The 115343-nt window shown below is 51.9% G+C and carries 107 protein-coding genes and 1 tRNA gene (2 of these 108 running past the window's edge); 32 read left to right on the top strand and 76 right to left on the bottom strand.

Translation table 11 applies throughout. The features are described from left to right. Together K7G70_RS05900 and K7G70_RS05895 are read left to right on the top strand one after the other, a co-directional pair. Positions 1–2867 carry the 3' portion of a ligand-binding sensor domain-containing diguanylate cyclase gene (locus tag K7G70_RS05900; RefSeq protein WP_223787682.1) on the top strand. Its footprint begins 34 nt before the window's first position, so the window shows 2867 of its 2901 coding nt (coding positions 35–2901); its start codon lies off the left edge, out of view; its stop codon occupies positions 2865–2867. 32 nt (positions 2868–2899) lie between these two features. Further along, positions 2900–4120, top strand: coding sequence for a pyridoxal phosphate-dependent aminotransferase (locus K7G70_RS05895; protein ID WP_223787681.1), 1221 nt, complete (start codon positions 2900–2902; stop codon positions 4118–4120). 17 nt (positions 4121–4137) lie between these two features. Here K7G70_RS05895 and K7G70_RS05890 read toward each other — a convergent pair whose 3' ends face one another. After that, positions 4138–5466 (bottom strand): DEAD/DEAH box helicase, encoded by a 1329-nt coding sequence (locus K7G70_RS05890; RefSeq protein ID WP_223787680.1) that lies wholly within the window; start codon positions 5464–5466, stop codon positions 4138–4140. A gap of 201 nt (positions 5467–5667) precedes the next feature. On the opposite strand from K7G70_RS05890, the gene K7G70_RS05885 reads away from it, so the two are divergent. Both K7G70_RS05885 and K7G70_RS18005 read left to right on the top strand, forming a co-directional pair. Continuing rightward, on the top strand, positions 5668–7203 hold the full coding sequence (locus K7G70_RS05885; protein WP_223787679.1) for a SulP family inorganic anion transporter: 1536 nt from the start codon (positions 5668–5670) through the stop codon (positions 7201–7203). A gap of 422 nt (positions 7204–7625) precedes the next feature. Then, positions 7626–9668, top strand: a complete 2043-nt coding sequence (locus K7G70_RS18005) for a S8 family serine peptidase (protein ID WP_305067290.1) — start codon at positions 7626–7628, stop codon at positions 9666–9668. Between the two features lie 51 nt (positions 9669–9719). Here K7G70_RS18005 and K7G70_RS05870 read toward each other — a convergent pair whose 3' ends face one another. Then, positions 9720–10583: an alpha/beta fold hydrolase gene (locus tag K7G70_RS05870; protein WP_223787678.1), complete on the bottom strand. Its 864-nt coding sequence runs from the start codon at positions 10581–10583 to the stop codon at positions 9720–9722. 85 nt (positions 10584–10668) lie between these two features. On the opposite strand from K7G70_RS05870, the gene K7G70_RS05865 reads away from it, so the two are divergent. After that, positions 10669–11580, top strand: coding sequence for an ATP-grasp domain-containing protein (locus K7G70_RS05865; RefSeq protein ID WP_223787677.1), 912 nt, complete (start codon positions 10669–10671; stop codon positions 11578–11580). Here the strand turns inward: K7G70_RS05865 and K7G70_RS05860 are convergent. Beyond that, entirely contained in the window at positions 11541–12356 is an 816-nt protein-coding gene (locus tag K7G70_RS05860; protein WP_223787676.1) for a DUF2189 domain-containing protein, read from the bottom strand. The two genes, K7G70_RS05865 and K7G70_RS05860, sit on opposite strands and share 40 nt — an antisense overlap. Positions 12357–12557: 201 nt before the next feature. Between K7G70_RS05860 and K7G70_RS05855 the strand changes: the two genes are divergently transcribed. Beyond that, a complete protein-coding gene (locus K7G70_RS05855; protein WP_223787675.1) occupies positions 12558–14390 on the top strand; it encodes a DUF4397 domain-containing protein in 1833 nt (610 codons plus the stop codon). Between the two features lie 47 nt (positions 14391–14437). On the opposite strand, the gene K7G70_RS05850 is transcribed toward K7G70_RS05855, so the two are convergent. Beyond that, positions 14438–14737, bottom strand: a complete 300-nt coding sequence (locus K7G70_RS05850; protein WP_223787674.1) for a YciI family protein — start codon at positions 14735–14737, stop codon at positions 14438–14440. A 62-nt stretch (positions 14738–14799) separates the two neighbouring features. On the opposite strand from K7G70_RS05850, the gene K7G70_RS05845 reads away from it, so the two are divergent. From K7G70_RS05845 to K7G70_RS05830, 4 genes are all read left to right on the top strand, one after another. After that, positions 14800–14994 carry a YwbE family protein gene (locus tag K7G70_RS05845; RefSeq protein ID WP_223787673.1) on the top strand — a complete coding sequence of 65 codons (195 nt, stop codon included), beginning with the start codon at positions 14800–14802 and terminating at the stop codon, positions 14992–14994. Then, positions 14987–15637, top strand: a complete 651-nt coding sequence (locus tag K7G70_RS05840) for a glutathione S-transferase (protein WP_223787672.1) — start codon at positions 14987–14989, stop codon at positions 15635–15637. Before K7G70_RS05845 ends, K7G70_RS05840 begins: the two co-directional genes overlap by 8 nt. A gap of 83 nt (positions 15638–15720) precedes the next feature. Beyond that, entirely contained in the window at positions 15721–16728 is a 1008-nt protein-coding gene (trhO, locus tag K7G70_RS05835; protein WP_223787671.1) for an oxygen-dependent tRNA uridine(34) hydroxylase TrhO, read from the top strand. Between the two features lie 1189 nt (positions 16729–17917). Further along, a complete protein-coding gene (locus K7G70_RS05830) occupies positions 17918–18556 on the top strand; it encodes a lysoplasmalogenase (RefSeq protein WP_223787670.1) in 639 nt (212 codons plus the stop codon). Between the two features lie 75 nt (positions 18557–18631). Here the strand turns inward: K7G70_RS05830 and K7G70_RS05825 are convergent, their stop codons facing one another. The 6 genes from K7G70_RS05825 to hppD all read right to left on the bottom strand — a co-directional run bounded on the left by K7G70_RS05825 (position 18632) and on the right by hppD (position 26676). Further along, positions 18632–19561 carry a hypothetical protein gene (locus K7G70_RS05825; protein WP_223787669.1) on the bottom strand — a complete coding sequence of 310 codons (930 nt, stop codon included), beginning with the start codon at positions 19559–19561 and terminating at the stop codon, positions 18632–18634. A gap of 60 nt (positions 19562–19621) precedes the next feature. Then, positions 19622–20881, bottom strand: coding sequence for a right-handed parallel beta-helix repeat-containing protein (locus K7G70_RS05820; RefSeq protein ID WP_223787668.1), 1260 nt, complete (start codon positions 20879–20881; stop codon positions 19622–19624). Positions 20882–21039: 158 nt separating this feature from the next. Next, complete coding sequence (locus K7G70_RS05815) at positions 21040–23313, bottom strand: TIGR03032 family protein (protein WP_223787667.1); 2274 nt, start codon at positions 23311–23313, stop codon at positions 21040–21042. 111 nt (positions 23314–23424) lie between these two features. Continuing rightward, positions 23425–24405, bottom strand: coding sequence for a fumarylacetoacetate hydrolase family protein (locus tag K7G70_RS05810; RefSeq protein WP_223787666.1), 981 nt, complete (start codon positions 24403–24405; stop codon positions 23425–23427). Between the two features lie 97 nt (positions 24406–24502). Next, complete coding sequence (locus K7G70_RS05805) at positions 24503–25633, bottom strand: homogentisate 1,2-dioxygenase (RefSeq protein WP_223787665.1); 1131 nt, start codon at positions 25631–25633, stop codon at positions 24503–24505. A 14-nt stretch (positions 25634–25647) separates the two neighbouring features. Further along, positions 25648–26676 (bottom strand): 4-hydroxyphenylpyruvate dioxygenase, encoded by a 1029-nt coding sequence (gene hppD, locus K7G70_RS05800; protein WP_223787664.1) that lies wholly within the window; start codon positions 26674–26676, stop codon positions 25648–25650. A gap of 106 nt (positions 26677–26782) precedes the next feature. On the opposite strand from hppD, the gene K7G70_RS05795 reads away from it, so the two are divergent. Further along, complete coding sequence (locus K7G70_RS05795) at positions 26783–27205, top strand: MarR family winged helix-turn-helix transcriptional regulator (protein ID WP_223787663.1); 423 nt, start codon at positions 26783–26785, stop codon at positions 27203–27205. A gap of 1 nt (position 27206) precedes the next feature. Here K7G70_RS05795 and K7G70_RS05790 read toward each other — a convergent pair whose 3' ends face one another. Beyond that, positions 27207–27767, bottom strand: coding sequence for a hypothetical protein (locus K7G70_RS05790; RefSeq protein WP_223787662.1), 561 nt, complete (start codon positions 27765–27767; stop codon positions 27207–27209). A 590-nt stretch (positions 27768–28357) separates the two neighbouring features. Further along, a complete protein-coding gene (locus K7G70_RS05785; RefSeq protein WP_223787661.1) occupies positions 28358–30220 on the bottom strand; it encodes an ATP-binding cassette domain-containing protein in 1863 nt (620 codons plus the stop codon). Positions 30221–30476: 256 nt separating this feature from the next. Between K7G70_RS05785 and K7G70_RS05780 the strand changes: the two genes are divergently transcribed. Further along, positions 30477–32714, top strand: coding sequence for a bifunctional serine/threonine-protein kinase/formylglycine-generating enzyme family protein (locus K7G70_RS05780; protein WP_223787660.1), 2238 nt, complete (start codon positions 30477–30479; stop codon positions 32712–32714). Between the two features lie 50 nt (positions 32715–32764). On the opposite strand, the gene K7G70_RS05775 is transcribed toward K7G70_RS05780, so the two are convergent. From K7G70_RS05775 to K7G70_RS05765, 3 genes are read right to left on the bottom strand one after another with little or no spacing between them, the layout of a single operon-like run. Then, the gene (locus tag K7G70_RS05775) at positions 32765–33772 is read right to left on the bottom strand and encodes a serine/threonine dehydratase (RefSeq protein ID WP_223787659.1); all 1008 of its coding nucleotides are present in this window, start codon (positions 33770–33772) and stop codon (positions 32765–32767) included. Further along, positions 33769–34371: a DUF938 domain-containing protein gene (locus K7G70_RS05770; protein WP_223787658.1), complete on the bottom strand. Its 603-nt coding sequence runs from the start codon at positions 34369–34371 to the stop codon at positions 33769–33771. The genes K7G70_RS05775 and K7G70_RS05770 overlap by 4 nt, the downstream gene beginning before the upstream one ends. A gap of 15 nt (positions 34372–34386) precedes the next feature. Then, positions 34387–36450, bottom strand: coding sequence for a winged helix-turn-helix domain-containing protein (locus K7G70_RS05765; protein WP_223787657.1), 2064 nt, complete (start codon positions 36448–36450; stop codon positions 34387–34389). An 83-nt stretch (positions 36451–36533) separates the two neighbouring features. On the opposite strand from K7G70_RS05765, the gene K7G70_RS05760 reads away from it, so the two are divergent. Then, positions 36534–37871, top strand: a complete 1338-nt coding sequence (locus K7G70_RS05760; RefSeq protein WP_223787656.1) for an NHL repeat-containing protein — start codon at positions 36534–36536, stop codon at positions 37869–37871. On the opposite strand, the gene K7G70_RS05755 is transcribed toward K7G70_RS05760, so the two are convergent. From K7G70_RS05755 to K7G70_RS05740, 4 genes are all read right to left on the bottom strand, one after another. Next, the gene (locus K7G70_RS05755; protein WP_223787655.1) at positions 37860–38381 is read right to left on the bottom strand and encodes a DUF4199 domain-containing protein; all 522 of its coding nucleotides are present in this window, start codon (positions 38379–38381) and stop codon (positions 37860–37862) included. The genes K7G70_RS05760 and K7G70_RS05755 overlap by 12 nt on opposite strands. 96 nt (positions 38382–38477) lie before the next feature. Beyond that, complete coding sequence (locus K7G70_RS18000; protein ID WP_305067289.1) at positions 38478–38897, bottom strand: response regulator transcription factor; 420 nt, start codon at positions 38895–38897, stop codon at positions 38478–38480. Continuing rightward, positions 38894–40120: an MFS transporter gene (locus K7G70_RS05745; protein ID WP_223787654.1), complete on the bottom strand. Its 1227-nt coding sequence runs from the start codon at positions 40118–40120 to the stop codon at positions 38894–38896. The genes K7G70_RS18000 and K7G70_RS05745 overlap by 4 nt, the downstream gene beginning before the upstream one ends. Before the next feature lie 29 nt (positions 40121–40149). Next, on the bottom strand, positions 40150–42507 hold the full coding sequence (locus K7G70_RS05740) for a tetratricopeptide repeat protein (RefSeq protein WP_223787653.1): 2358 nt from the start codon (positions 42505–42507) through the stop codon (positions 40150–40152). Between the two features lie 67 nt (positions 42508–42574). Between K7G70_RS05740 and K7G70_RS05735 the strand changes: the two genes are divergently transcribed. After that, positions 42575–42781 carry a SlyX family protein gene (locus tag K7G70_RS05735; protein ID WP_223787652.1) on the top strand — a complete coding sequence of 69 codons (207 nt, stop codon included), beginning with the start codon at positions 42575–42577 and terminating at the stop codon, positions 42779–42781. Positions 42782–42945: 164 nt separating this feature from the next. Here the strand turns inward: K7G70_RS05735 and K7G70_RS05730 are convergent, their stop codons facing one another. After that, positions 42946–43833 carry a hypothetical protein gene (locus tag K7G70_RS05730; protein WP_223787651.1) on the bottom strand — a complete coding sequence of 296 codons (888 nt, stop codon included), beginning with the start codon at positions 43831–43833 and terminating at the stop codon, positions 42946–42948. Between the two features lie 453 nt (positions 43834–44286). Between K7G70_RS05730 and K7G70_RS05725 the strand changes: the two genes are divergently transcribed. Next, positions 44287–44856 carry an ankyrin repeat domain-containing protein gene (locus tag K7G70_RS05725; protein ID WP_223787650.1) on the top strand — a complete coding sequence of 190 codons (570 nt, stop codon included), beginning with the start codon at positions 44287–44289 and terminating at the stop codon, positions 44854–44856. Here the strand turns inward: K7G70_RS05725 and K7G70_RS05720 are convergent. From K7G70_RS05720 to K7G70_RS05690, 7 genes are read right to left on the bottom strand one after another with little or no spacing between them, the layout of a single operon-like run. Further along, the gene (locus tag K7G70_RS05720) at positions 44853–45443 is read right to left on the bottom strand and encodes a hypothetical protein (RefSeq protein WP_223787649.1); all 591 of its coding nucleotides are present in this window, start codon (positions 45441–45443) and stop codon (positions 44853–44855) included. The two genes, K7G70_RS05725 and K7G70_RS05720, sit on opposite strands and share 4 nt — an antisense overlap. Positions 45444–45452: 9 nt before the next feature. Further along, positions 45453–46478, bottom strand: a complete 1026-nt coding sequence (gene queA, locus K7G70_RS05715) for a tRNA preQ1(34) S-adenosylmethionine ribosyltransferase-isomerase QueA (protein WP_223787648.1) — start codon at positions 46476–46478, stop codon at positions 45453–45455. 22 nt (positions 46479–46500) lie between these two features. Continuing rightward, on the bottom strand, positions 46501–46932 hold the full coding sequence (locus tag K7G70_RS05710) for a copper chaperone PCu(A)C (protein WP_223787647.1): 432 nt from the start codon (positions 46930–46932) through the stop codon (positions 46501–46503). Beyond that, positions 46929–48260: a phosphoglucosamine mutase gene (gene glmM, locus K7G70_RS05705; RefSeq protein WP_223787646.1), complete on the bottom strand. Its 1332-nt coding sequence runs from the start codon at positions 48258–48260 to the stop codon at positions 46929–46931. The genes K7G70_RS05710 and glmM overlap by 4 nt, the downstream gene beginning before the upstream one ends. Continuing rightward, on the bottom strand, positions 48253–49080 hold the full coding sequence (gene folP / locus K7G70_RS05700; RefSeq protein ID WP_223787645.1) for a dihydropteroate synthase: 828 nt from the start codon (positions 49078–49080) through the stop codon (positions 48253–48255). Before folP ends, glmM begins: the two co-directional genes overlap by 8 nt. 9 nt (positions 49081–49089) lie before the next feature. Then, complete coding sequence (gene ftsH / locus K7G70_RS05695; RefSeq protein ID WP_223787644.1) at positions 49090–51021, bottom strand: ATP-dependent zinc metalloprotease FtsH; 1932 nt, start codon at positions 51019–51021, stop codon at positions 49090–49092. Positions 51022–51049: 28 nt separating this feature from the next. After that, the gene (locus K7G70_RS05690; RefSeq protein ID WP_223787643.1) at positions 51050–51667 is read right to left on the bottom strand and encodes an RlmE family RNA methyltransferase; all 618 of its coding nucleotides are present in this window, start codon (positions 51665–51667) and stop codon (positions 51050–51052) included. 74 nt (positions 51668–51741) lie between these two features. On the opposite strand from K7G70_RS05690, the gene yhbY reads away from it, so the two are divergent. Further along, entirely contained in the window at positions 51742–52068 is a 327-nt protein-coding gene (gene yhbY / locus K7G70_RS05685; RefSeq protein ID WP_223787642.1) for a ribosome assembly RNA-binding protein YhbY, read from the top strand. 3 nt (positions 52069–52071) lie between these two features. Then, the gene (locus K7G70_RS05680) at positions 52072–52452 is read left to right on the top strand and encodes an Mth938-like domain-containing protein (RefSeq protein WP_223787641.1); all 381 of its coding nucleotides are present in this window, start codon (positions 52072–52074) and stop codon (positions 52450–52452) included. A gap of 72 nt (positions 52453–52524) precedes the next feature. On the opposite strand, the gene ykgO is transcribed toward K7G70_RS05680, so the two are convergent. The 3 genes from ykgO to K7G70_RS05665 form a co-directional block, all read right to left on the bottom strand. Further along, the gene (gene ykgO / locus K7G70_RS05675) at positions 52525–52650 is read right to left on the bottom strand and encodes a type B 50S ribosomal protein L36 (protein ID WP_077412593.1); all 126 of its coding nucleotides are present in this window, start codon (positions 52648–52650) and stop codon (positions 52525–52527) included. Between the two features lie 107 nt (positions 52651–52757). Continuing rightward, positions 52758–53462, bottom strand: coding sequence for a 2OG-Fe(II) oxygenase (locus K7G70_RS05670; RefSeq protein WP_223787640.1), 705 nt, complete (start codon positions 53460–53462; stop codon positions 52758–52760). Positions 53463–53538: 76 nt separating this feature from the next. Next, complete coding sequence (locus K7G70_RS05665; RefSeq protein ID WP_223787639.1) at positions 53539–54483, bottom strand: GGDEF domain-containing protein; 945 nt, start codon at positions 54481–54483, stop codon at positions 53539–53541. Positions 54484–54994: 511 nt separating this feature from the next. Here K7G70_RS05665 and gcvA point away from each other — a divergent pair. Beyond that, entirely contained in the window at positions 54995–55915 is a 921-nt protein-coding gene (gene gcvA / locus K7G70_RS05660) for a transcriptional regulator GcvA (protein WP_223787638.1), read from the top strand. A 12-nt stretch (positions 55916–55927) separates the two neighbouring features. On the opposite strand, the gene cgtA is transcribed toward gcvA, so the two are convergent. The 4 genes from cgtA to K7G70_RS05640 form a co-directional block, all read right to left on the bottom strand. Then, a complete protein-coding gene (gene cgtA, locus K7G70_RS05655) occupies positions 55928–56953 on the bottom strand; it encodes an Obg family GTPase CgtA (RefSeq protein ID WP_223787637.1) in 1026 nt (341 codons plus the stop codon). A 92-nt stretch (positions 56954–57045) separates the two neighbouring features. After that, entirely contained in the window at positions 57046–57306 is a 261-nt protein-coding gene (gene rpmA, locus K7G70_RS05650) for a 50S ribosomal protein L27 (RefSeq protein WP_223787636.1), read from the bottom strand. 13 nt (positions 57307–57319) lie between these two features. Beyond that, positions 57320–57628, bottom strand: coding sequence for a 50S ribosomal protein L21 (rplU, locus tag K7G70_RS05645; protein WP_223787635.1), 309 nt, complete (start codon positions 57626–57628; stop codon positions 57320–57322). Between the two features lie 139 nt (positions 57629–57767). Then, complete coding sequence (locus tag K7G70_RS05640) at positions 57768–58541, bottom strand: FHA domain-containing protein (protein WP_223787634.1); 774 nt, start codon at positions 58539–58541, stop codon at positions 57768–57770. A gap of 274 nt (positions 58542–58815) precedes the next feature. Between K7G70_RS05640 and K7G70_RS05635 the strand changes: the two genes are divergently transcribed. After that, positions 58816–59940, top strand: coding sequence for a hypothetical protein (locus tag K7G70_RS05635; RefSeq protein ID WP_223787633.1), 1125 nt, complete (start codon positions 58816–58818; stop codon positions 59938–59940). Continuing rightward, positions 59940–61370, top strand: a complete 1431-nt coding sequence (locus K7G70_RS05630) for a hypothetical protein (protein WP_223787632.1) — start codon at positions 59940–59942, stop codon at positions 61368–61370. Before K7G70_RS05635 ends, K7G70_RS05630 begins: the two co-directional genes overlap by 1 nt. A 33-nt stretch (positions 61371–61403) precedes the next feature. On the opposite strand, the gene K7G70_RS05625 is transcribed toward K7G70_RS05630, so the two are convergent. Genes K7G70_RS05625 through K7G70_RS05610 form a run of 4 tightly spaced genes read right to left on the bottom strand, consistent with a single transcriptional unit; the run spans position 61404 to position 65294 of the window. Beyond that, the gene (locus K7G70_RS05625) at positions 61404–63095 is read right to left on the bottom strand and encodes a DUF8614 domain-containing protein (RefSeq protein ID WP_223787631.1); all 1692 of its coding nucleotides are present in this window, start codon (positions 63093–63095) and stop codon (positions 61404–61406) included. Continuing rightward, on the bottom strand, positions 63092–64261 hold the full coding sequence (locus K7G70_RS05620) for a glycosyltransferase (protein WP_223787630.1): 1170 nt from the start codon (positions 64259–64261) through the stop codon (positions 63092–63094). The genes K7G70_RS05625 and K7G70_RS05620 overlap by 4 nt, the downstream gene beginning before the upstream one ends. A gap of 11 nt (positions 64262–64272) precedes the next feature. Then, positions 64273–64617 (bottom strand): DUF2304 domain-containing protein, encoded by a 345-nt coding sequence (locus tag K7G70_RS05615; RefSeq protein WP_223787629.1) that lies wholly within the window; start codon positions 64615–64617, stop codon positions 64273–64275. Continuing rightward, on the bottom strand, positions 64614–65294 hold the full coding sequence (locus K7G70_RS05610) for a glycosyltransferase family 2 protein (protein WP_223787628.1): 681 nt from the start codon (positions 65292–65294) through the stop codon (positions 64614–64616). The genes K7G70_RS05615 and K7G70_RS05610 overlap by 4 nt, the downstream gene beginning before the upstream one ends. A gap of 99 nt (positions 65295–65393) precedes the next feature. Between K7G70_RS05610 and K7G70_RS05605 the strand changes: the two genes are divergently transcribed. The 6 genes from K7G70_RS05605 to K7G70_RS05580 all read left to right on the top strand — a co-directional run bounded on the left by K7G70_RS05605 (position 65394) and on the right by K7G70_RS05580 (position 70385). Beyond that, the gene (locus tag K7G70_RS05605) at positions 65394–66473 is read left to right on the top strand and encodes a glycosyltransferase (protein ID WP_223787627.1); all 1080 of its coding nucleotides are present in this window, start codon (positions 65394–65396) and stop codon (positions 66471–66473) included. 61 nt (positions 66474–66534) lie between these two features. After that, entirely contained in the window at positions 66535–67086 is a 552-nt protein-coding gene (locus K7G70_RS05600) for an RNA polymerase sigma factor (RefSeq protein ID WP_223787626.1), read from the top strand. Beyond that, on the top strand, positions 67070–67543 hold the full coding sequence (locus K7G70_RS05595; RefSeq protein ID WP_223787625.1) for a hypothetical protein: 474 nt from the start codon (positions 67070–67072) through the stop codon (positions 67541–67543). Before K7G70_RS05600 ends, K7G70_RS05595 begins: the two co-directional genes overlap by 17 nt. 26 nt (positions 67544–67569) lie before the next feature. Further along, positions 67570–68862 carry a PDZ domain-containing protein gene (locus tag K7G70_RS05590; protein WP_223787624.1) on the top strand — a complete coding sequence of 431 codons (1293 nt, stop codon included), beginning with the start codon at positions 67570–67572 and terminating at the stop codon, positions 68860–68862. Between the two features lie 135 nt (positions 68863–68997). After that, a tRNA-Val gene (locus tag K7G70_RS05585) sits at positions 68998–69072 on the top strand. Between the two features lie 167 nt (positions 69073–69239). Continuing rightward, positions 69240–70385 (top strand): GGDEF domain-containing protein, encoded by a 1146-nt coding sequence (locus K7G70_RS05580; protein ID WP_223787623.1) that lies wholly within the window; start codon positions 69240–69242, stop codon positions 70383–70385. Positions 70386–70424: 39 nt separating this feature from the next. Here the strand turns inward: K7G70_RS05580 and K7G70_RS05575 are convergent, their stop codons facing one another. From K7G70_RS05575 to K7G70_RS05555, 5 genes are all read right to left on the bottom strand, one after another. Beyond that, positions 70425–70955 carry a DUF5655 domain-containing protein gene (locus K7G70_RS05575; RefSeq protein WP_223787622.1) on the bottom strand — a complete coding sequence of 177 codons (531 nt, stop codon included), beginning with the start codon at positions 70953–70955 and terminating at the stop codon, positions 70425–70427. Between the two features lie 86 nt (positions 70956–71041). Further along, on the bottom strand, positions 71042–71869 hold the full coding sequence (locus K7G70_RS05570) for a helix-turn-helix domain-containing protein (RefSeq protein WP_223787621.1): 828 nt from the start codon (positions 71867–71869) through the stop codon (positions 71042–71044). Between the two features lie 88 nt (positions 71870–71957). Then, the gene (locus K7G70_RS05565; protein ID WP_223787620.1) at positions 71958–73412 is read right to left on the bottom strand and encodes an Ig-like domain-containing protein; all 1455 of its coding nucleotides are present in this window, start codon (positions 73410–73412) and stop codon (positions 71958–71960) included. A gap of 2 nt (positions 73413–73414) precedes the next feature. Next, the gene (locus K7G70_RS05560) at positions 73415–73993 is read right to left on the bottom strand and encodes a hypothetical protein (RefSeq protein ID WP_223787619.1); all 579 of its coding nucleotides are present in this window, start codon (positions 73991–73993) and stop codon (positions 73415–73417) included. After that, positions 73990–75837 carry a hypothetical protein gene (locus K7G70_RS05555; protein ID WP_223787618.1) on the bottom strand — a complete coding sequence of 616 codons (1848 nt, stop codon included), beginning with the start codon at positions 75835–75837 and terminating at the stop codon, positions 73990–73992. Before K7G70_RS05555 ends, K7G70_RS05560 begins: the two co-directional genes overlap by 4 nt. Before the next feature lie 226 nt (positions 75838–76063). On the opposite strand from K7G70_RS05555, the gene K7G70_RS05550 reads away from it, so the two are divergent. Beyond that, positions 76064–76318 carry a ComEA family DNA-binding protein gene (locus K7G70_RS05550; RefSeq protein WP_348525070.1) on the top strand — a complete coding sequence of 85 codons (255 nt, stop codon included), beginning with the start codon at positions 76064–76066 and terminating at the stop codon, positions 76316–76318. A gap of 42 nt (positions 76319–76360) precedes the next feature. Here K7G70_RS05550 and K7G70_RS05545 read toward each other — a convergent pair whose 3' ends face one another. From K7G70_RS05545 to pmbA, 6 genes are read right to left on the bottom strand one after another with little or no spacing between them, the layout of a single operon-like run. Further along, on the bottom strand, positions 76361–76714 hold the full coding sequence (locus K7G70_RS05545; RefSeq protein ID WP_223787617.1) for a Z-ring associated ZapG family protein: 354 nt from the start codon (positions 76712–76714) through the stop codon (positions 76361–76363). Positions 76715–76722: 8 nt separating this feature from the next. Then, positions 76723–77046, bottom strand: coding sequence for a DUF2288 domain-containing protein (locus K7G70_RS05540; RefSeq protein ID WP_223787616.1), 324 nt, complete (start codon positions 77044–77046; stop codon positions 76723–76725). A gap of 35 nt (positions 77047–77081) precedes the next feature. After that, positions 77082–77918 carry a tetratricopeptide repeat protein gene (locus K7G70_RS05535; protein WP_223787615.1) on the bottom strand — a complete coding sequence of 279 codons (837 nt, stop codon included), beginning with the start codon at positions 77916–77918 and terminating at the stop codon, positions 77082–77084. Further along, on the bottom strand, positions 77915–79222 hold the full coding sequence (gene murD, locus K7G70_RS05530) for a UDP-N-acetylmuramoyl-L-alanine--D-glutamate ligase (RefSeq protein WP_223787614.1): 1308 nt from the start codon (positions 79220–79222) through the stop codon (positions 77915–77917). The genes K7G70_RS05535 and murD overlap by 4 nt, the downstream gene beginning before the upstream one ends. Further along, positions 79212–80555, bottom strand: coding sequence for a MurL-like N-terminal domain-containing (locus K7G70_RS05525; RefSeq protein ID WP_223787613.1), 1344 nt, complete (start codon positions 80553–80555; stop codon positions 79212–79214). Before K7G70_RS05525 ends, murD begins: the two co-directional genes overlap by 11 nt. Positions 80556–80566: 11 nt before the next feature. Further along, on the bottom strand, positions 80567–81883 hold the full coding sequence (gene pmbA / locus K7G70_RS05520; RefSeq protein WP_223787612.1) for a metalloprotease PmbA: 1317 nt from the start codon (positions 81881–81883) through the stop codon (positions 80567–80569). 175 nt (positions 81884–82058) lie between these two features. On the opposite strand from pmbA, the gene yjgA reads away from it, so the two are divergent. After that, a complete protein-coding gene (gene yjgA / locus K7G70_RS05515; protein WP_223787611.1) occupies positions 82059–82595 on the top strand; it encodes a ribosome biogenesis factor YjgA in 537 nt (178 codons plus the stop codon). Positions 82596–82610: 15 nt separating this feature from the next. On the opposite strand, the gene K7G70_RS05510 is transcribed toward yjgA, so the two are convergent. The 9 genes from K7G70_RS05510 to K7G70_RS05470 are packed head-to-tail and all read right to left on the bottom strand — an operon-like array spanning position 82611 to position 91222. Further along, positions 82611–83306 (bottom strand): response regulator transcription factor, encoded by a 696-nt coding sequence (locus tag K7G70_RS05510; protein ID WP_223787610.1) that lies wholly within the window; start codon positions 83304–83306, stop codon positions 82611–82613. Then, positions 83303–84658 carry a sensor histidine kinase gene (locus K7G70_RS05505; RefSeq protein ID WP_223787609.1) on the bottom strand — a complete coding sequence of 452 codons (1356 nt, stop codon included), beginning with the start codon at positions 84656–84658 and terminating at the stop codon, positions 83303–83305. Before K7G70_RS05505 ends, K7G70_RS05510 begins: the two co-directional genes overlap by 4 nt. Further along, positions 84655–85686, bottom strand: a complete 1032-nt coding sequence (locus K7G70_RS05500) for an SAM-dependent methyltransferase (protein WP_223787608.1) — start codon at positions 85684–85686, stop codon at positions 84655–84657. The genes K7G70_RS05505 and K7G70_RS05500 overlap by 4 nt, the downstream gene beginning before the upstream one ends. Beyond that, entirely contained in the window at positions 85679–86458 is a 780-nt protein-coding gene (locus tag K7G70_RS05495) for a DUF1295 domain-containing protein (RefSeq protein ID WP_223787607.1), read from the bottom strand. Before K7G70_RS05495 ends, K7G70_RS05500 begins: the two co-directional genes overlap by 8 nt. Further along, positions 86445–86951, bottom strand: a complete 507-nt coding sequence (locus K7G70_RS05490; RefSeq protein WP_223787606.1) for a DUF2878 domain-containing protein — start codon at positions 86949–86951, stop codon at positions 86445–86447. Before K7G70_RS05490 ends, K7G70_RS05495 begins: the two co-directional genes overlap by 14 nt. 17 nt (positions 86952–86968) lie before the next feature. Continuing rightward, positions 86969–88231 carry an SAM-dependent methyltransferase gene (locus tag K7G70_RS05485; protein ID WP_223787605.1) on the bottom strand — a complete coding sequence of 421 codons (1263 nt, stop codon included), beginning with the start codon at positions 88229–88231 and terminating at the stop codon, positions 86969–86971. 5 nt (positions 88232–88236) lie between these two features. After that, entirely contained in the window at positions 88237–89064 is an 828-nt protein-coding gene (locus tag K7G70_RS05480) for a DUF1365 domain-containing protein (protein ID WP_223787604.1), read from the bottom strand. A gap of 2 nt (positions 89065–89066) precedes the next feature. Next, positions 89067–90305 carry an NAD(P)/FAD-dependent oxidoreductase gene (locus K7G70_RS05475; protein WP_223787603.1) on the bottom strand — a complete coding sequence of 413 codons (1239 nt, stop codon included), beginning with the start codon at positions 90303–90305 and terminating at the stop codon, positions 89067–89069. After that, positions 90302–91222 carry an acyl-CoA desaturase gene (locus K7G70_RS05470; protein WP_223787602.1) on the bottom strand — a complete coding sequence of 307 codons (921 nt, stop codon included), beginning with the start codon at positions 91220–91222 and terminating at the stop codon, positions 90302–90304. Before K7G70_RS05470 ends, K7G70_RS05475 begins: the two co-directional genes overlap by 4 nt. A 143-nt stretch (positions 91223–91365) precedes the next feature. Between K7G70_RS05470 and K7G70_RS05465 the strand changes: the two genes are divergently transcribed. Both K7G70_RS05465 and K7G70_RS05460 read left to right on the top strand, forming a co-directional pair. After that, positions 91366–91920, top strand: a complete 555-nt coding sequence (locus K7G70_RS05465) for a nuclear transport factor 2 family protein (RefSeq protein WP_223787601.1) — start codon at positions 91366–91368, stop codon at positions 91918–91920. An 8-nt stretch (positions 91921–91928) separates the two neighbouring features. Continuing rightward, the gene (locus K7G70_RS05460) at positions 91929–92507 is read left to right on the top strand and encodes a chalcone isomerase family protein (protein ID WP_223787600.1); all 579 of its coding nucleotides are present in this window, start codon (positions 91929–91931) and stop codon (positions 92505–92507) included. A gap of 4 nt (positions 92508–92511) precedes the next feature. On the opposite strand, the gene K7G70_RS05455 is transcribed toward K7G70_RS05460, so the two are convergent. The 4 genes from K7G70_RS05455 to K7G70_RS05440 all read right to left on the bottom strand — a co-directional run bounded on the left by K7G70_RS05455 (position 92512) and on the right by K7G70_RS05440 (position 97636). After that, positions 92512–93528, bottom strand: a complete 1017-nt coding sequence (locus tag K7G70_RS05455) for a GGDEF domain-containing protein (RefSeq protein WP_223787599.1) — start codon at positions 93526–93528, stop codon at positions 92512–92514. Between the two features lie 130 nt (positions 93529–93658). After that, entirely contained in the window at positions 93659–94606 is a 948-nt protein-coding gene (locus K7G70_RS05450; protein ID WP_223787598.1) for a DUF523 and DUF1722 domain-containing protein, read from the bottom strand. Positions 94607–94681: 75 nt separating this feature from the next. After that, positions 94682–96436: a DEAD/DEAH box helicase gene (locus K7G70_RS05445; protein ID WP_223787597.1), complete on the bottom strand. Its 1755-nt coding sequence runs from the start codon at positions 96434–96436 to the stop codon at positions 94682–94684. Between the two features lie 87 nt (positions 96437–96523). Then, the gene (locus K7G70_RS05440; RefSeq protein ID WP_223787596.1) at positions 96524–97636 is read right to left on the bottom strand and encodes an alkane 1-monooxygenase; all 1113 of its coding nucleotides are present in this window, start codon (positions 97634–97636) and stop codon (positions 96524–96526) included. 226 nt (positions 97637–97862) lie between these two features. Here K7G70_RS05440 and clpS point away from each other — a divergent pair, with 226 nt between their 5' ends. Both clpS and K7G70_RS05430 read left to right on the top strand, forming a co-directional pair. Continuing rightward, on the top strand, positions 97863–98183 hold the full coding sequence (clpS, locus tag K7G70_RS05435; protein WP_223787595.1) for an ATP-dependent Clp protease adapter ClpS: 321 nt from the start codon (positions 97863–97865) through the stop codon (positions 98181–98183). Beyond that, positions 98183–100465 (top strand): AAA family ATPase, encoded by a 2283-nt coding sequence (locus tag K7G70_RS05430; protein ID WP_223787594.1) that lies wholly within the window; start codon positions 98183–98185, stop codon positions 100463–100465. Before clpS ends, K7G70_RS05430 begins: the two co-directional genes overlap by 1 nt. Positions 100466–100495: 30 nt before the next feature. Here K7G70_RS05430 and infA read toward each other — a convergent pair whose 3' ends face one another. The 14 genes from infA to ssb all read right to left on the bottom strand — a co-directional run. Next, a complete protein-coding gene (gene infA, locus K7G70_RS05425) occupies positions 100496–100714 on the bottom strand; it encodes a translation initiation factor IF-1 (RefSeq protein WP_099019321.1) in 219 nt (72 codons plus the stop codon). Between the two features lie 89 nt (positions 100715–100803). Then, the gene (locus K7G70_RS05420; RefSeq protein ID WP_223787593.1) at positions 100804–102591 is read right to left on the bottom strand and encodes a hypothetical protein; all 1788 of its coding nucleotides are present in this window, start codon (positions 102589–102591) and stop codon (positions 100804–100806) included. A gap of 46 nt (positions 102592–102637) precedes the next feature. Next, complete coding sequence (gene ung / locus K7G70_RS05415; protein ID WP_223787592.1) at positions 102638–103318, bottom strand: uracil-DNA glycosylase; 681 nt, start codon at positions 103316–103318, stop codon at positions 102638–102640. Positions 103319–103324: 6 nt separating this feature from the next. Then, on the bottom strand, positions 103325–104125 hold the full coding sequence (locus K7G70_RS05410; protein WP_223787591.1) for a response regulator: 801 nt from the start codon (positions 104123–104125) through the stop codon (positions 103325–103327). Positions 104126–104203: 78 nt separating this feature from the next. Then, positions 104204–105139, bottom strand: coding sequence for a cell division protein FtsX (locus K7G70_RS05405; protein WP_223787590.1), 936 nt, complete (start codon positions 105137–105139; stop codon positions 104204–104206). Continuing rightward, positions 105136–105810: a cell division ATP-binding protein FtsE gene (gene ftsE, locus K7G70_RS05400; RefSeq protein ID WP_223787589.1), complete on the bottom strand. Its 675-nt coding sequence runs from the start codon at positions 105808–105810 to the stop codon at positions 105136–105138. The genes K7G70_RS05405 and ftsE overlap by 4 nt, the downstream gene beginning before the upstream one ends. Positions 105811–105826: 16 nt before the next feature. Beyond that, on the bottom strand, positions 105827–107044 hold the full coding sequence (gspF, locus tag K7G70_RS05395; protein ID WP_223787588.1) for a type II secretion system inner membrane protein GspF: 1218 nt from the start codon (positions 107042–107044) through the stop codon (positions 105827–105829). Between the two features lie 5 nt (positions 107045–107049). Continuing rightward, on the bottom strand, positions 107050–108534 hold the full coding sequence (gspE, locus tag K7G70_RS05390; protein ID WP_223787587.1) for a type II secretion system ATPase GspE: 1485 nt from the start codon (positions 108532–108534) through the stop codon (positions 107050–107052). A gap of 5 nt (positions 108535–108539) precedes the next feature. Then, entirely contained in the window at positions 108540–110393 is a 1854-nt protein-coding gene (locus K7G70_RS05385; protein WP_223787586.1) for a secretin N-terminal domain-containing protein, read from the bottom strand. A gap of 26 nt (positions 110394–110419) precedes the next feature. Then, on the bottom strand, positions 110420–111235 hold the full coding sequence (locus K7G70_RS05380; protein WP_223787585.1) for a type II secretion system protein N: 816 nt from the start codon (positions 111233–111235) through the stop codon (positions 110420–110422). 217 nt (positions 111236–111452) lie between these two features. Next, the gene (locus K7G70_RS05375) at positions 111453–113225 is read right to left on the bottom strand and encodes an acyl-CoA dehydrogenase C-terminal domain-containing protein (protein ID WP_223787584.1); all 1773 of its coding nucleotides are present in this window, start codon (positions 113223–113225) and stop codon (positions 111453–111455) included. A 146-nt stretch (positions 113226–113371) separates the two neighbouring features. Further along, a complete protein-coding gene (locus K7G70_RS05370; RefSeq protein WP_223787583.1) occupies positions 113372–114295 on the bottom strand; it encodes an aldo/keto reductase in 924 nt (307 codons plus the stop codon). 123 nt (positions 114296–114418) lie between these two features. Beyond that, positions 114419–114922 (bottom strand): hypothetical protein, encoded by a 504-nt coding sequence (locus K7G70_RS05365; RefSeq protein ID WP_223787582.1) that lies wholly within the window; start codon positions 114920–114922, stop codon positions 114419–114421. Between the two features lie 255 nt (positions 114923–115177). Then, positions 115178–115343, bottom strand: the 3' portion of a protein-coding gene (ssb, locus tag K7G70_RS05360; RefSeq protein ID WP_255589889.1) for a single-stranded DNA-binding protein. The gene runs 296 nt beyond the window's last position; only the last 166 of its 462 coding nucleotides appear in the window; the start codon falls outside the window, past its right edge — the gene reads right to left on this strand; its stop codon occupies positions 115178–115180.

Below are 115343 nucleotides of genomic sequence, written 5' to 3'. Positions count from 1 at the left end.
AAGCCCAACAGTTGCCGTTTGCTGAATTGAGCATCGCCGATGGTTTGGAAGACATGGTGGTGTTTGACATTGAACAGGACAATCTGGGATTTCTCTGGATCACCACCCGCACCGGGGTCAACCGCTTTGACGGCACCCGTTTCAACACCTACAAACAAGTCCATGGTTTACCGCACAACTTGGTGCGGGATTTGATGAAAGACCCCAGGGGTCGGTTGTGGGCCGGTTCAGAGGCCGGCTTGGCTTGGTTCGATGGCAAACAATTCATCCCCGTGTTGCAGGACCAATGGCCCAACCACGTCTCCATCAGGGCAGTCAAAGCCGGACGTGACGACACCCTTTGGGTCGCCACTTATGGCATGGGGGTGCTGCATATTGACGTCCGTTCAGCCGAACCGCGCATCCTCACCCAATACAACACCGAGCATGATTTTCCCAGCGACCGCATCCGCAGTCTGTTGGTGGCACAAGATGGCACGGTTTGGGCGGGCGACAGCCGCCGGGTGTATCGCATTGACGGGGCCGACCACCAAGTCATTGAGTGGCATGCGGAACCTTCAGAAATCCGCTATTTGTATCAACACCAGGACCTGTCGATTTGGGCTGGCACCCGCCAAGGGGTGGTGGCCTTTGATGGCACTGCCTTCGTGCCCAAAACCTTCGATGTGGACCTCAGTCAATTGACCATCAACGACATCAAGGCCGACATCAATGGTCACGTATGGGTCAGTACCCGTGATTTTGGCGCCTACCAATTCAATGCCCAAAATCAGCTGCTGCAACACCTCAATATGGACAACGGTCTGCCGGACAACAGCGTTAACAGCGTCTATCACGACACCGAAGAAAATTTATGGCTGGGTACCTATGGCGGCGGTTTGGCCCGTTTGAGCACCACCGATGTGATCAATTGGAAAGCCCAAGCGGCGATGCCCAATCCCAATGTCTATGTCATCACCAATGACCAACGCGGCTGTTTGTGGGTCGGCACCAATGGTGATGGGGTCACGGCTTTTTGTGCCGATGGCTTGCGCCACATCACCACTGCTGACGGCCTGTCTCACAACAAAGTCCTCAGTGGTGTGGTCGATGCCGATGGCAACCCTTGGTTTGGCACTTTGCAAGGACTCAGTTATTTACAAGACGGTGCCTTCATCAACATGGACGACACCCAAGGTTTAACCGGCTCGGTGGTGTATCACATGACCTTGGCTGCCGATGGCAGCATTTGGATTGCCACCAACAATGGCCTCAACCATTACCAGAATGGTCAATTCACGGCCTATTTTGAAGCCGATGGTTTGCCTGACAACCGCATCAACATGGTGATCGAATCACAAGCCGGCGGTTTGTGGCTGGGCACCTCCAATGGCCTGTCTCGATTCGTTGATGGCCAATTCACCAACTGGACCAATGACGACGGTTTGGGTGCCAACTTCATCAATGACCTGTATGAAGATGACCGCGGCCAATTGTGGCTGGCCACCAATGACGGCCTGAGTTTGTTTGATGGCCAGACGTTCCGAACTTGGACCACCGCCGATGGCTTACCGCATGACAACACCACCACCTTGTTGCCTGGCGATGGCGGTGACATCTGGGTGGGTACCAGCCGCGGGGTGGCCATTTTTGATGGCCAGACTTTCACCGTCATCACGTCACGCGAAGGACTGGTGTTTGACCTGGTCAACCGCAGCGCTGGTTACAAAGACCAAGCCGGTAATTTGTGGTTCGGCACCGGCGAAGGCATCAGCCGGTTTGGCCCAGATTTCGCCCCGGGTTCCACCACCCCACCCCCGGTTCACATCCTTGATGTGTTCCATGAAGCCGACAAATTGGAAACCGGTCAAAACCACCAACTCACCGAAGCCGACAGCAGCCTGTCTTTCAGCTTCACCGCCATCAGTTTTCAGCGCGCTCCAGACATCAATTACCGCTATCGCTTGAAAAAATCCGAACAAACTCCCTGGCGCAACACGCGCTTGAATGAGCTGCAGGTGGATGCGCTGGCCCCAGGCAAATACCAGTTTCAAGTCACCGCGCGCATTGGCAATGGCAATTGGAACACCGATGTGGCCTCCTTTGATTTTGAAATCACGCCACCCTTCTGGAAGCAACCATGGTTCATGCTGTTGGGCGTGTTGCTGTTCTTATTCGCCTGGTTTTATCGCAGTTGGCGCAACAAACAACATGCCTTACAACTGGAAGCCATCGTGCAACAACGCACCAAGCAGTTGAAAAAGATGAACGAAGGTTTGGATTGGCTGGCCCACCACGACAGCCTGACCAAACTTGCCAATCGCCACCACATCAAAGAAGTGCTCAGCGCCATGACCGATGTTAACAGCACCTTGCCCTGCGGCGTGTTGGTGATCGATCTGGACCATTTCAAAACCATCAATGACAACCACGGTCACGGAGTGGGAGACCAAGCTTTGCAACTGTTTTCCGAGTGTTTGCAAGATTTGTTGGAAGACGATCAAACCGCTGCCCGTTGGGGTGGCGAGGAATTCATCGTCTTGAGCCCTGGCACCAACCTGGTGAAAATGAAGAAATTGGCCCATGATGTGCTGGAACAATGCGCACAACTGACGATACCCACCGACACCGGCGAGATCCTGAAGCTGACTTGTTCAGTGGGTTTTGTTTATTGTGTCAAAGCCACCACGCAAACCCGCTTAACCCGCTTGTTGGAAAACTCAATTCAGCTGGCCGACAAAGCCCTTTATGTGGCCAAACACACAGGCCGCAACCAGGCATGTGGTTACTTGATCAACCACGCCATTGACGAATCCATATTGAAAGGTTACATTGCCCAAACTGAACAGGCAATTGCCGACAAACACATCGTGGTGAGTCAATTCTGAATGGCTGCAGAACCCTTTTTGGCGCAACTAACATGCAAGACATCAAAAAATCCAACAAACTCAAAGGGGTGTGTTATGACATCCGAGGGCCGGTGTTAGAAGCCGCACAGCGGATCGAAGAGCAAGGCGAAAAAGTCTTGAAGCTGAACATCGGCAACCCTGCCCCATTTGGGTTCGAAGCCCCCGATGACATCGTGCGTGACGTGGTGCACAACATCAAAGACGCTGAGGGCTATTGTGATTCCAAAGGGATTTACCCGGCGCGGGTGGCGATTTACCAGTACTACCAACAGCGCCAAATCAAAAACCTCGACATTGACCACATCTTCATTGGCAATGGGGTCAGCGAATTGATCGTGATGACCATGCAAGCCTTACTCAATGACGGTGATGAAATGTTGATTCCGGCGCCCGATTACCCTTTGTGGACGGCCGCCGTGAATTTGTCGGGTGGTCACGCGGTGCATTACTTGTGTGATGAAGACCAGAACTGGGCGCCGGATTTGGCCGACATGGCCGCCAAAATCACCCCCAAGACCCGCGGCATGGTGCTGATCAACCCCAACAACCCAACCGGAGCGGTTTACAGCCAGGCACAACTGCAAGCCATCATTGAACTGGCCAGGGCCCATGACCTGATTATTTTCAGCGATGAAATTTATGAATTGATCCGTTATGACGACACCCCATTCACTTCTATTGCGTCGATGGCCGATGACTTGATGTTTGTCACTTTCAATGGCTTGTCAAAAACCTATCGGGTGGCCGGTTACCGCACCGGTTGGGTGTTGATTTCGGGCAACACCCAACAAGCGCAGGATTACTTGGATGGGTTGAATATTTTGTCTTCCATGCGATTGTGTGCCAATGTCCCCACCCAATATGCCATCCAATCGGCGTTGGGCGGTAAACAGTCAATTTTCGATCTGACTGAAGGCGAAGGCCGCTTGAACAAGCAGCGGTTGTTGGCCCATCAGATGATCAACGACATCCCCGGACTGTCGACCACTTTGCCTCAGGGAGCCTTGTATTGTTTCGTCAAAATCGACACCGCACGCTTCAACATTGTTGACGATGAACGGTTCATCTTGGATCTGCTGGTCGAGAAACACATTTTGTTGGTGCACGGCACGGCCTTCAATTGGCCTGAGCCCAATCATTTCAGACTGGTGTACCTGCCCCAGCATGAAGTGCTGGAAGATGCGCTGTCACGTTTGCGTGACTTTCTGGCCCATTATCGCCAGCGACTCTGAACCAGCCTGGTTGGGCCTCAACGTTTTTTGCTTTTGCGGTTTTTCTTGCCACCGGCCCGCGCACTGATGGGCTTTTTCTGACGTCGGCCGGAAGTGGTTTTTTTGCCTTTGGATGGTTTGCGTTTGGTGTTCGAATTGGCTCGGCGCTTGGCGGGCTTGGCCGGCGCATGGGTTTTCACTGACTCGATGTCTTGGCCTGACAGTTCATACCCTTTGACATAGATGCGTTTGATCGGTGCCCCCAACAACCGCTCAATGCGGTGCAACACCCGGGTTTCTTCGGGACAAACAAAGGACATGGCATGACCGGCATGACCGGCCCGTCCGGTGCGTCCGATGCGGTGCACATAGTCTTCCGGCAAGTAAGGCAGGTTGTAATTCAACACATGATCCAGACCCACAATATCCAGACCACGGGCCGCCACCTCGGTGGCAATCAACACCTGCACCCGACCGGCTTTGAAATCAGCCAAGGCCCGACGCCTGCCTCCCTGACTGATGTCGCCATGACAAATGGCCGTGGGCACCTCGGTTTGTTTCAAGCGGGCCAACAAATGATCGGCTTGTTTGCGGGTGCTGGTGAAGACCAGAATCTGAAACCAATTGTGTTGCTGCAACAAATCCATGAACAAATCCAGCTTGCGTCCCTCCTCCACTGGATACATCACATGCTCAACGGTGTCAGCCGTGGCGTTGGCGGGGTTGACCGACAGCACCTGGGGCCGCCGCATCATGTCTTGTGCGGCTTGGGTTAAGGCGGCAGACGTGGTGGCTGAAAACAACAATGATTGGTGATTTGATTTGATCCGACCCAGGATCTGTTTGGCATCGTCGATGAAACCCATGTCCAGCATCCGGTCGGCCTCATCCAGCACCACACATTCCACTTGCGATAAATACAGGTGCTCCAAAGCCAGGTGTTCCAATAGCCGCCCAGGGGTGGCAATCAACACATCCAAACCGGCTTGCAATTGGCGGGCCTGTCCACCCATTTTCACGCCACCGTAGATCGCCTGAATCTGGCAGTCGGTGTGTTGGGCATAGGCGCCAATGGTTTGGGCCAGCTGTTCGGCCAATTCCCGGGTGGGGGTCAGGATCAGGGCCCGGGTCTGTCCTGGTTCCGGTGCTTTGGGGCGGTTCAGCAGCTGCTGCAACACCGGCAAGGCAAAGGCCGCGGTTTTGCCGGTTCCGGTTTGTGCCAACACCACCAGGTCTTGGCCGGTGAGTGCGGCCGGAATCGCTAGTTGTTGCACCGGTGTCATGTCTTGGTAACCACAATCGGCGATGGCTTGGGCCAATTCCGGCGCCCATTTCAGGGCAGAAAATTTGGTTGTTTGTGGGTCCATGAAGCCAGGCTCACTGCTGTTGTCAAAAAGTTTGCCTATTATAGACCCAATGCCGCCGACTTGCTGACCTCAATGGCAGCTGTTTGGTTTGAAAACACAGGAATATCAATCAATCATTGACAATCACTCCCCAGTCATTAAGATGCGCGGCTTGTCTGTGAATCACTGGAATATACCTTGTTTAACTTGATCTCCAAAAGGATGGGATACAGCATCAAAAATGATGTGCTCTCTGGGCTGACGGTGGCCCTGGCTTTGGTGCCCGAAGCGGTGGCTTTTGCCTTTGTGGCTGGGGTTGATCCCTTGGTTGGTTTGTATGCCGCTTTCATGGTGGGCTTGATCACCTCCATTTTTGGTGGCCGACCTGGCATGATCTCTGGTGCCACTGGCGCCATGGCGGTGGTGATGGTGGCCTTGGTGGCCGAGCATGGGGTGCAATACCTGTTTGCAGCTGTGGTGCTCACCGGTCTCATCCAAATGCTGGCAGGGGTACTCAAACTGGGTATGTTCATTCGCATGGTGCCCTATCCGGTGATGCTGGGCTTTGTTAATGGATTGGCCATTGTGATTTTTCTGGCGCAGCTGGGGCAGTTCAAAGTGGTGGACGCGGCTGGCTTGCACCAATGGATGCAGGGGCCGACTTTGTATTGGATGTTGGCCATGGTGGCGCTGACCATGATGATCATTCACTTTTTGCCGAAACTGACCCGAGCCATACCAGCCTCATTGGCGGCCATCTTATTGGTGACTGGTTTGGTCATTGTGCTGGACTTACCGATTCCCAACGTCATTGATTATGTCCGCTCTGAATCGGGCGACCCCAACGCCTCCATTGCCGGCGGTTGGCCCAGTTTTGCCATTCCCGCAGTGCCGTTGACCTGGGAAACCTTTTACCTCATCCTGCCCTATTCATTGATCTTGGCGGCGGTGGGTTTGATTGAATCATTGTTGACCATGACCTTGATCGATGAAATCACCGAAACCCGTGGCCATGGCAACCGGGAGTGTATGGGACAAGGCCTGGCCAATTTCACCAACGGCTTTTTTGGCGGCATGGGTGGCTGTGCCATGATTGGGCAAAGCATGATCAACATCAAATCGGGCGGTCGTGGCCGGCTGTCAGGCATCACCGCAGCGGTGGCTTTGTTGTTGTTCATTTTGGTTGGCTCTTCCTGGATTGAACTGGTGCCGTTGGCGGCGCTGGTGGGTTTGATGTTCATGGTGGTGTTGGGCACCTTCGAATGGGCCAGCCTGCGCATGATCAACAAAGTACAAAAATCAGAAGTGTTCATCATTGTCCTGGTGTCAGGCATCACGGTCATTGCGGACTTGGCCATTGCCGTGGTGGCAGGGGTCATAGTCAGTGCCTTGGTGTTTGCCTGGAAAGGGGCCAAACGCATTCAGTCGAGCTGCCATGTGGATCAACACGGCTCCAAAATCTACCTGCTCAGGGGGCCGGTGTTTTTTGGCTCAGTGCAGAATTTTCAAGATTTGTTTGCCCCGCGCAGCGATCCAGATGATGTGATCGTCGATTTCATGAATGCCCGGGTCTATGACCATTCGGGCATCGAGGCCCTGGATACCTTGGCTGAACGCTATGAGCGCAATGGCAAAACCCTGCATTATCGACACCTGAGTCCGGAATGCAAAATGTTGTTGACCCGGGCCGGTGACTTGGTTGAAGTGAACCTGATTGAAGACCCCGATTACAAGGTGGCCGACAGCGCCTTGGGCTGAGCTGCCAGCAAGCCTGAGGCCAAAGTGACAAAAATTGTTGGTATTTTCGGCGTTTTTTGCTGGCCGCCCTGATCAGACTGGGTATTGGCGGTTGGTGTTCACCACCGCATCAAGGACCTCACTGCTTGCATAAGTGCCTGTTAATATAAGGATTTTCTAATTAGCCTACAGCAGAACACAGGCTTTTAACGTACGAAAATACACCCAGACAAAACTGGCACATTTTGGCCTCGACTTACATCCTGATCGCTTATTTTTGTGACGGATTTCACACTTTTTCTTCGGTTTTTCCAAATAATAATTGATGGCTGTCATATATATGTTATATATTTTAGCTACCACAAAGAACAACAATAAAACGTGGTGAAGCCAGATTGTCCAAACAATCTGATACAACAAAAAATAGAGGAGAGACATCTAATATGAAAAAATTAGATATTGGCACGCGTTCGCCAAATAAAAATCTCAAGAGCGCACTTTCCAAATCTCTGACCATCGTCACCCTGGCCGCTTCATGCCAGATGGCTTTGGCTCAGAGCAATGGTTCTATCGGAGCCGAGCCGGTTCAAACCAGCATGATTCAAGGTTTCAATCTGACCAATAAAATTCCCGGACAATACATCATTGTGTTTAATGATGCGGTGGTCAGTGCGCAAGTGGCTGACATGGTTGGCCCATCCTTGAGCATTGAGCAAGCCCGCAAAACCGTGGTCAGAGAAATGGCCATCGACATGGCCACTTTTGCCAAAGGTGAGATGGTCAGAACCTATGCGTCTTCCATCAATGGCATGGTGTTGAACAGCAGAGCCATTGACGAAGTGGTTGAATTGGCCAAAGACCCACGGGTTGCTTTCGTTGAAGCCGACCGCATCGTGTCTTTGAGCGCCACACAAACCAACGCCACATGGGGCCTGGACCGAATCGACCAAGCCAGCTTGCCATTGGACAACACTTATAACTACGATGCCGACGGCACAGGTGTTAACGCCTATGTGGTTGACACCGGGGTGCGCATCAGCCACAACGAGTTTGGCAACCGCGGTAACTCAGGTTTCACCGCCATCAATGATGGCAATGGCACCAATGACTGTCAAGGTCATGGTACCCACGTGGCCGGCACCATCGGCGCAGCCACCTATGGGGTGGCCAAAAACGTTGAGATATATGCCGTTCGGGTGTTGAACTGTAGTGGTTCAGGCTCCAACTCAGGCGTGATTGCCGGGGTTGATTGGGTCGGAGACAACCACGTCAAACCAGCCGTGGCCAACATGAGTTTGGGTGGCGGCGCCAGTTCGGCTTTGGACAATGCGGTGAATGCCGTGGTGGCCCAAGGAGTGACCATGGTTGTGGCGGCCGGTAATGACAACAGCAATGCTTGTAATTACTCACCAGCTCGCGCAGCCAATGCCATCACTGTGGGTTCTACCACCAGCTCCGATTCCAGATCGTCGTTCTCCAACTACGGTTCTTGTTTGGACATCTATGCGCCAGGTTCATCGATCACTTCAACTTGGTCGACCAGCAACACCGCAACCAACACCATCAGTGGCACCTCCATGGCGGCACCTCATGTGGCGGGTGTGGCAGCACTCTACCTGGATGACAACCCCAATGCATCACCTTCTGCTGTGCAATCAGCGATGGAAAATGCAGCGATTTCTGGCGTGATCTCCGATGCCCGTGCCGGTTCACCGAATTTGTTATTGAATAACTTCTATGACAATGGCGGCGGCGGTGGCGGCGGCGGCGGTGGCGGCGGTGGCGGCGGCGGAGGTGACTCCGAGCTGACCAACGGCGTGGCTGTCACTGGCATCTCTGGTGCGCAAGGCTCACAAACGTTCTACACCCTGGAAGTTCCAGCCGGTGCCACGGACTTGAGCTTCAACATCAGTGGCGGTTCAGGTGATGCGGACATGTATGTGCGTTATGGCAGTGCGCCAACCACATCCACGTATGATTGTCGTCCATACCGCAATGGTAACAACGAAACCTGTGACATCAGCAACGTTCAAGCCGGTACTTACCATGTCATGCTGCGCGGTTACAGCTCGTACTCAGGTGTGAGCCTGGTGGGTAGCTTTACTGCCGGTGGCGGTGGCGGCGGTGGCGGAGGAGGCAACTTCTTCGAGAACACCACCAATGTGACCATTTCCAGCGGTGCGCCCAGCACAGTGAGCTCGTCCATCAACGTGACCCGCACCGGGGCGTCTGGCAGCATCACCATCCGTGCTGACATCAAGCACACCTGGCGTGGCGACTTGTCAGCCAAGATCTACGCACCCAATGGTGCCAGTGGTACCGTGCACAGCAGAGATAACTCAAACGACAGTGGCGATGACCTGTTGATTGACATCGATCTGAACGCCGGCACCATTGAATCCAGCGGGCAATGGCGCTTGGAAGTGACCGACCATGCCAACCAGGATGGTGGTTACATCGATTCTTGGAGCATTGAATTCAACTGATTCAATTGAGCTGAGAAAGCAATCAAAAAAGGAGGCTTCGGCCTCCTTTTTTTATGCCAACAACTGCAGCACAGCGGCCGACCACCGGGCCGGATCTTCCAACATAGGAAAGTGCCCCAAGTCAGCCAACTCCAGCAATTCATTGTGGGGGATTTCAGCGGCCAAAGTGCGTGCCATGGCAATCACCGCCACCGGGTCATTCTGCGCCCACAACAATTTGATCGGTAACGACGTGCCTCGCAAGGCGCCAATCCATCGGTGCCAGTAAGTCTTTCTTTGCCTGATGTATTGGGTGGTTTGGGCCAACACCTCGCGGCCATTGTGGGCTGTCATCATGGTCCACAAGGCATCAATTTCCTCCTCACTGACCAACTCGGCTTGGTGGTATGTCTTTCTCAGGTTGTTGGCCAAGGTACGGCGGCGGCTGAGTTTGGCCACCCAAGGTCCGAGCCAAGAATTGAGTAACATTTTTTGAATGGGGCGTAACTGGGCCATTTCGATGTGCATGCTGCCATTGCACAGCACCACCGCAGCCAGGTCCAGACCCGGCAGACCCAAACGCAGTTGTCGGGCCAACAATTCAGTGGCGATGCTGGTGCCGTAATCATGCGCCAACAACGTGGCATGTTGGATCCCCAACTGCCGCCACAACATCAAGGCCTGATCGGTTTGTTCCAACAATGAATAAGAATAATTCATTGGCTTGTCAGAAAAACCAAAGCCCAAATGATCATGCATCACCACCCGAAAATGGGGTTCCAAATGGATCAAGGCTTTGTGGTAATCGTACACACATGTGGGGTAACCATGCAGGATCAACAACGGTGGTTTGCCGTTGTTAGAATCATAGACAAAATGTTTGAATTCACCGACCTGAATGCGCTCGCCTTTGGACCGCCATTGTGTTGCTTGCATCTGCACCCCTCCAGGACCGTTAGACAACAACTGGCCCGCAAGAAAACGTTATAATGCAGTCATTATAATCACAGGATGTCTAAGCATGAAACTGGCTGTGGCCACTTGCCAACATTTCCCTCATGGGGTGGACGATGACGCCCCCTTGATCGATGCATTGCATGAACGATTTGAGCAGGTTGATGTGCTGCCCTGGGACACCGACGCCGATTGGTCTGTTTACCAGGCCTGTTTGCTGCGTTCGGTGTGGGATTATCATGAACAAGTGGCGCGATTCAATCGCTGGGTGGATGCCGTTTCACAACAAACCCGTCTGTTCAACCCGCCGGCGGTGATTCACTGGAATCAGAACAAATACTACCTGGCTGAACTGGCAGAATTTGGCATCACCGTGGCCCCCACCCATTGGTTGCGGGCGGGATCTCAAGCGGCCCAATCGCTGGATTTGGCAACCATCACCCAGGCCTTTGATGCCCCACAATATTTCCTCAAACCCGTGGTTGGCGCGGATTCATCCGGCACCTTACGCTTCGAACATTCGGCCGCCGGTCTGGCCGCCGCTGAAAAGCACTTGGCACAGTGGTTGCCTGCTGTGGACATGATGTTACAGCCCTATTTATCGACGGTCGAATCCCACGGTGAAACATCGGCCATTTATGTGGCGGGTAACCTGACCCACGCAGTCAGAAAAATTCCGGTCAAAGGTGACTTCCGGGTGCAGGACACTTTTGGTGCCAGCGATGTGAGCCACCGCATGAACGCCTCGGAAATGGCCCTGTCCAAAGCCTGCCTCCAATACATCAACCAGCGGTTCGGTGCGGTGCTGTATGCACGCTTTGATTTTTTACAGGATGCCGCTGGCTGTGTTTATTTGAATGAAGCCGAATTGATCGAACCTTCGATGTTTTTCAATCACGGTCCCCAAGCCGCCGAGCAACTGGCAGAGGCCCTGCTGACTCATTTGCGCTCGACCGACGACCCTGCTGCCGTGGATTGACCCAGTCCAGGGCCCAGTTCCCAGGCATCGGCATCAATGGTTTCTTGGTAGGCATGCCAGGTGGCGTGTCCCACCACCGGCAGCAGCACCACAAAGCCCAGATAAAAAGTGGCCATGCCCAACAACACCAACAACACGATGGTGCCGGCCCACACCAACATCGCCAATTTGTTTTTCAACACGGCATTGATGGAGGTGATGACAGCAGTGACCGTGTCCACCCGGCGATCCATCAACATCGGAATAGAAAACGCCCCCACACAAAAAATCACCGCAGCGAATACCGCGCCAACCAAGGTCCCCACTCCCAGGAACATGAACCAATCTTCCAGTTGCATGGCACCGTATGAGGGAAAAAAGATGTGCAACATGCTGGCCGCCCGTGCCCAGATCAAAAACACAATCAAAAAGATGAACGACAACACCAGTTCATTGCTGAGGTTTTTTTTGCCCTCTTTCAAACAGCGCAAAAATTTCGGTTCCACTTGATTGGTCAATTGCCGACTCAATGAATACAAACCGATGGCGATGATCGGCCCCAAAAAGAAAAAACCGGCGGTCAGGGCTATGGCCAACACCACCGAGTGTGCCAAATAGGCCACCCAGGTGATCACCACACTGATCACCATCATCACCAAACCATAGACCAAACTGATCCGCGGCACCTGCTTGAAATCCGCCCAGCCTTTTTGCAACCAACGCAGGGCCGCCCATGTGGGCACAGTGCGGCAGGGCGCCACCAACGGTTTCAATTCGGGATCGGGGGATGAATTCATGCCATTTCCTGTCTGCTCAAGCCACCTCAGTTTAACAAGTTTGGCAGCCACTGACATTGACAATGATCAATCATCTGGCTGATCTGAACTTTCCAGCGACTGTCGAAAACTTGTGAAATATTTCACAGGCACTGTTCACCACTGGCTCACAATTGCACGCCTAGACTTGATCCTACCATTAACCAACCGGAAGAGAGAATCATGAAAAAAACCAGACTTCTTACCCAACTCGGGCTGCTGACCACAGCCCCCCTGGCTTTGGCCACACAAGTCAACGTCAACCACCTGGCCCCTTTCGCCGACACCCTGGAAGGCACCGCCGTATCGATCAACGTCAACGGCTCTGAAGTGCTCAATGGGGTGCAGTTTTTACAATCATCAGGCTACTTGGAACTGGCCGGTGCTGGCGTGGCCCCAGGTGAAACCACTTTGGAGGTGTTCGCACCACCGGGTGCTGGAACGGCAGCCATCAGTGCCACCGTCGATCTGGCAGCCGACACCAATTATTCAGTGACTGCCATCGGTGACGGGGTGAACCAACCCTTGGCCCTGCTGCCTTTGGTCGACACCCAAATGACCCCATCTGAGGGTAATTTCATGATTCGCGTGATTCATGCCGCCCCATTTGCCGCCGACATCAATGACACCGCCGCCTCGATCCGCACCGATGAAGGGGATGTGGTCAATGGCCTCGGCAGTGTTTTGTTCGGCCAGGACTCGGGTTATTTTGAGTTGCCCGCTGGCAATTATGACCTCAATGTATCCACCGCCGATGGCTCAGTGCGCCTGATCGACATCGCGCCCTTGGACCTGCCGGCCGGTGCCATCGTCAATATGTTTGCCACCGGTGACGGTGTCAACCAACCGGTGGGTGCTTATGCGGTGTTCGGTGACGGTTCTGCCGCTGTGCTGGCATTGGAAGCGGCAGTGATGCCTGACCCCACCCGAGTGAACGTGGCCCACTTGGCACCATTTGCTGCTGATCTGGGCGACACCGCGGTGTCCATAGACGTCAATGGCAGTGAAGTGCTGACCGGGGTTGAGTTCAAGCAAGCGTCGGGTTACCTGACGTTGGCCGATGATGGCAGCGCACCCGGTAACACCCTGTTGGAAGTGTTTGCCCCGCCCGGTGCCGATGACCCAGCGATCACCGCTGAGGTGAATCTGGAAGCCGAAACCGATTACACCGTACTGGCGGTGGGTGACGGCGCCAACCAGCCGTTGTCTCTGTTGCCGTTGATTGATGACAACAGCGCCCCCGCTGCGGGCAATGCCAAAATCCGCATTGTCCATGGCGCCCCGTTTGCGGCCACAGCAGCCGACACCGCGGTGTCGATTCGCACCGATGCCGGTGACCTGGTCAATGGTTTGACCGGTGTGGAATTCGGTGATCAATCAGGTTACTTTGAGTTGCCAGCCAACACCTATGACTTGAACGTATCCACCCCAGACGGTGCAACGCGGTTGATTGACCTGGCTCCCGTGACATTGAATGATGGTGACGTGGTGACCGTGATTGCCATCGGTGATGGGGTCAACCAAGACCTGGGTTTCTTCGCCTTGTTCGGCGATGGCAGCAGTACCGCCTTGCCCACCGAAGGTCCATTCACCACCATGAACCAGGGTTTGAATGGCGCTTGGGTCAGCCCCGATGTCGACAGCCAAGGTTTTATGGTTGAAGTGTATCCAGACATCGACTTCATCTTCGTGGCTTGGTATGCATTTGACACCACCTTCCCTGATATGGACGAGACCGCTGTGGTCGGCGATCCCAACCAACGCTGGTTGACCGCTTCAGGCACTTACAGTGGCACCTCTGCGGAGCTGACCCTGTTCAACTCCAGTGGTGGTATTTTCAATCAGTCCAACACCATGACGGAAACCACTGAAGCCGGCACATTGCGCCTTGATTTCAATGACTGCAGCACCGCCACCGCCACCTATTCAATTGATGGCAGTGGTTTATCCGGCATCTTGAACTTACAACGGGTGTCTGATGCCAACGTGGCATTCTGCCAATCCATCAGTGAATGATGCACCCCGTGATTGAAACCAAAAGCCCCACTGCGGTGGGGCTTTTTTTATGGCAAAACCGGCAGATACGGTTTGACCACCACCTGGGCATAAACCCCGGCCTCGATGTAGGGATCGGCATCGGCCCAGCTTTGCGCTGCTGATAACGAATCAAATTCAGCCACCACCAAGGATCCCGTAAAGGCCAATTCGGCCGGTTCGGCCTCATCGGTGGCTGGGTGGGGACCGGCCAACAACAAGCGACCAGCGGCTTTCAGTTCGTGTAAGCGGGCCAGGTGTTGTTCCCTGACCGGCATTCTCAGTGACAGCGAATTGGGGACATCGGTGGCCATGATGGCAAAATACATGTGCGTTCCTGGGTTCTGGTGAATTCTGGATTATAATGCCCCATTTACCACAAATAAAGCCCATGCCTGTTCCCACACGCCAGCAATTGTCACCCGGTATGCAAGTGGCGATTGTGCAAAAACACCACCAACGCAGTGGCCAATTGACCGACGGTGAAATCGACCGCATCTTGACCAAATCCAGCACCCACCCCCACGGCATCAAAGTCAAACTCAGAAGCGGTGAAGTCGGTCGGGTCAAAGCCATTCATGACTGACCCCATCCTGTACAGTTTCCGGCGTTGTCCCTACGCCATTCGGGCACGCATGGCTTTGGTGCAAGCCAACATCCATTGCGAATTGCGTGAATTGCTGTTGCGGGACAAACCGGCCGACATGCTCAAACATTCTCCCAAAGGCACGGTGCCGGTGTTGATCACCACCTCAGGCCAGGTGATTGATGAAAGCTTGGACGTGATGCGGTGGGCACTGCAACAACGGGATCCCGAACAATGGCTGGCGCAACTGGATGCGTCTTTGGCCTGGATCACCGAGTACGATCAGAATTTTAAGGGCCTGCTTGATCGCTACAAATACAGTGACCGACACCCGGAACTCACGCCCGAAGCGCACCGCGCACGCACCCTGCCGCACCTGGAACGCTTGGAACAGCGCTTGTGTGATCGTCGCTTTTTATTGGGTGATGAGCGGCGTTTGGCTGATGTGGCGCTGTTTCCGTTCATCCGCCAATACGCCATGGTTGACCGGCCCTGGTTTGACCAATTGCCGCTGCCCCAGGTGCAGCAATGGCTGGCTGAATTCTTGCAACATCCGGTGTTTTTACAGGCCATGCCCAATTTCAAATTGTTCAACGATGGGCACCGTTACCACTTCCCCAATGGACAAGCCATCACTGCCTGATTTGGCAATCTGTCTGACAATGGGTACAATACCGTTTTTTTAACCATGCGCCCGATTTACGCTCGGGTCAGCAGGAGAACAGCATGTCCCAGCAAGCCGGACCCATCGTGGTCAGCGCACTGTATCATTTTGTGCGCCTCGAAAATTTCCAAAAACTCCAACAACCCTTGTTACAAGTGATGCAAACACATGGTGTCAAAGGCACTTTGCTGTTGGCCCACGAAGGCATCAACGGCACCATCGCTGGCAGCCAGGCTGGCATCGATGCGGTGAAGGCCTTCTTGCGCCAAGATGAAAGACTGGCCGCGGTCGACAGCAAAGAATCATACACCGATGAGATGCCCTTCTACCGCAGCAAAGTCAAACTGAAAAAAGAAATTGTCACCATGGGTGTTGAGGGCATTGATCCCAGACAAGTGGTGGGCACTTATGTGGCCCCGGAAGACTGGAATGAACTGATTTCGGATCCCGATGTGGTGTTGGTGGACACCCGCAATGATTATGAATACAACATCGGCACGTTCCAAAACGCCATCAACCCCAAAACCGAAACCTTCAGGGAATTCCCCGACTACGTGAAAAACCACCTGGACCCAGACAAACACAAGAAAGTGGCGATGTTCTGTACCGGTGGTATCCGTTGTGAAAAATCCACTGCCTATCTCAAGGAGCAAGGTTTTGATGAAGTCTATCACCTGCATGGCGGCATCTTGAAGTACCTGGAAAAAGTGCCGGCCGATCAGTCCTTGTGGCAAGGTGAATGTTTTGTGTTTGACAACCGCGTGGCGGTCAATCACGACTTGGAGAAAGGCCAATACGACCAGTGTTATGCCTGTCGTTATCCGATCACCGAAGCCGACAAACAATCTCCCCACTACATCAAAGGGGTCAGCTGCCACCACTGCCATGAGCAAACCACCGCCGAGCAACGGGCCCAATTTGCCGAACGGGAAAAACAAATGCAATTGGCCAAAGCCCGTGGTGAAGACCACATTGGCATGTCAGCTGCTGAGGCCATTGAACAAAGGCGAGGAGAAAAACTGGCCGCCAAAAATGCCATGCGCGCACAAAGCCAGAAACTGGGTCAATAAATCACACCACCCACGTCATCCTGCGGCTTGACCGCAGGATCCAGGCCGCATGGACCCAACTGCGGCCAGTCACTTAACAGCCGCACCCTCACCCAGCCTGGATTGTCCGGTCGAGCCGGACAATGACGATACAGTGGGGTCGATGATTCAGTGGATTCACCAATCTGGGCTTAGCCCATCAACAGACAAACTGCACTTGACCGCAGGAACAAGCGCTGGTTGTTGCTGCCGCATCATGTCCACTTCGACAGGCTCAGTGACCTTCAAGGTGGCTGAGCTTGTCGAAGCCGGCTGCAGGCCGACAGTTCACACATGACGCCAGAGCGGGAATCCTTGGCATAAAAACCGTCATCCTGCGGCTTGACCGCAGGATCCAGGCTGTATGGACCTGAATGCTACCAGTCTCTTAACTACTGCACCATCACCTAACCTGGATTGTCCGGTCAAGCCGGACAATGACGATTCAGTGGGGTTGATGGTTCAGTGGAGTCGCCAAGCTGGGCTTAGCCCATCTACAGACAAACTGCGACTTGACCGCAGGAACAAGCGCTGGTGGTTGCTGCCGCATCATGTCCACTTCGACAGGCTCAGTGACCTTTCAATTAAGGTGGCTGAGCCTGTCGAAGCCGACTACAGGACAGTTCATACAGGGTTCCAGAACAAGCGACCATGGGCTGTAATCCCGTCATCCTGCGGCTGGTTCACAGCATCCAGAGCAGGCGTCGCCAATAGCCAGTGCACTTCAACAGGCTCAGTGACCTTCAAGGTGGCTGAGCTTGTCGAAGCCGGCTGCAGGCCGACAGTTCACACATGACGCCAGAGCGGGAATCCTTGGCATAAAAACCGTCATCCTGCGGCTTGACCGCAGGATCCAGGCTGTATGGACCTGAATGCTACCAGTCTCTTAACTACTGCACCATCACCTAACCTGGATTGTCCGGTCAAGCCGGACAATGACGATTCAGTTAGGTCGACGATTCAGTTAGGTCGACGATTCAGTCAGGTTGATGATTCAGTGGAGTCGCCAAGCTGCGGCTTTGTCCATCAACAGACAAACGGCGACCGAGGCACATGTCGACTCAATGTGGCTTAGCCCAACATCTGTAAACGGCGGCTTGACCGCAGGCTTCAGGATGTCGGGAATTTGTTTATAATCAGACCTTGAAATCAACCAGTTGAAATGATGCACATGATCTTATTCCTTCCTGCCATCTGCTTGTTGGCCTGCGGCTTGACCTTATTCTTTGAAGCCAAAGGCATGGACCGACTGACGGTCAAGGCCAAGTTGTTGGCCAGTTTGGCCTTTGTCGGTTTTGCCTGGGACCAAGGGGCCAAAGACAGTGTGTATGGTTGGTGGATCCTGACCGGCTTAGGCTTGAGCCTGGTCGGTGATGTGCTGCTGGCTATGAAAGGCCACAGCCGCTGGTTCTTGCTCGGCATCGGCGCTTTTCTGTTGGCCCATTTGGCTTATGCCGCGGCCTTCATCATCATTGGCATTGACACCGCCAGCCTGCCTTGGGTGGTGCCGTGGGTGTTGGTCTTTTTGCTGATCACAACTGGGTGGCTCAAACGCCATTTATCGGGGGTGATGCAGTTTGCGGTCCCGGCTTACCTGCTGGCCATAGGCCTGATGCTGGTACTGGCTTGTTCCAATCACAGCCCCATGGCTGGCGGGTGGATCATCATCGGGGCCAGCCTGTTTGCCTTGTCTGATTTGTTCGTGGCCAGGCAACGCTTCATCCAAGCCGACCCGCGCAATCGCCTGCTCGGCTTACCCATTTATTATCTGGCCCAGTTGCTGCTGGCTTACACGGTGGCCTTGGTCTGAAAACCACTGCCACCAATGACATCTGCCAGTGGATTATCAACTTTGATCAAGCAGTGGCCGCTAACTAATCCAAGATCAGTCATTTAAATAATCAAAAATTCCGGTATTGATGCAGTTTTCAGGCGTGCTTGGAGAAGGGCAGTAATCAGCAGACAGTCTGATCATCTCCAACACATCCCCATTCTCTGACTCACCATATATCCGATCTGAGCTGATATTGGCCAAATCAATATTGAATTCTATACTGAGTATAGCAATAGAAAACTCACAAGTTGGCTGAGTATTCATGTTGACTTCTTTTAAGAAACAATCGATAGATCCGATTCGAACCAGTTCTGGAGGAGTTGGATAGTAATTGGCATTGAATCCTAAGCGGCCTTCATTATCAAATCGTCCAAGTGATACATGAACCAAAAAATTTGTAAACGTGTATGGTTCAGGTGCATTATCTGAAGAGGCTGCATCAATAAAAATGCTCCACCAGCCTTCCAATTCAGGGGTTGCAAAACTGGTTTGTTCACTGAAATACGACTCAAATGGAAAACCAAAATATAGGGGGACAATATTTTGCACCGCACCACCATTGACCGAAAAACTGGCATGGGCCAGTCGATTGAACACCACTTCGATGGAACCCATATCGATGTTCTGAGTGGGCACTTGGTGGGGGCAGTTCAAACAGGCCCCGCCGGAAAATTGTTCCAAAGGGGCGGTGACCCGCCACAACGCCCCATCCTCACTGGCGTCTTGTAATTGCCCGGAAAACAAGGCCCAGTCATCATCGCCATCCTCGTCATACCCAAAATAAAACCCCAATAAGCGATCATTTTGCACTTGGAACAAAAAACCTGAACCCGACTGCTCAGGATTAAACCAAGCCCCTTCATAAGGGGTTGGCTTAACAGTGTTTATTGCACAATCCGGACATGGCAAAGTGGGACCAGCTTGCGCAAAAGCTGAACCACATAAGCTCATTAAACCCAAAATGATAAAGTCATTGTTCATTGTTTTGCTATCAAAAAAGCCCGACCAAGTCGGGCTTTTGGGGTCGAAACTGAACCCGTGCTAGCCATCAAAACCGTTCTTGAAAATGATGTCTAAGCTTTCATAGGCACCCACATCGCAATCGGCATTGCCATCGCCATCGGCATCAATGGGTCTGGCTTTACCCGTTTGGTCAGTCGAAAACAGACAAGATACGCCAGGTATCACATCCACTGCTGGGCCGTTTGGAACCAAAGCATGGGTTGGTGTGGGTCCGCCATTGTCGGCCAAGTTGGCTTCCAGTATGCCGTTGGCGTCTTCCGTGGGCACGATGTCTGTGGCGCCCGGGGTGACTCCGGTCAGTCCCGAAGCAGAACTTTCGCCAAAAATGTTGTACGCATCCACTGTCACATATGAGCCGCCTCCGGCGGTCCAAGTGTTGGCCGTCACCGCGGTGTTACCGGATAACAAAGATTGAGATACGGCGATGTCGGTGCCGGTATTGGCCATGCCCCCACCATTGGCCTGGGATGAGTTTTGGGTCACAGTCACGCTGTTTAAATTCAATTCGATGCCATTACCAAAACCAATACTGGCTATGCCGCCACCATCAACCACAGCCGAATTGTTCGAAATGGTTGAGTTGGACACGCCCACCGTGACGCTGGCTGAATAATCGGTCACATACAGGCCGCCACCACCCGCTGCAACGGCCACGTTGTCATTGCCCGTGATGGTCGAATTGTTGATGTCGAGGTAGCCACCATTGATGGACACCCCGCCATTGTAATACTGACCTGGATTGGCTGTGTTGTTCTCAATCACTGAATTGTTGATGCTGGAGGCGGCTGCGTTGTACAACCAAACAGCGCCACCGTTGTTGCCTGAAATGATGGAATCATTGATTTGCACACTGCCACCAGGCCGCACCACCACCCCGCCGCCAAAATTATTGGGACTGATGCTGCCACCCGTGATGGTGGCCTCATTGATGATGGCATTGCTACCGCCTGCGATGTAAATCAGTGGAAACTCCGGTGCACCCGCGTCCCTTTCAATGATGGAACCGTTGCCATTGATGGTGATGTTTGAAGTTAAATTCGGCATGGCAGCGGTTTGCGTGAATGGGCTGCCGGCAATGTCCAGATCCAGTACGTCGTCACCCGCGCCTGCGGTACAGCCTCCAGCCACCGCATCGGTGTTGGCAGCCGTGATGGCGTCAGCCAATGTACAAGTGGTGCCATCCACCGCGATGTTGGCGGCCTGGGCCGCAGTGGTGAGCTCGATCAATAAAGCCGAAACCAAGGCCGTTCTCTTTAAGTGAGAATTTTTTTTATGCATGTTTATACCCTTTATTGTTAATACCAGGTATCAAAATACCACAGCTGGCTGCTGGGCTCAATGAAAACCGTGACCAGACTCATATAAACCAGGACATGTCTGCCAACAGAACATCCAGGGATTCAATGACAAAACGATTCTGGCGGTGCCTATTGGAGTCATGACTGACGCAGTTTGCGCAATTGCTGCTGCACTTGCTCAATCACCGGTTGCCATCCAAAACCATCGCTTTGTCTGAACAAGCGGGCGGTGGGGTACCATTCACTGGTCTCACCATCCAGATGCCAACGCCAATCGGCGTTTTCACACAACAGAAGCCAGGTGGGTTTACCCAAGGCAGCAGCCAAATGGGCCACGGCCGTATCGACCGCGATCACCAGGTCCATTTGTTCAACCAACGCCGCGGTGCGGGCATAGCCCGGTAATTCCGGTTCCAGATCGGTGATGCCATGTTGTTTCAACAAGTCCCTTTCCTTGGCACTCAAAGGCATTTGTAAGGCATAAAACTGGGCCTCAATGCCTTCGCTCACCGGCAACAAATCAACCAGCGCCATGGAACGGGAGCGGTCATTGACATGGGTCGGCGATCCGGCCCAGGCCAAGCCCACTTTGAACTCACCGGACAGTTGGCTCACCACCACCTGCTCTGGCACGGTCACGTATTTTTCAGGGGCCGGCAAATTGTCCAAGGTGATGCCCAGGTAACGGGGCAGACTCATCAAGGGACAATAGACATCAAACAAATCCTGACTCAAGGCACCGGGGATGCGGCTTTGGCTGACCCCCGGAATTTCGGCGGCCAGGGCTTGTAAGTTTTCTGGGCCAAAATAGATGATTTCCTTACAGCGCTCGGCCAACAGCGGCAAGAACCGCCAAAACATGATGTGATCACCGTTGCCTTGTTCGGAATGCACCAAGATGGTTTGCTCACTGATGTCTTCACCTTGCCACTGTGATTTGTTGCATTTAAAGGACACAAATTGCGGGGTTTGCCAACGCCAATCGTATTCTGCCCAGCCTGCTGCATATTGTTTCTGTTTCAACAACAACATGCCCCGATTGAAATGGGACATGGCATGTTGTTGGTCGGTGGCAATGGCTTGATCAAACCAATGCATGGCCTGTTCAGTGTCCAGTTTTTCCATATAAGCACAGCCGATTGAATTCATCGCTTCGGCATTGTCAGGATTCAGTTGCAACACCCTTTGCAATTGCTCGACGGCCTCATCCCAGCGCTTGGCATCGACCAAACACAAACCGTATTGTTGATTGGTGTTGATGTGATCGGGGTGGGCTTGCAGGATGGCTTGGTATTGCTTGATGGCCTCTTCCAACTCGCCGTTAACATGCGCCCTTGAAGCGGCTTCCAAGGCGGCTTGCACCGGATCGGCCGGCGCCAAGTTTTTCAACACCTCATTGGACAATTCATAAGACGTGCCCAGGAATGGACTTTGCGGGTCCAAGATGGCGGCAAATTGATGTGGCAGTGCTTTGACTTCAAACACCTCTTGCACGTTGCCAGTGAACACCAAAAAAGCCACAATCTGACCATTTTGGGTGTCCACCACCCACACCCCACTTTGCCGTTCTTCCACCCGTTTGGTCAAGGGCAAACCGGCAAAGGTGGCACTTTCCCGGATTTGTGACAGACCGATGATGGCATAGCGGTCAATGAAATCCAGGCCCCGGGCAAAACCAGGCAGTTCAGCCACCACTTCAGGCGCTTGGCCCAGTTCCATGCGCATCAATTGTCCCGAGCCGGAGGACAAAAACCACAAGGCATTGTTGAACCATCGCGGTGAGTGCGGCATGCACAAGCCATCCACCAGCACTTCGTTGTTGGTGATGTCCATGATCTGACCGCCGGAAATTTTATTCTTGCGCCACCCACCGGGCTCATCCGAGGCACCCAGCATGCTCACATAACGCGGCACCCCATCGCGGAATCCCAGACCATTCAAATGGCAGCGATCGGTCAGGTCATAAGCCGTGATGAACGGCGGGCGCCATTCGGGTTTGAAACTGTGGTCCTGATCCAAAGTCGCCAAGCACGACATTTTGGTGTTGATGAACCACAACTTATCAAATTTGTCATAACCCATTTCATGGATGTCGATGGCACCCGTGAAATGAATTTTGCGTGGCAGGTAACAGGCATCCACCTGATCCCCTTGCCCGGCTTTGGGGCCGACCGCGGCCAAATTACGGAAGGTGGTCACCGAACAGGCGCCACCGATGGAAAACTCATTGTTGCGGCGGGCGATGCCCATGGGACGATCAAAACCCATGAAGTGGGTGTTGATACCCTGACCTTGTGGACGGATCATCACCACCTGTCCGGCTTGGTAGGTGGTGACCAACAGGTTGCATTTACCCAAGGTAAGCAGTTCACGAAAAGAATCGGTGGATTTGCTAGAAAAAGTCTCGGCCATGGGTCAGGTCAACATACAAAAAGAATCGACATTATGCCATTTTGCCGACCATTAGTTAAGCCACAAAAAAGGCCCATCGTTGATGGGCCTGGTCCTGCGCTTGAATGGGCTTCAGTATTGCACCACTTTTTGGTGAATGGTGCCGAAGATGTTGTGCCCTTGCTCGTCGGTGATTTCAATTTTGACGTCATCGCCAAACTGCATGAACGGGGTTTTGGCGGCGCCATCGGCGATCACTTCCAACACCCGCTTCTCTGCCAAGCATGTGGACCCTTTGGCCATGTCATGGTTGGCAATGGTGCCCGAACCGATGATGGCGCCGGCGGCCAATGGTCTGGTTTTGGCTGCATGGGCCACCAATTCAGCGAAGTCAAATTGCATGTCCACGCCACAATCGGGCTCACCGAACCATTCACCATTGAGCCAGGTGCGCATCGGCAGGTGAATTTTTTGGTCACGCCACGCGGCGCCCAATTCATCGGGGGTCACAAAGAACGGCGACAAGGCGGTTCTGGGTTTGGACTGCATGAAGCCAAAGCCCTTGGCCAGTTCGGCAGGGATCAGGTTGCGCAGTGACACGTCATTCAAAATACAAACCAACTGGATGCACTGCGCGGCTTCGGCAACCGAGGCATTCATTGGCACATCTGAAGTGATCACCGCCGCTTCGGCTTCAAAATCAATGCCGTACTCTTCGCTCACCACCTCAATGTCCTGATTGTGCGCCAAAAAGCCGTCACTCACTGCTTGGTACATCAATGGATCCACTTTGAAACTCGGCGGCATTTCGGCCCCCCGTGCTTTGCGCACGCGCTCAACGTGGGCCAAGTAAGCACTGCCATCAAGGAATTGGTAGGCCCTGGGTAACGGCGCGATCACCTCATTCAAATCCAAATCAAAGGCATCATTCAAGCCACCGTGATTCAAATGCTCATACACGGTGTTCAATTGCGGCGCGACATTGTCCCAGTGGTCCAAGGCTTGTTGCATGGTCGCGGCAATGTGGGGCACCTTCACGGCTTGGGTGCCGGCGCGGTTGACCACGATCAATTGGCCATCGCGGGTTTGGTTGTTCAAAGTTGCTAATTTCATGTTTTGGGTCTCAAAAATAATCTTCAGTTGTCTTGATTCATCCCATCAACCAATCCAGAGGACTGGTCATGGGCTGGGTCTGTCAATGTCGATGGTCTCACTTGGGTTCTTTCCAGGAATTGACGTAATCAGGCCATTCCACTTGCTCAGCCGCATCACAAACTTCCAGCGGATCACGGGTATCGATCATCACCGCCACTTCTTCGGTCATGGCATTTTTTTGTTCAAAGGCATGGTTCATGGCTTTGGGGTGGGGCCCATGGGTAAAACCGGTGGGGTGTAAAGTGATCATGCCGGGATGGATGTTGTCGCGGGAAAAGAAATTACCGGCATGGTAAAACAACACCTCATCGTAATCATCATTGTTGTGATAAAACGGCACCTTCAAGGCTTCCGGGTCGGTTTCAAACAAGCGCGGCACAAAGGTACAAACCACAAAGCGGTTGCCCAAGAATGTGGTGTGGGCCGATGGCGGCACATGGAAGCGGTGGCTCATGACCGGTGAAATGTCCCGCCAATTCAAGGCCACGGGCATCAAATCACCTTGCCAACCCATGGCGTCCAAGGGGTTGAATGGGTAATTGATGGTGGACACTTTTTGCAGGCGTTTGACCAAAACCGTCCAGGCTTCCTCACTGTACTGAGCCTGGAATGCCGCATCGATATCTGGGGTGCGGTAGACGGCGGCATCGACGATGGCATTGGGACCCAACAAGCCTTTGTCAGGCAACTGGTAATGGCCGTTGGTCGATTCCACCAGCAGGATTTGACACGGGTTGGTCAACTCCAAGCGCCACATGGTGCCTTTGGGCAACATCAGGTAATCACCTTCTTTGATGGTCATGTGGCCAAAATCGCAAAACAGCTCAGCCGTACCCTGGTGGAAGAACAGCAAGTCATCACCGTCGGCATTGCGCACCAGTTTGCGCATGCTTTGTTCAAGCTTCAACAGGCGAATTTTGACGCTGTTGTTTTGCATCAACACATGGGCATCCCAGGGTGTTTCCTGTCCCGAACCAAACAGGTTGGTGTCAAACGCCCGTGGGCGGTTGTCCCCATCAAAATCAGTCCAGCCGGTGTGTTTATGGCTGTGATAAAAATGGGTCACTGGACCAAAGAAACCTTCTTTACCCATTTCCCGTTCGTAACTGTCTTGCGGCAAACCCAGGTGGGCTTGTTTGGCCACCCGACCTTGCTTCTTATAAAAATTAAACCATTTGCCGTTCATGCGAACCTCACTCCTTATAAATACCCACGGCGCTGTTGTTCCAGCTCAATGGAATCAAACAAAGCCTGGAAGTTGCCTTCACCAAAGCCGTCATTGCCTTTGCGTTGAATGATTTCAAAGAAAATCGGCCCGATGTTGGTGTTGGTGAAAATTTGCAGCAGAATTTGTTTCTTGGTGGCTTCATCGGCATCAATCAAAATGTGGTTCTTTTGCATGCGGACCACATCTTCTTCATGCTCAGGCACCCGCCGATCAATGATGCTGTAATAGGTTTCTGGGGTGACCAAAAACTCCACCCCGGCAGCGCGCATCGATTCCACCGACTCATAAATGTTTTCGGTGTATAAAGCAATGTGTTGGATCCCCTCTCCATGGTATTCATCCAAATATTCATTGATTTGCGACTTGGGATCTTCTGATTCATTCAAAGGGATTTTCACCGAACCATTGGGGCTGGTCATGGCTTTGGACACCAAACCGGTTTTCTGCCCCTTGATGTCAAAGTAACGAATTTCTGAGAAATCAAACAATTCTTCATAATAACGGCTCCACTTTTCCATGTTGCCAAAATACACATTGTGGGTCAGGTGGTCGATGAAGGTCAGGCCAAAACCGGTGGGGTGTTGGTTCATGCCAACGATGTCATCGAAGTCGGCTTCCAGCATGGCGGCGTAGCTGGTTTTGTCCAGCACATACAAGGCGGCATCACCAATGCCTTTGATGGCCGGGAAGTTCAGACCGTTGGTCACTTCAATTTGTTCTGAACCGCCTTTCAGGCTGTGCGCCAAGGCCACCTCTTTGTCATCGAACACAATGGAAAAACCACTGGCACAAGGCCCGTGGGCAGCAGCAAAATCGGCCGCAAAGCCGCTGTCACATTCATTGATGTAAAAGTCGGTTTGCCCTTGTCGGTACAAGGTGATGGGTTTGCTTTTGTGTCGTTTGATGGCGGTGAAACCCATTTGGCGGAATAACTGATGTAATGGCGCGGCGTCCTGGGCCGCGTATTCAATGAATCCAAAACCGTTGATGGTTGCTGTCATGTGTGGTCCCCAATGGTGAATGATAAAAGGCCATTTTACCGCGATTTAGTTTCATTTGAAACCACTTTTGGTTTCAAATGAAACAAAAAATGGTTACACTGTGGAAATGAACCTCAATGAATTCTTACCCTATCAATTGTCGGTCCTCAGCCTGAAAGTGTCCAAAGGCATTGCCGAACATTACCAAGACCAGTTCGGCATCAACATTTCAGAATGGCGGGTGTTGGTCATCTTGTACAAAAACCCAGACATCACCGCCAAGAAAATCGCCCAATTGTCAGAAATGGACAAAGTGCGCATCAGCCGCACATTGAAGTCATTGTTGGAAAAAGACTATGTCCAACAGCGGCCCCACCCCTTGGATGCCCGGGCCAAGAACTTTGAATTGAATGGTCGCGGCAAATATTTGATGCGGGCGGTGATCCCCGATGCCCTGCGCTATGAAGAAGAATTGCTCAGCCAACTGAGCGCCGAAGAGCGCGATCAACTGTCGCATTTGATAGGCAAATTCAATCGGATTTTGGGTTAGATCAATAAATATTTTTTTCTTTTAAAGCTGAAATAAACTCTTCAAAATCCGAAACGCTTACATTGGTTATGGTTTCTGTTAATGAGATACTCACAGAGATGTTTTCATCGATCGGTAAATCATCTAATTTTTCTGCAAGATCGCTTGCAAAATCTTTTAGAAATATCAACACAGATTCATAACTACCAAAATTTTCAGAGTACCACTTTTCATATTTATCTGTCCCAATACTGTTTTCTTCTTTATGAGCAACAAGCTTACTTCTCATGATACTTATTTTACTATAATCATCCTTCAAGTCTTCAAGAGTAGTAAATGGATTGTTTTTCAATTCTTTATTTAAGATTGTCCAAGCATCAAACAAAGACAATAAAGTATTTTCAACTACATGCCTCATTGATAATGGAATTAAAAATCTCAATACAGGGTTATTGGTATCATGAGGATAGCTGGATTCAATGTTAATAACATTTTTGACCATTGTTGGAAGTACAAACTCAGCCCAAAATCCAAACGCTTCAAGCTTAGCAATTCTTTGCTTTGATTTTTCTTTCTGATTCATACTAAAAATATATGGGGTCAATGATGTAATTTAAACTGAATTGGATTTAATTACTTAATTTGACTAATCTACGGAATGAATCCAATCGTTTATTAAAAGCCGTCATCCTCGGGCTTGACCCGGGGATCCATTTCTGATGCACTCAAATGACCTCATGGAATAAATCGAGCCCTTCAGGGTTGAACTTATCAATCAATTCGACCTGCTTCTGCTGATTCCAATCTTGCAGTAGTTTTTCCCTTTTAATGGATTCATACATATTGCTGTGTTGCTCATAATAGACCAACTTGTGGGTTTTGCATTTTGATGTGAACCCTTCGAATGCAGCTGTGCGATGTCGTTGGACTCATTTTACTAAGTCGCTGGTAACACCTGTGTCAAGAGTGCCTTGAGTTCAGTTTGATAGGATCTAAACAGTGCATTGCTTCAACATGCCTGTTCAAATATTCAGTGGATCCCCGGGTCAAGCCCGAAGATGACGGATACCAATTGAAATTAAATGTAAGTAAGTAGATTTTGATTGATTTGCGGGGTTCGGTCCAATCAATGATTCTGAATGGAGAGTAATTAAGTTTGATGTGATTCAGCCTTCAGGTCTTGGCTTCCAACTCATCCCAGCGGGCGTAAGCAGCCTGCAGGTCCTGTTCCATTTGGGCCAATTCAGTGGTGACTTGTTTGATGGTGGCGGCATCCTGGCTGTAAAAATCCGGCTCGCAGACTTGGTTTGACAAGGTGGTGATGGCGGATTCCAAGGCATCGATTTTTTCGGGCAGTTGTTCCAATTCATATTTTTCATTGAAACTGAGCTTTTTGTCCGAGATTTTTTTGGGCTTTTCAGTGGCCACCGTTTTTTTCTCTGGTTTGGCTTCAACCGGCGTTTTGCGTTGGCGCAGGTAGTCTTCATACCCGCCGACATATTCATTGACTTGGTACTGCCCATCCACTGGGTTTTCAAACACGATGGTCTGGGTGCAGACGTGGTCGATGAAGTCCCGGTCATGGCTGATCAGGATCAGAGTGCCTTGAAACTCGAACAACAGGTCTTGAATCAAGTCCAAGGTTTCCATGTCCAGATCATTGGTTGGCTCATCCATCACAATGACGTTGGCGGGTCGCGCAAACAATCGGGCCAACAACAATCGGGAGCGTTCACCGCCTGACAACACGCTGGCCGGACCCCGAATTTTCTCGGCACTGAACAAAAAGTCTTGTAAATAGGAAATCACATGGCGGGACTTGCCATTGATTTCGACGAAGTCGGTGCCCAATTGCAGGTTGTTTTGTACCGTGTCTTCATCGTTGATGGCTTGTTTCAATTGATCAAAATAAGCCACTTCCAAACCGGTTCCCAATTTCACCGAACCGCTGTCTGGTTCCAACTCACCCAACAGCAAACGCACCAAAGTGGTCTTGCCCACCCCGTTGGGTCCTATGATGCCGACTTTGTCACCGCGCATGATTTTGCAGGTCAGGCCCTGGACGATGGTTTGGTCACCGTATTGAAATCCCAGGTTGTGGGTGACGATGACTTTTTTACCGCTGGCTTCGGCCACATTGATGCTGGCCTGAGTGGTGCCCGATTGTTGCCGCCGATTTTTGCGCTCCTCGCGCAAGGCCACCAGATCCCTGACCCGACTTTCACTGCGGGTGCGGCGGGCTTTGATGCCTTGACGCACCCAAATTTCTTCTTGGCTGAGCTTTTTGTCCAAGCGCTGCCATTCTTTGACCTCAGCCGCCAGCCGGGCTTCACGGCGCTCCAAATATTTGTCATAGCCACAAACGTATTGGTGAATGTGCCCGCGGTCCAGTTCGATGATGCCATTGGCGATGTGCCGCAGAAAGGCCCGGTCATGGGTCACAAACACCACCGCACAATGCAACCGCGCCACCAGGTCCTGTAACCACAGGATGCTTTCGATGTCCAAATGGTTGGTGGGCTCATCCAACAACAACACATCGGGTTGTTGCACCAGGGCCGCCGCCAGATTGATGCGGCGCCGAACCCCGCCTGACAATGACCTGATCACCGCATCGGGCTCCAGCTTCAAGCGCGAGGTCACCACTTCGATTTGTTGCAACAAATCCCAACCGTGGTGCTCATCGATCACTTGTTGGTGCCGAGCCAATTGTTGGGGGTCGGTGGTTGACTCATATTGTTCCAGGGCATGACCCACCTGGCCCAAAGCATGCAACAAAAACTGACGCACCGTTGATTCGGATTCATCGGCGGCCGATTGTTTCATCATCGCCACTTTGATGCCGTCTTGTTTGATCACTTGACCGTCATCCACTGGGATTTCGCCGGCCATGATCTTCAACAAAGTGGATTTTCCTTCACCATTGCGCCCGATCAAAGCCAGCTTTTCACCTTTGTTGATGGTCAGGTTGACTGCATCCAACACCGGCTTGGCACCAAAATCAATGGAGACACGATCAAAATGAATCAGGGACATGAGATAAATAGGCTGACAAAGGCCCACATTGTAATCAGAACACCGCCAAGCTCAAGTGATTGCCGGGCTTTTTGTGTGGTTCGATGAATTCATTGACCAAATTTGACACTTTTTAAGATGTACGTAAAATGACATTTTTATACCACCGAATTCTTTTGATGGCCGTCACAGTTTTGCCATCAAGTATTGCCTAAATTTGCTGCAAAGGGTCAATAACAGGCATAAAATGAATTTCGATGAACAACGCCTTGCACAGTTGAAAACAGTTCCTAAGCTCAATTTGAACATACCGGACCACACCATCCTTGACAAGATTGGCGAGGGCGGCATGTCGGCGGTTTATTTGGGCCGTCAAATTTCTCTGCAGCGCAAGGTGGCGATCAAAGTGTTGAAAAAATTGGTCATGGACGACAAAAATCTGGCCGAGCGCTTTGTCGATGAAGCCAAAACAGTGGCTTCGCTGGACCACCCCCACATCATCAGCATTTATGAGGCCAAGAAACTGCCCTCGGGCTTGGCCTATTTCACCATGCCCTACCTCACCCACGGTGATTTTGGTGAAATCATTTGTACCAGCTCTGATCATCTGATTGAGCTGCTGTGCCAAATTTGTGATGGCCTGTCGCATGCCCACCAACACGGCATCATCCACCGGGATTTGAAACCTGACAACATTTTGTTTGATCAGTTTGGCCGCATCAAGATCGCCGATTTCGGCATCGCGATCTCGAAAAACACCAAACGCAAAACCAAAGAGACGCAATTGTTGGGCAGTGCCCATTTCATGAGCCCGGAACAAATTCAATCCAAAGAAATTGACCGACACAGCGACATCTACAGTTTGGGTTGCATCATATATGAGAAATTGACCGGCGATCATGTGTTCCAGGCCAACAACGATTTTTCCATCTTGATGTCGCACATCAACAAGCCCATCCCAGAACTGCCTGCGGCCCTGGCAGAATGGCAACCGATCATTGACAATTGTCTGGCCAAAGACCCCAACGAACGGTATGACACGGTTGAAGAACTGAAAGATGCGTTGTTGGCGATCAAGTATGGTAAACACCGGCAACCAGCGGAAACCCCGACGGCCACCCAACCCGGGCACAAAAAGCCTTACCTTTGGGGTGCCCTGGCCGGCTTGGTGTTGGTGGCCATGGCGGCCCTGTTTTTCACCCGCCACAGTGACGATGAACCGGTGGCTGCAAGCACCGAGGTGGTGGCCAGTGAAACCCAAGCCGAAGTGCCAGAGCCGGTGGTGGAAGCCACGCCATCCAAACCATTGGAATTGTCGGTCGGCGTGGTCACCGTGGCCGATGAAGCCGCCGAAGAAAAGGTCGATTTAACCGGCAATCTGGACAACGAAACCATCAACCAAATGTCGGTGGAAGTGACCCTCAATGAAGCCCAAGAATTGTTACAACGGTATCGCTTAACCAAACCCAAAGGGGACAATGCCGCTGACAAGTTTTATCAAGTGCTGTTGGAACAACCGAACAATGAAGCCGCCCGCAATGGCTTGCATCAAGTGGGCCGCTACTATTTCAATTTGATCGACCGCAAACTGGAAGAACAGGCCTTTGATGAGGCCCTGACGCACCTGGAATCCTTTGTTGAATACCTGGATGCCTACCAAATCAACAGTGCCCAGTTTGACAGCTCCATCAGCAACATCCTCAGCACCACCCAAGGCTTGGTCAACCAAGCCGTGACCCTGCGCCGCAACAACCCACTGGCTGAGCGCTATTTAAACATGTCAGCGGTATTGAAACCTGATTATGCTTTTGTCACCGATTTACAAAACTCTTACAACAACATCCCCCAGACCGGCGATGTATACGATGATCAGTTGGGCCATCGGTTCATTTTCTTTGCGGTGCCCAACGGCTCCACCTTGACTGATTTCTTACTCGGTGAGCACGAGGTGACTGTGGGCCAATTCGCCCAATTTGCTGGCGACGGCATGACCGATGACAAGTGTCACCATTTTGACAAGAAAGTGTTTTTCAAAAAAACCTGGGAAAAGCCACCATTTGAGCAAAGCAACTCCCACCCAGTGGTCTGCGTGACCGCGGCCCATGCCGAGGCCTATGCCAACTGGCTGTCGGACCAGACTGGGCACCGTTATCGCTTGCCCACCAACCAAGAATACCAACTGCTCAACCGCCAATTGACCACCCAACTTGATTGCCAGGTCGGTAATTTGGCGGGGCAAGAAATCGCTGGTGAAAGCAAAGCCACGGACAACCCACTGGCTTGTGAATCGGGTGCGGTGTTCACCACCGCCGTGAAAAGCCATCGAGCCCAAACCGGGGTCCATGATTTTGTCGGTAATGTCAGTGAGTGGGCCACCACCTGTGGCACCGCCAGTGCCTGTGCCATGGGCACTTCCTGGCGTTCAGGGGCCGGCACCACCAACAACACCCCGGTGGCGGCGCGTCCCGATGAAACCCATTCGCACATCGGCTTCCGCCTGGTCAGGGAATTGTGATCAAAGCGCCCCTGAGGCCTGCCAAACTCCTGTTACAAGCAGTTCACAAATCATGGCCAGCCTAGGTCCACACGGGGTGTCTGCACCAAATGATCGGTTTGCCAGATTTTTTGCATGGTTTTGGCATCGATGTTGCCGCCTGACAACACCACCATGATTTTTTGACTGGGTTTGCTGGGCCGCCCGCGCAACCACTGACAGACCCCATCCATGACCATGGCCGAAGTTGGCTCCACGTGCAGTTTCAACAAATGCTGTAACCACTGGGTCCAGTAGGCCATCGGGCTTTCTTCCACCGCAAAGAAACCATCCAATTGTTGGATGTGGGCAAAGGTTTTTTCCCCGACCGACAAAGTCATGGCCCCATCGGCCAAGGTTTTGGGGGCATCGTCCAAGTGCTGTATTTGACCACTCAGATAGGACCGCATGGCATCGTCCCCGGCTTTCGGTTCCACCGCGAACACTTGGGCCCGGGCTTGGGCATGGCGGGTGGCCACCAAGGTGCCAGAAATCAACCCACCGCCGCCACAGGGGGCAAAAACCGCATCCAGTGGTTGGTCGATTTGTTGCAAGGCTTCATACATGGCGGTGCCCTGCCCGGCGATCACCGACCAATCATTGAAGGGGGGTATCCAGTGCACCCCATCGGCTTGGGCCGCATCGGCCACCGCTTGATCGACGGCCTGGCGGGTGCTCAATGCAACCACTTCGGCCCCATAATCACGGATTGCCTGGGCCTTGACCTGTGATGCAAAGGTCGGCATATAAACCGCCGCAGGAAGGCCAAACAAACTGGCCGCCCAGGCCACCGCCTGACCGTGGTTACCTGATGAATTGGCCACCACTTGGCGGATGTTGGGCTGTTGCTCGCGCAGCACTTGCACCGCATTACAGCCGCCACGGGCTTTAAAAGCACCGACTTTCTGCAAGCACTCCACTTTGAAATGGATTTCATGTCCCAACCAATGGTTCAATCGGCTGGAGGTCACCACAGGGGTGTGGTTGATGTGGGGCAAAATGCGCTGGTGGGCGGCTTGGATGTCTTGGATGGTGATCATGATTTTTGATAGATGAGCATTTGGTTGTTGGCGGGCAGGTCCAAATCGTGCAGCAATTGAATGCCATGCGGTGTCAGCAAGTCTGTGAGCCATTCGATGTCACGGATGCCACTGTCCGGATCCCGTTCTTTGAGCCATTGATCGAATTCGGCATTGGATGCGGTGGTGAATTGGCCACCGTATTTGAATGGCCCATAGATGAACAGCCGGTTGCCCGCCTCCAGGTTATGCCCCAGATCAAGACACAAATTGGCAATCAATGCCGCACTGATGATGTGTAAGGTGTTGGCTGTGAACACCACGTCGAGCGACACCATGGGCCACGGATCCTGGCCAATGGTGTACTGCACCGGTGGTATGATGGCGGCATCGGGCACTTCGTCCAGCCACTGTTGAATGCCCGCATGGTTGGCGGCCACATCAGATGTCTGCCAGGTCAATTGTGGTAACTGAGGCGCCATGAACACGGCGTGTTGTCCGGTGCCGCTGCCCACCTCAAACAACCGCCGGTCACCAGGTCGCAGGTGCTGCCGCAAGGACTCCAGAATCACCGCTTGGTTGCGTTCACAAGCGGGGGCAAAAGGTTTGTCAGTGGTCATGGCTCGGTTCAACATTCATGGTTTCAGCGACACCAACAGGATGTCAGATTCGGCGCGATCGGTGCGGGTCAACAAAATTTGAGTCTCAGCGCGATTCACACTCAATGAAGTGCCCACCGAATACGGCCGATGGTCGGTGATCTTGCGGCGGGTGCCGGTGCGCAAATCCAGGTGCCACAAACCCGCATCTTCGCCACCCTGGTCATGGTACACCGAATGGTTGACGGTGGTCCACAGATTCAAAGCCTGTCGCGAAAAATCAGCCAATAACAAAGACTCTTGTTGGGACACTGGATCATACAAGTACAAACCATCGGCATCGCTTTTGCTGTACAGCAATTGTCCGTCAGTGGTCACCATGAAGCGACTGACTGCCAACGGCGGCAACACCGACACCTGTCCTGTTTGCCAATGCAAGATGCGGTTGTGCACCGCCGCCGATTTGGCCAAAGCAAAATACGCACCCTGGTGAAATTGGGTGTCCATGTGACCCATGCCAAAATCGATGGTGTCGGTGCGCGAAGATGCCAAATCCAAAAGTAAGCTGCTGTAACCACTGGCATCATTGCGGGTCATGATGATTTGGTTGTCCGGCCCATGCCAATGCGGCCGGGTCAGTTTGGTCTCGGCCAAGGCAAACACTTGCTGTTCGGTCCCGGTATCCAGGTCATAGGACCAAATGGCACTTTGGTCTGAGCGGTTGCTGGAAAACAAAAAACGCCGGCCATTGGGCCCGAAGTTGGGATAATTGTCGTATTTGGTGGAATGCACCAAACGTTGCAGTTCACCGCTGGGGATGTCATACATCCAAATGTTCGCTTCATAACTGACTGTTTGATAAGTCATCAGCGCCCGGACCGCATCGAATGAGGGGTGTTGGGCGCCATAAGCCCCCAACAACTGTGGTTGGCGGTCGTGGATGTTGAGCACCCACAATTGGCGGCTGCCACTCAAATCCGAATCGAACACCACATGCTCATCATCGTACCAACTGTGGCTGATGGTGTAATGTTCGCCGCTGGTCAGCGGTTCAGCCTCACCGGTGGCTGAATTCTGCAACCACAAGTTGCGCACCGATTGGTTGCCACGGGAAAAGCTCAGCCACCGGCCATCGGGACTGAAGGCCGGTGACCAATCGGCCAAATCACTGCTGGGCGGTTGCGTCAATTCAATGACGCCGCCCCGATCAAAAGACCACTGCTGGATGCCAATCAAGCCAGCCGCATTCGGTGCTGAAAAGGCCAACAAACGCTGCGCTGCTTGCCAGGCCAAAGAGCGGGATTCACCGCTGTAGGCACAAGGCGCCAAGTCGGTGAAAGTGGCGCTGGCCATGTCATAAGCCTTCAAAAAACAACGGGTTTGATCACGGGCCGTCATGAACACCTGTCCGGTGGCGGGCGCATAGTAAGGCGATGCCAGGCGGTGCCTGGCCAGTTCGATGAGGTGTTGTTCATTGGCATCGGTCAATGACTGAATCACCACCACGCTGTCATTCGGTCGTTGTCGCACATAGGTCAGCCATTGACCATCGGCACTGAGGGTGCTTTGTTGTTCCATGCCGGGCAATGCCGTCACCCGACTGGCACCCGCCACCGCTTGCTGCAAGGTCTCGGCGACCGACTGGTGTGACGACCATGACCACACCAGACCCAGTAACAGCAACACCCCAAGCATCAGCAGGGCACCAACCGCTTGTCGTTGTCGGCGGTGGCGCAATGGTTGGGGTTGCAGCGCCAGTTGGTAGCCTTTTTTGGGGATGGTTTTGATGTATTTCGCTTGACTGGCTGAATCACCCAGCAATTTGCGCAATTCTGCGATGGTGCGGGACAAGGCGTCCTCATTGACCCATTTGTTGGTCCACACTTGGTCCAAAAATTGTTCGCGGGTCACCACTTTGGGCGCTTGCTTGACCAACAAGTTCAGCACCGCATTCAACTGGGTGGGCAAGCGCTGAATGGTGCGGCCTTGACGCAACTCCCCATTGTCTGGCCGGTATTGCCAATCGCCAAGCAACCAGGTCACAGCGGTGGGTGAACGGGTGGCAGATGGGTCGGCAATGTGGCGATCAGATGCGGTCATGAAGGGACAATAGGAGGTTTTCCGAAGGTTTTTGGGCTCACTGAATGGGTAAATTAACTGGCTTTCAACAACCTGAGATGAACATGAAACAGATATTGCTAATTGGCCTCATTATAACCACCCATTTTGCCCCGGCACAAGAAATGGGTAACCCCAATTGTGACTCCTTGTTGCTGGTCAGCAGCTGGAGTCGAGACAACGTCAAAATTTACGATGGTTGCGACGGCAGCTACGTGCGGGACTTGGCCGACACCGGGGTGTTGGACGGCCCGCAAGCCATGTTTGAGGACAGCAACGGTGATCTGGTGGTGGTCAGTGAATCCAATCATAAACTGGTTAAATTTGACCGCAACACCTTGTCCACCGCCACCACAGTGATTGCACCAGGGCTCATCGACAACCCCATTGCTGTGGTCAAAAAAACCGCTGACGAGATCTTTTTGGGCAGCTATTCGAGCAACACCATTTTGGAGATCAACACCAGTTCTTGGCAGGTGGGCAACACCTTGTTACCGGCTGGCAATAACAAAATCCAAGGCATCGACATCGGCATGGCCCTAAGCAACGATGGATTCTTGTATGTCCCTGGCTATGATTCTGACAGCATTCTGCGGGTCAACACCGCCAATGGCAGCACCACTCAATTCGTCAATTCAGGCCAGCACAACCTGGACCGACCCCGTTCCATTTTGTTGCTCAGCAACCAAATCCTGGTCACCGCCTGGGGCAACCAAGCAATCATGAGTTTTGGTTTGAATGGTCAATTTCAAGGCGAAGTGGTGTCGGGCTTTCCGGGGGCTGCCGGCCTGATCCAAGACGGACCTGAGCACATCCTGGTCACCAGTGACACCTTGAGCACCGTGCGCCGCTATCGTTTGAGTGACTTCAGTTTCGAAACCGTGGTGCCCAGCAGAAGTGGTGGCTTGGCCGGTGCCACTTTTGTTTATCGCTTAACCAAGGTGCGCAGCCAAACACCGATCACTGGCATGCGCCAAGCCTGGATGTCCGGGGTGGGCACCATTGATGGCAACCAGTTGTTGGTGTCAGAATTCACCACCACCGGTGGCCAATTTGGGGCCAATTTGGATCCCGAAGCCATCGACACCGTGTATTGGGGGGAGGTGCTGTTCACCTTCGACAGTTGCCACACCGCCACCATGAGTTACGCCTCTGACCTGACGGTCAATGAAGTACCATTTGGCACCGGCAGTTATGCCATTGAACGCTTGGCACAAAACCCAGCCGGGGCCGCTTGTGACGAATCCAGTTTTGCCCAAGTCACCGATGCCAGTTACATGACTGGGGTGTATTATGGTGGCCCCTCACGCAGTGGCGAAGGGTTCACCATCGACTACCTCAACCCCCAACAAGCGGTGGTGACTTGGTTCACTTACCTGCCAGCGGACTGCTCAGCCTGTTGAGCGCGTGCGCAACAAAACCGCACACAAAACACTGATGGCCAACCCAACCGGCAAAATTTCCAACAAGGTGATGAAGGCACGAAAATAAAAGCGCTCATACAGCGCGCCAAAGTCCGCCATTTGCTGTTGGGTTGCGGCCAGTTCTGCGGCCGAGGCGCCGGCACTTTGCAAGTCGGCCAAGTACGCTTGTTGATAGGCCTCCATGAAGTTTTGGCCGGCTTGCTGATAATAAACTTCCCAACCGATCACATACGCCGCGGCGGTGATCAAGGTGATCAACAAACCCACCATGAAGGCCGCTTTGAAGCCGATGACACCACCCAAATTGTGGTCTCGGTGCTGTTTGACCGCCACAAAAATCACCGACAAGCCGACGATCATGATCAGGTATCCCAACCATTCGGCTTGGCTGTGAGCGGCATCCGGGCCGGCGGTCCACAACACCGCAGCAGACACCCCAACCACCACCAAGCTGGCCAACAGGCCATGAATCAAGACAATTTTTTTCATCTGTTTCTCCTCGTTAATAGGGCCTCAATCATAGTCTTCGCGCTGAATTTGTCTTCACCCGATTAGGTGATTTTGACCTGTTGCCCATATTTGGGGTCACTTTTCGATGATGTTGAGGGCTTTGAGTTTGTTGATCGCTTGCAGGCGGTTGTTCACTTCCAGCTTGCTGAACCCATTTTTCAAATGGGTTTTGACTGTATTGATCGAGACAAACAATTCATCGGCAATGGCTTGGTTGGACAAGCCAGCAGCCAATTTCTGTAACACCGCCAATTCACGTTCCGACAATTGCAATGATTGGATGGCCTGGTGATTGACCTGGAACGGATCTTGGGTCGTTTTTTTCGGCCACAAATGGCCACTCAGCCACAATCCCAATGCGGTGAAAAACACCGCTATGAACAACCCATACAGTTGCCAACTGATGTCTTGCAACAGCCATTTGTATTCAAGCGTTTTCAACACCAACAACAAAACGGCCAAACCCAAGCCATAGATGATCGCAGTCTTGGTCATGCCACGGCACTCGGTTCATCGGGCTTGACCCGGCTTTGTGCCAAGCGCATGGTAACCACCGCAGAGAGAACCAATGCCGCACCCAACCACAACACCCAATTGGCACTGAACACCGTCAGCGGACCACCCACGGTGGCAATGATCACATTGGTGATGCAAAACGTACTGGTTTGCAAACCCATCACTTTGCCCTGCCCCAAATGACCGAATTGGTGAGACAAATAACTGGGTACCATGCCGTTGGTCATGGCGATGGTGCCGCCAATCACCGCAAACAGCACAAACGTCGCCGTCAAACCCAATAAGGGTTGAATCGTCAACAAAGCAGACAACACCAGCCCACCGACCAGCATGGCTTTGATTTCACCCCAGCGGGACTGTACTTTGGCCACCCACAGGCTGCTGACCAAAATCATCACCAGGGTTAAACTGACCGTGGCCATGGCGATCATTGGGCCATCGGCCTGATGGCGGTCAACAAACCACACCGGATAAAAGTCATAAAAGGCATTCAGCCCCATGGAGTACAGAAAATAGAACCAAAAAATGGGCCGGATCTCCGTGTGTTTCAACAAGGTCAGTGAATTGTTGGCTTTGATGGCTTGCCAAAAGGGCACGGCGTCTGTGGCTGGCTCATCCGCTTGAATCAACCACGCCACCAAGCTGGCTGACAGCAGCATGCCCAAACCCGCCAAGAGAAACACCTCGGCCACCCCATAGACCATCAAAAACCCACCAAACACCGGGCCCAGCAACCAACCGGTATAGGTGGCGGCATACACCATGGACAAGGCCTTGGTGCGATCGATGTGTGGATGCAGTTCGGCGGCGATGGCGCGGGCGATTGAAATGTTGCCCTCACAGACCCCGGTCAAAAATCGCGCCAATACGAAAAACACAAAGGATTCCTGATAGACGGCCCAGGCCGTCAAGCCATAGCCGACCACCGAACCGGCCAAGGTGATCAACAACACCCGTTTGCGACCAAAGCCGTCGGACAAAGCGCCGATGTAGATGCTGCCCAACAGCAACCCCAACGGATAGATGGCCAGGCATATGCCCAGCAAAATTTTTGGATGAAAACCCATGAAATGGGTCAGGTCATTGGCTGGATAGTCAATGAAATAAGGCGCCAACACCGGATAGGGCAAGGCGATGCCCAGGGTCCCCAACAGACCGACCAGCATCACTGTGACCAGCACCAATTGGGGATTTTGCTTCATCTCACACGGCCTCAGCCCTGCCAGGCCCTTCAGCCACCGTCAGCCGGCAGACCTTGTTCCAGAATCAGCAGTTGTTGATACTCGACGTAAGCCGGATCCGCTGTTTGCCACAAGGCTTTGGCCTGTTCAATGGCGGCCATGGCCGCGGCCTCATCACCCATGGCCAGAAGGACTTGGGCTTTGAGCACCATGCTTTGCCCAAATAAGGGGTTGCGGTGCAAGATGTCTGCCAAGATCGACAAGGCTTCTTCATGCTGCTCTGCCGCGTGCAGGGTTTTGGCTTTCTGGAATTTCAGCTCATCCAAAATATACAAGGAATTCAAATGCAAGAATGACTGTTGAGATTCGTTGATGGCTTGGTCATGCAATTGGATGGCGGCAGCAAACTCGCCGACATGGCGCTGATCCACAGCCCGGGCTGACAACACAAACTGATCATAAACGGTGGTCTGAAATTCCTGTAAAAATTGTTGGAAGCGGGCCAAGGCATCTTGGGCTTTTTGCTGTTCACCCATCAATTCAAACACATTGCGTTCCATGATCAACAAAAACCCATCAAACGGCGGCTTGGTGTTGTCGCGCATGGTGGCCAGGCGTTCCAGGGCTTGCTCTGTTTCATTGAGGTTGGCCCAGTAGGACACTTCTTTGCCACCAAACATCAAGGTTTGCTGCAAGGGAGGCATGAATGAAGCCGCAGCCGTGCGCATTTCATCCAACACTTCCATGGCCGCTCGCAACTGGCCAGTCAAATACAACACCAATTCTTTTTGGGTCAGGATTTTAACCCGGTCTTGATCGGTTTCGGCTTTGCGCAACAGGGCATCCAGGGCCGCCAAGCTGCGATCAAACTGGCCACGCATGGCCATGATGTTGGCCAAGCCCAATTCGGCATCAATGTCATTGAAACTCATCAAACTGGCTTCGTCGTATTTTTCATAAGCCGCGTCAATGTCACCGAATTGCAAATACACTTCGGCCATTTGCAACAAGGGATCGGCTTTGTCATTTTCCAGTTCTTGATATTTTTCCAACACCTTCAAGGCCTTTTCTTTTTCGCCTTTCAAGCGGTAAATCTTGGCTTGACTGACCAAGGCCCCGGAGCCCGCTTCTTGCAATTCATTGAGGCGTTCAAACACCGCCAAGGCATCATCCAAGCGATTGCCCATGAAGATGTAATTGCTACCCAAAATACCCAAGGCATCGGCACTGTCAGGATAGATTTTCACCCAATTTTCCAACACCCGGATGGCCTTGGCTTGTTCGCCATTGACGGCGTAGTAGTTGGCTTTTACCTTGAACACCGATTCCTGATACAACTTGTATTCCAGCTTCAAAGCATCTTCTGAAGCCTGTTTGGCTGATTCAAAATCACCGATGGCGCGGTAAAAATCAATCAGTAACACATAGGCCTCAGCCAAACTTTCATCACTTGCCAAAGCGGTTTTCAGGGCTTCAATGCCCACTGTGAAATCGTTGTCAAATTTCACCGCATTCAAAGCGTTCACCACCTGTTCGATGGCATGGGCGTCTTTGGACACGTGGTCTCTGATGGACAGGTCGGGGATCAAGGACGGTTTGATGTTGGCTTGTTTGAGGATGATGGTGCCGATTTGCTCGGCCACGTCATCCAGGGCAAGCAACCAGTCATCATAAGCCGCGGTGATGGTGGTGACCAAGGCGCCGGTGACCACGTCATACAAAGACACTTCAAAAGACAGTTTCGACCCATCATGATTGATTTCTCCTTTGATCATCCACTGTGAATTGCGGTCATCGGCAATGCTCAAGTCCAATGACAGCGGTTCGCCCACCGCGTCTTCATAACCTTGCTTTCTGACTTGTGACAAAATCGATGCCGAATCATAGGGGGTTTGGATGCTGATGATGGGGCTGCGCAACAGGTCTTGAGAAACCAGCCACATGGCGCCATAACTGAGCCAATCCCATTGTTCATCGCCGGTGTTGTTTTCCCAAAAGAAGCCAGTGACTTTTTGGTTCAAGCCGCTTTTGGCCACCTCGAACTCTTTGACCTCACCAGTTTGGGCATCCACCACACTCAAGATTTCGGTGGCACTCACTTCGGGCTTGATGAACGACGCCACCGCAAACCAGGCGATGGCGATGTTGAACGGGATGAAAAACAGTTGTTTTTGGGTCCATTTGTCTTTGCCAGGCCGGCCATGGCCCCAGGCCAACAAGCCGACCAAGGGGATGAAGGCAATCATGATCACAAAGATGTAGGATGACGTTTGTTCTGGGACGGCAAACCGTTCACTCATCCACTCGCCAATTTCCACCGCCAACCACACAGCAGCCACATACATGCCCAGGATTTGTGGCACCCGGCGCTCGATGAGTTCGGCGACTAAACTCTTTTTGTGGGTCATTTTGTCATCATCCAAATTGGTTCAAATGCATTATACTATGACACACTCACCGATAGAAAGCATGCACATGACTGAAAGCAAAATCGTGGATTTGGAAACCCGCATGGCCTTTTTGGAAGACACCGTGGACGCCTTGAACAAGCAAGTCTATCAGCAGGCCAAGCAACTCAGCGAATTCCAACAAGCCATGCACAATTTAACCCGGCACATGAAGCAAGTGCAAAGCGACATCGAGGAATTCAAACCCGACAACGAAATCCCCCCGCATTATTGAATGCCCAGCGAGAAGACCGCCCGCAACTCGCCCAATCTCTTATGGCGCGTCAACATCAGTCAACATCAGTCAACATCAGGCAAAGCAGCCAGCTTTAAGACAACAGCCCTAGTCATGGCAGCAACACCGGTTGTGGCCGCGGCCTGCTGCTCAGACCGCAGGTTTCAATCCAGGCTAAAATCTGGTTCGGGCATCTTGACGTCGATCGGATAAGGGTTGATCTTGTTTTCCAAGGCTTGGAAAAACACCGTGTCCATGTTGTCGGTGGTGGACAGCTCAAACTGAAATCCCGTGTACTGTGCTGTTCCAGCCACTTGAAACACACTGTTCTCAAGTTCTCCACCGGCGTGCAATTGCTTCACCCACTGCATGTCTTCAAAGCGCATGCTGTCATAGTAGATCTCACCTTCCACTTCGGCATAAATGATCAATTCATCAGCGGTCATCAGCACCCCTCCGGTGCGCAGTGAAAACAGGCCATGGGTGTTGAAGTACTCAATTTCGGTGTCCGCCTCAACCAAGTACATGTCCTGCAATGCCTGACGCTCCTTTGCCGTGATTTCATGTTTGGCTTTGACGTGTTCGGCCGGAATCAACTTAAAATGAGACAAGGCCCCCAAGCCCAGCACCCACACCGCGATCAGCGCCACCGGCGTGAACACCACCCACATCCAACGTTTGGTCGGTTGGTGCTCTGGGTTCACTTGACGCATCAAGGCATGGTAATCAAAGGTGCCTTTGATGCCCCGACCCAAGAAAAACAAAAACAACAGACCGATGGCCACGGCCCAGATCGAAGCGGTTTCCAAGAACACCAGGACTTGATTCAACAGCACAAACACAAACATCACCACCGCCGCTGCCCTGGAAAATCGGCTCATGTCCCAAATCAACATAAATATGATCAGCAAGAGCGCCACCGTCCAACCATCAAAATGGGCAATGAGTGGTGCATGATTGACATCCGACAAGTAGCTGACCAAGACCCGGCCCAAATTAGGGCCTGTTAACACCAACTGCAAGGCGACTGCTGGATCGTATTTTTCAGCCATCAAGGCATCAGTCGTGAAGTGTGGTCACTCCACATGAACGAATGAATAACGCTGAGGGATGGAAAATACGACCCAGCCCCATGGGTTCAGACAGCAAAGGCCACACCCTGCGTTGCTCATCGCTCGATTGGAATGACCAAACCACGCGATTCGCGCCTTGATTGTGACCTTTGCAGCCTGAACAGTGGTCTTTCAGTTGGTGTTAACAGGCCCAAATACCAAACAGCACCATGCCCATGATGACGCCCGCCCGGGTGTTGTTGATGGCCAATTCTTTGGCGTATTTTTGATGATCTTCCATGATGATGCTCCAACTGCAGATGACTGCCCATTGTAGCCGAGTGGGCCAGCCATCACAATGGATTGACGCGTTGCCCCTCACCCTCCAGACAAAGTCTTTCGCATCGGCCCGCCATGACATACAATGTGGGTTCTGCTTAAGGATACCGGCACATGGAAAATACTGACCCCAAACTGATCATCTTGTTGTTGCTGGTGATTGCCGGCTATTTCATTTTACAAGCCCTCAACCCCCACAAAAAATACAGCACCCAAGCATTTTGGGAAACGGCCACAGTGGCCGATGTGGCAGACATCCCTGAGGACGCCTTGCAACCGGGTAATGGCAATGGACCGGTGTTGATGTGGGCCGCGACCACCACCCAGGACCCCGCCATCATTGACGCCTTGTTGGCCCGGGGGGTTGACATCAATGAGGTCGATGGGGACTTTTTGGGCACCCCGTTGTCAGGTGCGGCCAGTCACAACAACAACACCGATGTGATCGATGCGTTGGTGGCCAACGGCGCAGACCTGCATGCCAGATTGTTACATGACAACAGCATCTTACAGGCTGCGGCCATGTACAATGAAAATCCGGGCATTGTCACGCATTTGATTCAACTGGGTGCCGATGTGCACCACCGCAATGTGTATGGCCAAGATGTGTTGGATGTGGCCATCGATCATGACAATCAAGTGGCAGTGACTGAATTGCGCCAGTGGTTCCCCAACGCCAATTAAGCAGCCGCCAGCGCGGCACATTTGGCGGCCAATGCGGCCGGAGTGATCAAGCCCTGAATCAAGTAAAACAACACCGCCACACAGACCATGAATGCCAGACCCAGACAAGCCAGCACAGACAAGTACAATTTGGCCCGTTGTTGAGCGGCCTGCCCGGTGATGATTCTTTGTGGTTTCCAGACCTTTTGTCCAGGCAGTGGAAATTGCTCAGATTGCCGCACTTTTTGCCAGTACAACCAATTGAACACCACAGCCCCGATAAATACCGCCAACAGCAACAATAACATCACGGCAATGAACCAATGCCAATGGCTCAACCCCCAGGTTTGCTCACACAACAGGTTCTTTTTGTTCAATGCCCGCAACAGCAATTGCAGCCCAATCATCAGTGGCACCAACCACAGACCATGCTTGGCCATGTGGGCCCTTTTTTCCTTGGCTGTGAATTCTGGTGCCCAAGCTTGGTTGGGATCGCCTTGGGTCTTTGGATTAAACCATTTTTCTTTGGGCGTTTTGATGGCCACCACGATGGCTGCGGTGAGTGCAGCTGCGGCCACTGCCCAAGACAAGATCGATTCAACGTTCACGCCGTCTCCTCAAACAATCAACATGGCATCGCCGTAGCTGAAGAAGCGGTATTTTTGGTTCACAGCGTGTTGATAGGCATGCAATATGGCTTCCCGACCAGCCAAGGCCGACACCAACATCACCAGGGTGGATTCAGGCAAATGGAAATTGGTGATCAAGGCATCCACACATTGGAACTCATAGCCTGGATAAATGAAAATTTGGGTGTCACCGGTATAGGGCTCAATCTGACCACTGGCCGCAGCGGTTTCAAGGCTTCTGACGGCGGTGGTGCCGACGGCCACCACCCGCTGGCCATTGGCTTGGGTGGTGCGCACCAAATCACACACCGCCTGATCCACGGTCAGCCACTCTTTGTGCATTTGATGCTCAGTCAAATCATCCACTTTGACCGGTTGAAAAGTGCCCGCGCCGACGTGCAAGGTGACGAATGCCAGTTTGACACCTTTGGCTTTGATTTGGGCCAACAAGTCCTCATCAAAGTGCAACCCCGCGGTGGGTGCTGCCACCGCTCCGGCTTGTTGTTCATCGGCATAAACCGTTTGATAACGGCGGCTGTCTTGCGCATTGGCTTGGCGACTGATGTAGGGCGGTAATGGCATGTGACCACAGCGATCCATGAGCTCAGACAAAGTCAAATCACCGATGGTTTCCACCAGATAGAACATGCCTTGCTTGGCACTGACCAGCAACTGCGGTTCGCCATCGAATTCAATGGGCGTTCCCAACCTGACTGATTTGTTGGCTTTGAGCAAGACTTTGGCCTGCTGGGGGTTGAGCAGACGTTCAATGAACACTTCGATTTGCCCACCGGTCGGTTTGTTGGCAAACAGGCGGGCTGGGATGACTTTGGTGTTGTTGAAGACCAATAAATCACCTGGATTCAATTCCTCCAGGATGTCGGTAAACCGTCGGTCGGTGACCTGACCTGTGGTCTTGTCGAGTTTCAATAACCGGGAGGCACTGCGTTCAGCCAGCGGCTGCTGGGCAATCAACTCGGTGGGCAATTCAAAATCAAAATCCGCTTTTTGCATGTCTCACTCCTGCGCTGAGAACTCACTGTCGTTTGACGGGAAAATCCAGGTGTTGCACGTGCTCGGTGCCAGCCGCATCGGCGTAAATCAAACAAATTCGCACCTCATCGCCAATTGCAAAGGACCGCTTGGGCATCATCAACATGAGGTGCAAACCACCGGGTTCCATGGTGATGCTGGCTTGGGGTGCCAGCGGCAATGATTTTTGCTCGCGCATCTTGAACACACCATCGACTTCCACGGTGCGGTGAATTTCGGCCGTGCCAAAATCCGGCGCATAAACCCCGACCAAACTCAGCTCGGCATCGGTTTGGTTGTCCAGAGTCACATAGGCCGCCATCATCTTGACCCCTGGCGGTGCTGCCCGCAGCCACAGGTCATCGGCTGCTGGGAATTCGATGGCTTGAGCCCAGCCAGCGGTGAGCAAAGCCCACAAAACAATCAGCTTATTCATAAGGATTTTGCCAGTTGGGCCAATTCATTGGCATGTTGTGTGGCCACTTGTGGGTCTTTGGCTTCGACCATGACCCGCAACTTGGGTTCGGTGCCCGATGGTCGTATCAACACCCGACCAGCATCACCCAGTTGTTCATCCACCTGTTGTGCCTGCCGGGTCAGTTCGCCGTTTTCGGCCAAGACTTTGGGTTGCTCAGTCTGGACGTTGATCATCACTTGTGGGTACAACGCCATTTCGGCCGCCAATTCTTTCAAAGTGGCGCCCCGTTCCATGATCACTTCCAACACCATCAAGGCACTGATGATGCCATCACCGGTTCCCGCCAAATTCAAATTCAATATGTGTCCCGATGATTCACCCCCCAAGATCCAATCACGGGCGGTCAATTCCTGGTGCACATAACGGTCACCCACATCGGCTCGCACGAAAGGAATGCCCAATTGTTTCAACCCGGCCTCCATGCCCTGGTTAGACATCAAAGTGCCCACCACCCCGCCGTTGAGCTGTCCTTGTTCATGCAGGTGTTTGGCCACCAAGAAAATCAATTGATCACCGTTCACTTCATTGCCGGTGTGGTCCACCATCACCACTCGGTCACCGTCACCATCCAGGGCAATGCCCAGGTCGGCTTTGGTCTCCAGCACTTTTTCACTGAGCACCGAAACTTCGGTGGAACCACAGTCGCGGTTGATGTTGAAGCCATCGGGTTGGTTGCCGATTACGGTGATGTCAGCGCCCAATTCAGCAAACACTTGAGGGGCAATGTGGTAGCTGGCACCGTTGGCACAATCCAACACGATCTTCTTGCCAGCCAACAATTGGCGGTTGGCCGCACGTTTGCAAAATTCAATGTAGCGCCCAGCCACGTCTTCCAGGCGTTTGGCTTTACCCAGACTGGCTGAATCCACCATCTGCATCGGTTGGTCCAACAAGGCTTCAATGGCCAACTCTTGTTCGTCATTGAGTTTTTGGCCCTGTTCATTGAAAAACTTGATGCCGTTGTCAAAATAAGGGTTGTGTGATGCACTGATCACAATGCCGGCACTGGCGTGCAAGGTTTTTGTCAACCAAGCCACCGCGGGGGTGGGCATCGGCCCAAACAGGATGATGTTGACCCCGGCTGAGGACAAACCGGCTTCCAGGGCCGATTCCAACATGTAACCAGAGACCCGCGTGTCTTTACCGATCACGATGGTTTTGTTGGGCATGGCTTGACCCAGGACTTTGCCGGCGGCATAGCCCAAGCGCAGGGCAAACTCCGCGGTCATCACCGAGCCACCGACTTTGCCACGAATGCCGTCGGTGCCAAAATATTGTTTACTCATCTGTCATTGCTCCCGCTGTCAGCCCACCACCAATCAAGGCCTCGCTGGTTTTCAGCACATCCACGGTGGCGGCCACATCATGCACCCGAAAATAATCGGCCCCTTGCAAATAGGCAAACTGCGCCACCGCCAATGAACCGGCCAGTCGTTGATCCACCGGTCGTCCCAGCAGTTCACCAAACATCGACTTTCTGGACACCCCCAACAACAGCGGAAAACCCATCTGTTTGAAGGTCGCCGTGTTTTGGATCAATTGTATGTTATGCGCCAAAGTTTTGCCAAAACCGATGCCCGGATCAAGAATGATGGCATCGGCATCCATACCATGGGCCAGACAGTCTTCCACCCGTTGCTCAAAAAAATCCAACACCTGCTGCACCACATCGTCATAGGCCGGATCATCTTGCATGGTTTGTGGGGATCCTTGTTTGTGCATCAAACACACCTTGACATCGTGTTTGACCGCCACTTCAATGGCGCCATCGGCCTGCAGGGCATTGACGTCATTGATCATGGAAGCGCCGGCCATGACGGCCGCCTCCATCACCTCAGGCTTGCTGCTGTCAATGGAAATGTTGAGATTCGGATGGCGCTGTTTGATGGCCTGGATGACCGGAATAACGCGCTGCATTTCTGCCTCGGTGGTCACCGGCTGGGCCCCGGGTCGGGTCGATTCACCACCCACATCAACCCAGTCCACGTCGGCTTGGACCATGGCGTCCACTTGCTGCATGGCGGCGTCCAGGTCAATGAATTTGCCGCCGTCTGAAAATGAATCGGGGGTCACATTCAGGACCCCCATCACTTGATAGTCTTTCATGAAAGCGAATCAGACTTGTTCAGCTGGTCCGCCGATGGATGAATCACTGGCATCCTTTTTTTCACCTTTGCTGCCATCATCGGCATCGTCATCCGGCAGGTCAATGTCCCAGCCTTCTGGTGGCGTGGGCTCCTGGCCGGCCATGATCTCTTTGATCTGCTTGGCATCAATGGTTTCATATTTCATCAAAGCATCGGCCATCAAATGCAGGATGTCCAGGTGCTCTTTCAGAATCTTCTCTGCTTTGTTGTAGTTGCGATCAATGATCTCGCGGATTTCTTTGTCGATCATCTCAGCCGTGGTGTCAGACATGTTCTTGTGTTGCGTCACTTGACGACCCAAGAACACTTCACCTTCGTCTTCTGAGTAGGACAAGGGACCCATTTCAGACAAACCCCACTTGGTCACCATGTTTTTGGCGATTTCAGTGGCCCGTTCGATGTCATTTGATGCACCGGTGGTCACGGCATCTGGACCGCCGATGATTTCTTCGGCAATGCGACCACCGTACAAACTGGCAATCTGGCTTTCCAACGCCGTTTTGCTGTAAGAATACTTGTCTTCTTCGGGCAAAAACATGGTCACACCCAAAGCCCGTCCACGCGGAATAATGGTCACTTTGTAGACCGGATCGTGTTCCGGCACTTTCAGACCAACAATTGCATGTCCGGCTTCATGGTAAGCGGTGTTGCGCTTTTCTTCTTCTTTCATCACCATGGATTTGCGCTCGGCGCCCATCATGATTTTGTCGCGGGCTTTGTCGAACAACTCCATGCTGATTTCGGTTTTATTTTCACGGGCTGCAAACAGCGCGGCTTCGTTGACCAAATTGGCCAAATCGGCACCGGAGAAACCCGGGGTTCCGCGGGCAATCAAAGACGGTACCACATCATCAGCCAAGGGCACTTTTTTCATGTGCACTTTCAGAATGGCTTCGCGACCCAAAATATCAGGCAATGGTACCACCACCTGGCGATCAAAACGACCTGGACGCAACAAAGCGGGGTCCAACACGTCGGGGCGGTTGGTGGCGGCGATGACAATAACACCTTCATTGCCTTCGAAACCATCCATCTCCACCAGCAACTGGTTCAGGGTTTGTTCGCGTTCATCATGACCGCCACCCAATCCAGCACCACGTTGGCGACCGACGGCATCAATTTCATCAATGAAGATGATGCACGGTGAATTCTTTTTCGCTTGTTCGAACATGTCACGAACCCGAGAGGCACCGACACCGACAAACATTTCCACAAAATCAGAACCGGAAATGGTGAAAAACGGCACTTTGGCCTCACCGGCAATGGCCCGGGCCAGCAGTGTTTTGCCGGTACCGGGTGAGCCGACCATCAGAATCCCACGGGGGATGTGACCGCCAAGCTTTTGGAATTTGGTGGGGTCCCGCAAGAAATCCACCACTTCGGTCACCTCTTCCTTGGCCTCTTCGGCCCCGGCCATGTCAGCAAAGGTGACTTTGTTTTGATCTTCGGTCATCAATTTGGCTTTGGAGCGGCCAAAACTCATGGCCCCACCTTTACCACCACCGCCTTGCATTTGGCGCATGATCAAGAACCACAAACCAATGAACAACAAAATCGGGAAGATGGTTTCAAAGATGCGCCATCCCCAACCCTGTGAAGGGGGTTCTTTGACCGAATATTTCACATTGTTCAAAATCAGGTCGTCTTCCAAGTTGGGATCGTTGCCGCCTTGGACCAAGATTTTTTCATTGTTTTTGGTCAATGCCGTGATCTTTCGGTGCACCAAACCTTCCTGGTCAATCTCGACTTCTTCAATCTGGCCGCTTTGCACCATGTTGATGAATTCAGAGTAGACGATTTGGCCTTGTTTTTGTGGCTGTTGCACCATGCTGCTGAACACACTCATCAGCACCATCAGCACCACCACCCACAATAAAATGTTTTTCGCTATGTTATTCAAAATCAGTCTCTGCTGGCAATGATGTGGGTTACTTGTAACCGGTGGCCACCGCAAAGACTTCCCTGGATCTGGGGCGCGACGACTTGGGTTTGTATATCACTGCTTTGTTAAACAATTGGCGCAGGTTTTGCATGTGTTGATCAAAACCTTCACCCTGAAACAGTTTGACAACATGGGCACCGCCAGGTTGCAATGCCTGTTGACAAAATTCCAATGCCATTTCAGCCAGCAGCATGCTGCGCGGCTGATCCATGGCACTCATGCCACTTAAGTTGGGGGCCATATCCGATAATACAAGGTCTATTTTGCGGTTTCCCAACAGCCTCAGCAGCTGTTCATAAACTGCATCTTCGGTGAAATCCCCTTGGATGAATTCAACCCCTTCTATGGGTTCAATCGGCAACAAATCCAAGCCGATGACCAACTCAGTTTTGGGCGCTTTGGCTTTGACCACCTGACACCAGCCACCCGGTGCCGCGCCCAGGTCAACCACCGCCTGCAAGCCATTGAACAGCTTGAATTTTTCGGCGATCTCGATCAGCTTGTAGGCCGATCTGGCGCGAAAACCCGACTCTTGTGACTGTTTGACGAATTGGTCATCAAAATGTTCTTTGAGCCATTGATTGGAACTTTTGCTTCTGCTCATATTGATTCACGAAGTCATGCCATGTACACGGTAAAATGATAAAATGCGAGTTTACTACAAAAGTGTATCACTGAATGTCAAACAAAGCTGCAAATAAATCCACCAAGCCGGCGCTGAGCAAGTCAGCCATCAAATTCCTCCGTGGTGTTGCCCACCACACCAAACCGGTGCTGACCATTGCCGACAAAGGCATCACCGAAAACATCCTCAACGAGCTGGAAATTTGCTTGAATCAGCACGAATTGATCAAAGTCAAAATACGGGCCGATCGCGAAGCACGCGTGACCATCAGTGAGGCACTGATCAAAGCCAGTCAGGCTGAAAAAGTACAAAGCATTGGCCAAGTCCTGACCCTGTATCGAGCCAACCCCAAAAAACCTGTCTTCGAACTGCCCAAATAAACCATGGATTTGTCAGAAAATCGGTTGCAACACCCCAATTTGATCACTTCGGCCCAAGCCCATCAATGCATCATCAACGCCCAGGTTCACCAACAAAGCTTGATCATTCCCAGCCACCAGGCCATCAAGCCAGTGGCGGTGACTGCGGTGACAGACTTGACCGAGTCTTTGATGGCTGAATTGTGTGATTACCAACCGGAAGTGGTGCTGTTGGCCACCGGTGCCGACATCGTGTTTCCTGCCACCGACATCTTACAGCCGCTGGTGCAACAAAACATTGGTTTGGAGGTGTTGCACAACCAAGCCGCCGCGCGCACGTTCAATGTGTTGTTGTCTGAAAGCCGACAAGCGGTTTGTTTGATGCTGATTGAAGGCGAGCGCTGACACCTTTTTTGCCCCAGACACAAAAAAGCCCTCACGATGGAGGGCTTTTACAGAATTCAGTCAATCAGCGGTTTATCTTTGACGTGCTTTCAATTTTGGATTTGATTTACAAATCACAAAAACCTTACCACGGCGGCGAACCACTTTGCAGTCTCGTGAACGAGTCTTGGCTGATTTCAAAGATGATAAAACTTTCATAATTTACCGCTGGTCTTAAAAAGATTGGAAATTATACCCATCTGCCAACAAACTGCAAACCCTTTTTGCGTTAATTCTCGGGTATTTGCCAGGCCAGCACCGGATGTTCAAGCGACTGGCTGGCCATACAGTTGTTCGGCCCGCTGATACAACACCCAGGAAGTGAAGATGTATTTGTCATTGGATTCAGGCATGTTGCCCCGGTGGGTGTGGGTGAAGCCAGCTGGGGCGATGACCAGACTGCCCTGTTTCGGCTTGGTCACCACCTGTTGGTGATAAAACTCGGTTTCACCGCCTTGCTCAACGTCATTCAAATAAAACATCCACAACAGTTTGCGGTGTAAGGCATCGTTGGCTTGGTCGTTGGGATGGGGATAAATTTCTGAGTGGTAATAGAAGTAACCACCTTGTTTCTGGTCGTATTTTTGGATGTTGATTGATCCCAAGCGAAACACCGTTTGGATCAACTTGGCCAATGAATCGTCATTCAACTTGGGAATGTCCACATAAGAAATCTGCTCCACCCCATCAGGGGTTTGCACCTGCAAAGCGATCGAACCCACCAAAGCAAAGGGGTACTTGCGGATGTATTGGATCAGGCCTTGCAGCACCACCTGTTGCAAATGTTGAATTTCAGCTTGCCAATCGGCGGATTGGGTGATGGTGATGTCGGAACTGTGCTTTTTGATGGGATCAACACCATGGCCGGTGCGTCCCTTGTGTTGTTCTTTGCTTTGCTCAAACTTGTGGATGCATTGCTGACAGAATTCAGCACTCAATGCGCCGTCATAAATTTCGATGAATTGACTCAAACCCGATACCTGATACGATTAAACCAGCAGCATTATGGAAAATGTTGGGCTGGGTTTCAAGCGATTATTCGGTTGCTTAAGAGGCGATGGCTTGGTTTTTGCCCAAATTTTTGGCTTGGTACAGCGAACGGTCAGCCCGTTTGACGGCATCCATGAGGCTTTCATCAGCGGCCTTTTCACACACCCCCATGCTGATGGTCACGCGGTGTTTGCTCATGCCTTTGGGCAATTCAATTTGGGCCACGTTTAAGCGCAACCTCTCGGCAAATGCCAGCGCCTGCTGCAATTCACTGCCCAACAAACCGATGGCAAACTCTTCACCGCCCCAACGTCCGATCACTTGCTGTTCACCCATCATGCCCAACAAATGGCAGCCCAGTTCAGCAAGAAAATCATCACCGGCCAAATGGCCGAAGGTGTCATTGAATTCTTTGAAGTCATCCAGGTCGGCAATGATGATGGACATGGCCTGCCCTTCGGCGTCGGCTTGCATCATCATGGCTTCGAACTTTTTCAACAGCCCGCGGCGGTTGTACAGCCCCGTGAGTTCATCGGTGAATGCCTGGTTTTCCAACTTTTTGTTTAAGTTGCCGTGTTCGACGATCCATTTGTTGATGCCAACAAACAGCAAAATAAAGCCAGTGAACATGGTGGCCTTTTCTGCCACGGCGGTATACATTTCGCCATGCAAGTAAAACTGATCCAAGCCATCCACATACATGGAGATGAACAACAACAGGAAACCGGCATTCAAAAATTGATAAAACGATTTGCCTTTGAGGCTTTCGATCACCAGGAACATGACCAGGGCCATGATGGCGAAAGAGAATTCGAAAACCACATTGAATACACGGATGTCATCAACCGGTTCAAGGTAAGCGATGTCGTAGATCACAAAGCCGGCCAAAGCCAATATCACGACAATGATTTTACTGAGCAAGGGCATATTGAACGCAAGCAACTCCACACAAGGGCTGAACAGGTCCGTGATTTCTGCAAAATCACCCACAGGTACAGCCATACACACGATTTAATTCTAACCTGATTCACCAAAGCCGTGCTTGACTTATTGCATGAAATCCAGGGTTTTTGACATTTTTTTACAAGTTTTTGCTTGTTTCGTGGCCAAAAAACAGGGGCAATGGCCGAATTTGACAAATTCAAGACAAAAAAAAGGCGTCATGTGTATGACGCCTGAAGTATTTCGCTGAGGAAGAGGGAGGAAAACCTCAGCTATTTGTCGCATGTGAAGATCACATGCTTGAAATCTTGCGATTTCGGGGAACAATGAAAATTGTTAACTATAATTCTACCGATGCAACATGAATATAATGTGAATCTGAAGTTCAAATTCTGCATATCAATGCTGGCAGATACGGTGTTTGATGCGGATTTCAAAAAAAAGTTCAAATAATTTTGATTTATTCAAATATTTTTTAAACAACCGTTCGAATCAAACTCAGGACGCCATTTTACAGTCGTTATGCATTTTGACAAGCTAATTGTTTTTGTCATTCGGATAAATTATACTAATGCGAATCATGGCGACCCAATACAAAAACATCCCTTCACTGCGCTCCATCAAAGCCTTCGAAGCGTCAGCCCGCCTGTTGAGCTTCACCAAAGCCGCCGAAGAATTGCACGTCACCCAGGCTGCCATCAGCCATCAAATCAAAAATCTGGAAAACATGACCGGGGTGAAATTATTTGATCGATACAACCGCTCACTGAAACTGACTTTTGATGGCCGTTTGTATTACATTTCTTTGCGCAGTGCCTTGGAAAGCATCGAAAAGGCCACGCGACAGTTAAAAAACAAAGACACCTCTGGAACCTTGAACATTTCGGTGTTGCCCTCCTTCGCCAGCAAGTGGCTGTCGAAAAGAATCTGGAAATTCCAACAGCAACACCATGAATTGGATGTGCGCATCTCTGCTTTTGAGTGGCTAACCGATTTCAATAAAGACGATTGCGACATCGCCATTCGGTATTCTGCTGACCCCAACTACCCCGGACTGAAGGCTGAGTTGTTGATGGAAGAAGAGGTGTTTCCGGTGTGTTCCAAAAAACTGCATGATTCGTATGCCGGTAAGTTACTACCCGAAACCCTGTTGCAGGCCAACCTGTATCATGAAGATTTCACCACCGAGGATTGGCACGATTGGTTCACTGCCGTGGGCATGTCACCCATACCCAAGTTAAGGGGCACCCGTTTCAGTCACATGGCCATGATGCTTGAAGCGGTGGAAAACCACCAAGGCTTTGCCTTGGGGCGCACCCCGTTGGTGCAGGATGACATCAAACGGGGGTTATTGGTGGCGCCATTTGACGTCAAGCTCAAGAGCAAGATGTCCTATTACTTGGTGTATCCTGAGGCCACCGAACACGATCAAAAACTACAAATCATTCGCCAATGGCTGTTTGCCGAGGCCGAACAGTTCAAGCAAGGCTGAACACCGCAGGCATCAAGCCCAATCGTCGGTCTCACCAAACAAGTGCTTGGCCATGTCGTTGATCAATTCATCCAGACCAGATTTGTTGATCGAAGAAATCAGGTAGTATTTACCTTCCCAGCCCATGGCTTGGGCATATTCAGCAGCCAATTCTGCGGCTTCTTCGGGGGTGGTCAAATCGGCTTTGGTGAACACCAACCAGCGGTCCTTTTCATGCAGATGCTCAGAGAAACGACCCAGTTCTTTGGTCAACTGTTGGAATTGCAGCACCGGATCTGACAGCCCTTCATATGCCGGCAATTCAACCATGTGCAACAACAAGCCGGTGCGCTGCAAGTGCTTGAGGAATTGAATGCCCAGGCCAGCCCCTTCGGCCGCGCCCTCGATGATGCCTGGAATGTCCGCCACCACAAAACTGGTGTCGGCACTGACTGGCACCACACCCAAGGCCGGGTACAAAGTGGTGAAAGGATAATCGGCAATTTTGGGCTTGGCTTTTGAGATGGCATTGACAAAGGTCGATTTACCGGCATTGGGGAAGCCCAACAAACCGACATCGGCCAGCACTTTCAATTCCAATTTGAGTTCGCGCAACTGGCCGGCCTCACCTGAAGTGAATTGTCTGGGAGCGCGGTTGACCGAGCTTTTGAAGTGCATGTTACCCAGTCCGCCTTTGCCCCCTTGGGCCACCACCAACTGCTGTTCATGGTTGGTGATGTCGCCGATTTTTTGATCGGTTTCCAAGTCGTAGACCTCAGTCCCCGTGGGCACTTTGATGATCAGGTCATCGCCCCCTTTGCCATACATCTGACGGCCTTTGCCCGATTCGCCATTGGCCGCTTCAAACCGCTTTTTGTGGCGAAAATCGACCAGGGTATTCAAGCCTTGATCACCTTGCAAAATGACACTGCCGCCATGCCCGCCGTCACCCCCATCGGGACCACCATAAGCGATGAATTTTTCCCGCCGAAAGCTGGCCGAACCGCTGCCGCCATTGCCGGCTTTAACGGTGATTTTGACTTCATCTACGAATTTCATGGCATTGATTGTATCTGATCAGGACAAAAAAAGCCCACCTCGGGGGTGGGCTTTTGCTACGAATCTGACCACAGATTCAAATGTGGGCTGGTTTAACCTTGGGTTTCGACCGAAACGTATTGACGGGTGTTTTTGCCTTTCTTGGCAAACTTAACCACACCGTCTTTCAGGGCGAACAAAGTGTGGTCTTTACCCATGCCAACGTTGTCGCCGGCATGAAATTTGGTACCCCGTTGGCGCACTAAAATGTTACCAGCAATGGCAGCTTGACCACCGTACATTTTGACACCCAGGTACTTAGGATTCGAATCGCGACCGTTATTGGTACTACCTGCTGCTTTCTTATGAGCCATGACGTTTTACCTCTTATCCAATTTTAGTGATTTTCAATTCAGTGTAATTTTGACGATGACCCATTTGTTTCATGTGGTGCTTACGTCTCTTGAATTTGATGATTCTTACTTTTTTGTGGCGGCCATTTGACAACACTTCAGCAGAAACCGATTTGCCTTCCAGCAAGGGTTTGCCGATTTCAATGTTTTCACCATCGGACAGCATCAAAACTTGGTCCAGCTTGATTTTATCACCCGCTTCAACCTGCAACGACTCCACTTTAATGACGTCGCCTTCTTTGATTCTGTATTGTTTGCCACCTGTAGCTACAACTGCGTGCATGAAACTACTCCAATTCGGTTGTTCTTTAAAAGAGCGGGGATTTTACTGAAATAAGCCAGGCCGGTCAACTGATATTTGCACAGAATTTAAGCAGACGGCCAGATCTGGGCTAAGCAGGCGCAGAAAGGGCCTTGAGGGCTCACCGATTGGGGTTATTCATGATCACCAAAACCAGGATGATCAAGCCCACCAATAAGGTCAGCCACCACAAATTATTCTTCAAAAAGCCAAATTTAGAACTGGCTTTTTCGGTCGGCCCGGTCACTTTGCTGGCATCCAACATGGCCTCACTGAGTTGCACATTGCGTGGGTGTGAGGGACTGAACTTGGAAAATCCCGAGGTGCCAGGCAGTTCGATTTTGTATTTATACACCTCATTGGAAATCACGTCACCGTTGCTGAGGTTGGCTTGGGCGATTTGCAGACCATTCAAAAAAGTGGTTTGTTTGTTGTCGACAAAGTGCAGTTCATTGTTGTGCCGAAACACATGCCAACCATCTTGATGGTGGTAATCATCGATGATGAATCGTCCCATGGAGTCGGCTGCAAAACTGCGGATGCCATAGACCGAAGATTCATTGGTGGTGTCGCTGATGGTGATGTTGGTGTGGTTGATCGATGAATCTTTGGGGATGTACTCATCATCCAACAAGCGAAAACGCAAGTCATCAACCAACAACACATCACCGGTGTCCAGCATGCATTGTTCATGCACCCATTCGTTGTTGACTTTCACCCGATCATTGAAGATTTGTAGCACACAGCCATATGGTTGCTGGGTGATGGCGAAATGGCGGCCCCAGATTTTCGGGTGATTGATTTGGATGTCACAATCAAAATCATTACCCACCAGCAACGTTTTGCTCTCTGGAAATGAGAAAGATTTTTTTGTGTTTTCAATAACTAAATACATCTAAATAAGCCATTTTGTCAAAAGATTTTAGCTGCATTGTGGCGCAGATTTCAATCTTAATTCTTAAATAGTTGAGGCCTGTCACAGTTCCAGCCAGAGACATTGAATTAACATGTGTCGTTCTGACGCCTGAACACAGCTGTTCACAGGCGGTGAACTGGGCGCCACTGTCACCACCCCATTGGGCGGCAGATCAGGGGCTTGAGAAAAGTGCCAGAAGATTCCTGTACATTCCTTTATAATGTCACCAATCGAGCCAATGGAGCATCAAGCTGTGATCACAAAACCAGTCACTTACTGGGCCTTGAGCCTGGCGTTGCTGATGACATGTTTGTTGCTGCCAGCCCCCGCCACCAACCGGCACGATAAGCAGACGGCCTTGGATTTGAAATCACACCTGGATGTGGAACCCCGCTTTTTTTATTACCGCGACAACCGCTTTCATGCCCGGGTTTTGGGGACTTTGCGGATTGACATTGAACCCGATAAGTTGCCGGCGCACTTGAGCCATTATCATGTCCTTGAATTCAAGGGATTGGATTTGGGCTTGGATGTCCGCTTCAGCCTCAATTGGTCAGTCAATGGCGTCCCTCACCGGGTACCCATTAACCAAACCAGTCACTCACTCACCCCATTTGATTTTCAAACCAGCGAAGCCACCGCCATCACCGATTTGCATTTGTTGCTGGAGGCCAACCATGAATTGGGCAACGTGAGCCGCTTTGAACGCGCCGTGACTTTTCAGTCCATTGCTTTCACCCAAGCCAACATCGGCAACCAATGGGCCATCAATCGCAGTGAATGGATGGACCTGACTGCGGTGAAATTCAGCTCAATCAACGGCTACACGGCCAGCCAAGACCCCCACCTCAAAGGCTTGATCCAGCGATTGGGTCTGTGGCTGTTGCTCAGCGCCCTGTTGTTAACCGGGCTGAAACTGCGACCCCATCACCTGTTGTATACCCTGCTCATTGGCTGGTTGTTACCAACCGGCATTTACCTCAACAACCATTGGCGACAACACCAGCAATTGGCCCAGGCCTTCAGTGAAGACCCGGTCAACTTGAATCAATTGGACCAGGAAGCACGCCAGCTGGCCCAAGCCATCAAGCGCCAGTTGCCCTTACACCCCAACCCATCGGCACAGCCTCAAAAGCTGATCTTGGTGGGTCCCAAAGATTTTTTCCACCTCAGGTTGATGCGTCACCTGTTTGACCACAACGTTGCGTTGGACTCCGGGTTTTCACGCATGTTGGCCCAAACCGATGACCGCCATGTGTTTGTTTTGAGCCGCCAGGCATGGCGATTCTGCGAACAACCTGAACAACATGAATGGCTCAAGGGTCAGGTCACCGTGTTGCACCTGGATCGCCATTATTGTTTGATGAGGAAAGTGTGATGGCCTGGCTCGCTGCTGCATACATGGCTTACTTCTTGCTGCTGGGTGGGGGCGCCCGCTGTGCGTTTCATTGGATCCGGGGCAGCCACAGCCCCATTGGTCAGGCGACTGATTTCATGCCCCACGCCTTCTTTCAAGGGGTGTTTCTGCACGTGGTCATGCTCAACCTGTGGCAATGGACCGGCTGGGGACTCACTGGCTTGTGGTGGTGCTTGGGCGTGGTGTTACTCGCAACCATGGTCTGTGTTTTGCGGCAGTGGCTGGTGCAGCGGCCACTGTCCTTGAAATGGCGTCCTGAGCCCAGCCAAGGGCTGGTCTTGTTGCTGATGCTGCTGGCTTCCTGGTTGCTGTGGCGCAATGGCAGCTGGCTGCCCAACCTGGCCTGGGACTCATGGATCGTCTGGGAAGGCAAAGCCCAACAATGGATCAACCATGGCTTGGCGGCCGACATTGTCAGCTGGGAGGCCTGGTTGGCTCAAGACCAGGCGTTTTTCAACCCCTCTGCCAGTTATCCAGACGGTTTGTCCTTGTTGTATTTCCTGCCGATGGCATTGAGCCACGATTCTTTTGCGGTGATGCATGTGGTGTTGCTGTTTGCCTTTGCCATGATGACCTGGTTGGTGGTCAATCGCCTGCGCAAAATGGGCGCTGCCACACCCTGGTTGCTGTTGGCGGCGGGGGTGTTGTACACCACCCCATTGATGGGTAATCATTTGATGATCCATGGCTATGCCGACCTTTGGCTGGGCCTGTATGTGTTGTTGATCATGGTCAGCTTGATTGACTATTTTGATGCCAAAGCATCGTCGCAAAACCAGCCCACAGGCTTGGGCCTGACGGTGTTGGCCTATGTGGCCATGTTGCCTTTGCTGAAATTGGAAGGCTGGGTTTGGTTGATGGTGTTTGTGTTGGCTTATGGTTGGTGCCGCATGGCGCCAGGCCGTCATCGCTGGCTGCTGCTGTTGGGCGTGGGTTCAGTGCTGGGTGTGATTTTGCTTGCTGGCGGTTTGCAGTGGGCCAGTCCTTGGGGTGATCTGGCATTCACCCCAGATCGCATTGCATTGTTTCACCTGTTTGATTTTCCCATCGGGTGGGTGGACATCACCGATGCCTTGCTCACCGGTTTGTTGTGGCAAAACAATTGGGGGCTGATTTGGTTGGGCCTGCCCTGGTTGTTGTTGAGTCCGCTCAGGTCAGCACCCGACCCCACCACCCGGGTACCGCAGGTGTTTTTGATCATGGCATTGGCGGCGTTCCTGTTTTTGTTCTATTTCACCCCGGCCAGCCAATGGGCCCTGGACATGACCGCGATCAATCGCATCGTCCTGCAACTCACACCGTGTTATGTGTTTTTGTTGTTTGGTTTGTTTGCCCAATGGTCGACCGCCGCGACAAACCAATCCACAGCGGCACAAAAAAGCCCTGCATGAAGCAGGGCTTGGTGGTTCAGTGGCTGAGCAGACTCATTGAATCAAAGATCCGCCTTGTTTGAAGTCCACATCCACCGGGATACCGGCTTGGTTGATGCGCTTCAATGAAGCGGCCAATTGTTCATTGATTTGGCCTTTTTCTTGGAACCACTGTTGCACGCCTGGATAATCACCCAATCCTTGGTGGGTCAGGATCTTCTCTGACAAGGAAGCCACCGCTGCCGACATTTTTTCCGGATCCACCGAATAGTGTCCGGTGGCGGGGTCAAAACTGAAGGCCCCTTGGTCGGCGAAATAATTAAACCGCAGCACGTTGGCCACACCATGGGCTGAGGTTGAGCCAAAGCGCACTGAGCGGAAAATCCCGGCCATGAATGTGGTGTAATAATCCATCATTTCACCGGCCTCCAATTCGCCCATTTTATGCAACTTCTCCACCATGTACAGGCCCAGAATGTCGGCTTTGCCTTCTTCCATAGGAGAGGCCAATTCTTTCAATGCCGTTCTGACGGTGCCCTGGTCATTGATGGTGTTTTTCACCCCCAGACCATGGGCCACTTCATGAAACATGGTGTTGGCAAAAAAGGCGTTGAAAGTGATGTGGTGGCGTTGTTCCGGGCTCACCACTTGTGCCGCAATCGGCACCAGAATCTTTTCAAACTTGGCCTGCATCACATTCTTCAATTGTAAACGCCGGGTGCCTTTTTCCAATTGCACGGTTTCATCGTTGGGTAAATTGATGGCAATGGTTTTGCTGCCCGCGTTGGAATGACCGGCATAGTAAATCGCGTCATAGGCATTCAAATCCGAATCGGTGCCGGGTGTCTCTGATTTGAAGCGGTCCGCCACCGGCAATTCGGCTTGTAACTGGGGCAAGAAGGCCGCGTACTTGGCCAGCCTTTCACTCCAAGACAAATCTTTGATCAGCACATAGGCCTCATAGGCGGCTTTGTAACCAAACAGTTGGTCCTCATAGGTTTCAATCGGCCCGATGACCACGTCGATGGCATTGTTTTTCATGTCCATCCAGGCCAAGTCTGAGGCTTTGAATTGATCGGTGATCAAGGCCTCTGCGCGCAGCAACAAGTAGTCTTGAAAGCCTGGGTCTTCGGCCAGACGCGCGGCTTGGCGCAGCAAGTCAGCAGCTTTGGCCAAGGCCGCTTGATGGGCTTTGTGGTATGGCACCGCCATCAATTGGCCTTCGGCATCGCGCTTAACATAGGTATACAAACCCTTCATGGACGCTGTGCCATTGACCTCAAAATCGGCTTTGTCCAGATCCGCCGGATAAAAATTGGCCCCGGTGAATTTCTCGGCATACCCCGGCAAAAACGGTTGATCACCGGCCAAGCGATCCCAAGGTCCGTAATTGATGGCAGCAAACTGCCTCAAATTGGGGTCTTCAATACCGGCCAAAAATGGTTCTTTGGGTCCATAGCTTTGTAACCAAAACAACTCATCCATGATTTCTGCGGCCGCGATCAAAAACGGCAGCAGGTCTTTTTGGTTTTGCGTGAGGTGCGACAAATCACTGGTCAATTCAAATTCAGCGTATTTCTTCAGCAACGGGTGCTCGGCTGCGGTGTCAACGACTACGCTCACTGGTGCTGCTGGCTCTGCAGGTGCCAACTCGGCTTGGTCAGTCGCGCCATCGGGCTCTGACTGACAGGCTGCCAGCAGGCAACACCAGCCAAGCAGGCCCAGCAATTGAATGCGTTTGTTCATGGTGATCTCCGGTTGATGATGGTTAGGTAATGTTCAGCCATGCGCTGGGCAATGGCCGGCATGGCGAAATCGAATTGTTGGGGTCTGGCGGCAATCGCAGCATGGTTGGCTTGAATTGCTTGCACTTGCCGCACAAAATCGGCTGGATCATTGTTGTTGAACACGAAACCCTTGTTGTATTGTTCGGCCAACCAACGCATGCCCGAGCCAACGGTGTCTGGGACCAAGATGATTTTGTTGTGGTACATCGCTTCCAACAACACCACCCCGAACGACTCAGCCCGGTCATTGGAGGCCAGGCAAAACAGCTCACAGCTGGCATACAGCGCATGGATGCGTTGCCAGCTTTGGGCACCGGCCAGTTGCACTCGATCGACCACCTGATGACGTTCGATGGCCAATTCGAGCGAAGCACGCAGGCCGCCATCGCCAACGATTTGCAGTTGACAGTCAGGCAGATCGGCCATGGCGGCAATCAACATGGCTTGGTTTTTATAAAATGTCAGGCGCCCCAAGTGCAGGATTCTGAAGCCCTTGGCAACCCAGCTGTGCTCGGCCCATTGCGCACTGGCCTGTGTTTCATCGCCATCCCGCTGCTCCAATTCATTGGTGCGCAAGCCCAACGGCAACACATGGGTTTTGTTGGCATGCCGTTGTAACACGGGTGAATGATCGGCATAGGCTTGGGTGGAAACCAAAATCCGCGATACCCGCTTGAGCAAGCGGGTTTCCAATGGGCGAATCAGTCGATACAGCAGGCGCATCAAACCACCACTGTGATCAGTCACCATGTCGGAGTGCCAACTGACCACCCAGGGAATGTCCCGGGCGGAACGGTTCAACAACAAGACAAACAAACTGGGGTTGGGCAAATGCAGGTGAATCAAATCCACTGGTTGGGTGTTGATGAAATGCTTCAACCAGCGATTCAGCCCCCGCATCAAGGGAGTGAACAAGATGGGCCGCCAGGACCGCAACCGCACCACCTGGACACCCGCTTCTTCGGTCGCTGCGGTGCCTGAACTGAACCGACCCCAGTCGTGGTTGTGTACCAACACCGAGACCTGGTGGCCTTGTTGGACTTGTTCGCGGGCCAGATCACACAGGTAAGTCTCCATGCCACCGCGATACGGTGGATAGAACTTGCCGATGTGCAGGATATTCATTGAATGCCTGGTCAGTGCCGGTCTTTGGTTTGATCCAGGGCTGCTTCCAAAATCGCCATTTTTTGTGTCAAACGCCTGATTTTACGTTCTTTGCGGGTCAGGGCCATGTCCATGGTCAACATCCGAATCAGGATCATGCTGATGGCCAACACCAACAACAAGGTGGGCGGATAGGTGATGCCAACCTGAGCCGCGACCCAGTCGACGATGTTGGGAAAGATGGACAGCACAATGGCCGAAACCGCCACCAGCAGCCACCAGGTGGCGTATGGTCCATGCATTTTGCCTTTGCGCACCAAATATAAGATGCTGATGGACAAGATGGCGCCGATGATGAGGATGGTGATGTTGGTCATTTTGTTGGTCTGGTTCCCATGTTTGCGATACATAAAGTGGTGGTTTGAATCATGTACTTCAAAACCACCATCCAGGAACTGAACACCCTGGACTTGCCGTCATTGCGGTCCAGCATTTTAACAGGAACTTCATTGATTTTTAATCCCGCTCCCAAAAGTATCAACAAAACCCCCACATCTTGGTAATCCAGCATGCTCGCCTGGCGCGAAGAGAGCACCTGAATGGCTGACTTGTCATACAGGCGAAACCCTGAAGTCAAATCTTCAATTTTGATGTGGGTCAACAGTTTGAAATATTTCCAAGCCAATTTTTTCAAGCGGCTCAATCGCGACGGAAAGGTGCCGATGATGACATTGGCATCGGTGGTTTGCCGTTGTTGGATCAGCGCCGCCACCTCATGGGGTAAATGTTGACCGTCGGCATCCATGGTGATGACTTGGTCATAGTCCTTTTTCACGGCATAACGGATGCCGGTTTGGGTCGCCCCCCAAGCACCCAATTGAATGGGCAGGGTCAAACACACCAAACCATGTGCTTTGACCACCTCAGCAGTGGCATCGGTGCTGGCATCATTCACCACCACCACATCGTGACTGACCTCGGCATTGAGGATGGGCAACAGATTCCGCAAATTTTGTTCTTCATTGAATGCCGGAATCACAATAAGTGTCTTCATGAACGACGACTTGATTTAAAATAAAGCACACTTTATATATCAACTGTCCACCGGAGTGGTGGTTTTTTTCATTTTTTTCACGCGCATCAGGCCGGCACCATGGAACCCAACAAAACCCTCATTGTTCACGACTTGTTTCACATCATGGGTGGTGGCGAACGCCTGGTTCATACCTTGGCAGCTGGCTTGGGTGCCGACCTGCTGACTGGGCACATTGGACCGGACTCCTTTGATCTGAGTGATTTACCTGGTGAGGTCAAAAACTTGCGGGCCCTCAGTCGCATCCATGGCATCAAAACCTGGCATTTGGCCCGCGCTTTTCGACGCCACCCAGCCATTGAGTTGCCCTATGCCGCGGTGATCTACAGTGGTGTGGCCAGCCCTTTGGCGGTGCACCGTTACCCACAGGCCAAGTCGATTTTTTACTGTCACACCCCGCCCCGCTTCGTGTATGACAAACAAGCCCATTACATGGCCAGCATGAACCCCTTGAAACAATGGGCTTTTCGCCGCCTGATCCAATGGTTTCAACCCCAATATGAAGCCGCGGTGGCCAACATGGACGTGGTGTTGACCAATTCCCATTACGTGCAACAACGGATCAAAGACAGCATCCAGCAGGAGGCCCAGGTGGTTTACCCACCCTGTGACACCGGGCGCTTCACTTGGCAGGGACAAAGCGACTATTATTTGTCCTTGGCCCGTCATGACGAATTGAAACGGGTGGACCAGGTCATTCAGGCGTTCAACCGCATGCCCCACAAAAAACTGGTGGTGGCCTCAGGCGGCGAACAAACCAAACAGCTGCAACACTTGGCCCAAGGCAACCCCAACATCCGTTTCACCGGCTGGCTCAGTGACGCCCAACTGCGCGAACTGATGGGTCAATGCATCGCCACCATATACATTCCCACAGATGAGGATTTTGGCATGTCGCCGGTGGAATCCATGTCGGCTGGCAAACCGGTGATTTGTTCAGACCATGGCGGCCTGTTGGAATCGGTGCACGATCAGGAAACCGGGATTTATGTGGCCGACGAAGACTTGGTTGGGCAGCTGATCGAAGCCGTGGGGCAACTGGACGCCCCCCGAGCCGCCCGCATGCGCAGCGCCTGTGAAGCCCGTGCTCAGGGCTTTGATACCCGCATTTTCCTGCAAAAAATCAAAGAATTTCTGTGATCCTGCGACCCTTTGGACCTAAACTCAGTCTTCAGGGTATACAGCAAGCAACATTGAAACTTTGAGCTATTTCAACCAAACCATTGACGACATCACCAAAGCCCAGGTCCTCAAGGGCCGACAATCGGCTTGTCGCCAAGTGTATGACACGTTTTCTACCCCGGTCTATAACCTGGCCTTTCGCATGTTGCAAAACCGGGATGATGCCCAGGATGCCATGCAAAACGCATTCATCACCGCGTTTCAGAAAATCACCCAATGGTCAGGCAAAGTGGCGTTTGGATTTTGGTTGCGGCGCATCGTCATCAACCACTGTCTGGATCTGATCAAAAAGAACCACCACCAATGGGAGCACAAGCTGCCGGATGCCGAAGCCATCAATGAACAACTGACCTATGATTACCAACACGACTTGGGTTTGTTGTTGGGCCAGCTGCCACCGTTGTCACGCTCGGTGCTGTGGTTGTATGAAGTGGAGGGCATGACCCACCAGGAAATTGCCGAGCTGTATCAAATGTCCACCAGTTTTTCCAAATCACAATTGGCCCGCAGCAAACAGCTGCTGACCAAATGGTTACAAAATCAGGAGCCACACAATGAACAACGCCTCTGACGAACGCATCGGTCAAACCCTGCGGGCCGAACCCCAATTGTTGCCACCCCGCGATGGCTTTGACGCCATCATGGACCGGGTGCACCAACACCAAAGACAACGCAGCTTCCGCTTGCCAGCCATGGCCGCTGCGGTGCTGGCAGCGGTGTTGCTGTGGCAATGGCCCAGCAACCCAAATAACAATCAGGATCAGGCCCTGGCGGCCTTGACCCACAAAATCGCCATGATCGAAGACGTGGTCCGCAATGAAGTGATCAATCATTCAGAGCCGGGCTCGCCGATCTTGGAAAAAATGGTTTCCATGGAAAATTGGTTGGATCAGTTGGATCAGAACATCGCGCAAACCAACAACCCCAGCCATAAACTCGAGTTACTGCATGCCAAGCTCGAAATTCTGGACGATCTGGTGGCATTACAGAAAAAGTATCGGCCACCAGCACGCCAATCCGTAATTTAAACAACTCAATTATTTAAGGTGAAATGATGAAATTAAAAACCGCAATTCTGGCCAGTTTGATGGCCACCAGTCCCTTGGCCGGGGCCGCCACCACAGAAGGCGTCGACGTCAATGTTGAAGTCAAAAAAGGCAACGGCACGGTGGTCGTGGTCAAAGAAGTCAACGGCCAAAGCCAAACCTTTGAAGACACTTTTGTGGTCGGCCCCGACACCGACATCGATGCCGAAATTGCCGCCATTTTGGCAGCCCATGGAGTGGCCGATGATGGTGACAAACAAATCCACAAAGAAGTCATTCGCCTGGGCGATGGCAGCCACAACAAGATGGTGTGGGTGCAAAAAAGTGGTGACATCGACATGAACTTGGCCAATGGCCAAGCCACCGTGGTTTTGAAAAAGGACCACAATGGCAATGTCGAGACCATTGAACGCACTTTTGACGTCACCGACGGCACCGACATCAATGTCTTGGTCGATGAATTGATGGCTGAGCACGGCATTGAGGCAGGTGATGCCGAAGTGCACCGCAAAGTGATTAAGCTGGATCGCAATGTGGCGAAAATTGCCGATGACAAACCCCGTTTTGGTTTCATGGCCTCGGTCAAAGACAATGGTTGGGAAATCATGTCGGTGGTGCCTGACAGTGGCGCCGCTGAAGCCGGCATCCAAAAAGGCGATGTGGTGGTTAACATCGATGGTCAAAGCACTGCCAAAAGTGGTTTGGGCTTAACCGAATTCATCGCCATGGACCACCAAGCCGGCGACGTCAGTGTGATTGAAGTGCTGCGTGATGGTCAAACCATCACCATGGATGTGACAGCAAAGGTGCTGGATTCTCCAGACATTATCATGGAATTGAGCGGTGATAAGAACTGGTTCTCTTCTTCAGGGCAGGACTTTAAATTTGGTACCGGCGATCTGGACAGCCTGTTTGAAGGGTTGCATGTGGATGTGGCGCACTTGGATCAAATGGTCGAAGGCTTGGGGGATCACGACATTCGGGTGGTGACCACCGGTGATCATGATGCCTACTTCTTCTCCGGCAGCAAGATGAACCAATGGCTGGGCAGCAAACACCATTTTTCCACCGTCACCGAATCTTTGGGCAAATACTTCGGTACCAGCCAAGGGGTGTTGGTGTTGGAAGTGGATCAGGACAACAAGCTGGGCTTACAAGACGGTGATGTGATCCTTTCAATCAATGGCCAGGATGTGAAATCACCCAAAGATGTGGTTAAAATCATGTCTCAATTCAAAGCCGATGAATCCTTCGAAATTGAGATCATCCGCGAAAAAGAAACCCTGTATCTGGAATCCTAAAACCACCGGACCTTGGCTTATTTCACGAAACAAGCCAAGGTCCCTATTGCCTTCTGCTGATTTCTTTTATAGAATACGCATCCTTGGAAACATAGCCTGTTCAGGCCTGGTTTTCCAGCAACCCAAGCCACTTGTGGACGCGTAGCTCAGCGGGAGAGCACTTCGTTGACATCGAAGGGGTCACTGGTTCAATCCCAGTCGTGTCCACCACCACCCAAGCTTAACCACCCACCTGATCACCACTTAGGTCAGCACACCAGTCCTGTCTGATGTACCAAAAAGTCCCATCTGTGCGGTGGCGCCTTGAAACCCCTGCCAAAATAAGAAAATCGAGGCCAAATATGCTATGTTGATTGCAGAGTGTATTAAAGCGTGTGATGAAAACCCAACTGAAGTCAGAATATTTTCTGCAGCAGATCTATCAAATTCGCCAAATGGCCTTGTATTTCGGTTTGCTCTGTTTGTTTGTCTTTGTCTATTTGGATTATCAACGGTTCAGTGACAACAACGAATTGTTGCAAGAAATCCTGTGGCATCGGTTGATTTTTCAATTGATCCCCATCATGGCATTGATTGCGTTGGCCTTCTGGCAACGCAGCAAAAACCGACCTAAGCATTTGATATATGTTGGCATGACGACCGGCATTGTGCTGATTGGCATTGGCCATGCAGAAATTCTGGTCACGGCCTATGAGCATGCCCGCTATTTTCCCAAAGTGGGTCTGGTGATCATTTTGTACTATGCCGGCATCATCCTGGTCCAACCATTATTGTATTCGGTGATCGCTTCGGTGTTGATCGTGGGCTTTGCCAACCACGCCTACAGCTCGGCTGGTTTGCCCGCCGATGAGGTGTTGTCCATTACGGTTTTTTATGGGGCCTTTGCCGCTTGTTGTTTGGTCATGAATGTGGTTTGTAGCCGCATTTTGGCCAACAACCTTAAATTGATCAAAGAAATTGACATCCAAGCCAACACCGACAATTTAACCAAACTGTGCAACCGGCGGTACTTTTTCGACCAGGCAGCACACACCCAAAAAGTCGCTTATCGAGATGAAAAACCCATGGCCATCATCTTGGTTGACTTGGATCATTTTAAGCAGATCAACGACAGCATGGGCCATGACCGGGGCGATCAGGTCTTGATACAAGTGGCCCATGTGTTGGACTCATTCAGCAATCGCCCGTTGGATGTGGCTGCCCGTTTGGGTGGCGATGAATTCGTGTTGTTGCTGTATGACACCAGCGAAACATACATTCACGAAGTCTGTCAGAAAATCATCGAGCAGGTTGAGCTGATCGCTGACCAAATAGCCAGCCGCAATCCGCAGGTCAATTTGGGGGTGTCCATGGGGGTGGCCAGCAGTCAGGCCCAGGCAGGACTGGACAGCAAAACTTTGATTAAAATCGCCGATCTGGCCATGTACGAAGTCAAAAAGAACGGCAAAAACGGCTACCAGATTGCGTCACAATCCCAATTCATGGATGTGGGCACCGACAGCGACCAGTGGTCCATGGCCTGATCACTGAACTGTCGATCAGCATCCAAGCCCAGGCCGATTTTACACCGACATGTCGTAGGCTTCTTTGAGCCAAGCCACCACCTCATCATCCACATCCGCCACTTCAAACAGCTGCACGCGGTGGGTGCACATGGTGCCAAAGGGACCGGAATCTTCCAAGCGGCCAGCGGTGGGTTTGCCTTTCAGTTTCAAACCCAAATCAATGCGGCTCTTGGTGGCTGGCTTGACCAAGGCAAACTGGTGCTTGCGGATGAAGCTGACAGCCGCCTTCTTGGGGGTTTGGGTGACGTCGTCACCAAAGGCCATGAGCTGTTTGGCCAACACGTCAAAGATCGGTCTGAGGTTTTCTTTGCCTTCGTATTGGCCCTGCAACAAGTCCTCATCGGGCTGCGATGCGGCATCCGAGGCCCGGGCTTTGTGGGCGACAAAATTGGCATAACCATAGGTGAAGCCATGTTCGGTTTTGAGCAAGTCGATGATGGCCTTGTGCGGGTCGATGCCCGATGAGCGCACCACTTGAATCCAATGGGACAAGTCTTTGCCGGTGGTTTTCAGAATGCCTGCTTCCATGGGGTAATCCTCACATCAATGGTTGAATGATAAAACTTGAGTAGACGACATCATAGGCCATTGGGCCAAACAATGATTGTATAAAATTAACCCCGATCCAATGGAAAAAAATTGCCGGCATCGTGTTGCCAATCTTGGCCAATGAAGGCCTGGGGATTGAAGCCAGAGAAGTGCTTGAATTCTTTGATGAAATGCGATTGATCGGCATAGCCACACAGGTGTGAGACATCAGACCATTGAATGCTTTGTTGGTTTTGGATGGTGGCCAAGAGGTCATTGAAACGCAACATGCGATGAAATGATTTCGGCGTCAGGCCCACATACTGCTTGAACTGTTCGATCAAATGCTTCTGCGAATGCGGGTATTGTTCGATCACTTGGGCGTGGTGTGCTATCGGTTCGGCCTGCATCGCCTGAATCACTTGTGACAGTTTATCGGGCACCGCCAAGTCGGGTTGTACGCGCCCGATTAACCAATTGGCCACGAGGGTCATTTTGTCCTCGGCAGTGGACAAGGACAGCAAGTTCTCGCGCAAATCCAACACCGCCGCACCAAACACTTCCTGGGCCGGAAAAACCCGGTCGGTGAATTGAGCCATCGCTTGATGAAAAAGAGGCCGGGCGCCATCGACTTTGAATTGCACCACCAACATTTCGGATTGGTGGTGGGCCGAGATGGTCAGGTGGTTGTTTTGTTGACCGGAGATCCAGGCCTTGGTGAAGGTGCCATTGGGCTGCAAATCTTCAGGGTGGTAGGTGTGCCGGGTGAAACCATCCAATTCAAACAACAAAAACACGTGGCCGGTTGGAACCACCCGCTCAATCGCGTGGTCCGGTACGAACTCGGCATAATGAAAAATCGATTCAATGAACGGTGCCAGCAGGGCGGGCAACGGGTGAACACTGAACTTCATGCCTGGCTGCAGTCTGAGTGTGGCCTTTCGTCCAAACAACAACGGCCCATTGAGCGGGCCGTTGTTGATTCATTGTGCCGGGCTGTGATCATTCAAAACTGGTTTCAAAGATCAGATCCAAACAATCCACCGCCACGGCCACATCAGCCACCGAACCACCGTTCAAGGTGTAGGTGAAATCATCGGTGGTGTCACCGTTGTTGCAGTAGGCGGCATCTGGGGTGTACAAGACGTTGGCACCATCCACGCCAATGACCACAGTGCCATTGGCGGGTTGGGTCACGGCTTCAATGATCATGTCACCGCCATCTGGATCGGTGTCATTGGCCAACACATCCAACACATTATCAACGGTGTCTTTGTCAACCAGCATGATGTCGGTAACCGCCGTGGGATCAATCGCCAGGCCCCAGTCACCCACCGGGTAAAAAGTTGGGCCACCGGTTTTACACAGCATGCCTTGACCGGCGCGGTCCATCACTGCGGTGCGGTACCAGAACACCACATTTTCACCAGCCAAGTCTTCTCCATTCACCAAATTTTCATGATTCATAGAACAATTTCCCAGGTTATTGGAACCCGGCGTGTCCGAATATTCAGGCAAAGTGCCATTGATCAGTTTATATTGGGTGGCCATCACATCGGTCATGTGAAAGTTGCGGCCACTGGGGTTGACTGTCAAGGCAAATTCATCGACAAAGCCCAGCTGTTGATCGCCTTCGGTTTCGGGCACCACGCGGTAACCACGGCCAGTGACGCTGTCTTGCACGGTCCAGGACAAGCCGGTGCGGGGCACGGGCGTGCCGCCGGAATCATCGTGGCGTAAGTCAAAAAACTCGACTGTTTGCAACACCGACGAAGCACCGTCATTGATGTAAATTTCATCGTTGTCGGGACCGTCGATGTCAAAATTCACCCGCCAATAGCCTGTGTGCCAGTGGTTGATGTTGTTCGAGTTACCGGTGCTGTTGCCGTAGCCAAAGCGCGGCTGGATGCGGCCATCGGCATGGAAGATGTATTTCGACGAATACTTATACCAGGCGGCCGAATGGTTGGTGACCAACACCAGGCGGTCGTCGTATTTTTCCACCTGCACCCCGGTGATGCAGTCGCCGGAACTGCCGATGGTACCGGGGCCATTGGGGTCATTGAATGGACAATCACTGACCACCGCATTGGGTTCGGTCGAGGCATCACAGGTGGTGATCGCCGGGCGGGAGGGGTTTTCTACCTGGTCGGCTTGCAAAAAAGTGGCGTTGGTGTCTTTCCAATCGCGGTAGCAGGTGGAGGTTTCGTAGGAGGCAAACAACATCGGTACGTGGATGCGTTCCAAGGCCAAAAATCCATTGAAGTAAATTTTCCTCACTTCCAGGCTTGAGCCTTGGGCAGCCGAACTGTCCGACGCCCGCAAGTAACACATTTCCCAAATGGGGTCTGCGGTCGGCCAGCCGACGTAATTTTCGCCCGGTTGATCACACACCGGCGAACCGGCATGCACCAGACTGGCGCCTAACACCAGCGCCATCATGATTATTTTTTTCATTGTTATTCCTCTTTTTTGTTGTACAAACCGTCGAAATCAGGATAGGGGACGCTCTGATCCGACAGCTTCACGATGGCATGTGCCACCAATGCTTTGCTTTCAGTATGGGCAAACACGTGCACACACCGTTGACCTTGGTAACAAGACTGACCGGGCTCGTCATCGGCGTAGCCAAAGCCACCGAACAATTTGATCGGTTCTTGTTCTTGCTGCAGCACCTTGATGATGTCAGGGTGTTGCTTGAAAATTTCAAATGACCGCATGATTTCTTCTCTGGAAGCCATGCCACCACCATCCGGGTGTTTCACTTCACTGACCAAAGCCATGTCGGTGGTGTAGGTTCGTAAATAGCCGGTTTTCTCAACATAATTGAAGGACAACTGGTAGATGAATGACTTTTGACCTTCGTCAGATTGTACTGTGTCCTGCCACTGGCTGGTGGTGATTTCAACCCAGTTGCCGGCGTCATCTTGGGTGATCTTGATGGCTGGGGCGGACAAGTCTTGTTCATAAATGGTGTCATATTTGATGGCGTGGGCCGTGCCCATCACCAGCACACCAATCAGCATGAGGTGTTTCATGGGCTGCCTCCAAATTGTTGAATATCGATCACCATATCAACCGGGGCTGATTGGCCATGGTTTTGCCACAATTGTTTGGCAAAGGCCCCGCGTGATTGGTTCTGCGGTCCCACCGTCCAACTGCGGTCACACATGACATTTTCTGAAGGGATGCTGTTGGCAGTGGCTTCGGCATCCAGAAAATCAATGTATTCCTTGCTGGCGGTTTGGTATTTCAAAGTGGCGGTCACGGTCACCGGGAATTGCGCGCCGGTGACTGGAATGGTGTAGCGCGTGACGTCATAGTTCACCAAGTAATCGCTGTTTTGGGGGGCATTGGGATACGTGATGCCCACCGGTGCCAAGGTGATGTCGTTGCCACCCCGGAAGCCCAATGGGGGGATGCGGTTGTCTTTGTAAATGCAGTCATTGAGCACGAAGTGGAACATTTTGTTGTTGCTTTCATCCTCCACCTCACAGGTGCCGCTTTTTTCGTCCCATTGACCTTGTAAGGATTCATAAACCTTGATTTGTGGATCCTCGGTCAACACCGCAGTGACTGGGTCATAAGCCCCCGATTCGAACAAATCAGTGGCCCCATCATCGGTGGCCAGCAGATTGATCCACATGCGGCGTCCCTCAGGATAGCCAGTGGGCAGTTTGTGGCCGGTTAAGTTGGTCACCTTCACATCCACCACCAGATTGGTGCCATCATTGGACACCAGTTCCACATCAACCGCAGCACTGTGCAGCTGCAGCATGTTCTCGGCGTATGTGGTGGTCAAGTCCAGCAGTTCTTTGATGCCTTGGTCGACCATTTCCAACTGATCACCATACACCGCTTTGATCACCTGGGGCACCCAGGTATTGCCACCAGCGAATTGGTGGGTGCGCAAATTGTTTTCGCGGTCACCCGGGGCATTAAAGACACAAGCCCGCGCGGCCATGTTGTCGGTCTGCGGCATGTGACAACTTTGACAGGTTTCACCTTTCAGCAACACAGGAATCTGACCGTAATCTGCCAGTTCCAGGGGATCGCGAAAAATCAAATCGGCATACAGCGATTGCTGCCACTCGGTGTAGGTGCGTTCAATCGGCATGGGCTGGGCGGTCTCGGTACCGTTGTGCCAAAACAATTGGGCATATCTCAAGGTGCCGTTGTCATCCACTTCAGGCGAAGAGACGTCATGGCAACTGCCACAGAATTCGGCCGATTGAATGAAATCCGAATAAGCCCAGTCATGCGGTGGTTCACCAACGGCCCCTCCGACGGGGTAATCATAGGGTCCTTTGCGGCATGGACCGAAGCCGCCGGCACAGGCTTCATCATCCAGCCAAACGTTGCCATTTTCGATGATTTGGGCTTCGCCATTGGGTCCATGTTGATCCATGCGATGACAAAAATGACAAGTCACACCGGTGTAGTCATTGCCTTCGGTGTTGCGGGCCACGTGATCGCCCTGTAATTCACATCCATTGGCCCCATCCAACCACGGATCGCCCTGATTCACCGGCTTCACCACATGGCCTTTGAACCACCCTTGGGGGGTGTGACATTTCAGACAAAAATCGCCAACCCCGGGGATGTCGTTGTTGGCCACATCCAGGGCTGCCCAAAACAAGGGATCGCGGGTGGCCTGGGCTTTCATGGATCCCGCCCAGGTGGTGTAAGGCATGAAGTGTTTGTCGTTGTCGTAATTGGGATCGCCATAATAACCGGCATGACAACTGTGGCATTTGGCACCACCTTCCAAAGCAAAGGTCAATCCCGGCTGTGAACCATGGGGCGTGAAATCAATGGGATTACCGGCCAGCACAGGCTGACACAGGAACAACAGGGACAACAGCAGAAATGAGCGGATCATAGGGGCCTTATGTGTGATCGGTCAAAAAACCCAATGATTATAGGCACTCTTGGGAGAAATTCCTACTGCCGTAAGACAAAAAATCACAAATGTCCGCAAATTTCATACAAGCGTCTCAATTTTTGACCATCGGCTGCGGGCCCATTTGTGCCTAACATGGAACCAGTGAACCATCGCAGTCACTGGATGGTCACTTTTTATCAATCAATAAAGAAGGAGTAACATCATGAAAATTATTAAAGGCCTGATTTTGGCCAGTTTGTTTATGGCGCAATCATTGTGGGCAGCGGTTAACATCAACACCGCTGATGCCGAAAAAATCGCCGCTGAGTTGAAAGGCATTGGTTTGTCCAAGGCCACCGCCATTGTCGAATACCGCGAGGCCAACGGTCCGTTCAAAACCATTGAACAGTTGACCGAGGTCAAAGGCATTGGCCTGAAAACGGTTGAACAAAACCGTCAGGAGATTCAGCTGAACTGAATGGGCATGGCCCCTCAAGGCCTCAACACCGGCCCGATCGCATCAAGTCGATGCGGTTGGGTCTTCGGTGGGTTCTGAACTCTTCAGGTACTTGATGGTGACTTCCCTGGATTTGCGGTTTTGCAGCTGGTTTTTGATTTGTTCTTCAGTCAGCAAGTTCTCTGCCGAATCGGACAGGTGCTCAAACACCTCTTGATAACTGTGGGTCAGGTTATCAATCAAATCCGCGGTTTTGGCAAAATGCGCTTCCACGTCCTGTTGGTATTGGTGCAGTTGTTGCTCGACGGCTTTGACCGATTGGTTCGGGCTTTTTTTGCGCAGGGACACGTACATGAACACCCCGCCAATCACCAATCCAACCAAGCCTGCCAGCACCAAATTAATCAATTCTCCCATGTTTCACCTCATTTCATTTCCTGTACCAGCACCCATGGTGCCACCGTCACGGCCATGAACTCTGTGCGTTCATCGACCCATTTCTGCGCCTGTTCATCCTGTGCCCGATTGACCAAACCCATGTCCAACCACTGTTGCAATTGTTGGGCATTGTCCTCATGCAAGGCCACCGCCACCGTCACCAAATCCAGCGACCGATCAACCACAATCATCACCCCTCGGGCAAAAAATTTCTGCAACTCCTGAAAACTGATGGGCGCCATCTCTTGTTGCAACTGCTCGGTCACAGTCAATTCGCTGTTGGCTGGGTCTTGGCTGGTTTCTGCATTCATCAATCAGTCCTCTATCGGCATCAGGGTGGCTGGGCTCAGAACTCCGGCATCTCTCGCCACGGTTGGCGGTTGACGTAAGTTTGTAGGCGTTTGATGGCCCCAAAGCACAAGTCGTCATCGGCCTGGCTGAACGCTTCGGTGTAGGCATCAACCGCTTGTTTGAATTTGTTTTCATCGGCATCAAATTCAATCCCACAAAAATCTTCCACCACCCAAGACTGCACCTCAATGGCTTCATTGAAGTCAGCGATTTCTGCCAACACCGCCGCCTTGGTGTCCAAATAGGCCCAGGGAATGGGCTCCATGTTGCCGTACAGGCTTTGTAAATCGGCGTAAATTTTCCAGGCTTTTTGGCCATTTCGGCAAGTCTTATCAGGCAAGGTCGACAGCATCCAAGCGTGGTCATTGTAGGCTGCCCTGACACCCCGCAATTGGGCTTCACGCAACAACTCATAGGCTTTGTCACAATCAAAGGCCTGGCCGTCAATTTGATAAATGTGGTAAATCGACAAGCGATAGAAGGCTTCTCCATGGCCCGCTTCAGCGGCTTTGCTGAACCATTGTTTGGCATCCGGATAGGCTTGTTCCTGATAAAACAATTTGCCGATCTCAAACATGCCGTGCACATAGCCCAATTCTGCCGACTTGAGGAACCATTGTTTGGCTTCCTGTAAATTGCGCTCGATGCCCATGGTGCCATCGGCAAAAGCCGAACCAATGAAAAACGCACTTTCGGCATGACCCGCCGCCACCTGTTCCAACAAAGCCTGTGGGATCTCTGCTGTGGTTTCGTTGTGGGCAGCACCGGCCTCAGCGGTTTCTTGCGACGCTTGGGTCACCGCGGTGCACATCATCATGATCAGCCACATCATTCGAGCCATTGTAAGAAACAGTCTCCTCGCTGTTGGTAGTCTTGGAATGCATCAAAGCTCGGGGCTCCGGGCGACAACAACACGCAGTCACCAGGCTCAGCCGCTTGTTGGGCCGCCGCCACCGCACTTTTCAGCGCTGCTGTATACATACATTGTGATTGTATCCCCTTCTTCAAGATCAACCGATGAATTTTTTCACCATTTTGCCCGCTGCAAATGATCATTTTGGGCGGCCGCTTGGCCACCTCTTCGATCCACCAATGCCAATCCACCCCGCGGTCATACCCACCCACCAACAATATCGTGCGACTGGGGTTCACCGTAGACAACGCGGCATGGGTGGCATGTGGGGTCGAAGAGATGCTGTCGTTGATGTAGGTCACCCCATCCTTTTCCGCCACGGTTTGCAATCGATGGGGCAAGGGTTCGAACCGCTTGATGGCATTGATCACAGGCTTCATGTCGGCACCCAGCGCCCGCATCACCGCACACACCGCCGCCGCATTTTGCAAGTTGTGGCGTCCTTTCAGCTGCCAACCATAAGTCGACAACAAGGCCTGGTCCTGCCACATCAAGACCTCATTCAATTCGTAAAACCCATGGACTTGTTCAAACCATATGAGCTCGCCAGACAAGGGTTGTTGGGACAACAAGCTGGCGGTGTTGCGGTCTTTGGCATTGAGCACCACCCGGTTCGCTGCTTGCAACAAGCGCCATTTGTCCCAGTGGTATTGGGTTTCACTGCCGTGCCAATCCAAATGTTCGCTGTACAGATTCAGCAACACCGCCACATCGGCCTGGATGGCGCCATCTTGGGCTTGGTAACTGGAGGTTTCCAGCACCACAAAGTCCTGGACATCCAAACAACGCAACAAGGGCACCCCAAAATTGCCGGCCAACACCACCCGATGGCCCAAGGCTTGCAGCACCGCTGTCAACATGGCACTGGCGGTGCTTTTGCCTTTGGTGCCGGTGATGGCGATCACCTGCCCAGACCGTTCGTTGCTGAACCACAAAGCGGCACTGCTGATGATCTGGGCCCGGGTGTTTTGCACCGCCGCTTGATACGGGCTGATGCCCGGCGATTTGACCACCACATCAAAACCATCCAACAATTCGTTGCTCACCGCCTCGGTGTGAAACACCACCTGCGGGTCCTGCCGATCATCCACTTCGGCAGGACGACACAACACATGCACCGTCAACTCGGGGCACCGCAAACGCAAATAGTCCACCACCGCCCGGCCATCCACGCCCTGGCCCCACACCGCCACGCGGGCTTGTTGCAGGGTTTCAAGCAACATGGCCAATGACCTGTTGAAATTGGCGTTTGTCGGGAATCATGTGGTCCGTCGCAGGCTGCATCAATGCGGTCTGCTGTGCGGCCGGCATCGCGGGCAACACCGACTGCCAATGTACGATCCTGGGGTGGGCTTGCCAAGCGGGTTGTTGGCTCAACAGTTCGATGGCCAGGCGACACTCGGCGGCCTCGCCGACGCATTCGAAGGGTTTGTTGCCCTGTAAACCCAACAAAGCGTCAAACAGGGGGTACAAACTGACGTCATCCAATAAGTTTTTGTGAAAGATGGTGAACAACTGTGGTGGGCTGACAAATGGGGCCAAGCACAAAAACACAAAGGCGCATTTGGGGCATTGACCACACCAATGGTGGGTTTTGTTTTGCGAGCCAGCCAAATGAAAATTGCGGTTGCAGCTGGAAAACACCGGAAAATACGCCGGGTACTGGGCAAACTTTTTGATGATGGCCAGTTCACTGAATGGCCTGAGCAAGGAAAAACAATGCAAATCAGGCGCCACGTGGTGCTTGATGATGTGTTGCCATTGCCGTTCGTAGACCAGCGATTTGGAATACTGGTGATTGACCCAGCGCCCATCGGTGGTTTGAAAATTGCCCACATCGGCGGAGCGCTCATTGGCAAACACCACGCTGTCACAGTCGGTCAACAGGGCCGCCACCACCCCGATGCAGGCATTGATGGCGGTGACCGGGACGTGCCCATTAAAAGCACCGGCCGTGTTGACCTGGGTCAGTTTGGCATCCACCCGTCGGCCAATGGCCAACAACGGCAAATCGGTGTGATGGGCCACCTCGGCGATGAACGCCGATTGCCCCACTTGCAAAGCGGTGGCAGGTTCACCCAGATGTTTCAGCGATTCGATGGTCACCAACGAGTCCTTGCCACCACCGATGGCCACCAAAGTTTTGGCCGCCAATGCCAACGGCGGTTGGGTAACTGGCGCTCGAGCCTCACCGCTGATGTGAATGTGATCCAGCCAAGGCAGATCATTGGCCACGGCCAATTCGGCCAAACCGGCTTGCCAGGTGTCGGTCAGCCAACGGGCTTGATCTTCATCGGGCCGGCGGCCCTGGAAGCGAATGTCCTGAGCCAAGGTGGTTTTGTAATAACTCACGCCGGCCATCCAAAACAGGCAATCAATGGCGACGGTCAGGGCACCGCCCAGTTGCTCGATGCGCGAGTCTGGGACCACCGGAAAGTCCAACTGCTCGGTGAAATCCCCCCACTCAGGGGTGTGGTAGTGCAGCAACAATTGTCCAGATGCCGGGTTTAATTGCCAGTCTTTGAAGGTGAACGATGCACCAAATTGTGCTGCCACATGCTGTCCCATCAATCACCCGCTATGGTCATTTCCTCAAGCAACCAGGAACCGGTTTGAATTTTGGAACGCCGATCCACATCATCACCCACCGCCAACAGTTGGCGATACATGTCCTTCAGGTTGGCCGCAATGGTCAGCTCACTGACCGGGTATTGTACGGTCCCCCGCTCCACCCAAAAGCCTGCAGCGCCACGGGAATAATCGCCGGTCACCGCATTCACACCTTGTCCCATCAATGAGGTTACCCACAAGCCGGTGTCCATTTGTTTGAGCAGTTGTTCAGGTGTCGCGGTGGGGGCCTCAATTTGTAAGTTATGGGCGCCACCGGCGTTGCCCGTGGTTTGTAAGCCCAGGCGCCTGGCCGAATACACCGACAACAAAAAGCCCGCCAGCACACCCGAATCAATGAGGTGTCGTTGTTGGGTTTGCACCCCGTTGCTGTCAAAATTGCGACTGGCAAATCCAGCCGGTAAAAACGGGTCTTCATACAAACTGAACCACTCAGGAAACACCGCTTGATGCAAATCATCTTTCAAGAAGCTGGCTTCCTGATACAAGGCACTGCCGCTGATCGCACTCAAGGCATGGCCCAACAGCGATTTGGCACAGGACGGATCGAACAACACCGGTGCTTTGGTGGATTTGACCTTACGCGATCCCAAGCGAGACAAGGTGCGTTCAGCGGCCACCTCACCCAGTTGTGACATCGGCATCAATTGCTGGGCATCACGCACCGCATCCCACCAGTATTCACGCTCCATCACCCCATCTTGTGCGGCGATGGCGACCACACTGGCTGAGGCATTGGTGCCGCTTTTTTCACCCATGAATCCCGCACTGTTGGCATACAGGCTGTGACCCGAGCCCAACTGCAAATTGGCTTCATCTACACTGATCTCAATACCGGCCTGGCGCGCGTGATCAACCGCTCCTTGGTTCGCTTCCAAGGCCATTCCCACCAAGTCATCGGCCGCCAAAGTGGTAGGGTGGTTGGTCTGTAAGTCCTTGAAATCACGACAAAACAACTCGGCATCTGCCAAACCTGCGGCCGGATCGGCCTCGGTCAGGGAGGCAATGGCCAAGGCTTTTTCGATGGTCAGGGCGATGCTGTCGGCATCGACCACTGCGGTTGATGCAGAGCCTTTGGCTTGGTATTTATAAGCGGTGACCACCACCGATTTATCGTGGTTGTTTTCAATGGTGTCGACCTCTCCATTGCGGCAACTGACGGAAACACCAGCGCCTTCGGAATAAACCACTTCCGCGGCGGTGGCACCTTGTTGTTTGAGTTGGTCAAGAATTTGTTCTGCGAGTGTTTGTGACATGGGTTTGTTGTGCCTTGACGGGGTTGTTCTGAAGGCTGACAGTTTACAGGAAATGGCCGCCTTTAGAAACCAGCAAACCACACCGCCAGAGCCAGAATGCCGCAGGCCACAGGAAATCGTCTACAAGCGTCACGCGTTTTGGTATGATGTGGGCTTTGTTGCCACCACCTCAGACATGACCAAAGACCACCTTTCAGACCAGGCTGACAGCGAAGCCGTCATCAGCAAAACCAAGCGCAAACAAATGGTGCATGAGCTGAAGGACCTGGCCAAGGCCATTTGCGAGATGCCGCCGAAAAAAGTGGCCCAATTGGACTTACCTGAGGTGTTTTTGCAGGCCATGGCCGAAGCCAAGCGCATCACCAGCCACATTGCCAGAAAACGGCATTTTCAATATATGGGTAAATTGTTGCTCAAAGCCGACCCCATCAAAATCCAAGAGACCTTGGCCCAACTGGAACAAAGTGAAGGGCATTATCAGGTGCGTGATGCCGTGATCAACGCCTGGATTGAACTGTTTGCCGAGCATGAAAAAGCCTTGTTTGACCACCTGTACACCGACCATGGGCATGATGTGATCAATGCCTTGCGTCAGACTTTGAGAAACCATCGGCGCAAACCCGAACTAGCCGAGTTGCGCAAGAAACTATTCCAAGCCCTCAGAAAACTGGATCAACAACAGGAATTACCCAACCCGCAGACCCTGATTTGAGTCAGTATCACAGACTCAATCAGCCGAATCTGAAATCTTCAAGCCCACCCCAGGAATGGTGTGCAGCAGTTGTTGGTCAAACGGTTTGTCGATGGTTTTGCGCAAAATATACAGGTGACTGCGCAACACATCTGAGTCCGGAATCAAATCGCCCCACAGCTGTTGAGCCAATTGATCTTTGGTCACCACCTCGGGAGACTTTTTCATCAGAATTTTAAGGATCTGCAAGCCGGTTGGCGACACTTTGAGTTTTTGTTTGTCTCGGGTCACTTCCATGGTGCCCAAATCAAACACCAGGTCCCCCACTTTCATGGCCTTGCTGTCAAATTCACCGCGGTGGCGGCGGATCATGGCTTGTAAACGGGCAATCAACTCATCGGGATTGAATGGTTTGGCCAGGTAGTCATCAGCACCGGTGTCAAAACCTTTGATTTTGTCGCCAATTTGATCACGCGCGGTGAGCATGATGATCGGCACATCGGATTTGGCTTCTTTGCGGATTTTGTCGCAAATTTCAAAACCGTCAATACCCGGCAGCATGACGTCCAGCACAATGGCGTCATAGGGGTTGGTCACTGCCAAATGCAGGCCGGTGATGCCATCGGCGGCAAAGTCGATGGTGAATCCGGCCAGTTCCAGATGATCGGCTATGGTCTGTGCCAGCGCCGTGTGGTCTTCGACCAGGAGTATGTTGGTGCTTCTGTTTGTCATGTTGTTGCCTTTTGGGTTGATGCCAATATGTCCACTTCGGGCAAAGTCAGGATGGCCCGGGTCCAATGCCCTTCTTCACTTTCAAAGGCGATGTCCCATTGACATTGCCTGCAAATCATATCAACAATGGACAGGCCCAGTCCAAAACCTTTTTCTTCGCCGTGTTCATCGGCGCGGTAAAAAGGTTCCATGATGCGGGCCAGTTCGGCCGCACTCATGCCTTTGCCGTTGTCTTCGATGATGATCTGAGGACCATCAATTTGGACCGTGATCGAGGCCGGGTCCTGTGAGTATATACAGGCGTTGCGAACCAAATTACCGATCACTATGCTGAACAACTGTTCTGGCAGGTAGGCCTGAATCAGATGTTTGGGTTGCCAGTTGAGTTGTATTTCACGCGGGTCAAACAATCGAATGGTGTCAGCCACCGTGCTTTTCAAGAGGTCGTTGATCATCACCGGTTCTTCGCTGATGGCAATCACTTCGTCGCGTGACAACATCAACAATGCCTCGATCAAGGCCTGCATGTCTTCAATCATGGGCTGCATGCGGTTGACCAATTGTTGTCCCTTCTCGGTCAACTCCTGCCGCTTCAACAAAGACATGGAGCCACGCAACACCGTCAGCGGGGTGCGCAATTCATGCGAGGCATAGCGGGAAAAATTACGCTCGCGGTTGATCAACTCGGTGATGCGGGCAGAAAAATCTTCAAAAGCGTCAATCAATGTGTTGACGTCATGGTTGCCCACGACTTTGATGTCATCGAATTGCAAATCATGCAGTCCAGCGCGTGACACATTGGTGCTTTCTAAGCGGTTGACCAACTGCAACACCGGTGAAAAGGCACGCTTGGAAAACACATAAGAAATGAAGGCCGGCAAATAAACAATCAACAGCACGATGATCAACGGCGTGATGCCGAAATACAAAGCCAGTTTCGATACCTGTGCCTCTTCAAAGATCAAATACAGTTTGGCACCTTGTTGTTCGGTGACATAGGCAATGGGATTTTTGTCATTCAATTCAATGCGCTGGTATTGCTCAGTGATGCCTTGCAAGGCTTCAGGCACCATGGAATAATCATCGTCATACACCAAATAACCAGTCAAGTTCATGGTTTTGGGCAAAGGGAACTCCACATATTTCTCTTTGTGGGCCCAAAAGAATTCTGCCTCGCCAATCAAAGCCTCTTTGATCAACACGTCTTCGACCACTTTGGCCGCGCCGATGACGCCACCGACAGTGGCGATGCTGATGAATATGATTTGAAAGACAAAGACCTTGTTCAGGCGGCTGATCACACTGCCTTTGGCAGGCTTGGGTGATCGAACTTTACTGATCTGCAGGGTCATGCTTGTTTGCTGAACAGATAATGGGCCACCAGCCATTGGTTGCCGCCGTCATGACCGAACAATTCGGCGCAAGACATGAAAAAGATGCGCCAGCGTTGAAACCACAGCTTGGCATCTTCACCATAGACTTTTTCCATCACCGGCATGATTTGGGCCTTGTTTTGGTCCATGTTTTGCAGCCAGTGGTTGGCGGTTTTTTCATAATGCACACCAGAATTAAGCCATCTGCGTTCTATTTTAAGCTGTTGTTGGAAATGATAAAAGGTGTCAACCGCGGGCATTTGACCGCCACTGAAAAAATACTTGGCCATCCAGTTGTCATCACCCTCGGCGATGAACGGATACATCAAATAGCGGTGGGCGAATACATGCACGAACATTTTGCCATCGTCTTTGAGCCAACTGGCGATGTTGTTGAACAGGTTTTGGTAATTGCGCACATGTTCAAACATTTCAATCGAAATGACGCGATCGAATTGTTGGTGCAGTTCCAGCTCGTTGATGTCACAAGTGATGATGTTGACGTTGTTCAAGCCCCGGGCCTGGGCTTGGGCCATGATGTGACGCCGCTGTGAGTTGGAGTTGGACACCCCAGTGATTTTGGATCCGGGGAATTGTTCGGCCAAATACAAGGTGATGGAGCCCCAGCCGCAACCCAACTCAAGAATTTCTTGGCCATCGATGAATTGGCCCCGTTCCACGTACAAGGCCAACATGTTTTCTTCGGCTTGATCCAGCGATTCATTGCCGTGGTAATAACAAGCGGAGTACTTTTTGCGGGCACCCAAGGCATAACGGTAAAATTCGGCGTCCACTTCATAATGCTGTTCATTGGCCTTGTCGGTGTCAATGGCCAAGGCCGACTGCTTGATTTCAGTCAAAAACTCATGGTATTTTTGGTCACTGGCTTCGACGTCATCGGCGTGCTCCTCGCGCAGCCTTTGTTTGAGCAATTTACGGATCCCGGCACGCACCACAAAATCGGGTAAATGACCTCGTTCGATCCATTGAATCAGGGTTTTAATCATGGTTTGTTCTCCAGGGTATGAATGGGCTGGTTTGTTTCATGTAGCTGCGGTAGGCATCACCCCGTTTTTCCAAGGCCCGCTGTTCTGAATAAGGGATGCCGGTCAGCTTCAACAAAAACAACAGCATGATGGCCACCACCAATAAGGACCACTCAAAATATGGGTTGCCCCACAACAAAATGGGATAGACAAACCAGTGTAACCATTCAAAAAAGTAATTGGGGTGCCGCGAATAACGCCACAACCCCACATTGCACACTTCACTGGAATCGTGGTTGCGCTTAAAGCGCAGCAATTGTTTATCGGCCACCGTCACCCCCAGCAAGGCCAGCAAACCAATGACCGCGGCTGTGACCACTTTGACGGCATTCAATTCGGCGGCCACCAAGACCCAATAAGCAGTCAGTGAAAACAACACCGACAAGCCGGCTTGGAACATGAAAAAGGCCAAGAACTTGGCTTGGGTGCCTTGTGACCAATGGGCCCTGAGGTGTTGATAGCGGCTGTCTTCATGTGCCACGTCATAACGGTCTATCAGGTGCAACAACAAACGGCTGTACCAGATCACTGGGAACACGAACACCAGGATCATGTTCCAATCAGGAGACGGCACCGTGAACAAGTAGATCACCGCACATACAATGATGCCCAGGGTCCAGGCAATGTCCACCGAGTCGGCATTGCTGGTTTGCCGTTGGCGCAGCCAGGCCAGCAATTGCAACAGCACACAAGCCCCAGCGGCCCACACAATGGGGTGATCAAGCCACGGCATTGTCACGAGCCTCTTTGGCCTGGGTGAACCACACCAAAACCGCAAAATACAACAACCAGGTCAAACCGACAAAAGTCATGGCGTGCCAGAAGTCGTTGATCACCACGGCGCCCAATTTGGCCGCCGAATAGTAGCTCAAAGGAGCGCCGATCAGCATGAAGGTGCCGCCAATCAGAGGGTTTTGCAACAGCCATTGCAGCCCAACCCGCGCGGTGGCCGCAAAGCCCACCCACAAGAACAGGATCCACATCGGTGGCAAGAATGAAAATTGGTGCAGGGTCATTGGGTAAGTCAGGGTGCCTTGGTGGGCCAGAAAACCATCAAACAACAAGCCGCAAAGCACACTGAAAGCCATGATTTTAAGATCCAGTTTGCTGATGCCCTGATAAATAAACAGCACTGTCAACAGCAGCAACAACATCACAGCAGAAGGCCACAGCATGCCATTGGCTACCCCCAAAATGGTGGCAAACCACAGCATGTTCAGCAACATGACGTTCAGCAAAACCATCACTGAACTGCCAGCAGGGCAGGCCTGCGGTTGTTGGCTTTGGCAAACAACAGGTGCACGTCACTGATCGCCCGTTCGATGAAGCCGCCTTCGCAATAACAGAAATAAAAGCGCCACATGCGTTGGAAATCCAGCCCGTAACCGGCCCGTTCAATCGCTTCAATGTTGTCATTGAATTTGGCATGCCAGTCACGCAGGGTGTGGGCATAACTTTCACCAAAATCTTCCAAGTTAACCAACTTCATGGTGGTGCTGTTGGCATTGGCCGCGGCAATGGCGCCCACCGAAGGGATGAAGCTGCCTGGGAAAATGTATTTTTTGATGAAATCGACCGATTTCAAAGCCATTTCATAGCGGTGGTCTTCGATGGTGATGGCTTGGATCAAGGCCATGCCTTCTGGCTTAAGTAACTCATCGCATTTGCGCAAGTAGGTGGGCAGGTAGTGATGGCCGACCGCTTCAATCATTTCGATCGAGACCAATTTGTCATAAGTGCCGGTCAGCAAGCGATAGTCTTGCTTTAGCAGGGTGATCTGCGACTCCAGACCCTTTTCACGAATCAAGGCCTGGGCGTAATCATGCTGTTCTTCAGAAATGGTGGTGGTGGTGATACGACATCCGTAATTTTCTGCCGCATAAATGGCGAAACCGCCCCACCCGGTACCGATTTCAATCACGTGATCATCGGCTTGTAAGTCCAGTTTCTCACAGATGGTTTTCAGCTTACGCTCACTGGCCTCTTCCAAAGTGTCTGTGGGTGTTTGATAAATCGCTGATGAATACATCATGCGGGAATCCAAGAATTCTTTGAACAAATCGTTACCCAAATCATAATGGCCGGCGATGTTCTTTTTGCTGCCCTTGAGCGTGTTTTTGTTGAAAAAGTGTCCGACTTTCAACAGCGCATTTTTGAAGCGGGCGCTGCCCCCTTCCAGGTCATCCAGCAAATCGCGGTTGCGCACGAAGATGCGGATCAAAGCGGTCAAATCATCACAATCCCAGTCCCCGGCAATGTATGATTCAGCCGCCCCAATGCTGCCTTGGAATGCCACTTCGTTGTAAAAACGGTCGTTGTATAACCGCAGCTCAGCCCGCAAATCGGCATTCGGATCGCCATATTCAACACTGCCCTGCTGATCGGATATGGTCAAACAAGCTTGTTGGATGCGATCCAATTGCCGCAACACTTGTTTTTTGATGAACCGATTGATCACACCGGGTTTGGATTCGGTCTTGCGGACGAGTGTTTCAGTGCTGTTCATGGGGTTCATCTCCGGTTGTGTTGTTGCTTGTCTTGGCCAGATTTCATGGCTGGCTTGTGGTTATCAGGGTGGTCATAAAACGGGGTTTTTTTGAACCACAATTTGGCAGCCTGCCAATAAATTCCCAGCGACATCTTCCAGGGCTGGAACCACTTCATGAGCGGCTGGCTGTTGATGTTATTCTCCATGAGGGGTGTGATTTTCGTGTCTAAAACAACGTTCATCACATTCACGTCATTTTTATCCACCGCCATGGTGATGCCGATCCGCTCTGGACTGACTGTAAAGCGCCACCGGTAATGCATGTCCATGGCCATGAATGGTGAAATGTGGAATTGTTTGGCAAAACAGAACTCGTGGGTTTCACTCAAGGCATCGTGCGGCCGGCAATCGTGCCAATACAGGTGTTTTTCACCCCACGGGGTGTTGGTGATTTCGGAGACAATGTGGGTCAACCGCTGTTGTTCATAACAGAAATAAAAATTCACCGAATTGAAACCATAGCCCAAAAATCGTGGGTGGGTGAACAGCCACACCTGCCCATTGAATGCGGCACCAGTTTTCTGCGCCAGGAATTGTTGTAATTTTTCTTTGATGGGGCGTGACTCAGGGTTGATGTAATCGCGGTCATGTAGACTGAACAAGGCCCAACGGTTGTGACGCCATAACCTGGACTTCGTCATCCATTCAGACAATTGATCCAAATCAAACAAGCACCAACACATGTGGTACTTGAAACGGTGCCGGCGGGGTGTTTTGCGGTTGTGTATCACGTGGCCATGGGCGAATCCAGGGCGCATGCGGCTCAATTCAGCGATCATTTGTTCACTCATGTTCACGCTGACTGCCTCAACATTTGACTCACCTCAACCCCACTTCTGGCGCCGTCTTCATGAAAGCCCCAACCCAGATAGGCACCACAATAGTGGGTGTTGTTTTGGCCTTGCAAGGCTTGAATTTGTTGTTGCGACTGCAAGGTTTGGCGGGTGTAAATCGGGTGGTGATAGGTTTTGGTCAGCAACAATTGATCCGGATCAATGTATTCGTTTTGGTTCAATGAGACGATCACTGGCGTGTCACAAGGTAAGGACTGCAACAAATTCATGTAGTAATTCACGGTGCAGACCGGATTGTTGGCGGCGTGTTTGTTGACACTCCAGCTGGCCCAGGCCTGGCGGTTGCGTGGCAACAAACTGGCATCGGTGTGCAAGGCCATCTGGTTTTCCACATAAGGAATGCCAGCCAACGCCGATTGTTCGGCGGCGGTGGGGTCTTGCAACAGGCGCAAGGTGGTGTCGGTGTGGGTGGCGAACACCACCTGATCAAACACTTCAGTGCCCTGCTCAGTGGTGACCAACACTTGATTCGTCTCCCGTTTGACGCCCAAAACCGGGGTATGCAAGCGCACCTCACCGGTCATGTGATCGGCCATGGCTTGGACATAAGCCTGGGAGCCATGTTTGATGGTGCGCCATTCAGGCCGGTTATTGAGCTGCAACATTTGGTGGTTTTTCATGAACTGCAGCATGAACACCAAGGGATAATCATGCACCGTGGCGAAATCGCCCGACCACAAGGCACTGACCATGGGAATGATGTGTTCTTCGATGAAATAGTCACTGTAGCCATTGTCTTGCAAGTACGCCATGATGCCGACGTCGGTCCCTGAAGCCATGATGGCTTCTGCGGCCCCATAAAATCGTTTGATGTCCAACAACATGCGATAAAACTTGGGCTTGAACAAATTGGCTTTCTGACAAAACAAACTGCGCAGGTTGGTGGCGTTGTATTCCAAACCAGTGACCCTGTTGGACACCGCAAAACTCATGTCAGAGGGGATGGATTCCACCCCATATTTTTCCAACATGGCATTGAAATGCCGATACACGTCTTCATTGAACACAATGAACCCGGTGTCCACTTGAATGGTCTGGCCGTCGACCTCGATGGCATGGGTGTTGGCATGTCCACCGAGGTAATCGGCCGCTTCAAACAGCGTGTATTGGGCCCAATCATTGAGTTGGTCTGCCACCATCAGACCACTGATTCCCGCACCGATGATGGCCACTTTCATGGTTTGTGCCTGATCAGTTTTTTGTTCAACAATTCTTGATTGGGGTATTTCAAATCCCAAATCAAGCCAACCTTGTCCATCAGGTATAAGGCATAATAACTGACATCAATTTGCCACCACTTAAATCCTTGCTTGACCGATCCAGGGCAACAGTGGTGGTTGTTGTGCCAACCTTCACCCAGGGTCAAAATGGCCAACCAGAAATTGTTTTTGCTGTCGTCCTTGGTGGCGTATTCGCGGGAACCAAAAACATGGGCCAAAGAATTGATGCAATAAGTGATGTGTGACAACAACACCGTGGAGATGAAGTAGCCCCAAATGACCATTTGCCAGCCGGAGGTGCCCAATTGGGGCTGCCACGTTTGTAAGGCCGCGCCCAAAGCAAACAACAAGAAAGCGTAAATGATGGGAAACAAGATATCAAACCGATCGATGAATTTGAGTTCCGGATACTGCTCCAAATCGCGCACGTATTCGGACTTGGTGGCGAAGTTTTTCTTCATCAAAAACCACTTCAAATGACTGTGCCAAAACCCATCCTTGGGTGAATGGGTGTCGGCGTTTGAGTCGGCGTGGATGTGGTGATGGCGGTGGTGGGCGGCCCACCAAATGGGCCCACGTTGGGTGGCTGTGGCCCCCAAAGCGGCAAACAGGGCCTGCATCCAACGTGAAGTTTTGAATGACTTGTGCGAAAAATAGCGGTGGTAAAAAGCGGTGATGGCAAACATGCGCAATCCATAGGACAACACGCATACCAGCACAGCCACCCACGAAACCCCAACCACCATGACGAACAAACAAGCCAGGTGGATGGCGATGAAAGGAATGATTCGAGTGAGGTCAATGGCATCGGGATTGGTCAGTTGCTCAACCTGACTTTGGGTGTTGTCGAACCATTTGGTGATCGTTTTTTTCATGGGTCTTGTGGTTAACAGATGGGCCCATGATAGAAAGGGGTCGGTGAAGAAACTGTGAACCCTTGACCCTGACATTTTGGTTCACAATTTATCCACATGGCCACTGCTAACATGCGGCCTTAATTGATAAACACAGAGGTCCCATGAGATCCTTGATTGCAGTCATCTTGCTGTTGTGTGTCATGTATGCTTGCAGTCGTGCGCCTGAACTCAAACCCAACCGCACGGTCGATCAGTATCTGTCACACCTGGCCAACACCCCGGCCACCACCGAACAAGATGTGGAATACATTTTTGGCACCATCTTCACCGATTTTAAACAGGGTGCCACCGAGCAAAACATCCGCGCCGTTTATGCCGATGACATTTATTTCAATGACACCTTTAAAATCATCCACAACATCGATGATCTGGTGCATTACATGTCCGAATCAGCCAACAATGTGGAAAGCACCACCGTCGAAATCCTCGATGTGATTCATGCCAACCATGACTATTTTGTGCGTTGGGTGATGGACATCAGGGTCACCATCCAAGGCCGGGACGTGCATTCCCGTTCGATTGGCATGACCCAATTGCGTTTCAATGAAGCCGGTCAGGTGGTGTTTCACCAAGACTTTTGGGACTCATCCGAGGCGTTCTATGAACATTTGCCTTTTCTGGGTCGATTTGTTAAAAAAGTCAAAACCATGCTGTGAGTTGTGCCATGAATGATTTTTCCTCCATCCCCACCTGGGCTTTGATCTGTGGCTTGTTGTTGACCACCACCGGTCATGCGGCCAAATATTTACCGGGTCAAATTGAACACAACGACAGCGTCTATGAGCAGTGCAACAGTTTCACCTTGCGCTATGGTTTGGTCATCAAAGTGGCTGAAATTGGTTGGTACGCACCCAGTTGCGCTGAGTCCCCACCGATTTTGCAAGCCAGCAATAAAATCGTGCGATTTCACTACTTCAAAAACGTCAAAGCCGATTTTTTCAAACAGAGTGCGGCCGAATACTTTTTGAAAAATCTGCCTTCAGAGGCAGAAAAGCAACAATTGACCGCGGTGCTGAATGAATTCAACAGCGGCTACACCGACATTGCAGACGGCGAATATTTTGATTTGGTCCATTCCGCCGGCGACCAACTCAAATTATTCAAAAACGACCAGTTGCTGGCGGTGGCCAACAATGCACCATTCAGCCAACAATATTTCAACATTTGGTTTGGTCAGGAGCCGGTGATTGATCGCTTGAAATCGGCGTTCAGTGATTGCTCACAAAGCCGCATGACTTGTTGATCGATCAAACTTCGTGAACCACCCGGTTGCGGCCCAGGTCCTTGGCCCGATACATGCGCTGATCGGCCTGTCGCAACAAGCCTTCGATGGTTTCTGCCGGATCGCGGGTCAGGGCCACACCACTACTGACGGTGATGGATTCAAAACCCATCTGCGCCACGGTAATGTCGGCAGTGGCTTGGCGCACTGTTTCGGCCAAACCGATGGCGTCAGCCAGGTCATCGGTGACCATGAACACCACAAATTCTTCACCACCGATGCGAAAGATGGGAGCGTCAGCACCCGCCATGTTGCGCAACACCGCCGCAAAGCGCCGCAACACCTCATCGCCCACCGCATGCCCATGGCGGTCATTGATCTGTTTGAAATGATCCAAGTCAAACAACACCAGACTCAGCGCCAGGTGATCATCCATCGCAGCAGACAAATGTTCTTCAAACGACCGCTTCAACAAGGTGCGGTTGTACAAGCCTGTGAGGTGGTCATAGACGGCCTGCTTTCTGAGTTTGTCTTTGCTTTTTTGGTTGGTCAATTCGTAGGTATGGGACAAGATCCAAAACAATAAAGCGCTGAAAAACACATTGGCATAGGCCACCTGTTCATTGATGATGGGTTGTCCATGAAAACGTTGGTAATACAACCCAAAAGAGACCGAATAAAACAAGGCGGTGAGGATGAAGCCGCTTTTCACTCCCAGTAACAAGTAAGAAACCATGGGGATGACCAGGGCCCAAACAAATACGGTGGGGGATGATTTCTCCAGTGAAAATGCAAACATCATGACCGAAAAAAACATCAAAATGAACAGCAAGGCCACGACCCGGGCATTGGCCACCTGTTTGAGCCGGAGCAACAACACCAACAGCACCAGCGAGATCATGGCCACCAACAGCTCGGTCACAGCCAGGGCCACCTGCCCCCGTTGGTAATTCACCACAGCGAACACCACCGCGGCTACCACGGTGATCAACAAAAACACCAGCAAAACAGTCTTTTTGTGTTTATCCAAAGCTCGGGTCAAAACACACTCCTCACAACACCTGTTTCATGATATCGGAAATGCGGCACAATTGCCATTGACCTGTGAATGGATTGCCAGCAACACACCCAATTCCAAGACTGGGTTGAGCTGCTGGGTTTAAAGACTGGGTTTACAGGCTGTTGCGCAAGCCCAGTTCATACGGATAAGGTGACAAGTACTTTTGGTTCAGCAGGTATTCGATTTGGTAGATTTCGACATAGTGCTTGAGCATGGTGATCGGCACAATCAAGTGTATCTTTTGCTCTTTGTAGCGCTCAATCAACTTGATGATGGACATTTTAACTTCACTGGGCAGCTTGGATTTCAAAAAACCCAGCATGTGCAACAGCACATTCACGTGGTTGTTGATCTTGGCCACATGGGTCAAACAGGCGGTGAATAAGCCAAAATATTCAGCCATCACTTCGTCCATGGGCCGAACCCCGGCTTCGGCCACCAGTTGGCCCAGTTGGCGGTAGTGAACTTCGGAATGGGCTTGCAACAAAAACTTGTAGCGGGTGTGGAAAGCCACCAGGTTTTTGGGCTGTGGATCAGCCGCCACGTTTTGTTGCCAATCGTGGTTGGCAAACACCCGAATGATGAAGTTTTCACGCAAGCGAATGTCGTTCAAGCGGCCAGCCTCTTCCATCGGCAACAAGGGCCGATGTTGTTGCAACTGGTGGGCAAAGGCACCCATCGCTGGGTTGGTTTCGGGCATGCCATTTTCATTGTAAACTTTGACCCGGAACACCCCACAACTGGGCGACTTTTGCATGAATATGTAACCACACAAGTCGGTCAATTCCGGGGCCTTTTGATCGGCCAAAGCCCGCAGTTGGTCGGTGTAATCGCGGCTGTGGTCGGTGACATTCTTGACCCGGATCTGGCCTTTCTCATTGACCAAACGAATTGGCTCGCGGGGGATGCCCATGCCTATTTCCACTTCTGGACAAATGGGCACGAATTCGAACCATTCAGCCAGCACTTGACTGCAGAACGGTGAATTCTTGTGAGAGCCGTTGAAGCGCACGGCTTGCCCCAACAAACAGGCACTGATGCCAACTTTGATTTTTTTCATCGCGGGTTCCAAAGCCCAAAATGTCATGGTAGGGCTGGCGCTGTCAATTTGGTGTCAAGAATTGCGCCAATGTGCCTATTTTTTACGGAATTTGCGGTTTTTCTTCGGTTGGCGACGGCGGCGCTGTTCGCTGGGCTTGTGAGCTGACTTGGCGGACTGGCCGGCAGACTGAAATTCGACCATACTTTGCATGCCACTGCGGCGGCCACAGATCATGGCCCGTCGCAGGATGGCCAGGATCTCAGGTGGCATGTCGGCAGGCAAGTCAACGGTGGTCACTTGCTCATGGATGTCAATTTGACCGACATAAACCCGGTCCAATTCGGCTTCGTTGCAAATCATACCCACCACTTGACTGGGGGTGACACCATGAGAACGACCCACGGCCAACACAAACCGTTCCATGGGTATGTCAGGAAACTCATGCAAAGGCTCGGGCTGGCTGGCCAAATGGCCATGGGCGGCCTTGATTCGGGCATGAGTGGCGGCTTGTTGTGGTGCTGCGGACTCGGTCAACAACATGCCCTGATCCCCATGCAACAGATGGGCCATGGCTGCGGCCAATTCGCTGGGGCTGTGCGCTGTTTCCTCTTCGATGGCTGCCATCACGGCTTGATACGCTGACAAGTCTTGGCTTGCCAGGGTTTCCAGCAGTTGCTCTTTGAAGCGTTGCTGGCGGCTTTCATTGATGTCAGCAATGCTGGGAATGGTCATGCGTTCAATCGGCTGATTGGTGGCTTTTTCGATCATTTTTAACATCCGCTGTTCCCGCTTGGTGATGAACAAAATGGCTTCACCAGAACGGCCAGCTCGCCCTGTTCGCCCAATGCGATGGACGTAGGATTCGGTGTCATAAGGCACGTCATAATTGATCACATGGCTGATGCGATCCACATCCAATCCACGGGCCACCACATCGGTACCTATCAAAATGTCGGTGGCACCAGATTTGAGTTTGGACACCAAACGTTCGCGTTGTTTTTGCACCATGTCGCCATTCAAGGCTTCGGCGGCAAACCCCCTGGCTTGGAGTTTTTCGGCCACTTCCTCGGTGGCCATTTTGGTGCGCACAAAGACCAACACCCCGGCATACTTTTCCACCTCCAACAAGCGGCTCAAAGCTTCCAGCTTGGGCATGCCGCTGACCAGCCAAAACCGTTGTCTGATGTTTTTCGCGGTGGTTGTTTTGGCTTTGATCTTGATGTCAACCGGTTGCTGCAAATGGTTCACCGCTACCTGCTTGATGGCTTTGGGCATGGTCGCAGAAAACAAGGCAATTTGTCGCCCATCTGGGGTGTGACTCAAAATCCAATTGACATCATCAATGAAGCCCATGCGCAACATCTCATCGGCCTCATCCAACACCAACATGTCCAATTGATCCAGTTGCAAAGTTTTGCGGCGCATGTGGTCCATCACGCGCCCTGGGGTTCCAACCACCACTTGCACCCCGCGTTTCAACTTTTTCAATTGGCCGTCATAGCTTTGTCCACCATACACCGCCAACACACTGAACCCGGCCGTGTGTCGGGCATAGGCTTGGAACGCTTCGGCCACCTGAATCGCCAGCTCACGGGTGGGGGTCAACACCAACACCTGCACCGCTGATTTCTTGGGCTTCAAGCGGGAAATGATGGGCAAGGCAAAAGCCGCGGTTTTACCGGTGCCGGTTTGGGCTTGGCCCAGCACATCCTGGCCGGCCAAAATAGGTGGAATGCAAGCCTGTTGAATCGGCGAGGGCTGTTCGTATCCATTGTCTTGCACTGCTTGCAAGACGGCATCAGACAAACCCAGTTGGGTGAAGTCCAGAGGGGGGTGGTTGGCAGACATGAGGGCCTTTGGGGCTGTAGAAGGCTGCGAATTATACCACGGACTTGGCTAGTGTTTGGCTGGCTTTCAAACCAACCCAGATGTGATTCAAGCCGATTTGGGCGCAGCGGTGTTGACCAAACTCAGGTCATGTCCGCTCCATTGCAGCACCCGGGGATCCATGACGTGATACCACAAGGCCGGCACATAGGCCAACAGAAACATCCCCATGTAGCCAGTGGGCAATTGCGGCGCTTCTTCAAAATGCCGCAAACTTTGGTAATGCCTGGCTGGGTTGGCGTGGTGATCGGAATGCCGTTGCAAATGGAACAACACCAAATTGGAAATCAAATGATTGGAGTTCCAAGAATGTTTGGGTTGGCACTTTTCATAGCGTCCATTGGCGTCCCGTTGACGCAACAAGCCATAGTGTTCGATGTAGTTGGCACTGGTCAATTGCCACCACACGATGGGCGCATGCAACAACAAGATCAACAAAGCCCCCCATCCCAACCAAGCCGTCATCAAGGCGTAGATGCCGAAGGTCAGGTAATATGAATGCAAGATTTGGTTGTCCCAGGCATACCAGGGCAGGCCTTTTCTGGCCAGTCGCTCGGTTTCAATGCGCCAAGCCCGACGCAGTCCACCCGGATATTCGCGTCGCACGAATTGATAGATGCTCTCACCCATGCGGGCGCTGGCGCTGTCCTCAGGGGTGGCCACTGCGCGATGATGACCGGCATTGTGTTCGATGTTGAAATGACCATAGGCGCCACTGGCCAGGGCCAATTTGGCCAGATTGCGATCCACGCGGGATTTTTTATGGCCCAATTCATGACCCAAATTGACTGCCAGTCCGCCAAACACCCCCAAAATCAATAGCTGAATCAATTGCCAGCCCAGTGCCAAGGGCGTGTTGAGCATGAAATGGACGGTGTATGCCAGCACCCCAAAATGCAATGGCAACATCAAATACAAGACCCAATCATAATAAGCCGATTGTTCCAATTCGACCACCTGCTTTGCATTGGGGTTGGAATCATCGGTGGAAAATATGGTGTCCAACAACGGGATGAACAGATAGATAAAAATCAATGGTACCAACAACATCCATGGGGTATTGGTTATTTGAAACAAGGCAATCCCTGCCACCCCAACCAATGGCATCAGGGTCGAAAAGATCCATAAATATTTTTTGGGTTTTGCGTTTTGCAGAGGCATGGCCATCACTGATTTTTGCTTGGAATGGGGTCATCATAACAACTGACTGACCGATCGGTCAACTAGAATTTTACATTGTCTGGCCATTTCGATTAAAATGATAAACAGGCAATTTCCAGTGACACATCTGGTACCAACCATCCACCATGCGCTAAGATAATGGTGACTGACTTGAAATATCAATTTGTATGCCAATATAAGCTGCGAGATAAAACGAACCTGAAACATGTCGGACAAACAAAACAAACACGAATTGGGCGCCGGTCTGCTGGAGCAGACGGAACAAGAATTCAAAGAACCCAGTATGTACAAAGTGATGCTGTTGAATGATGACTACACACCCATGGATTTTGTCATCGAAGTATTGCAAAAGTTCTTTGATATGGACGAACAAAAAGCCACCCAAATCATGCTGCATGTGCACACACGTGGACAAGGCTTGTGTGGCATCTACACCCATGAAGTGGCGGAAACCAAAACCGCTCTGGTCAATGAGTATGCCAGGGAATACGAACATCCTTTGTTGTGCGTCGCGGAGGTGGTTTGATGTTGGATGTTCATTTAGATCAAAGCATCAACAAAATTTACAAGCTGGCGCGCAAACGCCGCCATGAACTGTTGACCATGGAACATTTGATGTTGGCTTTGATCAACAACAAACACGCCAGTCAGGTGCTGAGCATGGTCGGCGCCGACAAGCAACTGTTGCAACAAGAACTGGAGGTGTTGATCGGTCAACACGTGAAAATACTGCCGGCTGACTCCGAGCTGGAAACCCAACCCACCCTGGCCTTCAGGCGGGTCATCCAACGGGCCATCTATTCGGCCCAATCAGCCGAATTGAAAACCGTAACCGGAGACCGGGTGTTGGTGGCAATGTTCGATGAAATGGATTCCCATGTGGTGTACTTGTTGAACAAACAAGGCATCACCCGCTTTGATGTGGTGCGCAGCATTGCCCACGGTGACAGCGAAGTGACCGAAGACCGGCTCAAACCAGACACCATTGAACAAACCGACGAGGCCATCGCAGAGACCGAGAAAAAAGACGCTGGCAAAGAATTCCTGGTCGACCTCAACGCCAAAGCCGAGGTCGGTGAAATCGATCCCCTGATCGGCCGCACCGAGGAATTACAACGGATGATCCAAATCCTCATGCGTCGTTCCAAAAACAACCCCTTATTGGTCGGTGAACCCGGGGTGGGTAAAACCGCCATAGCCGAAGGTCTGGCCCTGCATGTGGTCAACCAACAAGTCCCGGCCGTGATGCAAGATGCGCACGTGTTCGCCTTGGATTTGGGTGGCTTGTTGGCCGGCACCAAATACCGCGGGGATTTTGAAAAACGGCTCAAAGCCGTGATAAAATACATCGAAGGCATCGATCATGCCATCATGTTCATTGATGAGATTCACACCATCATCGGCGCTGGCGCCGTATCCGGTGGCTCTCTGGATGCGTCCAATTTGCTCAAGCCGGCCTTGAGCAAAGGCTCGCTGCGCTGCATCGGCGCCACCACCCAGGACGAAGTGCGCAATGTGTTTGATCGCGACCGGGCTTTGTCCAGACGGTTTCAAAAAATCACCGTTACCGAACCCACCCAAGATGAGGCCATTGAGATCATCAAAGGCCTGCAAACTCATTTTGAAGGGTTCCATGGGGTCACCTACGAAGAATCAGCGGTCACTTCAGCCGTCAAATTATCGGCCAAGCACATCAGCGACAAATTTTTACCTGACAAAGCCATCGATGCCATTGATGAAGCCGGGTCCTGGCAACGCATTCAGGGCTTACAAAACGAACCCATCAATGCCTCTGACATCAAACGGGTGGTGGCATCCATCGCCAAAATTCCGGTGGATGACCTGAATCAGGAAGACGGTCAACGTCTGCAATCCATTGAACGCAATTTACAGCATGTGATCTTTGGTCAAGATGAAGCCATCGACATTTTGGCCACGGCCATCAAAATGGCCCGTGCCGGCTTGAACCGCGACAACCGCACCGTGGCGAACTTGATTTTTGCCGGACCCACTGGTGTGGGCAAAACCGAAGTGGTGAAACAACTGTCGCACCACTTGGGATTGAAGTTAATCCGCTTTGACATGTCCGAATACATGGAGCCGCACACCGTGGCCAAAATGATCGGCGCACCGCCCGGTTATGTGGGCCATGACCAAGGGGGCTTGTTGACCGACAAAGTTCACCAAACCCCGCACAGCATTGTGCTGTTGGATGAGATTGAAAAAGCCCACCCGGACGTCCTCAACGTGTTACTGCAGGTTATGGACAACGGCAAATTAACCGATTCCAATGGGCGGGAAACCGATTTCCGCAATGTGTTGTTGGTGATGACCACCAACGCCGGCGCCACGGCCTTCAGTCAAAACAGCTTTGGCTTTTTGGAACAGGACCACAGCTCTGATGCCATGATCGAATTGAACCGGGCATTCACCCCTGAGTTTCGCAATCGACTGGATGCCATCGTGCCATTCAAAGCCTTGGAAAAAGCCCACATCGAAAAAATTGTGGACAAAATCATCATCGAGTTGGAGCAACAGTTGAAAGAACCTGGCATCACTTTCAACATCACCCAAGCGGCCCGAGAGTGGTTGGTGGGCAAAGGATACAACCCAGAAATGGGTGCCAGACCCATGCAACGCGCGATTGATCAACACGTCAAGAAACCGTTGGTTGATGAAATATTATTTGGTCAGCTGAAACAAGGCGGTTTGGTGAAAATCAATGTCATCAACGATGCACTGAACTTCGAAATCATCCCCAGCACCTTGATGCTGTCAGCGGTTGAGGAAAGCCCCACTGCCCATTGATGGTGGCCGGGGCAACCGCTGTAGGAAGGGTTATTTACTGCGAAAGGTGATGCGCCCTTTACTCAAATCGTAAGGGGTCAATTCCACCGTGACCGTGTCACCGGTCAGAATTCTGATGTAGTGTTTGCGCATGCGACCGGAAATGTGAGCCGTCACGATGTGACCGTTTTCCAACTCAACCCGGAACATGGTATTGGGTAAGGTATCAATCACTTTACCTTCCAATTCAATTACGTCTTCTTTCGCCATAAATGTTGTTGCATAAAAAAACGCGTATTCTATCAGATATACGCGTTCTTTGCATAAAAGTTCAAGCCCCTTATTCAGGGCATATTCAGTTATTCGAAGGCCGTCGCAAATATCAAATCCGAGAAACTTGGCACAATCACTTGGCTGCTGAATTCGTTGCCACCATTTTCCAGCCCGGTCAATACCACATCGCCCAACACAGGAGGCAAATCAGTGGTGAATGAAAATGCATACAAGGTGCCCCAGTCAATTTCATTGCCTGCAGGGGCTTGCAGCATCAACTGACCGTTGGCTGCGGACACCGTCCAGTCATTCACCAGGTCCTCATCAACATCCGAAAACACCCAGTTTGAATATTGACCAACATCCGGAAAGGGGATGGTGATGGTTTGTATCTGGGGATCATAATCGTGGTTTTCGATCATGTAATTGTAACGGTAAGAACCCACGCCCTTTTCCTCCACTTTCACAGCAACCGTCAAATGCCCTTCACCATTTTGGTGCAATCTTTGGGAAGCCGTGCCTGCAGGCAAATCAACGGTGTTGGGAGACACGTATTGATCACTGGCTGGACCACTGATGAAAGGGGTCAAGGCCGTCACCAACCAGGCGTTGCCGTTGGGTGCGATGCTGTATTGCTTGTGGCCCATGCTGTTGTGGATGTTGATGTCATCACGTATCAGATACCAGGCTGACAGGTAATACTCAGCCTGGGGGTGATTCAAATCCGCTTCGGCGGCCACCAATCGGTTTTGTCCCAAACCATTGGAGGTGGTGTCCTGTACCCCGTCACCATTCTGATCAAAGAAAGAACCGGTGCTTTCCCACAGACCGGTGTATGCTTCGATGTTGTCGCGCGGACCCAAGTGACTGGGGGCATTGTTGTTGCTGATGCTGTATTTGTCTTGACAGGTGGGAAACAAGACTTGGCCACCCGCACAAGGACACACGGTGTTGACCGTAAAGAAGGCGTGTTTCACTCCTGACATGCCAATTTGCTCAAAGCGACCATCGATTTCGCGGTACAAATTCCAAATCAGATAAGGGTGTTGATCATTGTTGTAGGGGTCAAAATCACCGGTGAATTTGCGGTACCAGGCCACATCAGCCGTGCCCACACTTTCTAACGTGGCCGAAGGGGTGATGATGATGTGATCATCGCCCACATCATCCAAATAAGCCGCCTCCTGCATGTCAATCAGTGCCACATCGACATCCGGGTTCCCCGGTGGCCAATTGTCACCCGCAGAGCAGCCCCCAAGGGCGGCTTTGGGCCGGTAATCAGCAGGGATTGAGATCATCACCTCCATGTTGGCTTGTCCGATCACATGATGGGCCAATTCGGGCAAACTGATGTGTTTGGCCAACCAAGGGCTGATGCGCCAGTCCATGTTTTCCATGAACAGATGGGTCCTGCCAGCAGCAAAGCCGGCGTGGATGTGATCCAGGGTGAACACCACCTGTCCTTCAGAGTTGTACAGGTCCAAGGTGGTCAAATCACCGGATTTCAGCGGTTGGGAGGTGGGTTTGGCTTGCAAGTCTTTGAATTCGATGCGGCGTCCATCGGCCAAAATCCAAGCGAAATCGGTCGCCAAATGCAATTGTCCGCCGGTGACCGCTTTCAGTCCACCATAAGGCGCGTACAACTGCAACCCACCCAAGGGTTTGATGCGCGATATGTGGGCATTTTGCTCCCAGTCAAGTTGGCGGTCAACGATCGAATCTTCAACCGTGATGCCGTACTTTTCCAACAGTGGGTAAAAAGTGTGAAGACGCAATTGGCCACCATCAGCATTCAATTGACTGGAGTCATCCATTTCAAAAGCCAACAAATTCTGAGACAGCACCATCATCAACATCAAGCAGATGGCTCTCATGCAGTAAGCTCCAAAATATTCGAAATATCAGTTTATCACAATGTCATCAAGTCGGCGTGACCAATTGCCAGTTTATGACCGACTTCTCATTTTGTTGTAAGTAGGCATTGCATTGGGAAAAATGTCGACAACCCAAAAAACCACGATGGGCTGACAACGGTGACGGATGCGGTGCCCGCAACACCAAATGTTGGCGGCCATCGATGTGCTGTCCTTTCTTTTGCGCATACGAGCCCCACAACATGAACACCACGTGTTGGGCGTGCTGGTTGATGACTTCTATGATGCGGTCGGTGAACGTTTCCCAACCACGGCCTTGGTGGCTGCCTGCCCGGGCCTGTTCCACACTGAGCACACTGTTCAACAACAACACCCCTTGACGGGCCCAAGCCGTCAGGTCGCCGATGGCATTGCGGATACCCAAGTCGGCTTCAATTTCTTTGAAAATGTTGAGCAATGATGGGGGAGGCTTGATCCCCGGTGGGACCGAAAACGACAAGCCATGGGCCTGCCCTGGACCATGGTAAGGATCCTGCCCGAGAATCACCACTTTAACTTGATCCAAAGGGGTGGTGTTCAGGGCGTTGAACATCAATTGACCAGGGGGATATATGATTTTCTTGTGATGTTTTTCCTGCTGCAAAAAGGCCTTCAGTTGCTGCATGTAGGGCTGCTCAAACTCAGCGCCCAAGTGGGCCAGCCAACTGTCATCAAGCTGCACAGGCATCGGCCATCAAGCGTTTTTTTCGCGGTGGAATTGGGTGAAGCGGATTTGAAATTTGATTTTTTTCACCAAGGCCTCCTGATTCACTGGCTTGCCAATCAGGTCATTGGCACCCAAGTTGAGGATTTGCTTTTGGTTCTCGGTGTTTTCATCACCGGTCATGATCACAAAGGGCATTTCGATCTTATCCAAGCCCAAATCGTTGCGCACATAGTCCAGGATGTCCAAGGCCGTTTCGTTGTTCTTCAGATAGTAATCGGTCAACACCAGTTCGAATTTGTCATAGGCATCTTCCCGGGTTGGGATGATTTCCTTGGCATCGGTGACGTTGATGGTGTGGGTGATTTCCAGATTGTGGTTCTGCAACAACTTTTTGGTGGCGTGGGCCACCACTGCAGAATCTTCGATGTACAGGATTTTGCCGTTGATTTGATCATCCGGACGCAACAAGCCCCGCAAGAATATCTCCAGACCTTTCTGGCCCGCGGCTTTGTCGATGTAATCGGTTACATCGGTGGTTAATAAGCGGTCTTTGAGTCGGGCATCGACATCCCCTGAAACGATGATGACCGGTAAATAGTGGTGGTTCTCACGCACATATTGGCAGATTTTGGTGCCGTCATCATCCGGTAACCGCAGCGCTGAAATGATCAAATCCACCCGGTTGTTTTGTAGCTTATCGAGGGCTTGTGCCACCGTATCAACCGCAAACACATCGGTGTAAGGCCGGATTTTTTTGACCAGTTTTTCTGTCATGGTTCTGGCTAACTTGGAAGAGTCGGCGATCAGAACTTTCTGCGATTCACTCATGCGATCATTGTACACCAAGTGTGCTGCGACTTAGCGGCGATTGTTGATTTTTGTGGCGGTCATCAAAAAATCAGGGACCTATAAATTCCTGATGTGATTGGATGCACTGATGCGCGAGCCGGCCCAGGCAATGAATGTCACAATCAGTACAAACCACAGCATTTCCGGCCCATTGGGTGTGCGCAATTCGATGCGGTGCCCGAATGAAGCCGACAAGTCTTCAATCGGCGTTTGTAACCACCACAAGGTGAGGTTTAACATGGCCATCGACAACAAGGCGGCCGCCAGGCCATAGTATATGCCACCGTACAAAAATCGGCGACGGATTTGACCGGCGGTGGCACCCAACAATTTTTTCAAGCCGATTTCTTCTTTGTGTGCCGACACTTCACCACCGATCGAATGACTGAGGAACACAAACACGATGATCAAAAACACCGCGATGCTGGCTTGCATCAAATAGTACAGAGCCTGGGTCAATGACTTCAACTGATTGAACCAATCGGCATCAAAACTCACGTAATCCACATCCGGGTGCAGTTGCAGTTTTTGTGCCAATGTTTGGATTTGATCGCTGGTGGCATTGGGATGGGGCTTAAGCAACATTTGATCGGGTAACTCATGGCTTTTGATGACATCGATGATCTGATTCAATTGCGGGTCGGCATTGAGGTTGGCTTTGATGGTGTCGTTGTCCACCACCGTCACTTCGGCAATCAGATTGCGTTCATCCAGGTCATGTTGCAACGCGGTCACCTGATTGGCATCCAAGCCTTTTTTCAGAAACAAAGCGACACTGCCCTGCCCTTGCCAGCGGGCTTCAACTTCGGTGAAGTTTTGCCACATGGTCCACATCACCAATGGCAAATAGAAACAAATGCCCAAAGTGATGACCGTGAACAAACTCGACAGCGGTGATTGAAAGGGCATGTTGATGCCTTCGCGCATGGCCCGCAGGTGACCGCGATACCACCGCTTGAAGCCGCTGGGCGTTTGTTGCAAAGGCTGGTTCATGTTTTGGGCCGGTAGTCGTCGATCAGTTGCCCTGAATCCAACACCAACACCCGTTTGCGCAAGCGTTTGATCAAAATCAAATCATGCGAGGCAATGACCACGGTGGTGCCGGCTTCGTTGATCTTCATGAACAACTCCATCAGTTCCAACGACAAATCGGGATCCAAGTTACCGGTTGGCTCATCCGCCAGCAGGATGTCTGGTTTGCTGACAATGGCCCGGGCAATACCGACCCGTTGTTGCTGCCCACTGGACAGTTGGCTGGGTAAGAAGGCCAATTTGTCACCCAAGCCCACTTGCTGCAGGATGACCCGGGCTTGTTTGCGACTTTCCTGCTGTCCATAGCCACGAATCCATAAAGACAAAGCCACATTGTCGAGGATGTTGCGGTTGGCCAACAAACGGTGGTCCTGAAAGATCATACCCAGTCCCTGACGGTATTGTGGTAATTGATGCTCTTTGAGTTGTCGCAGTTGAAAGCCATTGACCGTGGCTTGCCCATAGCTGAGGTCCTCAATCTTCATGATCAATTTCAAGATTGAGGTTTTACCGGCACCAGAATGACCAGTCAGGAACAGCATTTCACCGGCTTCCACCCCAAAGCTGACATCCGACAAGGCTTTGTTGTGCTTGCCATAGGATTTGCTGACGCGGTTGAAATCGATGATCATGCTGTGCCCCAAGCCCTCATTGAATAGCGGTGTTGATTTGGAAAATCGGCAACAACATGGCCAACACAATGAACAAAACCATCAAACCAACAAACAAAATCGCCAAGGGTTGGATGGCGCCAATCAAGGTTTTGATTTTGTTTTCCACATCACGTTCTTGGACCAAGGCCGAACGCACCAACATTTCACTGAGTTGACCGCTTTGTTCGCCGGAATTGACCAGTTTGATGCTCAAAGGCGGAAACTGACCGGTGTTGTGCATGGCTTTGGACAAGGAACTGCCTTCCCTGACGGCGGTGGCGGTTTGTTCACAGGCTTGTTTCATGACGGCGTTGTTGACCACCTGTTTGGCCAGCGACAATGACGGCACAATCGGCACCGCACTTTGGGTCAAAATACCCAAGGTGCGGGTGAAACGCGCGGCTTGACCAACCCGGATCAAGCGCCCTACTCCCGGTAATTTCAGCAACAAGCGATGCCAGGACTGCTGAAACGGCGGGTAGCGCCGCAACAACAAAAAGGCCACCAACAGCACCCCAAAAAACAGCAACATGTACCAACCGTAGGCACTGAGAAATTCACTGAGTCCGATCAACATTTGGGTGGCCACAGGCAACTGCACCTGACTGCTTTCGAACACCTGAATCACTTTGGGCACGATGTAAACCATGAGGCCAGCCACCACCAAAATGGCCGTGGCCATCAGCACCATCGGATAGATCAAGGCCGAAGTGGACTGCTTGCCCATTTCATCACGGGTTTCCAAATAGGACGCCAGTTGCATCAATACCGCCTCCAACTGACCGGCTTGTTCGCCGGCTTCAATGCTGGTGGCCACCAATTCATCAAAGGCCCGGGGGAAAGTGCGCATGGCCGCAGCCAGAGACTGCCCTTCCAGCACTTTGGCATGGATGCTGGATAGGATGCGCTCACTGTGCCTGCTTTCACTTTGTTCAATCAGGGTTTTGAGGGCGTCATCGATGGGCAAACCAGCCTGCACCAAAGTCGCCAATTGTCGAATCAACAACGGCAATTCGTTTTTTTTCAAGGTCAGGCGCTGGGTCTTGATCCCGGTTTCCTGGCGGACGGTGGTCTCGATCACCTGTTTGATTTGCACCGGGGTCAATTGTTGGTTGCGCAACAACTGCCTGGCTTGTTTTTCATTGTCGGCTTGAATGATGCCTTTTTTTTGCTTGCCGGTGGCATCCAGTGAAATGTATTCAAAAGCTTCCATGCGCCTTACCCACTGTGAATCACGCGCAAAATTTCATCCACCGTGGTCTTGCCTGACAACAGTTTTTCCCGGGCATCGTCTTCGATGCTGGGATGGCTGCGGTGGGCGTACTCGGCCAATGCACTTTCGGCTTGATTTTGGTGAATCATGGATTTCAATTGGTGATCCATGGTGATCACTTCAAACACCCCCAACCGGCCTGAGTAGGCTTGGTTGACAGGTAACTGTTCATCCGCTTGGTAAACCCCTGTGGCGTCAACCGGTAAGCCCAATGCCTGCTGGGTTTGTGCATCCAATGGGTGTGGTAAACGGGTTTGTGGATTGAGTTTTTTCACCAGGCGTTGGGCTATCACCGCTTTGACCGAAGAGGCCAGCAGAAACGGTGGCACCCCCATGTCAATCAAGCGGGTGATGGCCCCAACCGCGGTGTTGGTGTGTAATGTCGAGAACACCAAGTGACCGGTTAAACTGGCCTGGATGGCGATTTCGGCGGTTTCCAAATCACGGATCTCACCAATCATGATGACGTCCGGGTCTTGCCGCAAAATGGCCCGCAAGCCACGGGCAAAGGACATGTCGACTTTGCTGTTGACTTGGGTCTGACTGATGCCTTCCAGGTGGTATTCAATTGGGTCCTCGATGGTCATGATGTTGCGCGAACGCTCATTGATGGCCTCGATGGCGGCGTACAAGGTGGTGGTTTTACCCGAACCGGTGGGGCCGGTCACCAAGATGATGCCATGGGGCAGTTGCACCAACTGTTGCATCATCGCCAGGTGGCGGTCATTCATGCCCAATTGCTTGAGGCTTAACTGACCGGCTTGTTTGTCCAACAACCGCATCACAATGCGCTCACCAAATGCCCCAGGAATGGTCGACACCCGCACGTCAATGGGGTGGGCTGCAATCTTCAGGGAAATGCGGCCATCCTGTGGCAAACGCTTCTCGGCGATGTCCAACTTGGACATGATTTTAATCCTGGAAGCAATCAGCTGTGCCAATGAGCGATCCGGGGTCAGCACCTCCTGCAATTCCCCATCGATGCGGTAACGGATGGACAAGTGATATTCACCCGGTTCGATGTGGATGTCTGAGGCATTGACTTTCACGGCATCGGCCAACAGGGCATTGATCAATCGAATGATCGGCGCATCGTCGTTGCTTTCCAACAGGTCTTCTGGTTCGGCCAGCACTTCGGCAATGCTCGACAGGCCACTGTCTGTGTGATCCAAATCCGCCACCACATCATCGGTCATCGATTGCTGGTGGTGGTAAATTTTTTGGATCACCTGTTGGTAATCTTGTGGGGCAAAGAATTGAATCTTGACCGGCCGATGACTCAGGCGTTGGAGTTCAGCAATGGCGGCCGGTGATGCATTCTTCGACACCGCCAGGGTCACGGTGCCATCGGGTTGTTGCTGCAGAATCGTGGCCCCACGATTCTTGGCAAAGCTGTAAGATGGCAACTTGACTGTGGATTGCTCTGCCATTGACTTCAGGGCCGGTTGTTGTCGGTTTCTTCCAATTCGGGTAACACCGGCGATCCGCGGCGGAATTTTTCCGGCGTCACTTCTTCAAGTTGTTGTTCGCGAATTTCATTGTAGCGCTGCTGACTGATGGCTTCTTGTTGCAGATCGTCGCGCAGAATCTGCGGGTGGATAAAAATCATCAAATTGCGCTTCATGCGGGTGCGCTTTTTGGTTCTGAACAAATTTTTGATCAATGGGATGTCGCCCAGTACGGGTACCTTCTTGATGGTTTCTTGCACCGAATCATCGATCAAGCCACCGAGCACCAAAATGGAGTTGTCAGGAATCATCACCGATGTCGACAGCGTGCGTTTCTTGGTGATCAAATCCACCGCACTGACGGCCGTGGCATCGATGCTGGAGATCTCTTGCGCGATGTCAACCACAATCTGTCCCCCTTCATTGATGTGCGGAGTGACGGTCAACGACAAGCCCACATCTTCGCGCTGAATGGTGGTGAATGGGTTGGGCGAACCGGATGAGTCAGAACTGCCGGTGGCAGAAAACTGACCGGTCACAAACGGCACTTCCTGACCCACTGACAAGGAGGCTTCTTGGTGATTCAAGGTCACCACCGACGGGGTCGATAAAATGTTGTTGTTGCCACTGGTGCCAATGGCTTTGAGCAGGCCACCAAATTTGAGAATTTGTTCACCGTCGTTGCCTGTGCCGAAGTTCAAATAGCCCAAATTCAGACCACCGGCCAACAAACTGCCAAACACATCGACCGGATCATCACCGGTGAGGTTGGGCAAGGTGTTGCCAGTAAATGAACCACCGACCAAACCATCGTCACTGTCCCCACCAATTGGCGCAAACCAATCTACCCCCAACTCTTTGGAGTTGTCCACCGAAACTTCGGCAATGATCGCTTCAATCAGCACCTGTTGGCGCCGAATGTCCAACATGTTCACAGCCTGTTGGATGTTGCGGTAGATGGCCGGTGGTGCGTTGATCACCAAACTGTTGGTTTCGCTGTGGGCCTGGATGCTGACATTTTGCTCGGCATTTTCACCTTGGCCCCGTTTGGCCAGGGTTTCCAAAATGGGCACCAAATTATCGGCCGATGCATATTTCAAGTACACCACCTGAGCCTGGGTGTTGGTGTCCAAGGGCACATCCAGCCGCGAAATGATGCTCATGATTTTGCCCTTCAGCGATGGATTGGCGTTGACGATCACCGCATTGGTGCGGGTGTCTGGGACAATTTTGGATTGCGGCCCCAAGGCGTTGGTAGAATCCAACAACTGGGTCAGGGTGTCGGCCACGTCTTGGGCGTTGGCATACTCCAAAGGAATCAAATCAATCGACGCATCTGACTTGCGGTCGATGTTCACGATCAGTTGCTCCATCTTGTCGACGTTGGCGGCTTTGTCTGACACAATCAGCAGATTCGAGTCTTTGTTGCTGATCAATTTGGCCTTGCTGTTCATCGACTTCAGCATCTGCAGTACCTCTTCCACCGGGATGTGTTTGATGCGGAAAATTTTGGTCATCAACTGATCTGGGTGGTCACTGGTCAAACCCGCCAAGGGGTTGCTTTTGGCAATCGGAATGATCTTGATGGTGTCCCCCTGGGTTTCGGTGGTGAAGCCATTGACGCTGAGAATCGACAAGAACAAATCATAAATTTTGTCTTCAGGCACGGGTTGACCAGAGATGACGGTGATTTTGCCGGTTACTTCTGGGTCAATCACAAAATTCTTGCCAGTAATGTCACTGATGGTTTCAACCAGCAAGCGAATTTCGGTGTCCTGCAAGTTCAGTGTGTGCATGTGGTCTTCGGCCCACACGGGTCGGTACAGACCCAGCAGTCCCAAGCAGACAATTATGAGTGGCGTTTTATTCATTGTTGAAGTTCTGATAAGTTGAGGTTGAGGTTCATTCGGCGACCATTTCGCATCACCGTGACACTGACTTCTTCACTGCTTTCCAATTGTTTTTGCAGGGTCAGGATGTTTTGATAAGAGATGTCCACTCCGTTGACCGCGACGATTTGGTCATTGGCGCGCAAGCCTTGTTTGAGCAAGGCATTGCCACCAGACAGTTGCGACACCCGCAAACCAGCGATTTGGCCTTGTCCATCGCGAATCACCGACACTTGGCTGGCCATTTGCGCAATTTTGTTGGGGTCATACTTTTGTTGATTCAGCATCTCTTGCCAATTGGATGATTGGTTGATGTGATTGCTGATGCGCTGCGAGGCCACTGTGCTGTTGTTGATGGGCGACTTCACTTGGGTCGGATTGGTGTCGATTGAGGTGCGGCCTTTGCTCAGGGACAAGGTTTCTTTGCGGTTGCCGCTGCGTTTGAGCACCACATGGTCGGTATGGATGGCCTCCAATTCGGCCATGCCAAACACGTCATCCCCCACTTGAAACTTTTTTTCTTCACCTTGGCTACGGATGTAAGCACGACCTTGTTGTGGGTCATCACTGGCAAACAAACCCGTCACAATCAGATTCAAGGAGGTTTCACCGGACAACAAGGCCATCGGTAACTCACTTTCGGTGGAAGACCCAAATAAATGGTAACTGGATGGCAGGGGTCGCGGTGTGAGGCTGGGCAGGTTGGTGGGCGGCGCAGTCACCGCTTGGATGTCTTGGTCGCGGTGCTTGGGAAACAACATGAACTGCAACCACAGAGCCAAAATTGATGCCACCAGCAGCCAGGTTATGATTGGTTTTAGTTGTTTGTTGTAGCTGTTCAAAGAACCTCTGACTGGTTGGGTGACTGATGAGCAGACGTGTCAGGGCCGGCCCGTGTTTTGGGTCATTTTATGATGTGGTGAGTCACAATGCAATAACTCACCGGATGATCTTGGAACCCCTGGCCCGGGGATTCCAAGATGGCTGGATGGTTGGCCTCAGAGACTGCCGTTAAAACTCGCCCTCGGCGATGTCCATCAGCGATTCAGCACCGGTCAGAATGGTGGCTTTCAAGGCCTGACAACGGGGCAATATCTTGTGGAAATAGAACACTGCTGTTTTCAATTTACCGCGATAAAAATCGGCGCCCAAGTTGCCTTTGTTTTGCTCGGCGGCGGCATACATGCGGGCCCAAAAGTAACCCAGAATCACATAGCCTGACAACATCAAGTAATCCACCGAAGCGGCCCCAACTTCATCGGGGTTTTGCATGGCGCGCTGCACAATTTCGCCGGTCACTTCATGCCACATGTCCAGGTAGGACTGCAGTTGATCATTCAAGGGGGTGTCGGTTTGGTTGATGAAATCCTGAATGATGTCAGCGATTTCGCCCAACTGCCCTTTTTGCATTTGCAACATTTTGCGACCGGTCAAGTCCAAGGCCTGGATGCCTGTGGTGCCTTCATACAAGGTAAAAATTTTGGCGTCCCGGTGCCATTGTTCCTGACCGTGCTCGCGGATGTAACCATGACCGCCATAGACTTGAATCCCGTGGTTGGTGGCTTCCATGGCCACTTCGGTCAAAAAGGCTTTGATGATGGGGGTCAAGAATGCCAGCAGTTGCTCGGCTTGTTGCACCGCCTCAGGATCTTGACTGTGTTTGATCACCTCAATTTTTTGACCCACGAAATAGGCCATCGCGCGGTTGCCTTCGGCGAAGGCTTTTTGGGTCAACAACATGCGTCTGACATCGGCATGAACGATGATAGGATCAGCCGGTTTGTTGGGCATTTTAGGCCCAGTGGCTGAACGCATTTGTAACCGGTCTTTGGCATAGGCCAAGGCATTTTCATAAGACGCTTGGGTCGCTGACAAGCCTTGAATGCCGGTGTTCAAGCGGGCCCCATTCATCATGGTGAACATGATTTTCAAGCCATCGTTACCGGCTCCGATCAAGTAGCCTTTGGCTTGATCAAAATTCATCACACAGGTGGCTGAACCGTTCAAACCCATTTTGTGTTCAATGCTGGCAGCCGCCAGGCTGTTGCGTTCACCCACGGCACCTTCCGCATTCGGCATGAATTTGGGCACCAAGAACAAAGAAATGCCTTTGGTGCCTTTGGGTGCATCTGGTAAACGCGCCAACACCAAATGGATGATGTTGTCGGCCAGGTCATGTTCACCCGAGGTGATGAAGATTTTGGTGCCAGTGATTTCATACATGTCATCGCCAATGGGTTTGGCGGCGGTGTTGACCAAGCCCAAGTCGGTGCCACAATGCGGTTCGGTCAAACACATGGTGCCGGTCCACTCGCCGGTGGTCAACTGCGGCAAATATTGCTGTTTCAAGGCGTCTGGCGCAAAATGCTCGATCAACTCACGGGCTCCATGGGTCAAGCCTGGGTAATTCGACCAACCAGGACAATAATAGGTGTTCAACTCGCCCAGGATCAGTTGCAACCAGTAACTCAGGCCCTGACCACCGTATTCTGGGTCACCATCCAATGAGGCCCATCCCGCTTCACAATAGGCTTGGTACAAAGCCTTGAATCCATCCGGGGTGGTCACGGTATCGCCTGCATGGCGACAAGCCTGTTCATCGGCTTGGCGGTTCAGGGGACCGGCATTTTCATGCAAGAATTTTGACGCTTCATCAACAATGGTCATGAAGGTTTCGACGTCGATGTCTTCGTGCACTCCCAGTTTTTGGTAGTGACCGGTCAAATCGAGGACTTCGTCGGCGATGAATTGTATGTCTTTAACAGGAGCGGGTAAATTGGCCATAATTCAAACGTTTGTTTTAATGAGGATAAGCATTTTACCACCGCTTCTGTGAGAATCAAATATCGGGTCAACAAAATTTTTCAGTCTTGTTTGACACCGGTTTACCCGGCCGCAGTTCTGCCGCAGCAAGTGACCTGGGGCGGGCCTCACTGGATGATGCGCTGGTAATATTTGAGCATGGCTTGGCGCATGGTCGAATCTGGTATGGGGCCTTGCATGGCTTGCATGTTTTCTTGCATGTGTTGGACCTGGCTGGTGGCTGGAATGGCACAGGTCACCGCCGGATGTGAAATGACAAATTTCAAAAAGAACTGGGCCCAGGTGTGGCAGCCCAAGTCTTTGGACCAATCGGGCAGCGCTCGGCCTCGCACGCGGGCGAACAGACCACCGGTTTGAAACGGTCGATTGATGATCACCGCCACCCCCAAATCGTCTGCCAAGGGCAACAGCTCTTGCTCGGCTTCGCGGTCATGCATGTTGTAAGTGAATTGCACAAAATCCACCGGGTATTGTTGCAGCATGGATACCAATTCACGATGTCGCCGCCCGTGTGAGGTGGTGATGCCGGTGTATTGAATGCGCCCTTCGGCTTGCCACTGTTGCAAGGTCGGCAGATGGGCCTGCCAGTCGAGCATGTTGTGGATTTGCATCAACGCCATAGACTCCAAGCCCCACAGATTCAACGATTCCTGCATCTGTACCTGCCCCATGGCTTGACCCCGGGTCCACACCTTGGTGGCGGCAAACAATGAATCAGCACCGGCCACCTGCGGCAACACCGCCCCCAACAATTTCTGGGCAAAGCCATACATGGGCGAAGAATCAATCAAGCGACCACCGCCGGCGAAGAACGCCTGCAAGATCTGCTGGTAGCGGGTCAGTTCGGTGTGTGCAGGGTTGTGATCAAAGGTGATCCAGGTGCCCATACCAATCGCAGGTATGGCAGCGCCGGTCTTGGGAATGGTTTTGAGCAAGCCAGGTGACGGTTGGTTGTTGGCGGACAACAGTGGTGTGTTGATGGCCAATCCCAACGCAGCCAGCCGCTGTAACACCGTCCTGCGATTTAACATGATGAAACCCGTAATTGAAGTTCCTATCAATAGACTGGATCAATCTGGAAAGGTTCCCTGGCCTGGGTATTATCAGGTCGAGAGCAGCTGCCTGCAGCCGCTCCCGTGGTACACATCAATGCTTCATTGCTCGTACTGATTCAACTCTTTGTTGAGTTTGAACACCTCAGCCTCAAACCCGGCCAAGTCATATTGGCTTTGTAAGGCACGCAACTCCTTGTTGTAACTGTTGATCTTGTAACCATAATACAGCTCTTTGATTTCGGCCGTGAAGTCCGGATAAAAGATTTTGAAGGTGTCCGGACCCAACAACGGACAGGACGTGCAGTAAGGCGGAATATCTATTTCCAACCAGGCCCGCAAATCCACATCTGGGGCGGGGCTGGTTCTGGGACCACAAGGCAGCGACCGGTCTTCAAGCACAATAACCCCTGGATGCGCAGCCAAATAATCGTCGATGAGGCGCTGTCTGTTTTCTTCACAGGCCTCTTGAGTTTCTCCAGCTGGACGTGCCGTGGTGCGGTCAGAAAACGAAACCAAGGCGGCATAGCCGGTGGTGAACGACTGGGCGGCCGCGCTGCCCAGACCCATCCCCAGGATAAATAAAAATACCCATAATTTTTTCATTGCTTTACTCCTTAATGATTAATAAATTCACACTGTTCTGTGGCAGTGTCATGTCATAAGTCGTAAATCCAGTCCAATTCCTGACATCAGGCAGAAATTTCATGCCCACTGGCCCCATTTATGCCAACCAATTCCCACATTTGAAGATCGGCTGTGATGTCGGCCTGAATTGGCTTGACTGTTCAGGCAACCGTGTATTATGGGCATAAAAAAGCCCCACAAAGCGGGGCTCATAGAGATCAGTTGAGGGCAGGACTAGAATGGAATTTCGTCATCGAAATCATCAAAATTCGGGGCTGGGTTGTTGTTCTGTTGGGGTTTGTTGGCTTTGGGGGCCGAAGGCATCGACTGCCCGCCGCCAAAGCCACCTGATCCTGAGTCACCGCGGCCACCAAGCATTTGCATCTCATTGGCCAGAATT

It is taken from the genome of Marinicella meishanensis (genome assembly GCF_019931145.1).
Classification (GTDB): Bacteria; Pseudomonadota; Gammaproteobacteria; order Xanthomonadales; family Marinicellaceae; genus Marinicella; species Marinicella meishanensis.
Note: the sequence above shows the minus strand (reverse complement) of the source record. Positions and strands in the feature narration are given on the sequence as shown.

Coding starts and splice junctions, on each gene's coding strand:
- K7G70_RS05895 (WP_223787681.1), top strand. CDS start 2,900: ATGCAAGACATCAAAAAATCCAACAAACTCAAAGGGGTGTGTTATGAC.
- K7G70_RS05890 (WP_223787680.1), bottom strand. CDS start 5,466: ATGGACCCACAAACAACCAAATTTTCTGCCCTGAAATGGGCGCCGGAA.
- K7G70_RS05885 (WP_223787679.1), top strand. CDS start 5,668: ATGGGATACAGCATCAAAAATGATGTGCTCTCTGGGCTGACGGTGGCC.
- K7G70_RS18005 (WP_305067290.1), top strand. CDS start 7,626: ATGAAAAAATTAGATATTGGCACGCGTTCGCCAAATAAAAATCTCAAG.
- K7G70_RS05870 (WP_223787678.1), bottom strand. CDS start 10,583: ATGCAAGCAACACAATGGCGGTCCAAAGGCGAGCGCATTCAGGTCGGT.
- K7G70_RS05865 (WP_223787677.1), top strand. CDS start 10,669: ATGAAACTGGCTGTGGCCACTTGCCAACATTTCCCTCATGGGGTGGAC.
- K7G70_RS05860 (WP_223787676.1), bottom strand. CDS start 12,356: ATGAATTCATCCCCCGATCCCGAATTGAAACCGTTGGTGGCGCCCTGC.
- K7G70_RS05855 (WP_223787675.1), top strand. CDS start 12,558: ATGAAAAAAACCAGACTTCTTACCCAACTCGGGCTGCTGACCACAGCC.
- K7G70_RS05850 (WP_223787674.1), bottom strand. CDS start 14,737: ATGTATTTTGCCATCATGGCCACCGATGTCCCCAATTCGCTGTCACTG.
- K7G70_RS05845 (WP_223787673.1), top strand. CDS start 14,800: ATGCCTGTTCCCACACGCCAGCAATTGTCACCCGGTATGCAAGTGGCG.
- K7G70_RS05840 (WP_223787672.1), top strand. CDS start 14,987: ATGACTGACCCCATCCTGTACAGTTTCCGGCGTTGTCCCTACGCCATT.
- trhO (WP_223787671.1), top strand. CDS start 15,721: ATGTCCCAGCAAGCCGGACCCATCGTGGTCAGCGCACTGTATCATTTT.
- K7G70_RS05830 (WP_223787670.1), top strand. CDS start 17,918: ATGATCTTATTCCTTCCTGCCATCTGCTTGTTGGCCTGCGGCTTGACC.
- K7G70_RS05825 (WP_223787669.1), bottom strand. CDS start 19,561: ATGAACAATGACTTTATCATTTTGGGTTTAATGAGCTTATGTGGTTCA.
- K7G70_RS05820 (WP_223787668.1), bottom strand. CDS start 20,881: ATGCATAAAAAAAATTCTCACTTAAAGAGAACGGCCTTGGTTTCGGCT.
- K7G70_RS05815 (WP_223787667.1), bottom strand. CDS start 23,313: ATGGCCGAGACTTTTTCTAGCAAATCCACCGATTCTTTTCGTGAACTG.
- K7G70_RS05810 (WP_223787666.1), bottom strand. CDS start 24,405: ATGAAATTAGCAACTTTGAACAACCAAACCCGCGATGGCCAATTGATC.
- K7G70_RS05805 (WP_223787665.1), bottom strand. CDS start 25,633: ATGAACGGCAAATGGTTTAATTTTTATAAGAAGCAAGGTCGGGTGGCC.
- hppD (WP_223787664.1), bottom strand. CDS start 26,676: ATGACAGCAACCATCAACGGTTTTGGATTCATTGAATACGCGGCCCAG.
- K7G70_RS05795 (WP_223787663.1), top strand. CDS start 26,783: ATGAACCTCAATGAATTCTTACCCTATCAATTGTCGGTCCTCAGCCTG.
- K7G70_RS05790 (WP_223787662.1), bottom strand. CDS start 27,767: ATGAATCAGAAAGAAAAATCAAAGCAAAGAATTGCTAAGCTTGAAGCG.
- K7G70_RS05785 (WP_223787661.1), bottom strand. CDS start 30,220: ATGTCCCTGATTCATTTTGATCGTGTCTCCATTGATTTTGGTGCCAAG.
- K7G70_RS05775 (WP_223787659.1), bottom strand. CDS start 33,772: ATGATCACCATCCAAGACATCCAAGCCGCCCACCAGCGCATTTTGCCC.
- K7G70_RS05770 (WP_223787658.1), bottom strand. CDS start 34,371: ATGACCACTGACAAACCTTTTGCCCCCGCTTGTGAACGCAACCAAGCG.
- K7G70_RS05765 (WP_223787657.1), bottom strand. CDS start 36,450: ATGACCGCATCTGATCGCCACATTGCCGACCCATCTGCCACCCGTTCA.
- K7G70_RS05760 (WP_223787656.1), top strand. CDS start 36,534: ATGAAACAGATATTGCTAATTGGCCTCATTATAACCACCCATTTTGCC.
- K7G70_RS05755 (WP_223787655.1), bottom strand. CDS start 38,381: ATGAAAAAAATTGTCTTGATTCATGGCCTGTTGGCCAGCTTGGTGGTG.
- K7G70_RS18000 (WP_305067289.1), bottom strand. CDS start 38,897: ATGACCAAGACTGCGATCATCTATGGCTTGGGTTTGGCCGTTTTGTTG.
- K7G70_RS05745 (WP_223787654.1), bottom strand. CDS start 40,120: ATGAAGCAAAATCCCCAATTGGTGCTGGTCACAGTGATGCTGGTCGGT.
- K7G70_RS05740 (WP_223787653.1), bottom strand. CDS start 42,507: ATGACCCACAAAAAGAGTTTAGTCGCCGAACTCATCGAGCGCCGGGTG.
- K7G70_RS05735 (WP_223787652.1), top strand. CDS start 42,575: ATGACTGAAAGCAAAATCGTGGATTTGGAAACCCGCATGGCCTTTTTG.
- K7G70_RS05730 (WP_223787651.1), bottom strand. CDS start 43,833: ATGGCTGAAAAATACGATCCAGCAGTCGCCTTGCAGTTGGTGTTAACA.
- K7G70_RS05725 (WP_223787650.1), top strand. CDS start 44,287: ATGGAAAATACTGACCCCAAACTGATCATCTTGTTGTTGCTGGTGATT.
- queA (WP_223787648.1), bottom strand. CDS start 46,478: ATGCAAAAAGCGGATTTTGATTTTGAATTGCCCACCGAGTTGATTGCC.
- K7G70_RS05710 (WP_223787647.1), bottom strand. CDS start 46,932: ATGAATAAGCTGATTGTTTTGTGGGCTTTGCTCACCGCTGGCTGGGCT.
- glmM (WP_223787646.1), bottom strand. CDS start 48,260: ATGAGTAAACAATATTTTGGCACCGACGGCATTCGTGGCAAAGTCGGT.
- folP (WP_223787645.1), bottom strand. CDS start 49,080: ATGAAAGACTATCAAGTGATGGGGGTCCTGAATGTGACCCCCGATTCA.
- K7G70_RS05690 (WP_223787643.1), bottom strand. CDS start 51,667: ATGAGCAGAAGCAAAAGTTCCAATCAATGGCTCAAAGAACATTTTGAT.
- yhbY (WP_223787642.1), top strand. CDS start 51,742: ATGTCAAACAAAGCTGCAAATAAATCCACCAAGCCGGCGCTGAGCAAG.
- K7G70_RS05680 (WP_223787641.1), top strand. CDS start 52,072: ATGGATTTGTCAGAAAATCGGTTGCAACACCCCAATTTGATCACTTCG.
- ykgO (WP_077412593.1), bottom strand. CDS start 52,650: ATGAAAGTTTTATCATCTTTGAAATCAGCCAAGACTCGTTCACGAGAC.
- K7G70_RS05665 (WP_223787639.1), bottom strand. CDS start 54,483: ATGGCTGTACCTGTGGGTGATTTTGCAGAAATCACGGACCTGTTCAGC.
- gcvA (WP_223787638.1), top strand. CDS start 54,995: ATGCGAATCATGGCGACCCAATACAAAAACATCCCTTCACTGCGCTCC.
- cgtA (WP_223787637.1), bottom strand. CDS start 56,953: ATGAAATTCGTAGATGAAGTCAAAATCACCGTTAAAGCCGGCAATGGC.
- rpmA (WP_223787636.1), bottom strand. CDS start 57,306: ATGGCTCATAAGAAAGCAGCAGGTAGTACCAATAACGGTCGCGATTCG.
- rplU (WP_223787635.1), bottom strand. CDS start 57,628: ATGCACGCAGTTGTAGCTACAGGTGGCAAACAATACAGAATCAAAGAA.
- K7G70_RS05640 (WP_223787634.1), bottom strand. CDS start 58,541: ATGTATTTAGTTATTGAAAACACAAAAAAATCTTTCTCATTTCCAGAG.
- K7G70_RS05630 (WP_223787632.1), top strand. CDS start 59,940: ATGGCCTGGCTCGCTGCTGCATACATGGCTTACTTCTTGCTGCTGGGT.
- K7G70_RS05625 (WP_223787631.1), bottom strand. CDS start 63,095: ATGAACAAACGCATTCAATTGCTGGGCCTGCTTGGCTGGTGTTGCCTG.
- K7G70_RS05620 (WP_223787630.1), bottom strand. CDS start 64,261: ATGAATATCCTGCACATCGGCAAGTTCTATCCACCGTATCGCGGTGGC.
- K7G70_RS05615 (WP_223787629.1), bottom strand. CDS start 64,617: ATGACCAACATCACCATCCTCATCATCGGCGCCATCTTGTCCATCAGC.
- K7G70_RS05610 (WP_223787628.1), bottom strand. CDS start 65,294: ATGAAGACACTTATTGTGATTCCGGCATTCAATGAAGAACAAAATTTG.
- K7G70_RS05605 (WP_223787627.1), top strand. CDS start 65,394: ATGGAACCCAACAAAACCCTCATTGTTCACGACTTGTTTCACATCATG.
- K7G70_RS05595 (WP_223787625.1), top strand. CDS start 67,070: ATGAACAACGCCTCTGACGAACGCATCGGTCAAACCCTGCGGGCCGAA.
- K7G70_RS05590 (WP_223787624.1), top strand. CDS start 67,570: ATGAAATTAAAAACCGCAATTCTGGCCAGTTTGATGGCCACCAGTCCC.
- K7G70_RS05580 (WP_223787623.1), top strand. CDS start 69,240: ATGAAAACCCAACTGAAGTCAGAATATTTTCTGCAGCAGATCTATCAA.
- K7G70_RS05575 (WP_223787622.1), bottom strand. CDS start 70,955: ATGGAAGCAGGCATTCTGAAAACCACCGGCAAAGACTTGTCCCATTGG.
- K7G70_RS05570 (WP_223787621.1), bottom strand. CDS start 71,869: ATGAAGTTCAGTGTTCACCCGTTGCCCGCCCTGCTGGCACCGTTCATT.
- K7G70_RS05565 (WP_223787620.1), bottom strand. CDS start 73,412: ATGAAAAAAATAATCATGATGGCGCTGGTGTTAGGCGCCAGTCTGGTG.
- K7G70_RS05560 (WP_223787619.1), bottom strand. CDS start 73,993: ATGAAACACCTCATGCTGATTGGTGTGCTGGTGATGGGCACGGCCCAC.
- K7G70_RS05555 (WP_223787618.1), bottom strand. CDS start 75,837: ATGATCCGCTCATTTCTGCTGTTGTCCCTGTTGTTCCTGTGTCAGCCT.
- K7G70_RS05550 (WP_348525070.1), top strand. CDS start 76,064: ATGAAAATTATTAAAGGCCTGATTTTGGCCAGTTTGTTTATGGCGCAA.
- K7G70_RS05545 (WP_223787617.1), bottom strand. CDS start 76,714: ATGGGAGAATTGATTAATTTGGTGCTGGCAGGCTTGGTTGGATTGGTG.
- K7G70_RS05540 (WP_223787616.1), bottom strand. CDS start 77,046: ATGAATGCAGAAACCAGCCAAGACCCAGCCAACAGCGAATTGACTGTG.
- K7G70_RS05535 (WP_223787615.1), bottom strand. CDS start 77,918: ATGATGTGGCTGATCATGATGATGTGCACCGCGGTGACCCAAGCGTCG.
- murD (WP_223787614.1), bottom strand. CDS start 79,222: ATGTTGCTTGAAACCCTGCAACAAGCCCGCGTGGCGGTGTGGGGCCAG.
- pmbA (WP_223787612.1), bottom strand. CDS start 81,883: ATGTCACAAACACTCGCAGAACAAATTCTTGACCAACTCAAACAACAA.
- yjgA (WP_223787611.1), top strand. CDS start 82,059: ATGACCAAAGACCACCTTTCAGACCAGGCTGACAGCGAAGCCGTCATC.
- K7G70_RS05510 (WP_223787610.1), bottom strand. CDS start 83,306: ATGACAAACAGAAGCACCAACATACTCCTGGTCGAAGACCACACGGCG.
- K7G70_RS05505 (WP_223787609.1), bottom strand. CDS start 84,658: ATGACCCTGCAGATCAGTAAAGTTCGATCACCCAAGCCTGCCAAAGGC.
- K7G70_RS05500 (WP_223787608.1), bottom strand. CDS start 85,686: ATGATTAAAACCCTGATTCAATGGATCGAACGAGGTCATTTACCCGAT.
- K7G70_RS05495 (WP_223787607.1), bottom strand. CDS start 86,458: ATGCCGTGGCTTGATCACCCCATTGTGTGGGCCGCTGGGGCTTGTGTG.
- K7G70_RS05490 (WP_223787606.1), bottom strand. CDS start 86,951: ATGTTGCTGAACATGCTGTGGTTTGCCACCATTTTGGGGGTAGCCAAT.
- K7G70_RS05485 (WP_223787605.1), bottom strand. CDS start 88,231: ATGAACAGCACTGAAACACTCGTCCGCAAGACCGAATCCAAACCCGGT.
- K7G70_RS05480 (WP_223787604.1), bottom strand. CDS start 89,064: ATGAGTGAACAAATGATCGCTGAATTGAGCCGCATGCGCCCTGGATTC.
- K7G70_RS05475 (WP_223787603.1), bottom strand. CDS start 90,305: ATGAAAGTGGCCATCATCGGTGCGGGAATCAGTGGTCTGATGGTGGCA.
- K7G70_RS05470 (WP_223787602.1), bottom strand. CDS start 91,222: ATGAAAAAAACGATCACCAAATGGTTCGACAACACCCAAAGTCAGGTT.
- K7G70_RS05465 (WP_223787601.1), top strand. CDS start 91,366: ATGAGATCCTTGATTGCAGTCATCTTGCTGTTGTGTGTCATGTATGCT.
- K7G70_RS05460 (WP_223787600.1), top strand. CDS start 91,929: ATGAATGATTTTTCCTCCATCCCCACCTGGGCTTTGATCTGTGGCTTG.
- K7G70_RS05450 (WP_223787598.1), bottom strand. CDS start 94,606: ATGAAAAAAATCAAAGTTGGCATCAGTGCCTGTTTGTTGGGGCAAGCC.
- K7G70_RS05445 (WP_223787597.1), bottom strand. CDS start 96,436: ATGTCTGCCAACCACCCCCCTCTGGACTTCACCCAACTGGGTTTGTCT.
- K7G70_RS05440 (WP_223787596.1), bottom strand. CDS start 97,636: ATGCCTCTGCAAAACGCAAAACCCAAAAAATATTTATGGATCTTTTCG.
- clpS (WP_223787595.1), top strand. CDS start 97,863: ATGTCGGACAAACAAAACAAACACGAATTGGGCGCCGGTCTGCTGGAG.
- K7G70_RS05430 (WP_223787594.1), top strand. CDS start 98,183: ATGTTGGATGTTCATTTAGATCAAAGCATCAACAAAATTTACAAGCTG.
- infA (WP_099019321.1), bottom strand. CDS start 100,714: ATGGCGAAAGAAGACGTAATTGAATTGGAAGGTAAAGTGATTGATACC.
- K7G70_RS05420 (WP_223787593.1), bottom strand. CDS start 102,591: ATGAGAGCCATCTGCTTGATGTTGATGATGGTGCTGTCTCAGAATTTG.
- ung (WP_223787592.1), bottom strand. CDS start 103,318: ATGCCTGTGCAGCTTGATGACAGTTGGCTGGCCCACTTGGGCGCTGAG.
- K7G70_RS05410 (WP_223787591.1), bottom strand. CDS start 104,125: ATGAGTGAATCGCAGAAAGTTCTGATCGCCGACTCTTCCAAGTTAGCC.
- K7G70_RS05405 (WP_223787590.1), bottom strand. CDS start 105,139: ATGAACCAGCCTTTGCAACAAACGCCCAGCGGCTTCAAGCGGTGGTAT.
- ftsE (WP_223787589.1), bottom strand. CDS start 105,810: ATGATCATCGATTTCAACCGCGTCAGCAAATCCTATGGCAAGCACAAC.
- gspF (WP_223787588.1), bottom strand. CDS start 107,044: ATGGAAGCTTTTGAATACATTTCACTGGATGCCACCGGCAAGCAAAAA.
- gspE (WP_223787587.1), bottom strand. CDS start 108,534: ATGGCAGAGCAATCCACAGTCAAGTTGCCATCTTACAGCTTTGCCAAG.
- K7G70_RS05375 (WP_223787584.1), bottom strand. CDS start 113,225: ATGGCCAATTTACCCGCTCCTGTTAAAGACATACAATTCATCGCCGAC.
- K7G70_RS05370 (WP_223787583.1), bottom strand. CDS start 114,295: ATGTTAAATCGCAGGACGGTGTTACAGCGGCTGGCTGCGTTGGGATTG.
- K7G70_RS05365 (WP_223787582.1), bottom strand. CDS start 114,922: ATGAAAAAATTATGGGTATTTTTATTTATCCTGGGGATGGGTCTGGGC.